We start from the raw sequence: 87,582 nt of genomic DNA, 5'->3' as shown, positions 1-87,582 counted from the left end.
TGTCCAACTGGCTGCGCCAGTAGTCGAACCCCGGTCGGGGCTTCTCATCCCCCCGCAGATGTGCAACATGCGAAAAAAAAAGCCCGTACTTTCGTACGAGCTCTTCTTAAAATATGGCGGTGAGGGGGGGATTCGAACCCCCGATACGTTGCCGTATACACACTTTCCAGGCGTGCTCCTTCAGCCACTCGGACACCTCACCATATTGTTGTCCCTGTGCTACCGGAACGGGCGCTAATGTAGGGGAAACACCGCCCCGCCGTCAATCAACTTTTTGAAAAAAATGTGCATTTACACAAACTTCAAGCAACATGGAGCATAAATAAGCGGGAATTGTTTTTTTTGCCAGCATCCTAAAATTTGCTACTCTGATGTTCCCTCGAAAAATGATGATAATAAGTGCGAGAAAGTTCCGCACAACAATGTTCAGGAGACAATATGGATATAATTTTCTATCACCCAACATTCGATACGACCTGGTGGATTAATGCGTTGGCAAAGGCAATACCTGGTGCGAACGTACGTGAGTGGAAAGCGGGTGATAATGCACATGCTGACTATGCGCTGGTCTGGCATCCGCCGGTTGAAATGCTCGCAGGACGAAAATTAAAAGCCGTATTTGCGCTGGGAGCGGGTGTCGATTCTATTCTCAGTAAACTCAATGCTCATCCGGAAATGTTGGATGCGTCGATCCCGCTTTTCCGTCTGGAAGATACGGGTATGGGCCTGCAAATGCAGGAATATGCGGTCAGTCAGGTGCTGCACTGGTTTCGTCGCTTTGATGATTATCAGGCATTGAAAAATCAGGCGAAATGGCAACCGTTGTCAGAATATACTCGCGAGGAGTTTACCGTCGGGATCATGGGGGCAGGGGTATTGGGCGCAAAAGTTGCCGAAAGCCTGCAAGCATGGGGATTCCCACTGCGCTGCTGGAGTCGTACGCGTAAATCCTGGTCTGGCGTGGAAAGCTTCGCCGGTACTGAGGAACTGGGCGCATTTTTGAGTCAAACTCGCGTGCTGATCAACCTCCTGCCTAATACGGCAGAAACCGTAGGCATTATTAACGCTGATTTACTTAGCCAATTGCAGGATGGCGCCTACGTGCTGAACCTTGCACGCGGTGTTCATCTCAATGAAGACGATCTTCTGGCATCGCTGGACAGCGGCAAGGTGAAGGGGGCCATGCTGGATGTTTATAGCCGTGAACCGCTGCCAGAAAACAGCCCATTATGGAAACATCCGCGTGTGGCGATGACGCCACATATTGCCGCAGTTACCCGTCCGGCAGAAGCGGTGGACTATATCTCCCGCACGATTATGAACCTGGAGAGCGGGCAAGTCGTAACAGGTCAGGTCAATCGCGTTCGGGGATATTGATGGTAACCCGGCAAGTACCGGGTTTCAGCTAAAATACCCGCCATACTTCAAGCTGCATGTGTGTTGGCTACGGTTGTTCACCCAATCACCTGCTACAAAGCTCATCGGGTATCACTCCCTTGCCGCCTGCCTGTAACTCGCATTATTTAGGGTATTAATGGCGGCGATACCTGCTATCCTTGACGGAAAATGACTACAGGAGAGAGTTATGTATCCCGTTGACCTGCATATGCATACCGTCGCCAGCACCCACGCCTACAGCACCTTAAGTGATTACATCGCTGAAGCCCGTCGCAAAGGCATCAAGCTGTTTGCCATTACCGATCATGGACCGGACATGGCGGACGCGCCTCACCACTGGCACTTTATCAATATGCGCATTTGGCCACGTGTCGTGGATGGCGTGGGGATTCTGCGCGGAATAGAAGCCAATATTAAGAATATTGAAGGTGAAATTGACTGTTCAGGTCCGATGTTTACCTCCCTGGACCTCATTATTGCGGGTTTCCATGAGCCGGTTTTTGCACCTCACGATAAAGACACCAACACCCAGGCAATGATAGCCACGATGGCCAGCGGCAATGTGCACATCATTAGCCATCCGGGAAATCCCAAGTATCCCGTTGATATTACTGCAATTGCGCAGGCGGCGGCGAAGTACCAGGTTGCACTGGAAATCAATAACTCTTCTTTTTTGCATTCGCGTAAGGGCAGTGAGGATAATTGCCGTGCGGTTGCTGCGGCTGTGCGTGATGCCGGCGGCTGGGTGGCGTTAGGGTCGGATTCACATACAGCTTTCACGCTGGGAGAATTTGGCGAATGCCGTAAAATCCTGGATGATGTTAATTTCCCTGAAGACAGAATTTTAAACGTCACACCTAAACGTCTATTGGCGTTTCTGGAATCGCGAGGCATGGAGCCGATCGCGGAATTTGCTGAACTGTAATTGTTACTAACTGGAATATATCAATGAACGAGTTTTCTATCCTGTGTCGTGTACTGGGCTCGCTATTTTACCGCCAACCGCAGGACCCTTTACTGGTTCCCCTGTTTACCCTGATTAGTGAAGGTAAACTGTCAGCCAACTGGCCGCTGGAACAGGACGAACTGCTCACCCGTTTACAGAAGAGCTGCGATATGCCCCAGCTGGCTGCAGATTACAACGCGCTGTTTGTCGGTGACGAGTGTGCAGTGCCGCCTTATCGTAGTGCCTGGGTAGAAGGGGCGAAAGAATCCGATGTTCGTGCATTTCTTTCAGCCCGGGGCATGCCGCTGGCTGATACACCGGCAGATCACATTGGTACGCTGTTGCTGGCGGCTTCATGGCTTGAGGACCAGTCTGCGGAAGATGAAAGTGAGGCGCTTGAAACCTTGTTTGTAGACTACTTGCTGCCCTGGTGCGGTACGTTCCTTGGAAAAGTTGAAGCGCACGCGAACACGCCTTTCTGGCGTACGATAGCACCGCTGACGCGTGATGCCATTGGTGCGATGTGGGACGAATTGCAGGAAGATACAGACGAATAAATGTGATGTGTATCACTTAATAGTGCAACTCAATTTATAAGCTTGCATAAATTGTGTGCGCGATCTCATTCCCATGCCGTTTTTCTGCTAAGATGCGCGGCATGAACATACTTCTCTCAATTGCAATCACAACGGGCATTCTCTCCGGGATCTGGGGATGGGTGGCCGTTTCTCTTGGTTTACTCAGTTGGGCTGGCTTTCTGGGTTGTACGGCATATTTCGCCTGCCCGCAAGGTGGGTTAAAAGGACTGTGGATCTCGGCGTGTACGCTGCTAAGCGGTGTGGTGTGGGCGTTGGTGATTATTAACGGTAGCGCGCTTGCTCCGCATATGGACATTATTGGTTATGTCATGACAGGAATTGTCGCGTTTCTGATGTGTATCCAGGCAAAGCAATGGTTGCTTTCATTTGTACCGGGCACGTTCATTGGCGCATGTGCAACATTTGCAGGGCAGGGGGACTGGCGACTGGTTGTTCCGTCATTGGCACTGGGTCTGGTATTCGGCTATGCGATGAAAAACAGTGGTCTGTGGCTGGCATCTCGCCGTGAAAATAGAATATCGTCGACGCTGACCAGTAAATAAAAAAGCGTGAGGGATTTCCTCACGCTTTTTATGCTGTATAGACCCATCAGGATTCTGGCGGTACCGACATATGACGGTATTTAACCAGAATGTCATTATCAACTTGTTTCTTATCCTGCAAATCCCACAATCCGCGATCGATGCCGTCATTAATCAGGAAGATAACGCCCGTTTCAATCGCTGACATCAGACAAAGCATAACCGGTTCGTTAGAGGTGTAACCAATTTCACCTTCCAACAGACGCTGGTAGTCAATAAAGCGGAACACCCCAGCCTGTACTTCATAAGACAGAATGGTTTTACTGGTATTCACTGACGACAGGATCTCACCGGTGCTGACGTTAACTACGCGCAGGTTTACCGCTATCTGGTCGAGCTGGTATTGCGTATCGGCGCCAATACCAAAATAACGTGCACCGACACCACCGGATTTAACGTTGCTTTCATAACCGATAATTGACCCTTCCACCATGACGTTTGCCGCGGTCAGGGACTGTAGCGGGATCCGGTTATTAATCGCAACCGTACCGTTTTCCTGAGCTGCACGAATGATTTTGCGTTCGTTAAGCAAGTTCTGTAACCCCTGACGTTCCAGTGGGACGAACCAACGAGAATCTTTCAATGCGGTGACAAGCATAGCCGTGGCGCTTTGCGGGACGGCGGTTGAGAAGTTACTTGCCGGGTAAGGTTTAAATTGGCCAGTCTCATCCTGAATGTTGTATACCGACACAAAGATCTTACCTGTAGGCATAGGCAGATGCGTCAAGTCTTTATAGCTTTGGGCTCGGGGCATTAATGTCGGCTTAGCGGCTTCTTGAGGCGGGGCTGTTAAACATCCGCTGAGTAAAATTACTGCCACCATGATAAGTAAACGCTGCATGATTATTTCCTTTCGTGGCTATAACTTAGAAGTCGGTCGACTGTGTTTGTAAACCCGACACTTCAATAGTCGAAGTTTTCCCCGATTTCCTGTCGGTGACATTCAATTGCAGTTGTCCGTCCCGGTTGGCGATATCAATGATAAAATCATTGGTCACCATTCTTCCTGGTTTACCGGTATTAATGTTGGTGAGTAGGCCACCGAGAATTTGTGACTGAATCGCCTGAGTAAAGTTATCCAGAGCTGACGGGGTTTCAATACCGTAATCGTCATAGCTTGGATCTTTATATGAGTTCTGGGCCTGGGCGCTGTTCAACAGAAAAGCACCATTATTCGGGTTGCCACCAAAGTTTGGGTTGCGAAACTGGAACGTCATGTTTCCGGCCCAACTTAATGGTGAAATTAGCATGAGCAAAACCACTGCATGTTTAACACGCATGAAAGCCTCCGGACAAAATCATGTTTTAGAATTCATCACGCGCTAAATCGCTAGTGCTTAATAGTGTTTGATCTATTTGCCGGCGATTTAATGCTTCTTCAGTTTCTGCCAATGCGAAGACAACTATTTTGTCGAAGTCTCTTTTCGTTGGGAATAAAAAAGTCTGGAAGATAACGTCTTGATTGACCGTTATGGTGATCCAACTTCCCCAACGCGCACTGGGTCTTTCATTAATGGTTAAGTTTCCTGTGTACTCGCTTTCCCACTTATCACTAAAGGCCCGATAAAAATCATGACCGATTGAAGAGACAGTGTGGTCAGTTAACAGTCCGGGAACCTCCACCTCTACGGTTGTCGCTGCGTGCAGACTCCCGGCAGCAAAGAATAAATTTGCTGCCACAATCCAGGTCAAATAGCGTTTCATGGCTTTATCGCCTGAGGTTATCATTGGCCCATGAGACCGCCTGCGTACGATTTTTGACAGCTATCTTTTTGAAAAGATTATAAAGATGTGTTTTTACCGTATTTTCACTGATAAACAGTGAGCGAGCGATTTCAATATTTGAGGCGCCGATACGCAATTTATTAAGGATCTCTTTTTCACGGTGCGTCAGCAGTGCCGACTCCGTGCTGTTATAACGATAATTTCCAGAGTGCGTGATCAGATAACTGGCAAGTTTTTGCGTGAAGTAACATTCACCGCGCAAGATACCCTGCAAGCCGCTTACAACACGCTGCTCGTCTTCAGTTGCGTAAAAAACACCATTGATATGCGGCCAGTTTTCGATATCCCGATAAGGGTAATCATCAGGAGTATTCAACAATAACGTCTTTATATTGTTGTTTTTTCTACTCAAATTATCTTGCCAGTAATGGATCAGTTTTTTATCTGCCTCCATCATATCCAGTAAAACAATGCAGCTGGAGGATATATCATCCAGAGAACGTTGAATATTATGTAGTTTTCCGGTGAGTGCCAGTGATTGTTTTAAATGCTGTAATAATGCAGTTGCCTGCAAAGAAGGTTTTGTGATCAACAATAATGTATGACCATGAATACTATGGACTTCATTAAACATGATGAAACTCCACTTTTTAGTCGCACACCTGACAGCTGTCTCTACTAAAATAGAGGCACCAGAAGTACTGACAGATGTTGCACTGCTGTGTAGATATAAAATATCGACCCAAAGGGGTGAAAATATTAAAACAAATGGACTTCAACTGATTTCAATCTAGCTATTACAAATCTTAAAGCAAGTGTTAAACATGTAACAACTTGTAAAATTATATATTAAAATGTGATTTTATGGTTTTATTAGAGTTTAGATTTGATAGGAAAGTTGTACATTTTACCTTTGCTGCATAGATTTAAAAAATCATACAAATTATAGTAACACATTGATTTTAAGTCATTTAATTAATGATTGTTGAGTTTTAAATTTCTAATGAATTCTAAAATCCTTGTCTCAATTTACGTTGGTCAATTTTAGATGGAAAAAAATGACCTTTGTCACGACTTGTACCGATGTCTATCTCGACGTTGTACTGAGAGGCCCTGATATCGTGCAAAATGCACTTTCTCAGTGACTGCATAGAAATTCATTACTGATAGCAAAATAAAAATAAAATCCAGACCTGAAGCGATGTTATTCACTGTTAATTAGTACTTTGGTGTGAATCCGGATATAAAAATACCACTCGCGGGTGAGTTATTTAAAATGTTTCCACGGACATACTCTTCATCGTAACGTGGCGTTAACAAATGTAAGTCATGTTAACAACAATTTGAGTGGTAATTAATTTAACTTCAAGTACGACCAGGTCCAGGGTGACAACATGAAAAACAAGTTGTTATTTATGATGTTTACAATACTGGGTGTGCCTGGGATTGCATCCGCAACCAGTTATGATTTAGCTAATTCAGAATATAACTTTGCGGTAAATGAATTAAGTAAGTCTTCATTTAATCAGGCAGCCATTATTGGTCAGGTTGGTACTGCTAATAGTGCAAATACTCGCCAGGAGGGCACTAAGTTATTGTCGGTCATTTCGCAAGAAGGTTCAGGTAACCGGGCGAAAACAGATCAGACGGGATCAAATAACTTTGCATATATTGATCAAACGGGTAGCTCTAATGATGCGAGTATTAAACAAAGCTCTTACGGTAATACGGCGATGATTATCCAGAAAGGCTCTGGTAATAAAGCCAATATTACCCAGTACGGTACACAAAAAACAGCAGTTGTGGTGCAGAGACAGTCGCAAATGGCAATTCGCGTTACTCAACGCTAATCCATAAACGACGTTTAAATCAATCCGATGGGGGTTTACCATGAAACTTTTAAAAGTGGCAGCATTCGCAGCAATCGTAGTTTCTGGCAGTGCTCTGGCAGGTGTTGTTCCGCAATGGGGCGGTAATCATCATGGTGGCGGTAGCAACTATGGCCCAGACTCTTCAATGAGTATTTACCAATTTGGCTCTAGTAACGTTGCGAATGCGCTGCAAAGTGATGCACGTAAATCAGACGTGACTATCACACAACACGGACATGGTAACGGTGCGACCGTCGGCCAAGGTGCTGATGACAGTACCATTAGCCTGAAACAGACCGGCTTCCAGAACAGTGCTGATATCAATCAGTGGAATGCAAAAAATGCTGATATCAGCGTAACTCAGTTCGGTGGTCGTAACGGTGCTGTGGTTAATCAGACAGCGTCTGACTCCAATGTGCTGATTCAGCAGGTTGGTTATGGCAACAATGCTACAGCTAACCAGCACTAATTCAGTTTTCTGACTGATAATAAACAGGGCGAAAGCCCTGTTTTTTTTCGGGAGAATATTATGCACACGCTATTACTCATTGCCGCGTTGGCAAATCAAATAACATTCAATACAACTCAGCAAGGTGACATGTACACCATTATTCCTCAGGTGACATTAGCTCAACCGTGCGTATGTGAAGTGCAAGTTCTTGCCGTACGTAAAGGAAAGGGCGGACAAAGTCAGTCACAGCAGAAAACAAGCCTTTCGGTCCCTGCTAATCGGCCAATTGAATTAACAAAAATGAGCTTTAATATTTCACCGGAGGATTCGGTTAAAATTATCGTTACCGTTTCTGACGGGCAGTCTCTGCATCTGTCGCAACAATGGCCTGACTCAAACAGTCACCCATAATTTTTTGCCGGATTTGCATTAAGGGTGTGGCTGGGAGTGCGGTGCTGTTCTATGAATATAGAAACGAACAAACGTTTTATTTGATCGTAACTCGCAGCGGTGAAGGATCATTGTGATCCCTCAAGGATGATTAATCATTGAGGAACCCTTATGTGTACATTCTTAAAGCGTATTTTAAATACCGGTTTGTGGGCTTTTTCTCTTTTAACCCTCCCCGCAATGGCGACGCAAATCTTACCCGGCGGGGTTATTCATTTTCATGGTGCAATAGTTGAAGCACCTTGCGACGTTAACACTCGACAACAACAGATTGAATTGTCATGTATGCGTGATGGCACGATGAGTAATAGTCTCTACGACCTGCAACAGGTCACGACAGCGCCTCAGAGTGTGCAACAAATTGCCACGGTGAAAATGCATTACCTCAATGAACAGAAAAGCATGGCTATTCTAAATATTGAATATAAATGAATCATTCTGGCGTAGGTATGCACGCTTATGGCTAAAAAATGAGATTTCAAGGAAAACCCTGCTGTACACTTAACGGAGAGTGTTTTGTCAGGGGGAATTTATGCAATCGCGTGTTCATGTGTTACAGGGCGACATTACGACGATCGCGGTAGATGTGATCGTCAATGCGGCCAACTCCTCGTTACTGGGAGGAGGTGGAGTCGATGGCGCGATTCATCGTGCTGCCGGGCCTGCGTTGTTGGAGGCCTGCAAACAGGTTATACAACAACAGGGAGGATGCCCGACCGGGCATGCCGTTATCACGCTGGCTGGCGCGCTTCCGGCAAAAGCAGTTATTCACACCGTAGGGCCCGTCTGGCAAGGCGGTGATCACCACGAGGCTGAACGACTTGAAGAGGCCTATCTAAATACATTGCAACTGGCCTTAGCCAATGGTTATCAATCCATTGCTTTTCCAGCGATAAGCACCGGTGCTTATGGTTACCCACGCGCTGCAGCAGCAGAGATCGCGGTGAAAACGGTGTTGAAATTTATCACCCGGCGTACGCTTCCCGATCAAATATACTTCGTGTGCTTTGATGAAGAAAACGCTCGACTATACAAGAGATTACTTACCCAACAAGGCGATGAACGCACGGACTGATATGACACGACTTGAGCGTGCCATCACGCCGCTATGCGTAAACCACCCGGGAGAATGCGGCATTCTGACGTTGGATGACAGCCTGGATGCGTTTGCTGCTCGCTATCGGTTGACGGAAATGGCGGAACGAACCCTGGATGTTCAGTATTACATCTGGGAAAGCGACATGTCCGGGCTATTGTTATTTTCCGTTTTGCTGACCGCAGCGAAGCGGGGCGTCCGGGTGCGTTTGTTGCTGGATGATAACAACACGCCAGGTCTGGATGACACGCTGCGTTTGCTGGACAATCACCCTAATATTGAAGTTCGCCTGTTTAATCCCTTTTCCTTTCGCATTCTGCGTGCCCTGGGCTATTTAACCGATTTTGCCCGGTTGAATCGGCGTATGCACAACAAAAGTTATACCGCTGACGGCGTCGTAACTCTTGTGGGGGGGCGAAATATAGGCGATGCCTATTTTGGCGCAGGCGAACAACCACTGTTTTCCGATCTGGACGTTATGGCTATTGGGCCGGTTGTCCAGGATGTTGCAGACGACTTTGAGCGTTACTGGCACTGCCGCTCGGTTTCAACATTGCAAAACGTACTTGAGGTGGCTGAACCAGCTTCTACGCAAAAAATCGAACTTCCTGAATCCTGGTATAATGATGACATCACGCGTCGCTATCTACATAAGCTGGAAACCAGCCAGTTTGTGACCCATCTCGATCAGAGGTCGCTGCCGCTAATTTGGGCGAAAACGCGCTTACTGAGTGATGATCCTGCAAAAGGAGAGGGGAAAGCGCCGCGCCACTCACTATTACCGCAGCGTTTGTTTGACGTGATGGGATCTCCCTCCGAGCGTATTGATATTATTTCCGCCTACTTTGTACCCACTCGCGCCGGTGTGGCGCAGCTCCTGAGACTGGTGAGAAAAGGCGTTAAGATCGCAATTTTAACTAATTCTCTGGCGGCGAATGATGTTGCAGTCGTTCACGCGGGCTATGCGCGTTGGCGAAAAAAACTCCTGCGCTACGGCGTGGAGTTATACGAGCTCAAACCGACCCGCGATCGCGTTTCAGCAGTACACGACCGGGGATTAACCGGTAATTCAGGCTCCAGCCTGCATGCGAAAACCTTCAGTATTGACGGTCGTAAAGTGTTTATCGGCTCGCTTAATTTTGATCCCCGTTCAACGCTGCTCAATACGGAAATGGGGTTTGTGATTGAGAGTGAAGTACTGGCTGAGTTGATTCATAAACGTTTTATGCAAAGTCAGCGTGATATGGCCTGGCAACTACGTCTTGACCGTTGGGGCAGAATTAACTGGGTTGATCGGCTTTCTGGCAGCGAACAGGTACTGAAAAAAGAACCCGCTACAGGATTCTGGAAGCGGGTTCTGGTGAGGCTTGCATCCGTGTTGCCCATTGAATGGCTGCTCTGAACCATTCAATGCAAGAAAACTAACCGGCAACCGCCTTGTTTTTATCCTGCTTAATCGGCGGTTTACCCGAAAAGAGAAACTTCAGCACCGGGATCCGTAAATGGATTTCGTACAGTATGATCGCAATTCCAACCACAAAAAGAAGGCCGCAGAGAAAACCCAGCAGATTCGACTTGATGTGCGGTGTGATATACGCGCCAAAAAACAGCGTTAGCGGGTGGTGCACCAAATAGATGAACAGCGACGCGTTGACAAAATAGGTCACGCGAGCCGACTGGAAATTCATTAAACGGTGGCCAAGCGAAAAGACGACGTTTACCATCCATAGCCCCATGACCATGGTAATGACATATTCGGTTTCATACATCCAGGCATCGCCGTTGCCGTAACGTTGATTGAGCAGGTATGCGACAAATGCGAATGCGGCGCCTAGCGTGCAGCCGCGCGATGGCGTGGTAAACAGTGCTTTCAGATTAGGATTGATAAACGCCAGCGCGCCGAGCATAAAGAAAGGCACATAGAACAGCGTTTGCATAACGATAAAATTAAACATGCCGTCGCTGAGAATCGAAGGGTAGAGGATGAAAATCGTTCTTCTGACGACGGCATAGCCGACACCCAACAATATAAAAATCAACGTTAATTTGGTCATCGACACCCCCGATGCAGGGGTACCGTCTCCACGCGATAGTCTGTTTTTCATTTGGGTAAACACCCACATACTCAGGGTCGTTAACACCACCAGAACCAGTAAAAACCACAGATGGGAAATCAGCTCCCAGGCCAGCGCATTGTATTTGTCGTAGCCGCTGAGGGTATGCCAGCTGTCTGCTTTCCCTTTCACGTATTGCAGCATGATAAATTGCGGCAGCGTAAGCAGCGGAATCGCGGTGAGCATTGGGATCCCCACGCGTTCTACACGCACCTTCCACCAGCGCTTTAACGGATAGCGCAAAAACAGCATGTAGGAAAAATAACCCGAAATGACAAAGAAGACCTGCATGCGAAATGCATGGATAAAGTCGTTAAAAAGGGTTAACCACCACGAAGGTTCTGCGCTGTTCACGTGCCAGGTGTGGGTGGAGTAGATCAATGAAATATGGAATGGGATCCCTAACAACATTAGCCAGGCACGGATGGAGTCAAGAAAATATTCACGTGGTGGTGATACAGAGCTCATAGACAGTTACGTATTCTCAGACTTTTCGTCTTATCCCTAAGACGAATAATGGTTACATTCGAGGGCAACCCTACACGAAGTCCAACAACCTGTCTCCAGGATAAGCACGCAAAGTGAAAACAGGCAGATGAACCTGCTTAAACCATGAGCCAGCGCGCGAACAATACAGGGATTCAGTTGTCGGAGTACCCGATTATCCATTAAAATGGATCGGATCAATATAAGCACACAAAGGGGGAAGTGCTTACTAATTATGAAACATAAACTACAAATGATGAAAATGCGTTGGTTGGGTGCAGCAGTCATGTTAACGCTGTACACATCATCGAGCTGGGCGTTCAGTATTGATGATGTTGCAAAACAAGCTCAATCCTTAGCCGGGAAAGGCTATGAGGCGCCAAAAAGTAACTTGCCCTCCGTTTTCCGCGACATGAAATATGCGGATTATCAACAGATCCAGTTCAATCGCGATAAAGCGTACTGGAGCAATCTCAAGACCCCATTTAAGCTCGAGTTCTACCACCAGGGTATGTACTTCGACACACCGGTCAAAATCAACGAAGTTACCGCCACGGCGGTGAAAAGAATCAAATACAGCCCGGATTATTTTAATTTTGGCGATGTTCAGCATGATAAAGACACGGTAAAAGATCTCGGCTTCGCCGGGTTCAAAGTGCTGTATCCGATCAACAGCAAAGATAAAAACGATGAAATCGTCAGCATGCTCGGTGCCAGCTATTTTCGCGTTCTGGGCGCAGGTCAGGTCTACGGCCTGTCAGCGCGTGGCCTCGCGATTGATACCGCTCTGCCTTCTGGTGAAGAATTTCCCCGCTTCCGTGAGTTTTGGATCGAGCGTCCGAAACCGACTGATAAACGTTTAACCATTTATGCTTTGTTGGATTCTCCGCGTGCAACCGGAGCGTATCGTTTTGTCATTATTCCAGGCCGTGACACTGTCGTTGATGTTCAGTCCAAAGTTTACCTACGCGACAAAGTGGGCAAACTGGGCGTGGCACCGTTAACCAGTATGTTCCTGTTTGGACCGAACCAGCCGTCTCCGGCGACAAACTATCGTCCGGAACTGCATGATTCTAACGGTTTGTCTATCCATGCCGGCAACGGGGAGTGGATTTGGCGTCCGCTGAATAACCCGAAACATCTCGCGGTGAGCAGCTTCGCTATGGAAAACCCGCAAGGATTCGGACTGTTGCAGCGTGGCCGTCAGTTCTCGCGTTTTGAAGATATCGACGATCGCTACGATCTGCGCCCAAGCGCCTGGATCACGCCAAAAGGTGACTGGGGTAAAGGTAAGATTGAGTTAGTTGAAATCCCAACTAACGATGAAACGAACGATAACATCGTTGCGTACTGGACGCCGGATCAACTGCCTGAAGCGGGCAAAGAGATGAACTTCAAGTACACTCTGACGTTCACGCGTGATGAAGACAAGCTTCATGCGCCGGAAAGCGCCTGGGTACAGCAGACTCGTCGTTCTACCGGTGATGTAAAACAGTCCAACCTGATTCGTCAGCCTGACGGTACCATCGCGTTTGTGGTGGACTTTACCGGCACAGATATGAAAAAGCTGCCGCAGGATACCCCGGTTACCGCACAAACCAGTATTGGCGACAACGGCGAAATCGTTGAAAGCACTGTGCGCTATAACCCGGTATCTAAAGGTTGGCGTTTGATGCTGCGCGTGAAAGTGAAAGACGTGAAGAAAACCACTGAAATGCGTGCTGCCTTGGTCAATGCCGATCAGACGCTGAGTGAAACCTGGAGCTACCAGTTACCTGCCAATGAATAAGACAACTGAGTATATTGACGCATTGCCGCTTTCGGATATCGAGAAAGCGGCACTGCCGAAAACTGACATCCGCGCCGTTCATCAGGCGCTGGATGCCGAGCATCGTACTTACTCGCGCGAAGATGATTCACCGCAGGGGTCTGTGAAAGCTCGCCTTGAGCAAGCATGGCCGGATTCTTTGGCTAAAGAGCAGTTGGTTAAGGACGATGAGGGCCGCGATCAGCTGCAGGCGATGCCAAAAGCAACGCGTACCTCTATGTTCCCCGATCCCTGGCGTACCAACCCGGTTGGCCGTTTTTGGGATCGCTTGCGTGGGCGCGATGTGACGCCTCGTTATCTTTCGCGTTTGACGAAAGAAGAACAAGAAAGCGAGCAAAAATGGCGTACTGTAGGCACCATCCGCCGCTATACGCTGTTGATTCTAACGCTGGCGCAAACGGTCGTAGCAACCTGGTATATGAAGACGATCCTCCCGTATCAGGGTTGGGCATTCATTAATCCGATAGACATGATGGGGCAGGATTTATGGGTCTCCTTTATGCAATTGCTGCCCTACATGCTCCAGACCGGCATTCTTATTTTGTTTGCTGTGCTTTTCTGTTGGGTGTCTGCGGGATTCTGGACCGCGCTGATGGGCTTCCTGCAACTGCTGATTGGGCGAGATAAGTACAGTATCTCGGCCTCAACGGTTGGGGATGAACCGCTGAATCCTGAACACCGTACTGCGCTGATTATGCCTATCTGTAACGAAGACGTTGACCGCGTATTTGCGGGACTGCGCGCTACGTGGGAATCGGTCAAAGCAACGGGCAACGCCGAACATTTCGATGTTTATATCCTGAGTGACAGCTACAACCCTGACATCTGCGTAGCAGAACAAAAAGCGTGGATGGAGCTGATTGCTGAGGTGCAGGGCGAAGGGCAGATTTTCTACCGCCGTCGTCGTCGTCGCGTGAAGCGTAAAAGCGGCAACATTGATGACTTCTGTCGTCGCTGGGGAAATCAGTACAGCTACATGGTGGTGCTGGACGCTGACTCAGTGATGAGCGGTGACTGTCTGAGCGGCCTGGTGCGTCTGATGGAAGCGAATCCGAATGCCGGGATTATCCAGTCTTCACCGAAGGCTTCCGGTATGGATACGCTGTATGCGCGCTGCCAGCAGTTTGCGACCCGTGTTTATGGACCGCTGTTTACCGCCGGGCTTCACTTCTGGCAGTTAGGGGAGTCACACTACTGGGGTCACAACGCCATTATCCGTGTGAAGCCGTTTATCGAGCACTGTGCGCTCGCGCCGTTACCGGGCGAAGGCTCGTTTGCGGGCTCGATCCTCTCCCATGACTTCGTGGAAGCGGCATTGATGCGTCGTGCGGGCTGGGGCGTGTGGATTGCCTACGATCTGCCGGGCTCTTATGAAGAGCTGCCGCCAAACCTGCTGGATGAACTCAAGCGTGACCGTCGCTGGTGTCACGGCAACCTGATGAACTTCCGTTTGTTCCTGGTGAAAGGGATGCACCCGGTTCACCGTGCGGTGTTCCTGACTGGTGTGATGTCCTATCTGTCCGCGCCGCTGTGGTTTATGTTCCTCGCGCTCTCTACCGCATTGCAGGTGGTGCATGCGTTGACCGAACCGCAGTACTTCCTGCAACCGCGTCAGCTATTCCCGGTATGGCCGCAATGGCGACCTGAACTGGCGATCGCGCTGTTTGCTTCAACGATGGTACTGTTGTTCCTGCCGAAGTTGCTGAGTATTTTGCTCATCTGGTGTAAAGGGACGAAAGAGTACGGCGGGTTTATCCGCGTTACGCTGTCGCTGCTGCTGGAGGTTCTGTTCTCTGTGCTGCTGGCGCCGGTGCGTATGCTGTTCCACACCGTCTTCGTCGTGAGCGCTTTCCTCGGTTGGGAAGTTGTCTGGAATTCACCACAGCGTGATGACGATTCCACTCCGTGGGGTGAAGCGTTTATGCGTCACGGTTCCCAGTTACTGTTGGGGCTGGTGTGGGCTGTGGGTATGGCCTGGCTCGATCTGCGTTTCCTGTTCTGGCTGGCACCGATAGTCTTCTCGCTGATCCTGTCGCCGTTTGTTTCTGTGATTTCCAGCCGTTCCACGGTGGGGTTACGTACCAAGCGCTGGAAGCTGTTCCTGATCCCGGAAGAGTATTCTCCGCCGCAGGTGCTGGTGGATACCGATACCTATCTGGTGATGAACCGTAAACGCACGCTGGAAGATGGCTTTATGCATGCGGTATTTAATCCGTCGTTTAACGCACTGGCCACGGCCATGGCGACTGCACGCCACCGCGCCAGCAACGTGCTGGAGATTGCACGCGATCGTCATGTGGAACAGGCACTGAACGAAACGCCGGAGAAACTGAATCGCGATCGCCGCCTGGTGTTGTTGAGCGATCCGGTGACCATGGCGCGTTTACATTACCGTGTCTGGAATTCACCTGATAAGTATTCTTCGTGGGTGAACTACTATCAGGGACTGACACTGAACCCGCTGGCGCTCAGGAAAAAATAAGCGTTCTGTAACGTGAAAATACCGGCCTGGTGCCGGTATTTTTTTATATTGAATAGAATGAGTCGTGAGGTAGCCGGTGCGAATTTTGGCTGTAGGAATAATGATCTTCTTCCTGAGCGGATGCGGCAGCATTATTAGTCGTACCATCCCAGGGCAAGGACACGGAAACCAATACTATCCTGGCGTGCAATGGGATGTTAGGGACTCCGCATGGCGCTACGTCACTATCCTCGATCTGCCATTTTCGCTGGTGTTTGATACGTTGCTGCTGCCGCTCGACATACATCATGGACCTTACGAGTAATTATCGCTCATCCCATTCATCGGCTGCGGTCTGCCCCTCTTCAGTATCAAGGGGAGGTTCCAGCTGGAATTCACCTTCATCCCATTCGTGAAGCGTATTTTCTTCCTGCCACTCCTGGCGGATTTCAATTTCATCATAGTCGCCATCAAAAACGCTCTGGGCCGCTTCTCCGCTCAGGATTGGAAGACATTCACCATCTACATCATCCTCGTCAGCAAAGAATTCCGCCTGCCACATAACGTCGCCATCCTGTAGCACGTATTTTTGGACGCTTAGCTGTTGAACGCTGACGTCGTCTGACTCAAGGTCAGGGTTATCAGCCAGAAACACTTCACGAGCTGCATCAATAGCCTCTTCCAACGTGGCATAAAAATTCATGTCATTCTTTGCCATATTTCTTCTCCTAAAGCGAACAATAAAGGGGATGATTCAATCTATAGACGGCGATCCGCAGAGCGTCAAACCCGTTAGCTGCATGGCTCTCTCAATCAGATGATTACTGCCTGCAATGCCTACGAGACCAAGTGAAAGTAACTCCGGTTGTTTATGAAAAAATTTACATTGGCAGATACTGAAGCCGACGTAATATCAGGAAAAAAATTCAAGAAAAAAGAGTAATGTATGTGGTTTGCAATGTAGTAATGAAAATCGAAAAATTAAAAAATGACGTTATATAAGGAAATCTTCAGGGTTAAACGTTCTTTTTTATGTGTTTTAGCGGGGGGATCCGATCGCTTATGACGCAATATTTCATAACTTAATAAAAATAAAGAAGAAAATTAATGCCCAATACGGAAGTGTCGCAGGGGCAATCAATGAAAGTGGCTAAACTTAGTGGTGTCTCTGGTAGTGACAAAGTATCTTTTGTGTATGGGGGGTGTGAATGGTGTGAGTGATACTTAAATAGTATACATAATAAAATATTATTAATGACAAAGGTTATAAATCTATAAGAAACCATTAAATAAGAAATGAATTAGTGTCATTGAATCTGTGTAGATATAATAGTTTGCAAAATCTTATGCTTTATTATATAAAATGCAAAATTAAGAAAGCCCTGAAGGTTGTTATGGATAACGGCAATTCAAATAATAGAAGGTTAATGGCTTTCTATATAATCTGTTTGGCTAGCTATGTTCTTGGTGGAGTGTGTCTTACACAATTTAAATTAACGATACAAAGTGTCCCGCAAACAGTATATCTGATTATAATTGTAGGGTTGTTCTTTTTATATGGGATAATCTTCCTGTTTATGTTATTCCAGTATCTTTGTAGAAAAGATCTCACCTGCCTTATGATATTAGGTATGGCGTTTCTTGGGAATAACATATTTTTCATCGAGACTATCTACATCGTTCAGGACTTGATTAATGATTATGCCTCAATCGAAAAAAGAACTAACGATATAGCCATATTCTATTACTTTCGGCAGATTAGTTTCATAGCTCTACTATTTGTTTCATTAAAATCTTATAAAGTATCCTCGACAGTTATTGAAACCAAAGAAAGAGAACCTTGCTATATCGTTCTGTCTTTTTTAATCATGCTTGTTATTGCGGTGGTGGCGCACGCTCTGGCCAGTTATAACCCTAATTTTACACTCGAGATCACAAGCGTGAAGCCTGATAATGTCACTGTGCACTGGCATATTGGGTACATTTATTCGCTAATTGTATCCTGGGGACTGGTCCTGTTGTATTTAATCATTAAAACCAGAACGCATAACATCTTGTGGAAAAGTATAGGGCTATTGTGTTGCTCAGCAATATTGACCAATGTACTACTTCTGAGCCTGGATGAATATAGCATGTATATTTGGTATGTTAGCCGGGGGATTGAGGTGATAAGTGCCCTGTGTATAATCTCAATACTGATGTACAACACCTTCATCATCTTAAAAAAAGAAACGGATTCAGCTATTAAAGACGCAATGACTAAAATATATAATCGTAAACTATTCTATAAGTCATTAAAATCATCATTAGCAAAAGGCACAGTGTGTGTAATGGTTCTGGATATTGATAAATTCAAACGGATTAACGATACCTACGGTCATCAGGAAGGTGACAGAGTAATAATCAGCATTGTCGATATTATCAATAAATCAATCAGAGATACGGATATTTTTGCCAGAGTAGGCGGAGAAGAATTTGCGATCCTTCTTAAGTGTAACGATAAAGATGAGGCAATTGTTGTTGCAGAGCGAATTAGGCGAAATGTAGAGAACGGTACGACAATACCAAATTCATATGAGTTAAAAGAAAAAATGACGATAAGTATCGGTGTATATTGCAGCAAAATTGATGATGAATCAGCGGATAAAGTTGTTTCATACGCCGATGCCGCTTTGTATGAAGCCAAAAATTCTGGCAGAAATAAGGTGTGTTACTATTATCATTAAGGTTGAAATATACGCCGTGTAAGATAAATTTATTATTCCGAACCGGCGAATACAAATACACAAATCATCCCACGACCTCTGTACTCCGACGACGGCGCAGGCTATTCCACGAGTACAGGGCGTTAAATAGTACGACGCCCGCGGTCACACAGAAAACGGCTCGAAAACCGTAGTTTGCGGATATCGCTGCCCCCATTAGAGGTCCTGTTACGTTACCGATATCGCGAAATGATTGGTTATAACTGAAAATACGTCCAGCTATTTGATTGGTCGAGTTGTAAACCAGCAGCGTTTGTACCGCCGGGAGCAGAGCGCCGTCGGCCGCACCCAATAAAAAGCGCAGAACACCAAGCTGCCAGGGCGTATGGACAAATGACATTGGAATAAGCAGTAACACAGAAACGATCAACGCGACGATCAGGATCTTCTCCGGGCCAATTCGATCGCCTAATTTGCCAAGTTTCGGGGCGCTGATTAATGCCGCAACGCCGGGGACAGAGGCTATCATCCCACTGATAAACGCAATATTGCTGACGTTGCCAGCCAACTCTCGAACGTACAGTGTCAGTATTGGCGCGATAGAACCGGTGGCTACCTGAATGATCAAAGTGGTGATAAACAGGCTCAGCACCAGTTTGGGGTTCTTTAAAGAGGCCACGACTTCACGAATGTGCAGCATTTCCTTCTTGCTCACCGGCTGGAAATGTTCGCGGATAAAAAATAGCGTCAGGATGAAGCAGACCAGCAGCACGCTGGCGGTGATGAAAAATACAGGGCGTAGTCCGTACTGATCCGCGAGGAGGCCGCCAGCTAGCGGCCCGAGCAGTGCGCCACTAACGCCACCGGTTGAAAGCGTTCCCAGTGCCCAGCCGCTTTTATTGCGTGGAACCTGGGTGGCGATCAGTGCATTCGCATTGGGGATGAATCCACCAAGCAGCCCTAACAAGGCGCGAAGGATTAAGAACTGCCAGATATTTTGCGCCAGTCCCATCAGCAGCATCACAATTGCCATGCCCAACGCGGAACGCAGCAGCATGATTTTTCGTCCTTTTCGATCGGCAAGGCCACCCCAGAAAGGAGAGGCAATGGCTGAAAAGAGAAAGGTGATGCTGAAGACCAGGCCCGACCACATATTCAGGGCGCTATGACCCGTGACGCCGAGACTCTCGACGTAAAGAGGCAAAAAGGGCATGACCAGGCTAAATGCTGCTCCGGTTAAAAAACAACCTAACCAGGCAACGGTGAGGTTGCGTTTCCAGTTTATGGGGGCATCTGAGGGTGACATAGCGTTCCGCAGTGTGATGCGCTGTTTGCGCTATCGATTGAATATAAGTAAGCAGGCTAATTATGCGCCTGGTTGATAGTTGCTGCAATGCGGATAGCAGTTAAACCTAAAACGGGGTGGGAGGGTGTTGCAGCCCACTTGACTGCAACACTGCGTCAGTACAGAGAAGGGGAGCCTTCAGGACGCGTCTTGAAGCGACGATGCAGCCACATATACTGCTCTGGCGCCATCATTATGCATTGCTCAACAATTTTGTTCATCCACGCAGCTGTAGTCTCTGCGTCTTCCAACGGTGGCGAGCATTCTGGAGGTAACATAATCAATTGATACCCTTTACCGTCAGGTTTGCGGCGGGGAACAAACGGTACCAGGCAGGCATTGGACATGCGCGAAAGCATCCAGGTTCCTGAGGTTGTTGCGGCTTGTTCAACGGCAAAAAGTGGTACAAACACGCTGGCGCGAGGGCCGTAATCATGATCCGGCGCGTACCAGACCACTTCGCCCTTTTTCAAGGCTTTAATCATCCCTTTCAGGTCTTTACGATCGAGCATTGATTTATTCGAGCGCATGCGGCCCCAGGTTTGTAGCCAGTCCAGCAGCGGATTGTCGTTAGGGCGATACACACCAATACCCGGCTCCTGCAAGCCAAACTGGCGCGCACCCAGTTCCAGAGTCAGAAAGTGCAGACCCACTAACAGAATCCCGCGTTTTTGCGCCTGAACGTCACGGATATGTTCCATTCCGATCACTTCCGTCCAGCGCGAAATACGCTTATCGGACCAAAACCAGGCCATCCCGGTTTCCATTACGCCCATGCCTACGGATTCGAAGTTCTTGACGACCATTTGCTGGCGTTCCTGCTCACTCATCTGCGGGAAGCACAGTTCCAGATTTCGGGAAACAATTTTTGCCCGACGTTTCATCAAACGTAGCGCCAGTCGACCTAACGCACAGCCCAACTTAAAGAGGATGGGGTAGGGTAACTGCACGATTAACCAAAGGATGCCAATACCCAGCCAGGTTAACCAATAACGTGGATGCAGTAACGCAGCCGAAAACTTGGGTAAATTCGTCATGTCTATCCTGTCTTCAAACGACCAATTCCCTGTATTGTCGCATTTTTTCGCGCGTATCAAAAATTTGTGACGGGAGAACGGTGATTAATTCCGCAATTGTTGTTGCGATTTTATCGTGAAGTATGAAATGTAGCGTAAAATGTGTGGATGTAAATTGGCGATGTTTGCTTTATTATGCCGCCGATTTTCATTTATTCCTTATTTGCAGGATACGTACACCATGCCAGTGTTACACAACCGCATTTCGAACGACGCCCTCAAAGCCAAAATGCTGGCCGAGACCGAGCCGCGCACGACGATCTCATTCTATAAATATTTCACCATTGCCAATCCTCAGCACACGCGTGATGCGCTGTACCAGATGTTCACCGCATTGAACGTCTTCGGGCGAGTATATCTTGCCCATGAAGGAATTAACGCGCAAATCAGCGTACCGCAAAGCAACGTCGAGGCATTTCGCCAGCAGCTCTATGCGTTTGATGCTGCATTGAAGGATTTACGTCTGAATATTGCGCTGGATGATGACGGTAAATCGTTCTGGGTACTGCGTATGAAAGTCCGCGAACGTATCGTGGCGGATGGTATTGACGATCCAGACTTTGACGCCAGCAACGTGGGGGATTATCTCAAGGCTGCGGAAGTAAACGCCATGCTGGACGATCCTGAAGCGGTATTCATTGATATGCGCAACCACTATGAATATGAGGTGGGTCATTTCGAGAATGCGCTGGAGATACCGGCAGACACGTTCCGCGACCAGTTGCCGAAAGCTGTTGAAATGATGCAGGCGCATAAAGATAAAAAAATCGTGATGTACTGCACGGGTGGGATCCGCTGTGAGAAAGCCAGCGCCTGGATGAAACACAATGGATTTAGCAAAGTCTGGCACATTGAGGGCGGTATTATTGAGTATGCCCGCAAGGCGCGTGAACAGGGGCTTCCGGTACGTTTTGTCGGTAAAAACTTTGTCTTTGATGAGCGTATGGGCGAAAGGATCTCTGAAGATGTTATCGCACATTGCCATCAGTGCGGCACGGCGTGCGATAGCCATACTAATTGCAAAAATGATGGCTGCCATCTGTTGTTTATTCAGTGCCCGGCTTGTGCGCAGAAATATAAAGGCTGCTGTAGCGAGCTGTGTAGCGAAGAGAGTGAGTTGCCGGAAGAGGAACAACGGCGTCGTCGTGCGGGGCGTGAAAATGGCAATAAAATCTTCAATAAATCACGCGGTCACCTGAATACCAAACTGGGTATTCCAGACCCTGCGCAATAACATGATGCCGGATGAGGGGCAGAACCTCATCCGGTAATTCATGCGTTACTTCTGCTGAACACCTTCCACTGAGATGATCAAATCGACTTCCTGCGATGCAGGGCCGAGATCGGTGGTGATGTTGAAATCCTTCAGCTTAATCTTACCTTGCGCTTCAAAACCAGCGCGCGTACCGCCCCAGGGATCGCCACCCTGACCGATGAGCTTCGCGTCCAGCGTAACCGGTTTGGTAACGCCGTTCAGGGTCAAATTACCGGTGATATCCAGGTCATTCCCCTCTTTTTTCACGCTGGTGGAGCTGAAGGTCGCCTGCGGGAATTTTGCCACGTTAAGGAAATCTGCACTGCGCAGATGCTTGTCGCGTTCGGCGTGATTAGTGTCAACGCTGTTGGTGTTGATGGTTACGTTAACCTTATCGGCTGCGGGATTTTTCTCATCAAAGGTAAACGTACCGTCGAAATCTTTGAAAGTGCCGTACAGCCAGCTGTAACCCAGATGCTGAATACGGAAATTAACAAAGGCATGCTGTCCTTCCTTGTCAATTTTGTAATCTGCCGCCACGGCCGACCCGGTGGTGAATAACACAGAAGCGAGTGTAAGTCCCAGCAGGTTTTTTTTCATTTTAAGCTCCATAGTCAGATGACGATTTTCCCAACATGCGATTGAGGGTATCGTCGTTATCAATAAAGTGATGTTTCAGGGCCATCAGTCCGTGTAGTAGGGATAAAATCACCACGATCCACGCAAGCCACAGGTGCAAGCTACCGGCGAGGTCGGCCTGGGTACCCGCATTGGCCAGGGTGGCAGGAATGTCAAACCATCCAAAGACGCTTATCGCTTTGCCATCTGCGGTGGAAATCAGATATCCGCTGATGACAATCGAAAAGAGCAGCAAATAAAGTGCGAGGTGACCCAGTGCCGCTGCGATACGGGTCAAACGGGAGTAGCTTGCCAACGCAGCAGGTGGAGGGGAGAACAACCGCCAGACAACGCGGATAACCAGTCCCATCATGAGTAGGATGCCGATGCTTTTATGCAGTTCGGGGGCCTGGTGATACCAGCCATCATAGTAGCTAAGCGTGACCATCCATAACCCCAACGCAAACATGCCATATACAGCAATCGCAACCAGCCAATGTAATGTGGCTGACACTACGCCATAGCGCTGTGGAGTATTATTGAATTGCATAAGCACACCGATTGATATTTCAGAAGTGAATGAAAATGGCGTGTAAAAGACATTAATGCAACTAATAAATAACAATGGTGATGATATTTATTTTTTGTTCAATAAAATTGACTGATTGTTGAGGTAACCATCAAGGGATTAGTGCGAAAATATGTGGCGGGGTTTAGTTTATGGGGTGTTATGGTTTTTGTTATTGTTCAGTTTATTGCAATGAAAATTAAGCTAATCTCAATTTTTGTCAATTATTGTCAACGCACAGGAATTAGAAAAACATAATATATATTACATCCATAATGGCCAGCAGCGACCATAAAATAATGTAGAGCATAAGGTGCTCGCGAATATTATTAACCAGATAGTGAAAGATACGACGCATTGACGTTATTCCTGTCATTAAAAATGGCCTCACCAACGAGGCCATTCATTTATTATCACTTAAAACGGCTTAACCTGAAGGGGGTCAGGTCAAAGTCAGACGGTTTGTCCTGAGCGAAGTCTGCCGCAATCTCTCCCAGTACAGAAGCAAACTTAAAGCCATGTCCGCTCAGCCCGGTAATGATCAGCGTATTGTCATGTTCCGGCAGAGTATCAATTATAAAGTCCTCATCCGGTGAATTATCGTAAGTGCAGGATGCGCCGTGCAGGCAACAGCCAACGCCAGGCAGAATTGTGCGCAGGAATGGGAAGGCTTCAGAACCGTCGCTGGCTACAGCGGAAAATGGCTTACGCTCTTCTGCAGAGTGAATTACCTGTCCGCCATTGTGCTTACCAATTTTCAGCTCGTCGTTTTCAGCCGGGAAACCGTAGTATTGATCGCCATTTGGCAGTTCGCCGGTGAAGGCCGGGAAGTTATTCTTAACGCTGTAGCGCCCATCGGCCTGATACCAGGCGAACACTTTGCGCACAGGTTGTATCGGTAGTTCAGGGACTAAAGCCTGCACCCAGGTACCGGCGCTGATCACTGCTTTCTTCGCGTGGTAGTCACCGTCAGCCGTTTCTACCGTGATGCCATCATCACCGTGAAGAATTGCGCTGACCGGGCATTTAAACAGTTGCGCACAGCCTGCTTCTTCCGCCAGACGGATCCAGGTTTTAATTGCTAACTCACTGCGTAAAAAACCGGACTCCGCTTCAAACAGACCGATATAGTTGTCAGGTACGCGAATTTCCGGCCAGCGAGCCATGATGGCCGCTGCATCTAATTGTTCAACGTTAAGTTGCCACTGTTTTGCGCTTTGCGCTGCAGTCGCTAAGAAGGTCGACTCTGCCGGACCGAGGTTGATAACACCGGAGCGAACAAAAATCGGTTCTTCATTATGGGTGGACAGTTCATCCCACAATGTTTGCGCACGTAGCACCAGCGGAACGTATTTTTCACCTTCGCCATAAGCATGACGAATTAATCGTGTATCGCCGTGGTGGCTGCCCTGTTGATGTGGTGGCATATGCGCATCGATCATCAGAACCTTCAGACCGGCACGAGTGGCATAGTATCCAGCTGCGGCGCCTACTGAACCGCTGCCAATAATGATTAAGTCGTATTTCATCCGCTTCTCTCTGCAATCGCGATAGTAGCAGGGTAAATAACTGACCTGGAATATTCAACCTGGAAATAAGAAAGGCACCGCTAAGGTGCCTTTTGATGGTTGGATGTATCAGGTTTAATGTCGCTGATACTCATTTACCTGGTAATCGCCAGATTCAATTTTGGCGATTCCTGCTTCTAATATCGAAATAAATTGCCTGGCAACATCAGTGGTTAACCAGAGCGTTTGACCAACTTCAGTCCCATCCGGGTCAGGGCGGTTCGGGGTTTGGTAGTGCAAACGCAGCATCAGCGCATCGTAGCTATCAACGGTGCTGATGTCCCACCCTACAAGCGGATGAGTCTGAATGACTTCATTATTCTTTTCCATCATGCCCCCTAATTCGTGTTACTAGACAACGGTTTTCGAGGTTCAATGCGTTTTTTTCTGAAGCAACTTCAGTATATCAATAAATAAGGGTATTCATTGAAAATTTAAAGAGGGAAGGGTATAAATTTTTTGTTTTCAGCGTTATCTGACTAAGAAAACGACATGTTATTCATTTTTTTTTAGTATGTTGCACAATTATTTTGTTGTTTTGGTTAAAAGATAATCGGTGGGTTAATATTAAATTAAATGCTCGTCAGAAGAAATGCGCGATTGATTACAAGATTGCGTGTATAAAAAAGCCGGGGCGACCCGGCAAACAAACATCACTGCATATCATTATTTATTCGTTGATGAACCAGTCATCCGCGCTTTCCCAGGTTTCCTGTAGGATCTCGCTGATGCGTTCTTTGTCCTCTTTGGTCGCGCCAATAACCGACAGATTGTTTGCGCCGGCATAACGGACGGTAACGTTACCTTCGTTATCCGGAAAATGGTGCTGAATACGGCGGGAGAGTTCACCTGCCAGTGCGTCAATTGCACCGGCTGGTAAAGGTGAAGTTTTGGCAATAGTGACTTCAATACGCATAGTAGCCCCCTGTGGAATATACTGTTTATTTATACAGTTATTCGCATCGGTTGGCTACACTTTTTTTAGCTTTTTACTGACCAGCATATCGTTTCGCCACCCAGGAAAGGCACCAGCGTATCGTCTTCCAACGCTATGCTCTCAGGAACAAGGTGCTCCATGCGTTCCAGCTCAATAAAGCTCTCATTTACCGGCAAACCATAGAACTGTGGGCCGTTGAGTGAGCAGAAGGCTTCGAAATGGTCCAGCGCATTCATCTCTTCAAACACGGTGGCATAGCTGCCTAGTGCGGTCGGTGCATTAAAACAGCCGGCACAGCCACAGCTTGACTCTTTGCGATGACGTGCGTGCGGCGCTGAGTCGGTACCGAGGAAGGCGCGCGTAAACCCGCTGGCAACCAGTTCACGCAGCGCCTGTTGGTGGACGTTACGTTTGAGGATCGGCAGGCAGTACAGGTGAGGACGAATCCCGCCAACCAGCATGTGGTTGCGGTTAAACATCAGGTGCTGTGGCGTAATAGTCGCTGCCAGAAGCTCGTTACCGTCGCGCACGTATTCGGCAGCATCTTTGGTAGTGATATGCTCGAACACTACTTTCAGCGAGGTCAAACGCTGGCGCAGTGGTTCCATCACCGTTTCAATAAAGCGCGCTTCGCGATCGAAAATATCGATATCTGCATGCGTCACTTCGCCGTGCACCAGCAGCGGCATACCCAATTTTTCCATCCGCTCCAGCACCGGCATGATGGCGTCAATAGAGGTTACGCCATGCGTCGAATTGGTGGTGGCATTGGCCGGATAGAGTTTTGCCGCCGTGAATACGCCTTCGTTAAATCCACGTTCCAGCTCGTTGGGATCCAGCGTATCCGTTAAGTAGCAGGTCATTAATGGCGTGAAGTCGTGTCCGGCAGGTACCGCGTCAATAATGCGCTGGCGATAAGCGATAGCCGCGTCAACCGTGGTGACGGGCGGTGCCAGGTTCGGCATGACAATGGCGCGGCCATAAATTTCACTGGTGTAGGGCACGACAGTTTTTAACATGTCGCCATCGCGAAAGTGAAGATGCCAGTCGTCTGGGCGGCGGATCTTTAAAACCTGGGATGGTGCAGTCATCAATATGCTCCGGCTGAGGATAGTCTTTTTTGCCGGAAACAAAGGATAAGCGGAAACGTTTTCGTTTGCACGAAAAAAAAGGGCGCATCGGCGCCCTCAGTTTTATTAGTCGGTGAACGGGATGATGATTTCCCCCGGTTTCACCTCAATTCCCTTCGCCAGTTTTTTCGCCAGAGCTTCACCCTGACTGCTGTCATCCTGCAGAATGTAGGCTGGCTGCTGGTTGAAATAGTTACGCAGCGACTGGTTTAAATAAGGCATCAGCGTTTGCAGTACCGACTGCATTTTTTCTGGTGTAACGGTCGCATCCACGACTTCCATCTCTTGCAGATAAATTGCGCCTTTCTCTTTGTTGAATACCGGTAAGGCTTTTAACTTCAGCTTCATGGTCGCTTTTTGACTGCCAAACAGGGAATTCATGTCCAGGTTGGCGTCACCGGTCAGCGTCACTTTATTGGGTTCTTCACGGCCAATCTGACTGGCGAGATTATTTAGTACGATGTGTGCTTCAGCAACGCCGGGCAAGCCGATATCTTTAGAAAAGTTATTATGCTTTGCCAGGGCCTGATTAATTTCTTGCTCGCTAACCGTGTATTGCGTGAGTTGATTACAACCAACCAACAGGCCGCTGACAATCAGTGCAGCGGCAAAAAAAAACTTTTTCATGGGGTTCCTCAACATGATGCATGTGGCGTAATCGTGACACAAAGCATCATCGAGTACCAGCGCCCCGGACGCCAGCAGAAAAAACTGAAAAGCGCCCGGAAGCAGGCTCGGCTATCAGGCGTCTGGCTCCAGCATGCCTCTCGTTGGGCGTTTGAGACTGAATTGCCAGCCCAACGCCAGGAAGGTGATGAGGCCGATAATACCGAGCATCATCCAGGGCAATTCAGGCTGTGCCAGGGCCTTGCCCATGTCAAACAACCAGCCGCCACCGATATATCCAATTGCGCCACCGATAGCGAGTCCCAGTCGGCTGAAGCCCATATAGCTTCCTCTGGCCCGAGCGTTCGCCAGTGAGGCGCTCAGGGTTTCACGCGCGGGTTCGGCGATGATCGAGCCAATATAGAACGTGCAGATTAGGGTGAATAACTGCTGCAAATTCCCGACCAGACCGATCGGCATCATGCTCAGAGACATCACCAGCAGACCGGCCATCAGACGATGCTCAAGGCGAAAACGTTTTTCACTCCAGCGGGCAATTGGATAGAGCAGCGTCAATGAGAGGCACGCCTCGATGGCATACATCCATTTCACGGCGGCCGGTGAACCTGCGATGTCGTTCACCATGATTGGCAGCATCAGCATCACCTGTACCGCCAGCATGTAATAGCCTGCCAGCGTCAGCACATAGGTGACAAAGCGCTTGTCATGCATCACGTGGCTCATCCCTTCGCGCACTGGAATTTTCACCGTCGACAGCTTCCATGCCGGGAGCAGCCAGGCGTTAAACGCCGCGCACAGAACGAACAAAATTGCGCCGGTGGCACAGACCAGACGGAAATCGTATTGCAATAACCAACTGCCAAGCAACGCGCCAACCACGGCCCCGGCGCTATCCTGCATCATCAGAATAGAGAAAAAGCGCCCGCGCTTTTCCGGGCGGATCAGTTTAACCACCAGCGCCGAGCGGGGTGGGTCGAATAGTGTACCGCCCAGTCCGGAGAGAAAGCAGGAAAACCACAGCAGCCACGGCTCATGGGCAATGCCCATGGTGGCGAACCCGGCAGCGCGCATCAGCATGCCGGTGACTATCATCGGTTTTGCACCAAAACGGTCCGCAATAGCGCCGCCGAAAATACCCAACCCCTGCTGGATAAATTGACGTAATCCTAGTGCAATACCGACCATCACGGCGGCCCAGCCCATTTGGTCGACGAAACGAATTGAGATCAGCGGGAAAACGACGAAGAAACCCAGCACGACCAGCATATTATCGATGAGAAGGAAGTATTTACCCAGGTTCCTTGCCTGCGAGACTTGCGACATTTCCCCTCCAGGGAAAAACTCGTCACTCTGGATAGAGTTTAAAAGATAAGCACCTCCTATTCTGCGGTGTCGTCATCGCTTTTCCCACCCTTCGCGGGACAATATTTTTTTATCAAAAGTCCGTCTTGATAGAGAGTTTTCATCAAAATGTGTGAATAATTCAAAAAATGGCATTTTGCTCTTTTCACAGGGTGTATTCGCACAGGTATAGTAATGCGAATAGCGTATTGAAGACGTTACGGGAAGGAGTAGGTATAGAATGTTTGGCTATCGCAGTAACGTGCCAAAAGTGCGCTTAACCACCGACCGCCTGGTCGTGCGTTTAGTGCATGAGCGTGATGCCTGGCGTCTGGCAGATTATTACGCAGAAAATCGTCATTTCTTAAAACCCTGGGAACCTATTCGCGATGAAAGCCACTGCTATCCGTCCGGCTGGCAGGCGCGTCTGAGCATGATCTCTGAGTTTCATAAACAGGGCACCGCCTATTATTTTGCGCTGCTCGATCCGGACGAAAAAGAAATTATCGGCGTTGCGAACTTCTCAAACGTGGTGCGGGGATCCTTCCATGCCTGTTATCTCGGCTACTCCATTGCGCAGAAGTGGCAGGGGCAGGGGTTAATGTATGAAGCCTTAACCTCGGCCATCCGTTATATGCAGCGCACGCAACATATTCATCGCATTATGGCTAACTACATGCCACATAATAAGCGCAGCGGTGACCTGCTGGCGCGACTGGGTTTTGAAAAAGAAGGGTATGCCAAAGACTACCTGCTGATTGACGGGCAGTGGCGCGATCACGTGCTGACGGCGTTGACCACATCAGAATGGACCCCCGGCCGCTAAGTTTCAGATGCAGCCATGATTAATGGAGAAGACGATGAAATACGAATTAACCGCCACCGAAGCACGAGTGATTGGCTGTTTATTAGAAAAACAAGTGACCACGCCGGAACAGTACCCACTCTCCGTTAATGGAGTCGTAACAGCCTGCAATCAAAAAACGAATCGTGAACCGGTGATGAACCTGTCGGAATCGGACGTTCAGGAGCAACTGGATAACCTGGTTAAGCGACATTTTCTGCGCACGGTGAGCGGCTTTGGCAATCGCGTCACGAAATATGAGCAGCGTTTCTGCAACTCTGAATTTGGCAATCTGAAACTTAGTGCCGCAGAGGTGGCCATAATCACCACACTGCTGCTGCGGGGCGCTCAGACGCCTGGTGAACTGCGTAGCCGCGCATCCCGTATGTACGAATTCAGCGACATGGCCGAAGTGGAGTCGACGCTGGAAAATCTGGCGAACCGGGAAGATGGGCCTTATGTGATCCGCCTGGCGCGTGAGCCGGGCAAACGTGAAAGTCGCTATATGCACCTGTTTTGTGGTGAGGTTGATGAAGCCATTGCTGCGGCAGATGAACTCCCTGCGGCCTCCGGCGATCTGCATGCGCGCGTGGAAGCGCTGGAAACGGAAGTCGCAGAACTTAAGCAGCGACTCGATTCCTTGCTGGCGCACCTGGGAGACTAACGTGAATAAATTACGTATCGGCGTAGCCGGTCTGGGCGGTATTGCACAAAAGGCCTGGCTACCCGTGCTGGGCACATCCGCGGACTGGACGCTGCAAGGGGCTTTTTCACCTTCGCGGGATAAAGCGCAGCTTATCTGTGACACCTGGCGAATACCCTACGTGGATTCATTGGTGAATCTGGCGCAAACCTGCGACGCGGTTTTCGTTCATTCCAGCACCGCGACGCACTATGCGGTAGTCAGTGAATTGCTGAATGCCGGAGTTCACGTGTGCGTGGATAAACCGCTGGCGGAAAACCTGCGCGAGGCTGAGCAACTGGTCGAGCTGGCCGCGCGGAAAAAACTCACGCTGATGGTCGGGTTTAACCGTCGATTTGCACCGCTGTACCAGGATCTCAAAACCCAGTTGGGCAGTGCAGCGTCTGTACGTATGGATAAGCACCGTACGGATAGCGTTGGGCCGCACGATCTGCGCTTCACTCTGCTGGACGACTATCTGCACGTGGTCGATACCGCTTTGTGGCTGGCGGGAGGGCAGGCGCAGTTAAATAACGGCACGCTGCTGACCAATGAATCTGGTGCGATGCTCTACGCCGAGCACCATTTTTCTGTTGGGCAAATGCAGATAACGACCAGTATGCATCGCCGTGCCGGTAGTCAGCGCGAGAGCGTGCAGGCGGTGACGGACGGCGGCCTGATTGACGTAACTGATATGCGGGAATGGCGGGAAGAGCGTGGGCAAGGTGTTATTCATAAGCCGATAGCGGGCTGGCAAACGACCTTAGAACAGCGTGGTTTTGCCGGATGTGCGCGTCATTTCATTGAGTGCGTGCAAAATCAGACGGTTCCCCAGACGGCAGGCGAGCAGGCGCTACTGGCCCAGCGTGTTGTTGAAAAGCTGTGGCGGGAGGCGATGGCTGAATAATCCCCTGTAACATCTGGCGGTAGTAATTCATTGTAATCCAGGTACTATATGCCCACTCAAAATAACACCTCTTTTCAACCATAGGCTGGTTTGTCGGCCTGATAAGGTGCCAGGGTGTCGCCATCAGGCACAGCAAAAGTGTCGGATGGCGGCGAGAATGCCTTATCCGACCTACGGGCAGGTTTGTCGGGGTTTTGCCTCAGAGTCTGGAATACAACATAGATGAATTTATTAAAGTCGCTGGCAGCCGTCAGCTCGATGACGATGTTTTCACGTGTGCTGGGTTTTGCGCGTGATGCGATTGTCGCCAGAATCTTTGGTGCAGGGATGGCGACAGATGCCTTTTTTGTGGCATTCAAACTTCCTAACCTGTTGCGCCGAATTTTTGCCGAAGGCGCATTTTCGCAGGCATTTGTGCCGATTCTTGCTGAGTACAAAAGCAAGCAGGGGGAAGATGCTACCCGCGTGTTTGTTGCCTACGTTTCCGGACTGTTGACGCTGGCGCTGGCCGTGGTGACGGTAGCCGGGATGTTGGCTGCGCCATGGGTGATATTAGTTACCGCGCCGGGATTTGCCGACACAGCGGATAAATTTGCGCTGACCACTCAACTGCTGCGGATCACTTTTCCCTATATTCTACTGATTTCACTGGCCTCACTGGTTGGTGCGATCCTTAATACCTGGAACCGCTTTTCCATTCCTGCATTTGCCCCGACCTTTCTGAATATCAGCATGATCGGCTTCGCGCTATTTGCGGCACCCTATTTTAACCCGCCGGTGCTGGCGCTGGCGTGGGCCGTTACGGTTGGCGGCGTGCTACAGCTGATTTATCAGCTTCCGCACTTGAAGAAAATTGGCATGCTGGTGCTGCCGCGCGTGAACTTCCGTGATGCAGGGTCGATGCGTGTCGTCAAGCAAATGGGGCCAGCGATCCTTGGGGTATCGGTCAGTCAGATTTCACTGATCATCAATACGATTTTCGCCTCGTTTCTGGCCTCTGGCTCAGTTTCATGGATGTATTATGCTGACCGTCTGATGGAGTTTCCGTCCGGTGTTCTGGGCGTGGCGCTGGGGACTATCCTGCTGCCATCGCTGTCCAAAAGCTTTTCCAGCGGTAATCATGATGAATATTGTCGCCTGATGGACTGGGGCCTGCGCTTGTGTTTCCTGTTGGCATTACCGAGTGCCGTAGCGTTGGGTATTCTGGCCAAACCGCTGACGGTGTCTCTGTTCCAGTACGGTAAATTTACCGCCTTTGATGCCGCGATGACCCAGCGTGCGCTGGTGGCGTACTCGGTAGGTTTGATTGGCTTGATCGTGGTGAAAGTGTTGGCTCCGGGCTTTTACTCGCGCCAGGATATTAAAACGCCAGTGAAGATTGCCATTGTGACGCTGATTATGACCCAGGTGATGAACCTGGCGTTTATCGGGCCGTTAAAGCATGCCGGATTGTCGCTGTCGATTGGTCTGGCGGCATGTCTGAACGCTTCACTGCTGTACTGGCAACTGCGGAAACAGAAAATCTTTACCCCACAACCGGGCTGGAGCTGGTTCCTGGCGCGTCTGGTGATTTCCGTGCTGGTGATGTCTGCGGTGCTGGTTGGGATGCTCTACATCATGCCGGATTGGTCGCAGGGAACGATGTTGTGGCGTCTGCTGCGTCTGATGGCGGTCGTGGTGGCAGGTATTGCCGCTTACTTCGCAGCACTCGCCGTACTGGGCTTTAAAGTAAAAGAGTTTGTGCGCCGGACGGCGTAATGGATCAATGCCGGATGGCGGCATAACGCCGTATCCGGCCTACTAAAGGCGTAGGCCTGATAAGCAAAACGTTATCAGGCTGACATCAAATAGAGAATTTTTTCCCGCCGCGGTGCGCAGCAGAGGTTTGACCGTTTGCGCCATACAACGCCGGTTCCTGGTGCGGTTTCAGCACTTGTATTGCTTGTTGATTACGCTCGATCTGCCCTTCCAGCAGCCAACCGTTGTGCTGGTTGAGGTCGCGTAAATGCTGTGTTTTCTTGGTGATAGTCTGCCAGCGTTCAGCAATCTCATCATTGGCGCTGCGCGTGGCGTCATGCTCCAGGCGGCGCTGCTGCTCAAGATAATCAAGGGTTGCCAGCAAGGAGCTTTTTTCTTCTGTAATACGCTGTAGCTGGCTGCCGTTGATATGCCCTGCGGAAAGCTGCTGCTGTTCAGCATCCATTACCGTTTTCAGGTCATTGAGGACAGTCGTCATATGGTCAAGTATTTCTGACAAACGAGTCATACTTTATTTACTCTGTAGGTAGCTCTGCGCCTCGCGAATCAGCGAGTCGGCAATTTTTCCGGTATCCATTTTCAATTCACCGTTACGGATTGCGGTTTTCAGTGCTTCCACGCGTTCCATATTGATGTCATTGGTGCCAGGCTGCATCAGTTTGGCCTGGGCGTCGCTCAGCATGACGCTGGTGCTGGTGGTCGCGGTGGTTTTTTCCTTCCGCGCTTTTTGTACCGGCGCATCGCTGGTTTCACGCGGCTGAACGGTGCTTACTGGCTTCAATGGTGAGGTACGATCAATGCTCATTTTATTTTTCCTCATCGAGGGGTTACGCTATAGCGGCCCGCTGTAATCATTGGTTGTTTATCTATCGGCACACGCTAAAAAATCTTTAACCTATTATAGGTTAATAAGAATATTCCCATCAGAATCGACGACGCCGCTCACCACCTGGCCTGAAATCATCCGCACTCGCGCGCTCTGTGCGACTGCGGCGTTGTTCAGCGCTTTACCTTCGGCATTGACCCGAAAGCCATCTCCGTTGGCAATAACCAGTACGCGCTGACCGGCCTTGATCCGCCATGCCTGGCGCAACATCGAAAGCTGTATCGGTTGGCCCGGCACCAGATCGCGCAGGCTCACTGCATCCTGCACCTGACTCATATCCAGCACCGCGCGCGGCGGTAGTTGGTCCAGTCGACCACGTTTCAGCGTTACGCTGGCCGGGGTCAGGGTGCTGCCTCGCGCTACGGACGCAGCGGCAACAACGTAGTTTCCCGTCGCCTGCACGTTCACCTGCAGATAACGTTTCTCGTTGGCACATCGGGCCAGCACATTCACATTACCCCACAGTTTCGCGCTACCTGACACGCTTAATGCCGGTTGTTCGCAGTTGGGCAATAAGTTTGGTGACGTTCGGATAGTGACCACCACCTCATCGCTAAATCCGGCCAGGCGCTGGGAAAACCATGCCGTTAGCTGCGAATTCAGGTCTTGTGCCAGCGTCATAGGGCTGAACAGCAATGCTGCCACGACTATTCCACGTTTAAACGTTTGCATCAAAACCTCGCGCTTTTTCAGGTAGTGGCAGGATTTTACCTGTGTGACGCAGTCATCAACGCAACAAATAGCGACGCATTTTGCGTTTATTCCGGCGATAACGCGCGCGTAATGGGATTTAAGCTGTCGGCTGAATTTTGTCATTTGCGGAGGAGATATGCTCGATAAGCTCGACGCCGCCTTACGTTTTCAACAGGAAGCGCTGAATTTGCGCGCCCAACGCCAGGAAATATTGGCGGCCAACATTGCCAATGCCGACACGCCGGGGTATCAGGCGCGCGACCTGGATTTCGCCAGTGAATTAAAAAAAGTCATGGTGCGAGGACGGGAAGAAACCGGCGGTGTTTCATTGACGCTGACCTCTGCACAACACATTCCGGCCCAGACCGTTTCTGCGCCGTCTACGGAGCTGCTCTACCGTATTCCTGACCAGCCATCTCTTGATGGCAACACGGTAGATATGGACCGGGAGCGCACGCAATTTGCAGACAACAGCCTCAAATATCAAATGGGGCTGACGGCGCTGGGTGGACAAATCAAAGGCATGATGAACGTGCTGCAAGGAGGGAACTAATTCGTGGCGCTGTTAAATATTTTTGATATCGCAGGTTCTGCGCTGACGGCTCAGTCTAAACGCCTGAACGTCGCGGCCAGCAACATGGCGAATGCGGATAGCGTCAGCGGACCCGACGGTCAGCCGTATCGCGCGAAACAGGTTGTTTTTCAGGTAGATGCTGCGCCAGGTGCGGCAACCGGTGGCGTAAAAGTTGCTGACGTCATTGAAAGTCAGGCGCCGGATAAGCTGGTTTATGAACCCGGTAATCCGCTGGCCGATGCGAATGGCTACGTAAAAATGCCGAATGTGGACGTTGTTGGCGAGATGGTCAACACCATGTCTGCCTCACGTAGCTATCAGGCAAACGTCGAAGTGCTCAACACCGTGAAAAGCTTGATGCTTAAAACGTTGACGCTAGGCCAGTAAAGGAGGCGCACATGTCTATTGCTGTAAAAATGAATGACCCGAGCACGACGGGGGTTAATGCCGCCACGGGGAATAGCTCACTGACGGGCAGCAACGCTGCTGACCTGCAAAGCAGCTTTCTTACGCTGCTGGTTGCACAGCTGAAAAACCAGGATCCAACCAACCCGCTGCAAAACAACGAACTGACTACCCAGTTGGCGCAAATCAGTACCGTGAGTGGGATTGAGAAGCTGAACACTACGCTGGGATCGATCTCCGGGCAGATCGACAACAGTCAGTCACTGCAGGCCAGTACGCTGATTGGCCACGGTGTCATGATCCCGGGTACCACCATCCTGACCGGTAAAGGGACAGAAGAAGGTGCCAAAACCACGACAACACCATTTGGCGTTGAGCTGCAGCAACCGGCAGATAAGGTTACCGCAACCATTACCGATAAAGACGGCAAAGTGGTACGCACCATTGATATTGGTGGATTGAAAGCGGGCGTTCATACCTTTACCTGGGACGGCACCATGACCGATGGCACGGATGCACCAAGCGGTTCTTACAACGTGTCAATTGCTGCCAGTAATGGCGGAACGCAACTGGTGGCGCAGCCGCTTCAGTTTGCGCTGGTGCAGGGCGTTATTCGCAGTAACGGCGGTAATACGCTGGATCTGGGCACCTATGGAACCACCACCCTCGACGAAGTACGGCAGATAATTTAAGCCTTCACACTTATCAGGAGTAAGTCATGGCCTTTTCTCAAGCGGTCAGCGGTCTGAACGCTGCAGCGACCAACCTCGATGTCATTGGTAACAACATCGCCAACTCCGCTACCTACGGTTTTAAATCTGGCACGGCATCTTTTGCCGATATGTTTGCCGGTTCCAAAGTCGGTTTGGGCGTTAAAGTTGCGGGTATTACTCAGGACTTTACCGACGGTACTACCACCAACACCGGACGTGGTCTGGATGTTGCTATCAGCCAGAACGGTTTTTTCCGTATGGTAGACAGTAACGGTTCTGTTTTCTACAGCCGTAACGGTCAGTTCAAACTCGATGAAAACCGCAATATCGTTAACATGCAGGGGCTGCAGCTGACGGGCTATCCGGCTACCGGTACACCGCCAACAGTTCAGCAGGGTGCGAACCCGGCACCGATCACTATCCCGAATACGCTGATGGCGGCTAAATCCACCACCACTGCGTCAATGCAGGTCAACCTGAACTCCACTGACAAAGTGCCAACCAAGACCCCGTTTAACCCAAGCGATGCCGATTCCTACAATAAAAAAGGCAGCGTTACCGTTTTCGATAGCCAGGGTAACGCCCATGACATGAATATTTTTTATGTCAAAACAGGCCCTAACAAATGGGATGTCTACACCCAGGACGCCAGCGTTACGGGTTCAGTTGCCAGCAAGAATGCGGTGATGAACTTTAGTGCTAACGGTACGCTGACTTCTGTGAATAATTATGTTGCAGGGACGGTGCCAGTCGATCCAGCAGATCCGGATGGACCAAAAATCCCCGTTGAAGGTCCAGCTAATGCCCAACCGCAAATTCAGATCTCCACCGGTACGATCAATGGCGCAGTTCCTGCGAACTTCTCTCTGAGTTTCCTGAACTCCATGCAGCAGAACACCGGTGCCAACAACATCGTCGCCACGAATCAGAACGGCTACAAGCCGGGCGATCTGGTGAGCTACCAGATTAACAATGACGGTACGGTGGTCGGTAACTACTCCAACGAACAGCAACAGGTTCTGGGGCAGATCGTGCTGGCAAACTTTGCCAACAACGAAGGTCTGGCGTCTCAGGGCGACAACGTCTGGGCGGCCACACAGGCTTCCGGCGTGGCGCTGCTGGGTACCGCAGGCGAAGGTAACTTCGGCAAACTGACCAACGGTGCGCTGGAAGCGTCAAACGTGGATTTGAGTAAAGAACTGGTGAATATGATCGTTGCTCAGCGTAACTATCAGTCGAACGCGCAGACCATCAAAACCCAGGATCAGATCCTCAACACGCTGGTCAACCTGCGCTAAGCGCCTGACGGGATAGCTTAATGGATCACGCAATTTATACCGCTATGGGCGCGGCCAGTCAGACGCTGAATCAACAGGCGGTGACGGCCAGCAACCTGGCAAACGCTTCCACGCCAGGGTTTCGTGCACAGCTCAATGCGCTGCGCGCGGTTCCTGTAGAAGGATTGTCTTTACCGACGCGTACGCTGGTGGTGGCCTCCACGCCGGGGGCCGACATGACGCCGGGTCAGATGGACTATACCTCCCGCCCGCTGGATGTGGCGCTGCAACAGGATGGCTGGTTAGCTGTGCAGACCGCAGACGGTAGCGAAGGGTATACCCGTAACGGCGCTATTCAGGTAAGCCCTACGGGTGAACTGACTATTCAGGGGCATCCGGTAATTGGCGAAGCTGGACCGATAGCCGTACCGGAAGGTTCAGAAGTCACCATTGCGGCGGACGGGACAATTTCAGCACTTAACCCTGGCGATCCGGCTAATACGGTCGCGCCAGTAGGGCGGCTGAAGCTGGTGAAGGCAACAGGGCTTGAAGTGCAACGTGGTGATGACGGTATGTTCCGCCTGACCCAGGCCGCACAGGCTACCCGTGGTGCGACGTTACAGGCTGACCCCAGCATTCGCGTGATGTCGGGCGTGCTGGAAGGCAGTAACGTTAAACCGGTTGCTGCGATGAGTGACATGATCGCCAACGCCCGCCGCTTTGAAATGCAGATGAAAATTATCAGTAGCGTGGATGATAACGCGGGCCGCGCCAACCAACTGCTGTCGATGAGTTAATACAGGACATTTTATGATCAGTTCATTATGGATCGCCAAAACCGGCCTGGATGCGCAGCAAACCAACATGGATGTGATTGCCAACAACCTGGCAAACGTCAGCACCAACGGATTTAAGCGCCAACGTGCCGTATTTGAAGATCTGTTGTACCAGACGATTCGTCAGCCTGGTGCACAGTCTTCTGAGCAGACCACACTGCCGTCTGGTTTGCAGATTGGTACCGGCGTACGTCCGGTTGCGACCGAGCGTTTACACAGCCAGGGTAACCTGTCGCAGACCAACAACAGTAAAGATGTGGCGATTAAAGGCCAGGGCTTTTTCCAGGTCATGTTGCCCGATGGTACGTCCGCTTATACCCGCGACGGTTCTTTCCAGGTGGATCAGAACGGTCAGTTGGTGACGGCGGGTGGTTTTCAGGTTCAGCCTGCCATCACTATTCCGGCTAACTCGCTCAGTATCACCATTGGACGCGACGGTATTGTCAGCGTGACCCAACAGGGGCAGGCGGCGCCTGTTCAGGTCGGGCAGCTTAACCTGACAACCTTCATGAACGATACCGGTCTGGAAAGCATTGGTGAGAATCTGTACACCGAAACGCAGTCATCCGGTGCGCCGAATGAGAGCACGCCAGGGCTGAACGGCGCGGGTCTGCTGTATCAGGGCTATGTTGAAACCTCTAACGTCAACGTGGCGGAAGAGCTGGTAAACATGATCCAGGTTCAGCGCGCTTACGAAATCAACAGTAAAGCGGTATCGACCACCGATCAGATGCTGCAAAAACTGACGCAACTCTAAAGTGGAGCCCGGTGGGGTGAAAATCTCACCGGCACACTGATTTTGAAGATGACCGCAATGCGAAAATACGCGCTTCACCCATACCCAATTTTAGCCCTGCTGGTGGTTTCACTAACAGGATGTGCCTGGATCCCGGCCACGCCGCTCGTGCAGGGCGCAACGTCTGCCCAGCCCGTTCCAGGTCCAACGCCGGTGGCGAATGGCTCAATCTTCCAGTCGGCACAACCGATTAACTATGGTTATCAGCCACTCTTTGAAGACCGTCGTCCACGCAATATTGGCGATACGCTGACCATCGTATTGCAGGAAAACGTCAGCGCGAGCAAAAGCTCTTCGGCGAACGCCAGCCGCGACGGCAAGACAAACTTTGGCTTTGATACCGTACCGCGCTATCTGGAAGGATTGTTCGGTAACGAACGTGCCGACGTAGAAGCCTCCGGCGGTAACTCCTTTAACGGTAAAGGCGGCGCGAACGCCAGAAATACCTTCAGTGGTACGCTGACCGTAACGGTCGATCAGGTACTGGTGAATGGCAACTTACATGTCGTGGGTGAAAAACAGATCGCTATAAATCAGGGCACTGAATTCATCCGCTTCTCCGGGGTTGTAAACCCGCGCACCATCAGTGGCAGCAACTCCGTACCGTCAACCCAGGTTGCGGACGCGCGTATTGAGTACGTCGGTAACGGCTACATCAATGAAGCGCAGAATATGGGCTGGTTGCAGCGTTTCTTCCTTAACTTGTCGCCGATGTAAGCGAGGTACCCAGTGTTTAAATCTTTTGTTGGAATGGTACTGGTGCTGATAACCACCTTTGCGCATGCTGACCGTATTCGTGACCTGACCAGCGTTCAGGGCGTGCGGGAAAACTCGTTGATAGGTTATGGGCTGGTAGTCGGTCTGGATGGTACGGGTGACCAGACCACACAGACGCCGTTTACGACGCAAACGCTCAATAACATGCTTTCGCAGTTGGGGATAACCGTGCCAACTGGCACCAATATGCAGCTGAAAAACGTGGCGGCGGTGATGGTTACCGCGTCATTTCCTGCATTCGGTCGTCAGGGACAAACCATCGACGTAGTGGTCTCCTCTATGGGGAATGCCAAAAGCCTGCGCGGCGGTACGCTGCTGATGACCCCGTTAAAAGGGGTCGATAGTCAGGTATATGCGCTGGCTCAGGGGAATATTTTGGTGGGTGGTGCGGGCGCGGCTGCAGGTGGTAGTAGCGTACAGGTTAACCAGCTCAATGGTGGACGCATTACCAACGGTGCGATTATCGAACGTGAATTACCCAGCCAGTTCGGCGGTGGTAACACCATTAATCTGCAGCTCAATAATGAAGATTTCACGATGGCGCAGCAGATTACCGACACCATCAACCGCTCGCGTGGCTTTGGTAGCGCAACGGCGTTGGATGCCCGAACCATTCAGGTGCGCGTGCCAAGCGGCAACAGCTCGCAGGTGCGTTTCCTCGCTGATATCCAGAATATTGAGGTGAACGTCACGCCGCAGGATGCGAAAGTGATTATCAACTCGCGCACCGGATCTGTTGTCATGAACCGCGAAGTGACGCTGGATAGCTGTGCCGTGGCACAAGGCAACTTGTCGATCACGGTGAACCGCCAGGCGAACGTCAGCCAACCGGACACACCGTTTGGCGGTGGACAAACCGTGGTGACGCCACAAACCCAGATTGACCTGCGCCAAAGCGGTGGTTCACTGCAAAGCGTGCGTTCCAGCGCCAACCTGAACAATGTGGTGCGTGCGCTGAATGCGCTGGGGGCAACGCCGATGGATCTGATGTCCATTCTGCAATCGATGCAGAGCGCGGGTTGCTTACGTGCCAAACTGGAAATCATCTAATGATTGGTGACAGCAAACTGCTGACCAGCGCTGCCTGGGATGCGCAATCACTGAACGAACTGAAAGCGAAAGCGGGTCAGGACCCGGCGGCGAATATCCGTCCGGTCGCCCGTCAGGTTGAAGGGATGTTCGTGCAGATGATGCTGAAAAGCATGCGTGAAGCGCTGCCGAAAGATGGCGTGTTTAGTAGCGATTCAACGCGCTTGTATACCAGTATGTATGACCAACAAATTGCGCAGCAAATGACCGCAGGCAAAGGTCTGGGGCTGGCTGAAATGATGGTCAAGCAGATGACTGAAGGGCAAGCGCAACCTGCGGATGACGCGCCGCAGGTGCCGATGAAGTTTTCACTGGAAACGGTGACCAGCTATCAAAATCAGGCACTGACGCAACTGGTCCGCAAAGCCATCCCTCGGGCGACAGAAAGCAATGATGAGCCACTGTCAGGTGACAGCAAAGATTTCCTCGCCCAGCTATCGCTGCCGGCTAAGCTGGCCAGCCAGCAAAGCGGGGTCCCGCATCATCTTATTCTGGCACAGGCGGCGCTGGAATCCGGATGGGGGCAGCGACAAATTCGCCGTGAGAACGGTGAGCCGAGCTTTAACATTTTTGGCGTGAAGGCTTCGGGAAGCTGGAAAGGTCCAACCACTGAAATCACCACGACTGAATATGAGAACGGTGAGGCGAAAAAGGTGAAAGCCAGATTCCGCGTCTATAGCTCTTACCTTGAGGCGTTGTCGGATTATGTCGGTCTGATATCACGTAACCCGCGCTATGCGGCAGTGACCGCTGCCGCGACCGCCGAGCAAGGGGCGCTGGCATTGCAAAATGCGGGTTACGCCACGGACCCTAACTATGCGCAAAAATTAACCAGCATGATCCAGCAGTTGAAATCGATGAGTGAAAAAGTGAGCAAAACCTACAGCACGAACATCGATAATCTCTTTTAAATAGCTCAAGTCTACCGACCTGCTGCCGATAATAACGAGTATTGAAGGATTACAAGGAACCTCCATGTCCAGCTTGATTAATAACGCGATGAGTGGACTCAGCGCAGCGCAGGCCGCGTTGAATACTGCCAGTAACAACATCTCCAGCTATAACGTTGCCGGATATACCCGACAGACGACAATTATGGCGCAAGCGAACAGCACGCTGGGTGCGGGGGGCTGGGTAGGCAATGGTGTCTATGTTTCTGGTGTACAACGTGAATATGACTCCTTTATCACTAACCAGTTGCGAGCAGCGCAGAACCAGAGCAGCGGTCTGACGACACGATATGAGCAAATGTCAAAAATCGACAATCTGCTCTCCAGCAAAACCAGTTCTATTTCGACCTCCATGCAGGACTTTTTTACCAGCCTGCAAACGCTGGTCAGCAACGCCGAAGATCCGGCGGCACGCCAGGCGCTAATCGGTAAAGCTGATGGGTTGGTAAATCAGTTTAAAACGACCGACCAGTATCTGCGCGATCAGGATAAGCAGGTCAATACCGCGATTAAAGCCAGCGTTGATCAGATCAACAACTATTCGAAACAAATTGCCAGCCTCAACGACCAGATTTCTCGTATGACAGGCGTCGGCGCAGGTGCGTCTCCTAACGACCTGCTTGACCAGCGCGATCAACTGGTCAGTGAATTGAATCAGATTGTCGGTGTTGAAGTCAGCGTTCAGGATGGTGGCACTTACAACCTGACCATGGCGAACGGTTATTCGCTGGTACAGGGTAGCAATGCACGCCAACTGGCGGCAGTGCCTTCCAGCGATGATCCTAATCGTACAACTGTGGCCTACGTTGATGGCGTTGCCGGAGCTGTTGAAATTCCGGAGAAACTGCTGAATACCGGTTCACTGGGCGGACTGCTCACCTTCCGTTCTCAGGAGCTGGATCAGACGCGTAATACCCTCGGCCAACTGGCGCTTGCATTTGCCGATGCGTTTAACACCCAGCATAAAGAAGGTTTTGATGCCAACGGCGATCAGGGTAAGGATTTCTTTGCTATCGGCAGCCCGGAAGTCTTCAACAACGCGAAAAATACGGGTACAGGATCGTTAAGCGCTAAGATCACTGACAGCTCCGCCGTGCAGGCGACAGATTATAAAATCGTTTTTGATGGGAAGGACTGGCAGGTTACTCGCCTGGCGGATAATACCAGTTTCAAAGCCACCGTTACCGGTGGAAAAATGTCCTTTGACGGGATGGAAATCACCGTTAATGCTGGCGCGAAAGCTAATGACAGTTTTACTGTAAAACCCGTGAGTAACGCTATCGTTGATATGAAAGTTATGGTGACCGATGAGTCGAAAATCGCCATGGCTCAAGTGTCTAAAAATGATACGGACCCCACCATCGATAAAGGCAAGAGCGACAACCGTAACGGTCAGAAACTGTTAGATCTGCAAACCAAAGCGACTGTCGGCAATAAGACCTTCAACGATGCATATGCCACGCTGGTAAGCGATGTTGGGAACAAAACCGCTACGCTGAAAACCAGCGCCACCACCCAGAACAACGTGGTGACACAGCTTTACCGGCAGCAACAGTCTATTTCCGGCGTTAACCTTGACGAAGAGTACGGTAATTTACAGCGTTTTCAGCAGTATTACCTGGCTAACGCTCAAGTGCTGCAGACCGCGAATGCGTTGTTTGATGCACTGATTAATATCCGCTAAGGGAGAGGGACACAATGCGTATCAGCACCCAGATGATGTACCAGCAGAATATGCGTGGCATCACTAACTCTCAGGCTGAATGGATGAAGTTTGGTGAGCAGATGTCAACGGGCAAACGCGTGATCAACCCATCAGACGATCCGATTGCCGCCTCGCAGGCCGTGGTACTTTCTCAGGCTCAGGCGCAGAACAGCCAATATACGCTGGCACGCTCATTCGCGACGCAAAAGGTGTCGCTGGAAGAGAATGTTCTGAGCCAGGTGACGACGGCAATTCAGGCTGCACAGGAAAAAATCGTTTATGCCGGGAACGGAACGTTAAGTGATGACGACCGTGCATCGCTGGCCACCGACCTACAGGGGATCCGCGATCAGCTGATGAACCTGGCAAACAGTACCGACGGTAATGGTCGCTATATTTTCGGTGGATATAAAACAGAATCCGCACCGTTTGCCCAGGCAGATGGCGCTTACAGCGGCGGTACAACAAACGTTACCCAACAGGTCGATGCCTCCCGAACCATGGTGATTGGTCATACTGGCGATAAAGTATTCGCCAACCTGACCAGCAACGCTGTACCGGAACCTGGTGGCGGCACTCAGGAAAAGAACCTGTTTAAAATGCTGGATACCGCTATTGATGCGCTCAAAACCCCTATTGCGGGTGATGACGTTGCAAAAGCTACCGCCGCTGCTGCCATTGATAAAACCAACCGTGGTTTAAAGAATTCACTCAATAATGTTTTGAGCGTCCGTGCAGAATTAGGTACGCAGCTGAGTGAACTAAGCTCGCTGGATTCACTGGGCGCCGATCGTGCATTAGGCCAAACTCAGCAGATGAGTAATCTGGTGGATGTTGACTGGAACGCCGCGATCTCGTCTTATGTCATGCAGCAGGCTGCGCTACAGGCATCCTATAAAGCGTTCACCGATATGCAGGGAATGTCGTTGTTCCAGCTCAATCGTTAACGCCTCGTTTTGAAACATATCTTGAAACTGGGTATGTTTGTCTGCCCGCTCCTTTAACACCCCGGAGCGGGCATTTTTTTAGGCAACCGACGTCTTACTAAGCGACGGGTTCCCCGTCAGTCTTATGACCAACGCAATTGCACTGCTGAAGGTAGCCAACACAACGACACCTTCCCAATTTGCCAGGGCGTAGACCTGACTTCCGAGAACTGAACCCAGCGCCATACCGATAAACACCATCGTAAACAGCAGAGCGTTCAGTCGTCCTCGTGCCAGAGGCTCCAGGCTATAGACCAAATTCTGGTGGGCAACCAGGCTGGATTGCAATCCGAGATCAAAACCTACAGCCGAAAGGGCGATGAGCAGCCACTGCCCCTGAACGGGCAGGGCGGGTAACAAAAACATCAGTGCGAAAGATACCGTTACCAGCAAAGCACCCAATTGCGTCACTTTTGCCGCACCCACTTTATCGGCAAGATGGCCCGCCATCGGTGCGGCAAGCGCTCCGGCTGCTCCCGCGATACCAAAAGCACCCGCTATAGCGCTACCCATGTGGTAATGCTCAGATAACATCACCGCCAGCGTAGACCAGAAGGCGCTAAAAGCAATGGACAGAAAGCCTTGTGCCAGTGCTGCGCGGCGCAAGGTGGAATATCGTTGCCAAAGTTGCGCCATTGAGAGCATTAATGATGGATAGCTCAACGTGGAATGGACCGTAAAGCGAGGCAGTACTTTCCACATAATCGCGGTAATTACGGCAATGCTGACGGCAGCGAGTTGGTACATCTCGCGCCAGCCAAACGCTTCGCCCACCAGTCCACTGACGGTACGTGAGAGTAAAATCCCCAACAGAAGGCCCGTCATCACGGTGCCCACCGTTTTTCCCTGCTTGCCTTCGGGCGCCAGTATTGCCGCCGCAGGCACAATATCTTGTGCCATGGTTGCCGCCATTCCCATCAGCAGGCTCACCAGTAATAGCGAATGCAACTGACCGGTAAAGCTACAGGCCAGCAGCAGCGCGGCAAGAGAGATGCTTTTCAGCAGGATTAATGTCCGGCGGTCATAACGATCGCCTAATGGCAATAAAAACAATATACCTAACGCATATCCCGCCTGGGTCAGCGTCGGGACCAGCCCCATACCGGTGAGACTTAAGGCCAGATCCTGACCCATTAAAGGCAGAAGAGGCTGGGCGTAGTAGATAGCGGCCACGCTGAATCCGGCGCCCATTGCCAGAACAAAAATGACCCAACGGGAAAGTGCGGTATGTGTGTTCACAAATGATTCCTCAATCACAGGATGTGCGGTTATTTTTATCCTTCAGCGAGTGGCGCGGTAGCGAGCGCAGTGGTAAAACAGTTATACGTCAAACGTATGATGAAACTGAAAATGATAAAAAATGAGCGTATAGACAGGGTGGAGCTGATGCGTACGTTTGTACGTATTGTCGAAGCAGGATCGCTTTCGGCAGCGGCAAAACAGATAGGGACGACGCAGGCGACCGTTAGCAGACGGCTGCAATCGCTGGAAACGCTGCTGGGTGTGAAACTGCTTATGCGTACCACGCATGCGATGAAATTGACCGACGATGGTGAAAGAGGCTATCAGCATGCTAAGAAGATTATTGATGCCTGGCTGGCGCTGGAAGATGGACTTAATGTCACAGAAGATGAACCGGTGGGGACGTTGCGAGTTCGCGCACCGCATGCGTTCGGGCAACAACAACTACTTGAGCCGCTTTTGCAGTTTCTTTCGCGCTATCCCCAGTTGGCAGTCGAGTGGATGCTCAACGATAAAACCGTTGATTTTCTGAGCGATAATATTGACTGCGCGATCAGGGTTGGTGCTGAGGTGGATCCGGCCACGGTTTCCGTTTTACTGGCTGAAGTTCCCCGTAGTATGGTAGCGAGTCCAGGACTGCTGGAGCAATATAGCGAGCTTTCTCATCCTGAGCAGTTATCAGCGCTGCCCTGGATTGCCGTGAACACGTTTTTTCAGCATAGCGTTTCGTTGTTGCACCAATTGCGTAATGAGCCAGTCACGTTGAATATTTCACCCAGGTTAAGTACCGACAGTATTTATGTCGCCAGAAATGCCGCGCTGGCGGGGTTGGGAGTGACTATTATTTCAAGCTGGATGGTGGCGGAGGATATTGCCAATGGACGTCTGGTTGCGTTGCTACCTGAGTGGCATGCGGCGCCGTTGCCTGTACATTTGGTTTATCCATGGGCGCGTTACTATCCGACCCGCTTACGCAAGTTTCTGGCCCTAATGAAGGATGTTATGCCGCAGCTGACGGGGATGAAAGGCGTAGATCAGATATAAAAAAAGCCGACCCGAAGGCCGGCTTTGATATTGATTATGGCTTACTCAACAGGCTGTGGACGTGTTGCTGGCGCAGTCGCTTGATGCGTTGCGCTGTGTCCACCTGCGGCACCTTTGCCTTCAAAGGCGAATGCCGGACGCTGCCAGTCGCTATGACGCGGCGCTTCTGGCACATATTCCGGTGCAGGAGCGCGGGTCATTGGCGCGGTTGCATGGCTGTGCAGGTGTTCAGCATCAGCGCTTGCTGCGACAACTTCAGCCTTAACGACTTCAGTTTCGACGACAGGCGCGGCAACAACGTCTCTCGGCGCTGCAACCTCTTCAACAACTGGCGCTGTTTCCACAACTTCAGCAATCTCTTCAACCACTTCTGGCTGGGGAATAACAACCTCTGCAGGCTCTTCAGCAACCGGTGCAGTCACAACGTCAGCCACAGGTTCGGCTTCAGCGGCGATTTCTTCTGCTACGGGCGCATCAGATGCAGCGATAATTTGCGGTTGTTCCTCGACAGGGGTCGCAATCACTTCCGGATGCGTGGTTTCAACCTGTGTGGTTTCAACAACGGCGGCCTGAGGCTCAGCTACGACAACCTCTGGTCGCACGGCTTCAACCGGCGCAGGGGCATCCACAATGTGTTCAACGGCAGCGGCAGCAACCTGAGGCTCTACGGCGACAGGTGCAGCTTGCTGCTGGACCATTTCCTGTTCGCGCTGTTCTTCAACCTGCTGATCCTGAGGACGTGCAACAGGGTAGCGGATCCAAACTTTACCGGACGCTAATTCTGGAGATGCGCAGGCGACCGTTAACGGCATCGGCGACTGAACCGGATAACGCTCGTCACGGTAACGACGACGACGCTGTCCACTGACGCGCAGATGGCGAGGAGAGCGGCGAGAACGACGCGGCATACCGTTGGAGTCACGAGCTTCGCTGTTGTCTTCCTGCTCAGTCGCAACGACGGCTGGCAGATCAACTTTCGCCAGTTCGGTGCGCTGTGCTGATACCGGCTGTTCTGTTGGTTGAGCAACAGCAGTTTCAGCGATTGCAGCAACAGTAGCCACTTCGGCTTCAACCGCCGGGCTGTCTGTGAAACGAACTTTCTGAGTCAACTGACGCTGTTTGCGGCGGGTTTGAGGCTGACGTACGCGCTCTTCCTGCTCGGTGTCTTGCACAGGTTGTTCAGCCTGGTTCAGCTCTTTAACTTCCTGCTGAGCCTGACGCTTGTCATCGTTACGACGGCGGTTGCGTTCGCGACGCGGCGCCTGCTGTTCATCACCGGATTTCGCTTTGTCTGCAACATCAGTGGTTTGCTGGCGGTTATCGCGAGCTTCCGCATTTTGCTGCTGGGACTGACGACGGTTACGGCGGTTATCTTCACGGTTTTCGCCGTTTTCTGAACGTTCGCTACGGTTGTCACGGTCACCGCGATTATCACGACGATCGTTACGGTCGCGACGATTGTTCTGACGCGGTTTACGACGATCCTGCTGGCGTTCGGTTTTCTCTTCAGCTTTCGGCGCAGGTTGTTCAACCGGTTTCACTTCTTCGCTACCACCGAAGATGGACTTCAGGGCGCCAAAGAAACGGCTAATCAAACCGGGCTGTGCGGCAACGGCTGCGGTTGCTGCTGCAGCTTTAGGTGCGGCGGCTTTCGCGGCAGGTTCCTGCAGAGCAGGGGCTGGCGGAACGTCTGGCATGGCGAAGGTGGCCAGTGCCGGTTGCTCAGGCTGTTTACGCTCGACGTACTCTTCTTCCGTCGGCAATGCCATTGCCTCTTCATGCAGTTTCGGCAGCAGATAGCTCAGGGTCGGTGTTTCTTCCCCTTTACGTACGCGCAGCACAGAATAGTGCGGGGTTTCCATCTGATCGTTTGGCACGATCACACAGCGCACGCCATTCTGACGCGTTTCGATAGCATTAACCGCGGTACGTTTTTCGTTGAGCAGGTAAGAGGCGATCGGCACAGGAACAATAGCGTGAACTTCCTGCGTATTTTCTTTCAGTGCTTCTTCTTCGATCAGACGCAGAATAGACAGTGACAGTGATTCGTTATCACGTACGGTACCGGTGCCGGAACAACGCGGGCACACGTGATGGCTGGATTCACCCAGAGACGGGCTCAGACGCTGACGAGACATCTCCAGCAGACCGAAGCGAGAAATATGACTGATCTGAATACGCGCTCTGTCCTGGCGTACGGCCTCGCGCAGACGGTTTTCAACCGCGCGCTGGTGGCGAACCGGCGTCATATCAATGAAGTCGATTACAATCAGACCGCCGAGGTCGCGCAGACGCAGCTGACGGGCAATTTCATCGGCTGCTTCAAGGTTAGTGTTGAACGCTGTTTCTTCGATGTCGCCGCCGCGAGTTGCGCGTGCGGAGTTGATATCGATAGCGGTCAGTGCCTCTGTGCTGTCAATAACGATTGAGCCGCCGGACGGCAGACGTACTTCGCGCTGGAACGCGGATTCAATCTGAGACTCGATCTGATAGTGGCTGAACAGCGGGATTTCACCGGTGTACAGTTTGATTTTGCTGCTGAAATCCGGACGACCCAGTGCGGCGATGTGCTGACGCGCCATCTCCATCACTTTCGGGTTATCGATAAGGATTTCGCCGATGTCCTGACGTAAGTAGTCACGGAAAGCGCGAACGATAACGTTGCTTTCCTGGTGGATCAGGAATGGAGCAGGGCGGCTGTCAGCGGCTTTTTGAATCGCTTCCCAGTGCTTCAGGCGGAAGCTCAGGTCCCACTGCAGTGCTTCGGCGGATTTGCCGACCCCTGCGGTACGCACGATAAGCCCCATGCCATCAGGCAGTTCCAGGCTTGCCAGCGCTTCTTTTAATTCGGTACGGTCGTCGCCTTCAATGCGACGGGAGATACCGCCCGCGCGTGGGTTGTTCGGCATCAGAACCAGATAACTACCCGCCAGGCTGATAAAGGTAGTCAGCGCAGCGCCTTTATTGCCGCGTTCTTCTTTATCGATCTGAACGATGACTTCCTGACCTTCGCGCAACACGTCTTTAATGTTGGGACGACCATGGGAGTTGTAGTTAGCGGGGAAGTATTCGCGGGCAATTTCTTTTAACGGGAGGAAACCGTGACGTTCAGCGCCGTAATCAACAAAAGCAGCTTCCAGACTCGGTTCAATACGGGTAATTTTGCCTTTATAGATGTTGGCTTTTTTCTGTTCGTGTCCAGGACTTTCGATATCCAGATCGTACAGACGTTGCCCATCTACAAGGGCGACACGCAACTCTTCCTGCTGAGTTGCGTTAATTAACATTCTTTTCATCGTAACTTACTCATTATTCTTACATTGACGACTAAGCTGCGGGCAGAGTAATGCCTTTCCGGGTGTGAACCGATGGCCTCGTGTCTATTCGCGTCGCCAACCTCACGGTTATCGTCAGCTCAAAGAGGCGCAGAGTGTCGGTTGCCTGCATTTCATACGGAAACACAGCGCAATTATCAGGGGAACAGTCTGGGTGTTACTCTCCAGAAAAGCTTCCATATTACCGGTAAGGACTGCAACCCGCAGCCCGCTAACTGCCTGAAAGATCAATACGTCTTACGCCATTGCTGCGTTGATGATCGGTCGGGCAAAATTGGGTCATTCCGGAAAAGTTCTTGTTTTAACAAGATTCAACACGGAAACAACCTCATTATTCCACTGCTAACCTTGTTATAGCAAGATGACTTTTGCCATTTATCACCCGGTTACTCACAGTTTTTTCACTTCCGCGTAGTGATTGCTTTAATAACCACCAAATCGGCTATGTCAAACTTAAGTAATAAGGTATAGCAGTTAATATAAGCATAGAAAAATGTGTGGCGCGAATCTTGATGGCTATTTAAAATCGGCCCCCATGAAAACAGAGACTCCAGCCGTAAAAACAGTTGCCATTACTGCAGACGAAGCAGGGCAACGCATCGACAACTTTTTGCGCACCCAGCTTAAGGGCGTGCCGAAAAGTATGATTTATCGCATTTTGCGTAAAGGCGAAGTGCGGGTGAACAAAAAACGCATTAAACCCGAGTACAAACTCGAAGACGGGGATATTGTGCGTATTCCACCTGTGCGTGTCGCTGAACGTGAAGAAGAGGCCATTTCGCCAAACCTGCAGAAGGTCGCGGCGCTGACCGACGTCATTTTATATGAAGATGACCACATTCTGGTGCTTAACAAACCTTCAGGTACGGCCGTGCATGGCGGAAGCGGGTTAAGCTTTGGTGTCATTGAAGGATTACGTGCACTGCGCCCGGAAGCGCGTTTCCTTGAGCTGGTGCATCGCCTCGACCGGGATACCTCCGGTGTGCTGCTGGTGGCCAAAAAACGCTCAGCCTTGAGGTCATTGCATGAACAACTGCGTGAAAAAGGCATGCAGAAAGACTATCTCGCGCTGGTTCGAGGCCAATGGCAGTCGCATGTCAAAACCGTGCAGGCGCCGCTGTTAAAGAACATTCTGCAAAGCGGCGAGCGTATCGTGCGGGTGAATCAGGAAGGCAAACCGTCAGAAACACGTTTTAAAGTGGAAGAACGCTATGCGTTTGCCACGCTTGTGCGCTGTAGCCCGGTGACCGGACGTACGCACCAGATTCGTGTGCATACCCAGTATGCCGGTCATCCAATTGCTTTTGACGATCGCTACGGTGACCGTGAGTTCGATAAGCAACTGGCGGGTACGGGGTTGAACCGACTTTTCCTGCATGCCGCAGCGTTGAAATTTACTCATCCGGGAACGGGTGAAGTGATGCGTATTGAAGCGCCTATGGATAAGCAGTTGAAGCGCTGCCTCGAGGTATTACGCAGTAAAGCCTGATGCACGTTGCTTATCAGGCCTACAATCGTGTGATGCACCGTAGGCCTGATAAGACGCATCGCGTCGCCATCAGGCAGAGTAATCAGGCGTTCAACGGGTTCATCTCTTCCCGCCGCAGCATTTGACACAACGCGATCAGCGGCAAACCTATCAAAGTATTTGGGTCACGACCCTCCAGGCGTTCAAAGAGTGCAATACCTAACCCTTCACTTTTGAAACTACCTGCACAATGGAGCGGACGCTCTTTGCGCAGATAATCATCAATTTCTGCCTCGCTTAAATGACGGAAATGCACGTCAAACGGTTCAACTTCAGTTTGTAAATGTCCGGTCGCAGAATTATACAGCGCCAGTCCGGTGTAAAACGTCACAATATTGCCACGGGCTTTGAGTAATTGTTGGCGCGCATTTTCTTCTGTTAATGGTTTGCCGGTTATTTCACCATCAAGAACACAAATTTGATCGGAGCCAATAATCAGATGCGATGGGTAACGGTGGGCGAGAGATTGCGCTTTTTGCTGCGCCAGTCGCAAGACTAAATGGCGTGGTGCTTCGCCGGGCAACGGCGTTTCATCAACCTCTGGCGCTGCGCATTCAAACGGGATAGCCAGTTTTTCGAGTAAAGCGCGACGCCAGGGGGAGGTAGAGGCAAGAATAAGTTGAGGCATATTTTTTCCCTCGCATATAGCGTATTGATGAGAGCCATTTTAAACTATGGACTTCGACCTACAAGCTGGCTGTAGTGGCTTGTCTTGAGCGATTTTAAGTCGATGACCCGCAATGTGTGCGAATTATTGGCAAAAGGCAACCTCAGGCTGCCTTTTTCTTTGACTATATGACGTTACAAAGTTAATATGCGCGCCCTATGCAAAAGGTAAAATTACCCCTGACTCTTGATCCGGTTCGTACGGCTCAAAAACGCCTCGATTATGAAGGTATCTATACTTCTGATCTGGTTGAGCGCGTCGCCGATTCTGTAGTCAGTGTGGACAGTGATGTGGAATGCTCCATGTCGTTCGCTATCGATAACCAGCGTCTCGCCGTTATAACCGGTGATGCGAAGGTATCGGTTACGCTCGAATGTCAGCGTTGCGGGAAACCGTTCCCACTTCATGTTCACACAACATATTGTTTTAGTCCTGTCCGTTCTGACGAACAGGCTGAAGCACTCCCGGAAGCGTATGAGCCGATTGAGGTTAACGAATTCGGTGAAATCGATCTGCTTGCAATGGTTGAAGATGAGATTATCCTCTCCTTGCCGGTAGTTCCGGTGCATGATTCTGAACACTGTGAAGTGTCCGAGGCGGACATGGTCTTTGGCGAATTGCCTGATGAAGCGCAAAAACCAAACCCATTTGCCGTATTAGCCAGCTTAAAGCGTAAGTAATTGAGGAGTAAGGTCCATGGCCGTACAACAGAATAAACCAACCCGTTCCAAACGTGGCATGCGTCGTTCTCATGACGCTCTGACCGCAGTCACCAGCCTGTCTGTAGACAAAACTTCTGGTGAACAACACCTGCGTCACCACATCACTGCCGACGGTTTCTACCGTGGCCGTAAGGTAATCGCTAAGTAATCACGCATGACTCAATGGCTTTCCCACTTCTGGTGAGAAAGACAAAGAGTGAACGCGTGATGAAGCTTAGTGAGGCTTTCCCCGGGTAACTGGGGAAACACCTAACCGGGCAGCGACGATACCTTGACACGTCTAACCCTGGCGTTAGATGTCATGGGGGGAGATTTTGGCCCTACCGTGACAGTGCCTGCAGCATTGCAGGCACTGAATTCTAATTCACAACTCACACTTCTTTTAGTCGGGGATCCCGATACAATCACGCCATTACTTGCCAAAGCTGACTTCGAACAACGTTCGCGTCTGCAGATTATCCCTGCTCAGTCAGTTATTGCCAGTGATGCCCGGCCCTCGCAAGCTATTCGCGCCAGTCGTGGAAGCTCAATGCGTGTTGCCCTGGAGCTCGTGAAAGAAGGTCAGGCACAAGCTTGTGTCAGCGCCGGTAATACGGGCGCACTCATGGGACTTGCGAAGTTATTGCTCAAACCTCTTGAGGGGATTGAGCGTCCTGCGTTGGTGACGGTGTTACCCCATCAGCAAAAGGGCAAAACGGTGGTTCTGGATTTGGGCGCCAACGTAGATTGTGATAGCACGATGTTGGTGCAATTTGCCGTCATGGGTTCCGTGCTGGCAGAAGAGGTTGTTGGCATTGCCAATCCTCGCGTAGCGTTACTCAACATCGGCGAAGAAGAAACGAAAGGTCTCGACAGTATTCGAGATGCTTCAGCTGTGCTAAAAACAATCCCTTCCATTAATTATATCGGCTATCTTGAAGCCAATGAGTTACTGACTGGCAAAACCGATGTGTTGGTCTGTGACGGTTTTACAGGTAATGTCACATTAAAGACGATGGAAGGTGTTGTCAGAATGTTCCTTTCACTGCTGAAATCTCAGGGTGAGGGCAAAAAACGGTCGTGGTGGCTTCTGTTATTAAAACGTTGGTTACAAAAAAGCCTGACAAGGCGATTTAGTCACCTCAACCCCGACCAGTATAATGGCGCCTGTCTGTTAGGATTGCGCGGCACGGTGATTAAGAGTCATGGTGCGGCCAATCAGCGAGCATTTGAAGTCGCGATTGAACAGGCAGTGCAGGCGGTGCAGCGACAAGTTCCTCAGCGAATTGCCGCTCGCCTGGAATCTGTATACCCAGCTGGATTCGAACTGCTGGACGGTGGCGAAAGCGCAAAATCACGAGCACACAGATAACGGTGCGTTTGTGAATGTGGCCAACGTATCAGCGATTTGCTCGTAGCGGTATATAACCAAAAAGTGACTGAGCGTACATGTATACGAAGATTATTGGTACTGGCAGCTATCTGCCTGAACAAGTGCGTACTAACGCCGATTTGGAAAAAATGGTTGAGACATCTGATGAGTGGATCGTCACTCGTACAGGTATCCGTGAACGCCATATTGCAGCGCCAAATGAAACAGTTGCGACGATGGGCTTTGCCGCCGCAAACCGTGCGATTGAAATGGCGGGCATCGACAAAGAACAAATTGGTCTGATTGTGGTTGCTACCACATCATCCACTCACGCATTTCCAAGCGCGGCGTGCCAGATCCAAAGTATGCTGGGGATCAAAGGCTGTCCGGCGTTTGACGTTGCAGCCGCTTGTGCTGGCTTCACTTACGCCCTGAGCGTTGCCGACCAGTACGTTAAATCTGGCGCAGTTAAGCATGCTCTGGTCGTTGGCTCCGATGTCCTTGCCCGTACCTGCGATCCAACCGATCGCGGAACGATCATCATTTTCGGTGATGGGGCTGGTGCGGTTGTACTGAGCGCATCAGAAGAGCCAGGCATTCTCTCCACGCATCTGCACGCTGACGGTCGCTACGGCGAACTGTTGACGCTGCCTAACGCCGATCGCGTGAACCCGGAAAACCCGATCCACCTGACGATGGCGGGTAACGAAGTATTTAAAGTCGCGGTGACCGAGCTTGCGCACATCGTTGATGAAACGCTGGAAGCCAATAATCTCGACCGTTCTGCGCTGGACTGGCTGGTGCCGCATCAGGCTAACCTGCGCATTATCAGCGCGACAGCTAAAAAGCTGGGTATGTCGATGGATAATGTTGTCGTGACGCTCGACAGACATGGTAATACCTCTGCTGCCTCCGTACCGTGCGCGCTGGACGAAGCCGTCCGCGACGGGCGTATTAAAGCTGGGCAGTTGATATTGCTTGAAGCCTTCGGGGGTGGATTCACCTGGGGCTCCGCGCTGGTTCGTTTCTAGTATAAGGATTTAAACATGACGCAATTTGCATTTGTGTTTCCGGGGCAGGGTTCCCAGACCGTTGGGATGTTGTCTGAAATGGCAGCAAACTACCCAATTGTTGAAGAAACATTTGCTGAAGCATCAGCTGCACTGGGCTATGATCTGTGGGCGTTGACTCAGCAAGGTCCGGCTGAAGAACTGAATAAAACCTGGCAGACGCAGCCCGCGCTGTTGACCGCATCCGTTGCGCTTTATCGCGTATGGCAGCAGCAGGGGGGTAAAACACCTGCGCTGATGGCGGGTCACAGCCTGGGCGAATATTCTGCGCTGGTATGTGCGGGTGTTATCGGTTTTGCCGATGCCGTACGTCTGGTTGAACTGCGTGGCAAATTCATGCAGGAAGCGGTTCCGGAAGGCACTGGCGGCATGTCTGCTATTATCGGTCTGGACGATGCCGCTATCGCTAAAGCGTGCGAAGAGTCTGCCGAAGGCCAGGTGGTTTCACCGGTAAACTTTAACTCACCGGGTCAGGTGGTTATTGCCGGGCATAAAGAAGCCGTAGAACGTGCTGGTGCTGCCTGTAAAGCCGCGGGCGCTAAGCGTGCGCTGCCGCTGCCGGTCAGCGTTCCTTCTCACTGCGCGCTGATGAAGCCTGCTGCTGAGAAACTGGCCGTTGAGCTGCAGAAAATCACCTTTAACGTACCGACTGTTCCGGTTGTGAACAACGTTGATGTGAAGTGTGAAACTACGGCAGACGCAATTCGCGATGCGCTGGTTCGTCAGCTGTATAGCCCGGTTCAGTGGACTAAAACCGTTGAATTTATGGCATCCCAGGGCGTAGAGCACCTGTATGAAGTCGGTCCGGGTAAAGTTCTGACCGGTCTGACGAAACGTATTGTTGATACCCTGACTGCTTCGGCACTGAATGAGCCGGCGGCACTGTCTGCGGCGCTAGAGCAATAAAAGAGGAAGACCATGAGTTTTGAAGGAAAAATCGCGCTGGTTACCGGTGCAAGCCGTGGCATTGGCCGCGCAATTGCTGAGACACTCGTTGCCCGTGGCGCGAAAGTTATCGGTACTGCTACCAGCGAAAGCGGCGCGCAGGCCATTAGCGATTACTTAGGTGCAAATGGTAAAGGTCTGATGTTGAATGTGACCGATCCGGCATCTATCGAATCTGTTCTGGAAAATATTCGCGCAGAATTTGGTGAAGTCGATATCCTGGTCAATAATGCCGGGATTACTCGTGATAACCTGTTAATGCGCATGAAAGATGACGAGTGGAACGATATCATCGAAACCAACCTGTCATCTGTTTTCCGTCTGTCAAAAGCGGTAATGCGAGCTATGATGAAAAAGCGTCATGGGCGTATTATCACTATCGGTTCTGTGGTTGGTACCATGGGAAATGCGGGTCAGGCTAACTACGCTGCGGCGAAAGCGGGTCTGATCGGCTTCAGTAAATCACTGGCGCGCGAAGTTGCGTCTCGTGGCATTACTGTAAACGTTGTTGCTCCGGGCTTTATTGAAACGGACATGACGCGTGCGCTGTCTGATGATCAGCGTGCGGGTATTCTGGCGCAGGTTCCTGCGGGTCGCCTCGGCGGCGCTCAGGAAATCGCCAGTGCGGTTGCATTTTTAGCTTCTGACGAAGCAAGTTACATCACAGGTGAGACTTTGCACGTCAACGGCGGGATGTACATGGTTTAACCACGATGAAAAATATTTGCGTTATTGTAGGTCTTGGCCTCAAAATAACGTAAAATCGTGGTAAGACCTGCCGGGATTTAGTTGCAAATTTTTCAACATTTTATACACTACGAAAACCATCGCGAAAGCGAGTTTTGATAGGAAATTTAAGAGTATGAGCACTATCGAAGAACGCGTTAAGAAAATTATCGGCGAACAGCTGGGCGTTAAGCAGGAAGAAGTAACCAACAATGCTTCCTTCGTTGAAGACCTGGGCGCAGATTCTCTTGACACCGTTGAGCTGGTAATGGCTCTGGAAGAAGAGTTTGATACTGAGATTCCGGACGAAGAAGCTGAGAAAATCACTACCGTTCAGGCTGCCATTGATTACATCAACGGCCACCAGGCGTAAGTGAACATCTCCAGGCGGTCATTCGACCGCCTGAGTTTTATCTTTTTATCCCACTTGAATTATTTTCCCTCCCTGGAGGACAACCGTGTCTAAGCGTCGTGTAGTTGTGACCGGACTGGGCATGTTGTCTCCTGTCGGCAATACCGTAGAGTCTACCTGGAAAGCTCTCCTTGCCGGTCAGAGTGGCATCAGCCTGATCGACCATTTCGATACTAGCGCCTATGCAACGAAATTTGCTGGCTTAGTAAAGGATTTTAACTGTGAAGACATTATCTCGCGCAAAGAACAGCGCAAGATGGATGCCTTCATTCAATATGGAATTGTCGCTGGCGTTCAGGCCATGCAGGATTCTGGCCTCGAAATTACGGAAGAGAACGCTCATCGTATTGGCGCCGCTATCGGCTCTGGTATTGGCGGTCTCGGTCTTATCGAAGAAAACCATACCTCACTGGTAAACGGTGGACCGCGTAAGATCAGCCCGTTCTTCGTTCCGTCGACGATTGTTAACATGGTGGCTGGTCACCTGACCATCATGTACGGCCTGCAAGGGCCAAGCATCTCCATCGCGACCGCCTGTACTTCAGGCGTGCATAACATCGGTCATGCCGCACGTATCATTGCATACGGCGATGCAGACGCGATGGTTGCGGGTGGTGCTGAAAAAGCCAGTACGCCGTTGGGTGTGGGTGGCTTTGGCGCGGCACGTGCACTGTCTACGCGTAATGATAACCCGCAAGCGGCAAGCCGCCCGTGGGACAAAGAGCGTGACGGCTTTGTGCTGGGCGACGGCGCTGGCATGGTGGTACTGGAAGAGTACGAGCATGCAAAAGCGCGTGGTGCAAAAATCTATGCTGAAGTCGTTGGCTTCGGTATGAGCAGCGATGCTTACCACATGACGTCGCCACCGGAAAACGGTGCAGGCGCTGCGCTGGCAATGGTCAACGCACTGCGCGATGCGGCTATTGAAGCGGGTCAGATCGGCTATGTCAACGCACATGGTACGTCTACGCCTGCAGGCGATAAAGCTGAAACCCAGGCAGTGAAATCTGTCTTTGGCGATGCGGCAAGCCGTGTGATGGTAAGCTCCACCAAATCCATGACCGGACACCTGTTGGGTGCGGCGGGCGCGGTAGAGTCTATCTTCTCTATCCTGGCGCTGCGCGATCAGGCTATTCCGCCAACCATCAACCTGGATAATCCGGATGAAGGTTGTGACCTGGACTTCGTACCTCACGAAGCGCGTCAGGTTAGTGGTCTGGAGTATGCGCTGTGTAACTCCTTTGGCTTCGGTGGTACCAACGGATCTTTGATCTTTAAAAAGATTTAAGTCCGTCAGGTGATGCGCTAGCATCGATAGCAAATTGAAAAGGTCCGCTTGTCGGGCCTTTTTTTATTCGGTTTTCCGCCCTTGTCCTGTGTTACTCATCCTGCCAAACTAGCGGACCAGAAATAAGGAGCCACCATGTTCTTAATTAATGGCTGCGAGCAAGATATGCTGGCCGCAAGCGATCGAGCGGCCCAATTTGGTGATGGCTGTTTTACCACTGCCTGTATTATCGACGGTGAAATCCCTCTCTTTGCAGCGCATCTTGAGCGTTTACAAGACGCTTGCCAAAAACTGCTGATCTCTTTTGAAGATTGGTCCGAGCTGCAAAATGAAATGAAAATGCTGGCGAAAGGGCACGTACGCGGTGTGTTGAAAGTGATTATCAGCCGTGGCAGTGGAGGCCGGGGTTACAGTGGCAAAAATTGTCATAGTGCCACACGCATCCTCTCCGTTTCAGCCTGGCCCGATCATTACGATCGTTGGCGGCAAGAAGGTATTACGCTGGCGCTAAGCCCAGTGCGGCTGGGACGTAATCCACTGCTTGCCGGGCTTAAACACCTGAATCGACTGGAGCAGGTGTTGATTCGCTCTCATCTTGAACAGACGGACGCCGATGAAGCGCTGGTTCTTGACAGCGAGGGATGGGTTACGGAATGCTGTGCGGCTAATTTGTTCTGGCGTAAAGGCGATGTGGTTTACACGCCCCGGCTGGATCAGGCCGGAGTGAACGGTATTATGCGACAATTCTGTATCCGGATGCTGGCACAATCGCCATTCAGTATTGTCGAAGTGTATGCCGGGTTGGAGGAGGTAATGCAGGCTGATGAAATCGTCGTCTGTAACGCGTTAATGCCCATTATTCCCGTGCGTGCCTGTGGCGACACGTTGTTGTCTTCACGTTTGTTATTCGATTATTTAGCCCCACTTTGTGAGCACCCGAATTAGTCATGAAAAAACTGTTACTTGTTGTCCTGTTATTGCTGGTTGTGCTGGGCATTGCCGCTGGAGTGGGAATGTGGAAAGTTCGCCATCTGGCGGACAGCAAATTATTGATTAAAGAAGAAACGATTTTTACGCTGAAAGCGGGGACGGGCCGTCTGGCTCTCGGCGAACAGCTGTATGCAGACAAAGTTATCAATCGTCCGCGCGTGTTCCAGTGGCTGCTGCGTGTGGAGCCCGAGCTGTCGCATTTTAAGGCCGGAACATATCGCTTCACGCCTGACATGACGGTGCGGGACATGCTGCAACTACTGGAAAGCGGCAAAGAGGCGCAGTTCCCGTTACGTCTGGTTGAAGGGATGCGCCTGAGCGATTATCTCAAACAGCTGCGTGATGCCCCGTATATCAAACATACGTTAAGCGACGATAGCTATGAGACCGTGGCCGAGGCACTTAAGCTGGAAAACCCGCAATGGGTAGAAGGCTGGTTCTGGCCAGATACCTGGATGTATACCGCCAATACTACTGACGTAGCGTTGCTAAAACGCGCGCATCAGAAAATGGTTAAAGCGGTGGATACTGTCTGGGAGGGGCGCGCTGATGGCCTGCCTTATCAGGACAAAAATCAGCTGGTAACCATGGCTTCTATTATTGAAAAAGAAACTGCGGTCGCCAGCGAGCGCGACCAGGTGGCTTCGGTCTTTATTAACCGCTTACGTATCGGTATGCGTTTACAAACCGATCCGACCGTGATTTACGGGATGGGTACACGGTATAATGGCAAATTGTCGCGTGTGGATTTAGACACCCCGACCGCCTATAACACCTATACCATTACTGGACTGCCGCCAGGCCCGATTGCCATGCCGGGAGAGGCTTCATTGCAGGCCGCGGCGCATCCGGCAAAAACGCCGTATCTCTATTTTGTGGCTGACGGTAAAGGCGGCCACACGTTTAACACCAATCTTGCCAGCCATAACCGGTCCGTGCAGGATTACCTGAAAGTGCTTAAGGAAAAAAATGGGCAGTAACTATATCGTCATTGAAGGCCTGGAAGGCGCCGGAAAAACCACCGCGCGTAACGTGGTGGTGGAGACACTTGAGCAACTCGGTATTCGTGACATGGTTTTCACCCGCGAACCTGGTGGAACGCAGCTGGCTGAGAAACTAAGAAGTCTGGTGCTGGATATTAAATCGGTCGGTGACGAGGTCATTACCGATAAAGCCGAAGTTCTGATGTTTTACGCGGCGCGTGTGCAGTTGGTCGAAACCGTTATTAAACCTGCACTGGCGAAAGGCGCGTGGGTAATTGGCGATCGTCACGATCTGTCGACCCAGGCGTATCAGGGCGGCGGACGCGGTATCGATCAAAACATGCTGGCAACCCTGCGTGATGCGGTGCTTGGTGATTTTCGTCCGGACCTGACGATCTATCTGGATGTGACGCCAGAAGTCGGGTTGAAGCGTGCCCGTGCCCGCGGCGAGCTGGATCGTATTGAGCAGGAATCTTTCGACTTCTTTAATCGTACTCGCGCGCGTTATCTTGAGCTGGCTGCCAAAGACGCCAGCATTCGTACTATAGACGCTACGCAGCCGTTGGAGGCTGTGATGGCTGATATCCGTCATACCATCACCCAATGGGTGAAGGAGCAGGGCGCATGAAATGGTACCCATGGTTACGACCGGATTTTGAAAAACTGGTAGCCAGCTACCAGACGGGTCGTGGTCACCATGCGTTACTGATTCAGGCGTTACCCGGAATGGGCGACGACGCGCTGATTTACGCCCTCAGCCGCTATTTAATGTGCCAGCAGCCGGAAGAGCATAAAAGCTGTGGACAGTGCCGCGGCTGTCAGCTAATGCAGGCGGGGACGCACCCTGACTACTATTCGCTGCTGCCGGAAAAAGGCAAAAGCACGCTGGGGGTTGATGCGGTACGCGAAGTCAGTGAAAAGCTGTACGAGCATTCGCGTCTCGGCGGCGCGAAGGTCGTGTGGATCCCGGATGCTGCCCAGTTAACTGATGCCGCCGCCAACGCCTTGCTGAAAACGCTGGAAGAACCCCCGGCACAAACCTGGTTTTTCCTCGCCAGCACAGAGCCAGCTCGCTTGCTGGCGACATTACGCAGCCGTTGTCGGTTACATCATCTTGCACCACCGCCGGAGTCGTATGCGATTTCCTGGCTTGCTCGTGAAGTGACTGCGTCGTCAGAAGCGCTGCTGAGCGCGTTACGCCTGAGTGCAGGTTCGCCAGGCGCGGCACTTACGTTGTTACAGGCTGAAAGCTGGGCGCACCGCACAGATTTTTGTGCGGCACTGGTGAACACATTAAACACAGGCGACTGGTATATACTGCTCGCGGCGTTAAACCACGATCAGGCTGCCGCCCGTTTACACTGGCTGGCAACGTTGTTGACCGATGCGTTGAAACGTCCGTATGGCGTTTCCCATTTAACGAATCCTGATGCGCTGGACCTGATATCTTCTATCGCAGAACGGTTATCCGTTGCCCAGATACAGGCGATACTCGGTGACGTTTGTCATTGTCGTCAGCAACTGCTGAACGTGACGGGCGTAAACCGTGAGCTGGTGTTAACCGATCTTATTCTTCGTATTGAGCATTACCTGCAACCAGGCTCCGTACTGCCTGTTCCCCATCTTTGAGAGAGACATTATGTTTTTAGTCGACTCACACTGCCATCTTGATGGCCTGGATTATCAATCTCTGCATAAGGACGTGGATGACGTGCTGGCGAAAGCGGCCGCACGCGATGTGAAATTCTGTCTTGCCGTCGCGACAACTCTGCCAGGATATCGCAGTATGCGCGAACTGGTCGGTGAGCGTGACAATGTCGTTTTCTCCTGCGGCGTGCATCCGTTAAATCAGGATGAAACCTATGATGTTGAGGACCTGCGTCGTTTTGCCGCCGAAGAGGGGGTTGTGGCGATGGGAGAAACCGGGCTGGACTATTTTTACACGCCGGAAACAAAGGTGCGCCAGCAGGAATCTTTTATCCACCACATTCAGATCGGCCGTGAGTTACAGAAGCCGGTTATCGTGCATACCCGCGATGCGCGAGCCGATACGCTGTCTATTCTGCACGAAGAAAAAGTGACGGATTGTGGCGGCGTACTACACTGTTTTACAGAGGACAGAGAAACGGCGGGCAAATTACTGGACCTTGGATTCTATATCTCGTTTTCCGGCATCGTCACGTTCCGAAATGCAGAGCAGCTCCGTGATGCCGCCCGCTATGTTCCTCTGGACCGGTTATTGGTCGAGACGGATTCTCCCTACCTTGCGCCTGTACCGCATCGTGGAAAAGAGAACCAGCCCGCCATGACTCGTGACGTTGCAGAGTACATGGCCGTAGTGAAAGGTGTTGCCGTTGAAGAACTGGCGCAGGCAACCACTGATAACTTTGCCCGCCTGTTTCACATCGACGCTTCTCGCCTGCAATCTGTTCGTTAACTGACTTTTTTTAAAGCTCGTAATTAATCACTAATGCGAGTAAAGTTCACCGCCACAAAATGGGCGGTGAATAATCAGTTTGACACATTCAGAAACTCATTTTATCGGAATGTGCGGATTTTGCGGCCATTCACGACTGAACTGTGATAGCCGTCAAACAAAAACAAACTGAATTATTTTACTCTGTGTAATAAATAAAGGGTACTTAGATGCCCTGTACACGGCGAGGTTCTCCCCCCTCGCCAATGCGTGAGAACGTAGAATACACAAAATCATTCAAGCGGCATCAAGGCGGCAAGTGAGTGAATTGCAGGAGCTTACCAGAGTAAGTGACTGGGATTTAAGCGCGCAGCCAATGCAGAGGCGGTTTGAAGGATGAAGTGTATAAGCACAAATACTCAGGAGCACTCCTAATTATGTTTAAGAATGCATTTGCTAACCTGCAAAAGGTCGGTAAATCGCTGATGCTGCCGGTTTCCGTACTCCCGATTGCAGGTATCCTGCTGGGCGTCGGTTCCGCTAACTTCAGCTGGCTGCCAGCCGTTGTATCGCACGTAATGGCAGAAGCAGGCGGTTCTGTTTTTGCAAACATGCCGCTGATTTTTGCTATCGGTGTTGCGTTAGGCTTCACCAACAACGACGGCGTATCTGCACTGGCATCCGTTGTTGCTTACGGCATCATGGTTAAAACCATGGCTGTTGTTGCGCCGCTGGTTCTGCATTTACCTGCTGAAGAGATCGCCGCTAAACACCTTGCTGATACGGGTGTTCTCGGGGGGATTATCTCCGGTGCGATTGCAGCGTATATGTTCAACCGCTTCTACCGTATTAAATTGCCTGAGTATCTTGGCTTCTTTGCGGGTAAGCGCTTCGTTCCTATCATTTCTGGTCTGGCTGCCATCTTCACGGGTGTGGTTCTGTCCTTCATTTGGCCGCCGATCGGTACTGCTATTCAGACGTTCTCCCAGTGGGCTGCATACCAGAACCCGGTCGTGGCGTTCGGTATCTATGGCTTCATTGAACGCTGCCTGGTGCCGTTTGGTCTGCACCATATCTGGAACGTTCCTTTCCAGATGCAGATCGGTGAATACACCAACGCTGCAGGTCAGGTGTTCCACGGTGATATCCCTCGTTATATGGCGGGTGACCCGACTGCGGGCAAACTGTCCGGTGGCTTCCTGTTCAAAATGTACGGTCTGCCGGCTGCCGCTATCGCTATCTGGCACTCTGCTAAACCAGAAAACCGCGCGAAAGTGGGCGGTATCATGATCTCCGCGGCGCTGACCTCGTTCCTGACCGGTATTACCGAGCCGATCGAGTTCTCCTTCATGTTCGTGGCGCCGATCCTGTACATCATCCACGCGATTCTGGCTGGTCTGGCATTCCCGATCTGTATCCTGCTGGGTATGCGTGACGGTACGTCGTTCTCCCACGGTCTGATCGACTTTATCGTTCTGTCCGGTAACAGCAGCAAACTGTGGCTGTTCCCGATTGTCGGTATCGGTTATGCGATTGTTTACTACACCATCTTCCGTGTGCTGATCAAAGCGCTGGACCTGAAAACTCCGGGTCGTGAAGATGCTACCGAAGACAGCAAAGCAGGTGCGTCCGGCGAAATGGCTCCGGCTCTGGTTGCGGCATTCGGCGGTAAAGAAAACATCACTAACCTTGATGCGTGCATCACCCGTCTGCGTGTCAGCGTGGCTGACGTTGCCAAAGTGGATCAGGCTGGCCTGAAGAAACTGGGTGCGGCGGGCGTTGTGGTAGCTGGTTCCGGTGTTCAGGCGATTTTCGGTACTAAGTCCGATAACCTGAAAACTGAAATGGATGAGTACATCCGTAACAGCTAAGCAGTAAGAAGTTGGGGAGAACTAAGGCAGCCTGCGGGCTGCCTTTTTTATTGTATTAATTAGCCTGAACGCGAATCGGTGCGGTAGCGGCGAACAACCACGGACGAGCCTCTGCATTTACGTGAGGGGATAACGTCTCTCTGACCTGCTGGTGGTAATCATCAATCCACTGCTTTTCAGCTTCATTCAACAGATGCAGTTCAACCAGATTCAAATCAATCGGCACCAGTGTCAGCGTTGAGAAGCGACAGAAGCCAGGACGACTGTTGATTATTTCCACTTGGTTCTCAATACGGATCCCATATTGCCCGGCCAGATAGTAACCCGGTTCGATAGTGATGATATTGCCCGCGACCAGAGGCCAGGGGTTTACTTTCTTGGCAATGCGATGGGGTTGTTCATGGATGAGCAGCTGGTGGCCTACGCCGTGTCCCGTGCCATGATCAAAATCCAGTCCCAGCTCCCACAACGCCCGGCGGCTAAAGGCATCCAGTTGATGGCCCTGAGTCCCACTGGGAAACTGCAGCGAAATAAGCGACAAAAAGCCTTTCAACACGGCGGTGTAATGCAGGCGACGTTGCGGATCCTGTGGGCCAAACGCGAGAGTACGCGTCGTATCCGTCGTACCATTGTGGTACTGGCCGCCGGAATCATTCAGATACATGGCCTGCGAGGTAATTGGCGTATTGGTCTTTTCACTGGAGTGGTAATGGCACATTGCGGCATTGCTGGCAGAGGCCGAAATCGTGCTGAAGCTTTGCTCAATAAATCCCGGCTGCTGTTGGCGAAATTCCAGTTGCTTTGCCTGCGCTTCCAGCTCGGTGACCGGATTGCCTGCCGCTTCGCGCAAAGGAACTTCATGGGCCAGCCAGGCAAGGAAGTTTACCCAGGCTGCGCCATCTTGTTCATGGCATTCCCGATAGCCTGCCAGTTCAACGTCATTTTTGTGGGATTTCATCAGAGTGATGGGATCGGGCGCCCAAAGAACGTTGCCACCGTGTTCTTCAATGGCAAAACGCAATGCAACCGGAGCGTAGTCTTTATCGACCAGGAAGCGCTTCCCATTGGCCAACTGCTGGCAGCGAGTCAGAAAACTCTCTTGCGGGGCCAGCGTGAGCGTGTTCAGTAGTGATGCGGGGAGTTGCTGCGTTTTATTGCTATCCACAAACCATTCCAGCTCACCGCTGCGATGGAGCAGGGCAAACGAAAACGGCACTGGCACCATGGCCAGATCCGAACCGCGTACATTCAACAGCCATGCAATGTTATCCGGCAGGGTAATTGCCAGCACGTCAGCCTGGTGTTGAGCGAGTTGTTCCACGACGCGGGCACGCTTTTGCGTGCTGCTTTCCCCGCTGATTTCAATGGGCATTTCACGAATGATGCCGCAGGGGGCTGCCGGTCGGTCTAGCCATACCTGGTCAAAAGGATCTTGCTCAAGAGGCACCAGCTTGCAATGTGTTGCCGACAAGGCTTCAAACTGGCTGTTGACCATCAGCATTGGTTCAAAGCCGATACGTGTACCCGCTGCAACGTGAGACTGCAAATAGTCGGCCAGCGGCTCATCGTGTAAATGATGAATTTCAAAATCATCCAGCGAGACTTCATTGCGTACCTGGACCTGATAGCGCCCATCGACAAACATTAACGCGCGATCCCGAAGGACCAACGCGAGGCCGGCAGAGCCGCTAAAACCGGTCAGCCAGGCCAGTTTATTGTCATGCGGCGTACAATCTTCACTTTGATGAGCATCGGCGCGCGGAACAATCATGCCATCCAGCCCCTGCGCTATCAGCAGGTTGCGCAGGGCGGAAAGAGGAGTTGAGTTGTGCATAGTTACCTTCAGGTCTTAACGGAACGGCGGTTCGTTGAATGTACGTAATTTACGGGAGTGCAGTCGGTCGCCTTCAGCACGCAGACGATCGATAGCCCGGATACCTATTTGCAGATGCTCAGAAATGGCACCTTCATAAAAACGGTTGGCCTGACCAGGCAGTTTGATCTCACCGTGCAGTGGCTTGTCGGAAACGCACAGCAGCGTGCCGTAAGGAACGCGGAAACGGTATCCCTGGGCGGCGATGGTGGCGCTTTCCATATCGATAGCCACCGCTCGGCTGAGGTTAAAGCGTAGCGCAGAAGCGGAATAGCGTAGCTCCCAGTTGCGATCGTCAGTGGTGACGACGGTACCAGTACGCAGGCGCTGTTTAACCTCTTCGCCGGGCATACCGCTGACTTCTTTGGTGGCGTCATACAGTGCGCGCTGCACTTCCGCTATGCTCGGAATTGGAATATCTGGCGGCAGTACGGCATCCAACACGTGGTCGTCACGCAGATAAGCGTGGGCCAGAACATAGTCGCCGATCGCCTGGCTTTCACGCAGCCCGCCACAGTGACCAATCATCAGCCAGACGTCAGGACGCAGTACAGCCAGATGATCGCAAATGGTTTTGGCGTTAGACGGGCCAACGCCGATATTAACCAGCGTGATCCCCTGACCGTCGGCGGTGATTAAATGCCAGGCGGGCATCTGGTGTTTCTTCCAGGCGAGATCGGAGATGGCTTCTTCAGGCGCTTCAGTTTCAGCGGTGATCCAAATCCCGCCCGCGCAAGAAAGCGCGATATATGGGCTATCAGGGTCGAGGATCTGGCTGCAACCCCAGCGCACAAACTCATCGACATAGCGGGTGTAGTTAGTGAACAGCACAAACGGCTGAAAATGTTCAACCGGCGTTCCCGTGTAGTGGCGTAGTCGCGCCAGCGAAAAATCTACTCGTCGGGCGTCGAAGTGCGACAACGGGGAGAATTCCGCCGGATGATAGGTACCGTCTGCTGTTTCATCGCCAATCTGTGACAGCTCGGTAGTGGGGAAATGGCGCGTTAATCCGGCGCTCATCGAGCGGTCGAGCGTCAGTTCAGAACCGTCAATGACATACGGATAGGGGATTTCATGCTGCGACGGCTCGACGGAGATATGCGCATCATAATCCTGATACAGCAGCGTGAGCTGTTCTTCAAGATACGGACGAAAAAGCGACGGACGGGTAATCGTAGTGGTGTAGCTGCCCGCATGGGTAAAACGACCATAGGCGCGGGTTTTCGGGGGATTGGTGGCGCTGCCATCCCAGGTGACACACAGTGATGGGTAAACAAAAAGACCGTTATGGCGGGCGATTACATCAGGGAGCGTCCCTGTTTCAATATACTTACCAATGGCGCTACGCAGTGCTTTAACCGACTGCTCGTACAGCGCGTCCAGTTTATCCAGTGCCTGAGCCGGGGTCAGGCTGGAGCCCTTATTGTTCATGTCTGTCTCCTTGTTCCACAGATGTACTGCTCTCCCGATAGTATGTCACAGGAATGTGAAACAAAAGTCAGACGTTGAGGAAGATTGTGCGAAGACCGGACGGCCTCCGCACTCAGGCTTAACCGTGCTGCTTATCCCGCATCAGCAATGCTGTAGTGGCGGAAATAAGACAACCCGCCATCAGATAAATGGCCACACTGTGCCAGTCTCCGCCGGAAAATGTCACCAGTGCAGCAGCAATGAAGGGGGTAAAACCGCCGCCAACCACACTTGCTACCTGATAGCCAACGCCCGCGCCGCTGTAGCGATAGCTTGCGCCAAACAAACCGGTAAACATAGGCTGCTGCACGCAGACCACCATATCGTGTGCAATGTTGGCCAACATAATCGCGAAGAACACGATCCAGAAAATGGATTGCGCTTCTAACGCCATAAAGAACGGGAATGCGCTGAGCGTCCCGACCAGTGCGCCGGTAATGTAAACGCGCCGGCGACCAAAGCGGTCGGCGAGCCAGGCAAAGCAGGGGATGGTCAGACAGCTCAGCCCACCCACCAACAAGCCAATATTCAGAAACAGTTCGCGAGGTAAGCCCAGATTCTGCGTGGAGTAATTAAGGGCAAACGCGGTGACGATATACATCGTCAACAGTTCACACAGGCGCAGAGCGATAATTTTCAAAAACGCACCTGGATGACGGATTAACGCCTCTACTACCGGTAGTCTCTTTTTCTCTGGTTGCGGTGCCTGCTGTTGCTGTTCGAATTCGGCCGATTCATCCATTCGGTTACGCATCCACAACGCGCCCAATACCAGCACGATGCTGAACAGGAATGGAATACGCCAGCCCCAACTCAGGAACTGCTCATCGGTAGTTTGCGAGCTAATCAGCGAGACCAGACCGGTAGAAAGCAGTAGCCCGACGCCATAACCGACCTGAACGCCGCTGCTGTAGAAGGCTTTTTTATTTTTCGGCGCGCTTTCGACGGAGAGCAACGCCGCGCCACCCCATTCACCGCCAACGGCGAATCCCTGAATAGCACGCAGCGTTACCAGCAGAACGGGAGCCCACCAGCCAATGGCGTCAAAGGAAGGAATAATCCCTATCAGTGCAGTGGCGATCCCCATCATCCAGACGGTGAGCATCAGCATTCGTTTACGACCCAGGCGATCGCCGAAGTGGCCGAAGATCACCCCGCCTAACGGGCGGAACAAAAATCCGACGCCAAAGGTGGCGAATGCAGCAAGCGTCCCCATCGCCGGGCTAACCTGCGGGAAGAACTCGCGGTTAAAGACCAGTGCGGCAGTGATGCCGTAAAGCAGAAAATCATACCAGTCGACCACGGCACCCGCGAAGCTACCAAGCGCAGCGCGTCGGGCGCGGTTAAGCGAAGAGGCGTCCTGTTGGGGACCCGTGGAGGTGAGGGAGGAATCCATAGTTATCCTGTCTGTACTGTTTTTTAGTTATTAGTATTTGAGTTGGGTTACACACATTGCAGTCGCAATATTAACGACCGTTATGAGATTACCGCGACAGACGAGAAGTGAAAACGATTATCTCCCTCATCTGATGGCAACATGAAAAATAAGACGAATGAGAAATCTGAACCTGGTGGAATCGTGGCCTGTCAGGAGTGTTCTGATTTCAGGCGGAGCATTAGGAGCGCTGTATTTGGGGAAGTTATAAACCCACTTTCATAATGGTATACGGAGATTCGGTGAAACCACATCGCTCATAAGCACGAATCGCACGCCCGTTATCTCCGTGGACATATAAGCGAAGCTCCAGTGCCTTTTCTGATTTAGCTTCTTTTGTAAGATGTTTGATGAGCTCATCAGCTAATCCCATCCCACGATGCTCCGGGGCGATATAAAAGCTTTGGATCCACCAGTAGTCATTTCCATGAAAAGCACTCCATTCTTTTACGACAGAGGTATTGGCGATCACTGTTCCTGAAGAATCTTCCATAGCCCAATATTTTGAACGTGGGTTTTCACAAAACGCCGACGAAACGCCACACTCCACAGCAACAAGGTCAATCACTGAACCTTCAGATTCTTGTGCTTCCTGAGTAGTGAATTCGATGATTTTGTTGATATCGTCAGGGGTAGCTGGTCGAATAAAGTAGTTCGTAAGTCTGGCTCTCATTAGCGTTGCATCGACCCGTTGAACTCACAGCACGGAGCGGACATTGCTGACTGAGCTGAAGGTCCGCTGTGAGCGAAAAGCGGACGCCCGCATAGCGTTAACAGGCGTCCGATATTTTGAAGTGGGCAGATTACTTAACTCGTTTACCCGTTTCGTCAATGACCTTCTCACCATCCTCTTTGGTAAACACTCCTTTCTGACCTTCCGGTAGAATATCCAGCACCATTTCGGAGGGACGACAAAGACGTGTGCCGATCGGTGTCACTACAATCGGCCGATTAATCAGGATCGGATGCTGAAGCATAAAATCAATCAACTGCTCATCAGAAAACTTGTCTTCATCAAGACCCAACTGCTCATAAGGTTCGACGTTCTTACGCAGCAATGTACGTACTGAAATGCCCATATCTGAAATCAGTTTGCTAAGTTCATCACGAGTCGGGGGAGTATCGAGATAATAAATAATGGTTGGTTCGTTACCGCTGTTACGGATCATCTCCAGCGTGTTACGTGAGGTGCCACAGGCTGGATTGTGATAGATGGTAATGTTGCTCATATCTGTATCTCATTACAAAGTGATGGAGAGCCGCAACGCCAGCGCGGCCAGAGTGATAAACAGCACGGGCAGAGTCATGATAATGCCGGTGCGGAAGTAATATCCCCATGTAATCGTTATATTTTTCTGGGCAAGCACATGCAGCCAAAGCAGGGTTGCCAGACTGCCAATCGGGGTGATTTTCGGGCCTAAATCGCAGCCGATCACGTTGGCATAAATCATTGCCTCTTTGACGACGCCAGTCGCCGTACTCCCATCAATCGACAGCGCGCCAATCAGCACTGTCGGCATATTGTTCATCACCGACGACAGGAACGCGGTCAGAAAGCCGGTGCCAAACGTTGCTGCCCATAATCCCTTTTCTGCCAGCAGGTTTAGCACGCCAGACAGATACTCCGTTAACCCTGCATTGCGGAGGCCATAGACAACCAGGTACATGCCCAGCGAAAAAATAACGATCTGCCATGGCGCACCGCGCAGGACTTTTCCGGTGTTGATGGCATGACCTCTTTTCGCCACTATAAACAGTACTGCTGCGCCAGTAGCCGCTATCGCACTGACCGGGATCCCCATAGGCTCCAAAACAAAGAAACCGACAAGCAGCAATAACAGGACAATCCAGCCCACCCTGAACGTTGCCGGATCTTTTATCACACTGGCAGGAGTCTTCAGCAGCGAAACGTCATACGTCGCCGGAATGTCCCTGCGGAAGAAGAGATGCAGCATGACTAGCGTGGCCGCAATCGCTGCCACATCTACGGGGATCATAACGGAGGCATACTGCGTAAAGCCCAGACCGAAAAAGTCCGCCGAGACGATATTCACCAGGTTAGAAACAATGAGCGGCAGGCTGGCCGTATCTGCTATAAATCCTGCGGCCATCACAAAGGCCAGTGTTGTGCCCTTGCTGAATCCCATTGCAAGCAGCATCGCAATCACAATTGGTGTCAGAATCAGCGCGGCGCCGTCATTGGCGAACAAAGCAGCGACAGCGGCACCGAGCAACACTATCCAGGAAAACAGCAGGCGACCACGCCCGTTACCCCAGCGGGAGACGTGCAGTGCGGTCCACTCAAAGAAACCGGCCTCATCGAGTAGCAGACTGATGATAATGACCGCAATAAATGCCGCTGTCGCGTTCCAGACGATATTCCAGACAACGGGAATATCATTGATATGGATGACACCGGTTACCAGCGCCAGCACAGCCCCGATACTCGCACTCCAGCCAATGCTCAAGCCTCTGGGTTGCCAGATCACCAGTATCAGCGTCAGTAAAAATATACTCCCTGCCAAAAGCATCTCAGACTCCGTTATATATGATTATGTAAATGTGTTTTCATTTCTCAACAGGAGGTGCAGGCTGATTTATCCAGCCATTCACGCACATCCTCTCGCATACACTGCCAGGACGTTGTGATTGTCTCAGCTGCCCATGCCGGTATGTGGGGTGACAGACGATAATGGATCCATTTGCCTTCACGACGATCCAGAACCAACCCAGCCTCGCGAAGAATAGCCATATGTCGCGAGACTTTGGGCTGTGATTCGGAAATGGTTGCGCAGATATCACAGACGCACAGTTCTCCTGACTCCCGGAGAATCATGACGATGGCGAGCCGGGTTTCATCCGACAGGATTTTGAAAAGCTGAACAGGTTGTAGCATTTTTCACTCCGTTCCCTTTAGAATATACATATGGTAAATCATATGTGTTAAATTTGAAATCATCTGATCTCTCCGGAGTAGAAAAATGGAACAATTTCCAGCACTGAATAGTGAATGCTTTGATCAACACATCGCCGAGCGCCTGCACCTGCACGAGCCGCCGCGGATTCTGATCCTATATGGCTCAGTTAGAGAGCGCTCCTACAGCCGCTTTGCTGCGGAAGAAGCTGGTCGCCTGCTGGCAGCGATGGGCGCGGAGGTAAAACTATTTAATCCCTCAGGTTTACCCCTGCCGGATGATGCGCCAGATACACATCCTAAAGTCGCCGAGCTGCGCGGTCTGGTCAGATGGTGTGACGGGATGGTGTGGAGTTCTCCGGAACGGCACGGGGCTATGAGCGCAGTTATGAAGGCGCAGATTGACTGGATACCATTAAGTGAAGGCGCAGTTCGTCCTTCGCAGGGCAAAACACTTGCGGTAATGCAGGTTTGCGGAGGTTCACAGTCCTTCAATGGAGTGAACCAGATGCGTATTCTGGGCCGGTGGATGCGGATGTTTACGATCCCTAACCAGTCCTCCGTAGCCAAGGCATGGCAAGAGTTCGACGAAAACGGACGAATGAAACCTTCGTCATGGTATGACCGCATTGTCGATGTAGCCGAAGAGCTGTTTAAAATCACTCTGCTGCTTAAGGGGCAAACCGGCTATCTTGCGGATCGTTACAGCGAACGAAAAGAGAACCATCAGGAGCTTTCATCCCGTGTCAATCAGGACAAAATATAACGTTGTTCTTTGCATAAGCTTAACAACGTCGGCTATTGGCACACCGCGGACGTCGGTATGAAGCAACCCAGCGCCCGTTAATATTAAGCGGAAAGATGAATTAGCGTGTCTCCCCGTTTCGTCATCCTCTTCGCGTTTTACTTAATCCTGCCTTTGTTGCTGTGCATACAGCGACGTGTTATCACTCGGTAAACTGCATTTCACGGGTTGCTATGGTGCAGAGAGTAATCCCTGAACACCGTTGTCTGCGGTTTATGAACCGATGATTCATATGGTTTTGAATGGTTCTAAACGCATGATGGTTGATGACAGAACGCTGCAACATGATCCAGCCCAGAACCGTTGAAATGTTACCTGGGCGGACTGAAGTCATCGTAGCACGAGTGATATAACCGGCGACCTGTTGAAGCCATGGTACCATTACAGACTGTATCATCTACCTCACTACACACATCGGCCTGCCAGATACCGGTTCGGGGTGTATCTCCGTATCCACGCTGAATACGGTTCTCAGCAATCCAGGGTTCATCACCTCTTCTGGTGTGCCTTGCGCCATAACATGTCCGTTCGCCATGACCACCAGATGGTCGCAGTACCGGCTGGCCTGATTAAGGTCGTGCAGCACGGCGACTACCGTTTTCCCCTGAGCCCGGAGTTCCCCCATCAGCCGCATCAGTTCCACCTGGTGATTGATATCGAGATAGGTGGTTGGCTCATCGAGAAGTACAACGGGCGTATCCTGCGCCAGGACCATCGCCAGAAATGCGCGCTGTCGCTGACCGCCAGAAAGATCGGTTAACCGTCGGTCGGCAAGATGTAGGATCCGGGTCTGGCTCATAGCGTCATGGACCCGCGCATTGTCATCAACGCAGAGACGCCCCCAGAGTGACAACCACGGGTTGCGACCGTACGAAACAAGCTCCTGGACGGTGATCCCCTCGGGAGTTAAATGGTGCTGGGGCAGCAGCGCCAGCCTGCGTGCTAGCTGGCGTGATGAGAGCGTGTTGATGGCATTATCGCCGAGAAATACGCCACCGGACTGCGGCGTTAACAGTCGTGAAAAACAGTTTAACAGCGTTGATTTCCCGCAGCCGTTGGGGCCGAGCAGGGCGGTTGTCTTCCCTGCTGGTAGGGCGAGTGAAACACCATCAAGCACCTTGTTTGTACCGTAACAGACCGTCAGATTTTCAGTTCGTAATGTCATTTATCGCATTCTCACAAGCAGCCAGACAAACCATGGTGCACCGATAATGGCGGTCAGCACGCCAGCCGGAAGCTCCAGCGGGGGATGAATAATTCGTGCCAGCAGGTCGGCAATCACCAGTAGCAACGCACCTGTCATGGCCGAAATGGGCAGCAGCCAGCGGTGACGTCCACCGGTAATGCTGCGCACCATATGCGGCACCACGAGACCAATAAAGCTAATTGGGCCGCAGACTGCCACGCCGGTCGATGTCATGGCGACGGCCAGTAGCAAAGCCTGGAGCCGGATACGCGGCACCGACACACCGAGCGTGGTGGCGCGCGCATCGCCCAATGCCAGGAGGTCGAGATCGCGGCAAAAACGCAGACTCAGCGGCAGAAACAAAATCAGCAGCGGGGCGGCTATTTTCACAAAGCTCCAGTCACGCCCCCATAAGCTGCCGGTCAGCCACAGCAGGGCGCTGTTCACATCCTGCGGACGCGAAAGCATCAGATAATCCGTCAGACTGGCCCAGCAGGCAGAAAGCGCAACACCCGTGAGAGCGAGCTTCATCGGCTGGCTGGTGTTCGCCAGCAATCTCAGCAGGATCAGGCCCGTTATGCCTCCGGCAAAGGCCAGCAGCGGCAGAGCAATCACCGGTAGTGACGGTAAGAGAAACAGTGCGCCTACAGAGGCAAGGCTGGCGGCATGGTTTACGCCGAGAATATCCGGCGATGCCAGAGGGTTACGCACGATCCCTTGTACCAGCACGCCTGCCACCGCGAGGGCTGCACCGACAAGCAACGCCAGCAGTAGCCGCGGCAGGCGGTAGGCCGTTAACACGTAATGATATTCGCGCCCGGTCTGCCAGTCGGTCAGCAGGGCACGCCAGGGAACGGCGATCACCCCCATTTGTAACGACAGAACCGAAAATCCTGCCAGCGTGAGGGCGATGAGAATGACTATCGCAATTTTCATCCACGCCTCCTGACCAGCCAGACAAAACAGGGCGCACCAATCAGCGCCACTACTGCCCCCGCGGGCAATTCGCCGGGGAAGGCCAGCGCTCGGGCCAGAACATCAGCCAGCAGCAGCAGCGTGGCGCCCATCAGCATGCTCATCGGCAGGACCTTGCGCTGATCGAATCCCACCCAGAAGCGAGCCAGATGCGGCATCAGCAGACCGATAAACGCCACCGGGCCTGCCACGCTGACGCAGGTACCGACCAGAAGCAGCACCAGAATATTGATGATCAAACGGAGCTTCGGCAGATTCACCCCCAGCGTGCGGGCGGTGCTGTCACTGACGTTAAGCAGGTTCAGTTGATTAGCCAGCAGCAATACCACCGGTACAGCAACCGCCACCATTGGGAAAAGCTGCCAGAACTCCTGCCAACGTGCGTGGGATACGCCTCCCGCTAGCCAGTAAAAAATGCCGTAAGCGTGATCTTCCGTCAGCAGCAAGGTGATGCGGGTAAGGGCCATACAGAAAGCCGAGAACGCGATGCCCGCGAGGATCAGTTTGTTTCTGTCCTGGGTGTGGCGAAATCCACCACCTGCGGTCATCACCATCAGCCAGCTTACGCCGCCACCGCAGGCGGCGATAAAGGCGATGGAGTAACCCGTAACGGGCGCAGGGCTGATAGCGCTGGTAAGCGCCATCGCCAGCGCTGCGCCACTGTTAATACCGAGTAGTGAAGGGGAGGCCATTGCATTATGCGTCAGGGTCTGCAGCAGCGTTCCCGCCAGAGCCAGGCTTGCGCCGATCAAAATGGCGACCAGGCTTCGCGGCAAACGAAGGTTTTGCACCAGCGCTTGTGGAAGCGTCGGCGTATGGCCTGGCAGCAGGGCGTGAATGGCATCAACGCCAGAAACAGAAATGGCCGAGTAGCAAAACAGACTCAGCCAGAAGATAGCGATAAGCGCGACAAGGGGAATCCCCCACTGTAGCGCTGGATGTTTGAAAACTGTCATTTCACATCGGATAAAGGCTGGTGGTGAAAGATTTTTACCGTGTCGCTGGCAATACGTTCGGCTGCGAAAATGCCGCGCATTCGCGCCCAGGCGTTACTGTCGACCGATGCCGTCTGCTGCTTCTGCGCCGCAGTTAACATCTGCCACAGCGGGTCTTGTTGCCAGCGTTTCACGATACTCTCTTCGCGATAGTGCGCGACCAGCAGCCATGCCGGATTGAGCGCCAGCAGCTGTTCCAGACCGATGGAAGGCATAGACGAACCCGCCATAGCCGCAGGCACCGTCAGCCCCAGAGAGGTCAGGACGCCCCCGGTCCAGGTCTCCTGCGTGTGCAGGTTGAACTGCTGCTCTCGGGACGTACCAAACACCACCATCGTGTCTTTTGGCAGTTGGCTGGCCCACTCTGACATCTGTTGTTGGTGTTGCGCCAGGCGTGACTGCATCTGTGCCTTTTTACCCACGATTTCACCGATGATGGCCGCAGACTGAAGATTTTCAGCGTAGGTTTCATTGCGGGACTTGAGCAGCAGCACCGGTGCGATTTGCTGTAAGGCGCTGTAAATACCCGCATGGCGGCTGCTGTCGGCAATGATCAGATCCGGTTTCAGCGCGCTGATGGCTTCTAAACTCGGCTGCGCACGCGTGCCGACAGACTGCCAGGGTTTCAGATGGGTACGAACCTCTGGAAGAATGCGCATGGCATCGTTATCGTCGGCAATGCCGACCGGACTGACATCGACAGCAGCCAGTGCGTCCGCGAACGACAGTTCCAGCACCACTATCCGTTGTGGCGTTTTATCAAGCGTAAAGGTGCCATGTTCGTCATGAACCGTGGCGGCAAAAGCATGGCCGGTGAGCAGCAGAGCGGCGAATAGTGTGCGTAATGGTGTGAACATGTAAATTGCCTGCGTCGGGTGGCGTTTCGTTTGCCCGACCTACAAAACAGCATGCAGGCCGGGTAAACGGGGTTTAGAACTTCAACGAACCCTGCATATACAGCGTGCGCGGCTGGCCTGCGTAGATGCCTTTGTTGTTGTCGTCGTAAGAGCGGGTGAAATACTCTTGGTCGAAGATATTTTTCACACCGAACGCCAGGTTCAGGTCTGCCATCTGCGGGCCGAAGTCATAGGCTACGCGTGCGCCCCAGAGCATAAAGCCAGGGATGCGACCGGTACTACCGTCAGCGCTCTCTTTAACGGTGTTGGCGTTATCCGCAAACTGGCTGGACTGGAAATCGCTGTTCAGGTTGAAGGTCCAGTTGCCCGGCTTATAGTCCACGCCCAACGTGCCTTTGTGTTTTGGTGAGAAGGGCACCTGATTGCCATAGGTATCGCCTTTCTCGCGAATCTCAGCGTTCACATACGCATAGCTTGCGTAGACTGAAACGTTGTCGAGCATTGGCGTCAATGTGCCAAGATCATAGCGAGTCTGAGTTTCCAGTCCGGTATGGCGCGTTTTACCGCGTGCGGTAACGGTGTCGTTGGTTTGGTTGGAATCGTACTGATTATTAAAGTTAATCAGGAACAGCCCCATTTCCGCCGTCAGCGCGCCATCGTCGTATCGGGTTCCGAGCTCCCAGGTTCGCGCTTTTTCCGGTTCCACATTGCCGCTTTGCACAGCCTTGCCAATTTGGCTGTACTGTACGGTGCCGAATGAGCCTTCAGTGTTTGCATAAAGATTCCAGCTATCAGTCAGGTGATAAAGTACGTTTAGCGCCGGAAGTGGGGCGTTGTAGCTTACTTCCTCATGTGAGCCTTTGATGGCGTTGTTCTGGTATGACTCGATATGTTCAAAGCGCATACCCGGTGTGATAGTCCAGTTGCCAATGTCGATTTTGTCATCCAGATACCAGGCGTGCGCTTCGGTGCCGGAACGAGTGTCGCGATCGTAAGGGCTGGCGCTGGACGGCAGTTGTCCGCTGCTGGTGGTCGTGTAGTAACGCATTTCATGCGTCGACTCGCTCACATAGCGGTATCCCACGCCCACTTCGTGCGCAGAAGGACCCACCATAAAGCTCTGACTGTAGCGTGGTTCAATGCCGCGTACCCAGTAGTTACGCGGTGAAAGGGTGAGGCGTTTTCCCTGTTCCAGGTAGCCGCTGCGCAGAGTTTCAGTGTAGAAGCCCTGAATATTGAATTTATGCTGGCTGTCCGGCTGGAACTGATAGCCGAGGCTCGCCAGCTTGCGGCGCCCCCAGAAGCGATCGTAAGGGCGCGTGGATTGCCAGCGGTCGGCGTCGTAATCCGCGCGAGACAGGCCGCCGGGCATGTCAGCTTCACCGTCGTAGTATTGCAAAAGACTGTTGAAGGTATGCACTTCGTTTGGCGCATATTTGCTTTTCAGCATCAGGTCGTCGATGCGGGTCGCGCTGTGTTCGCGCCAGTCGCTTCCACGTGTGCCGGAGTAAAGCAGGGCGGTACCAAAACCGTTATCCGCCGTGCCGCCCACCATCAGGTTGTGCGTTTCTTTTGGGTTATTTTGTGAAGATGTTGGGCTGAGCTGGCCTTCCACGCCGGCTTCCATGCCGAAGTCTTGCGGAATAGCGCGGGTAACAAAGTTCACCACACCGCCCACGCTCTGTGGCCCGTAACGCACCGCGCCACCGCCGCGAACCACATCGATGGCGTCCATATTTCCGAGTGAGACAGGCGCCAGTGAAAGCTGCGGCTGGCCGTAAGGGGCAAACGGCACGGGAATACCGTCCATCAGTACCGTTGAACGACTGGCCAGGCGCGGGTTCAGGCCGCGAATACCAAAGTTCATCGCCAGATCGTGGCTACCGGTGCCGTTGTTTTCTGGGGCGGTAACGCCAGGAATGCGGTTCAGTACCTCGCGCATGGATGTTGCGCCGGTTTTGGCGAAATCCTCACGGCGGATAACGTCACGTGCGCCGGCATGCTCGAATACGTCGTTTTCGCGCGCATCCCCCAGCCAGTCGCCCACCACGGTCAGGGCATCTTCTTGCGGTGTTGGTGCGGGCTCCAGCGTCCAGCTGTTATTACCCAGCGGTTTCACCTGCAGGCCACTACCGTTCAGCAGGTGTTGCAGGCCGGTTTCGACGTCGTAGTCACCGTGAAGACCGTTACTCTGTTTGCCGCGCGTCAGGCTGGCGTCAACCGACAGGGTAATTCCGCTGAGCGCGGCATACTGATTAAGGGCTTTGTCGAGCGAACCCGGTGCAATATCAACCTGCGCTGCGAAGGCGGATAACGACAGCCCGGCCAGCGGCAGCAGGCTCAGGCGAACGACGTTAACCAAAGGTGTTGTTTTGCGAAAAACGCGTAAAGGCGTCATACCTTCTCCATCATCATTTTTGTTGTGTTCATCTATGAGTCGAATGAGAAGGGGAAAAAGGACAATCGAAATGAGAATTATTTTGCTTGCAATGCAGAAATATTTACCCAGTATCGCGTAACTGACTGAATTTTCACTGGAAGAGTCTTGGCAATAACATCCAGGATTGCATCGGTATTGTTCAGCGGGAAAGTGCCACTCAGGCGTAACCCGGCCACAGCCGGATCGCAGCGCAGCACGCCGTTGCGATAACGGCTCAGCGTGGCAATCACTTCACCCAAAGGTTTATCGCTGAAGCTCAGAATGCCCTGCGTCCATGCGGCGCTTTCATCATCCGCTGAGGCTATTGCACCAAATTCAGACGCGCTAAACTGCAGGCTCTCGCCAGCGCTGACGATGCGTTTTTCCTGCGGACGGTTTGCCAGTATGACTTCCACAGCATGTTGTTGTACGGTAACGCGCGTGACGTTGTCCTGCTGATAGACGGTAAATTCTGTGCCTAATGCGGTGAGTTGGCCCTGGCGGGTCACAACGCGGAAAGGTCTCTGCTGCGCGTCTTTTGCAGTAGTAATAGCAATTTCGCCGTACCAGAGATGGACAGCGCGTTGACGCGTATCAAAACGAACGTCCGCGGCGCTTTGTGTGTTGAGCGTCAGCAGCGAGCCATCTTCCAGCCGCTGATGGCTGACCGCGCCTTTGGCGGTGCGGTAATCCGCGCGCAGACCTTCACCGGCTTCAGATTGCCAGAGCTGCCAGCCGCCGCCTACGCCAAGTAGCAGCAGTAGCCCTTTCATGACATGACGACGGGTAAGGCGCGTATCGTGCAGCGCCCGGCTGGCGACATCGCCCGGTACGCGGCTGAGCTGGCTGCGCAGGTTTTCAACCTGTTGCCAGGCCCACTGATGATCTTTGTCCTCTTCGTACCATTGTTGCCAGCGCGCTTCTTGCTGTGGGCTGACACGCTCGCCGCTCAATACAGCATACCAGTGCGATGCCGAGCGCAATGCCTGGCGGCGAGAATCAGTGATAGAAGCGTTCACAGGCCGTGCTCCAGACGAAACAGCAGACAATGTTCGATAGCCTTTGCCATATACTTTTTCACCGAGCTGACGGAGATACCGAGCTTCAGCGCGATCTCGCTGTATGTCAGACCATCCAGTTGCGAAAGCAGAAACGCTTCTCGTGTTTTTCCGTTCAGCCCGTCAAGCATGCTGTCGATGAGTTGCAGGGTTTCGAGCTGGCTCTCGCGTTCCTCGGGGGAAGGCGCGAGCGCCTCCGGCATAAGCGCCAGCATCTCCAGATAGGCTTTTTCCAGCGCGTTTCGGCGAAACAGGTCGACCATCACCCGTTTAGCGAGAGTGCACAGAAAGGAGCGCGGATCGCGGATCGTCGAGAGCGAGTCGCTGCCCATTACCCGTAGAAAAGTGTCCTGGGCAATGTCATCTGCATCAAAGGCGGACTGGAGTTTGCGCGTCAGCCAGCTTTTCAACCAGCCGTGATGTGCGCCATAAAGCGACTCGAGCGTAAAGGAAGCAGTGGTAGTGGCGTGGTCAGACATGTGGAATGTATCAAAAGTTAATTATCACGCGTTTATAGTAATATGAGAATGGTTATCATTACAATTATAAATATAATTGTATTACGTTGAACTTCTTAATGCTTTGTTATTTATAAAAATGTTATGAGGTGGATATAGGAAGGGGAAGAGGGAGTCTGCTTCTGGCATGTGACGGTTGGAATGACATCTGTCCATGCCTGCTGTGAGCGTGGAGCAGCTGTTACTTTTCGGGAAAAGGTGAGCTGCGGATCAGGAAATGCTCAATCGAGTCGATTAAACCGGGAGCTAAAGGGAGCGCGGGTTCAGCGTATGTTGCGATATTCGCTTTGCGATCGTCCGAAGTCACCTCTTTCATAACATGGTTCATATTGGGCAGTATAACCAGGGACGCTTGAGGATTCGCGGCCTTAAGCAGTCTTGCATCCGTTTCTTCCACCTGGAGATCGCGTTGCCCTTGTAGCACTAACACGGGTTTGGAAATACTCGAAATGAGATGACCCGGATTATATGAAAATGCATTGATCAAAAATCCCTGAACAGCAGGATTAAAGATACTTTGCAGTGCTGGGTGAATATTCGTAATATCGACTCGCCGCCGATGCTCCAGAGCATCAATTATCGGCAGTGCCTGCTTTAATAGAATTTCATTTTCCGGATTAGCGTTAAGTTGCCCCCTCAACACCTCGCCCATCGGCCTCCCGGGCGTTGCGATAAGAATCACACCGCACACATTCTCTTCTTGAGCCGAGGCAAGTGCGACTACGCCCCCTTCACTGTGCCCTAAAACCCAAATACAGGGGGGGGGCATGTGACGTCTAAGCACGTCTACCCAGGATCGAACGTCGTCAACATAGTCAGCAATCGTCACCGCATTGGCATCCTCTACGGCCATTGCGCTAGCGAACATTCCACGTTTGTCGATACGAAGCGTCGCAAAGCCTTTGGCAGCAAGGCCTTCAGCAAGAAGTCGGTAAGGCGATGCATTCACACCAAGCGGGTTGTTTCCATCCCGATCGGTTGGCCCGGAGCCAGGAATGATAAGAACAACGGCTGTTGGTTTTGAATTCGGGGTGAGTAACGTGCCTTTCAAAGGGCCTTTTGGCCCTGCGGCATCCAGGACAGTTTCGGAAAAGGTCACCGGTACTGCCGCCAGACTTACAAATGGGCAAGCGCCCAAAAGGGCAATTGAGGCGGCAATATTCATTGGAGATGTTCCTGTAAAATTCAGCGTACCCGTCAATTTATATTATAAATATGGCCTGCTCTCCATGGATTAATATATCAGCGGCGATAGAAAAGTCCTCTGCTGGCACAGAGCGGAGGTACTGGGTGAGTTTAAAGTCTGCAGTGAGCGAAAAGCGGACATCTCAACTCATTGGTGTTCCTGTCTATTGATATGAAAGCCCGGAACGGCAAGCGTCTGGAACAAATACCTGCGGCTATTATGAATGAAGTGTTGGCCAGACTAAGTTGAGGTTTTGATATGCGCAATGAGCAATGGCATAAAAGCAAAAAGCCTGCTTAGTTTTCTAAGCAGGCTTCTTAAATTTGGCTCCTCTGACTGGACTCGAACCAGTGACATACGGATTAACAGTCCGCCGTTCTACCGACTGAACTACAGAGGAATCGTTTGAACGAGGCGCATATTAGCGAGGGTGGTGAGGCTTGTCAAAGGGGTAAATACATTTGTGTGTTCGTTTGCTGACAAAATCAGCAAAGCGGCGATCTTTCCGTCTTTTTATGCTTTTGCCCCATTCTGGTGCGTGTCTACCTCTTCCAGGGCAGACTGAATGAGATACTTAGGTGTGCAGAATGATCTTTCTCCGCTTTTACTCCTGACTTTACACGGCTTTAACCGTAAAACACCGTTTTAGACGAAAGTGGCAAGCATCTTGCAGTCCTGAATTTAATGACTGCCAGCACGGGTTCTGGTATTCCGACAGGAGGCAAAATGAACTTCAGACGACTGAAATATTTCGTGAAAATCGTCGATATTGGTAGCCTGACCCAGGCAGCGGAAGTGTTGCACATTGCGCAACCCGCGCTGAGCCAGCAGGTCGCTACGCTGGAAGGTGAGCTGGATCAGCAATTGCTGATTCGTACCAAGCGTGGCGTCACGCCGACGGAAGCAGGAAAAGTGCTATATACCCACGCCCGGACGATTTTACGTCAGTGCGAACAGGCGCAACTTGCGGTTAATAACGTGGGCCAGACCTTGAGTGGACAGGTCTCTATCGGCCTTGCGCCGGGGACAGTCGCGTCATCCATTACCATGCCGTTATTACAGACGCTACGTGCCGAACTGCCTGATGTGCTGGTCTATTTGCATGAAAACAGTGGGGCAGTGCTGAATGACAAGCTGCTCAGCGGGCAATTAGATATGGCAGTGCTCTATGAGCGTTCACCTGTGGCGGGCATCAGCAGTCAACCGTTGCTTAAAGAGGATCTCTACCTGGTCGGCACGCGTGAGTGTCCTGGCCAAAGCGTCGATTTAGCCGCGGTGGCGCAGATGAATTTGTTCTTGCCACGGGATTACAGCGCGGTTCGCCTGCGCGTGGATGAAGCATTTTCGCTACGTCGCTTAACGGCTAAAGTGATTGGCGAAATTGAGTCTATCTCCACCCTAACGGCCGCCATTGCCAGTGGTATGGGTGTCACAGTGTTGCCTGAGTCGGCCGCCCGTTCATTATGCAATGCGGCTAACGGCTGGATGGCACGCATCACAACACCATCGATGAATCTGCCATTATCGTTGAACGTATCAGCCAGAGGGAGCTTATCGCCCCAGGCGCAGGCCGTGAAGGAGATCCTGTTGTCGCTGGTCAGCCGTCCGGCGCTGGAAAATCGCGAGCTGCAGCTGGTCAGCTAAACCTTATTCCCACAAGGAATAAGATGCAGGTTTTTATTATTTGTTATGCCGGGCATCAGACTTTAACAATAGCGTAATGTCTGATGTGCCCGGAGCGAAATGTGAATTTCCAGCAACTTAAAATAATCCGCGAGGCGGCCCGTCAGGATTACAACCTGACAGAGGTCGCGAATATACTGTACACCTCGCAGTCGGGCGTCAGCCGACACATTCGTGAACTTGAAGATGAACTTGGCATCGAGATTTTTATCCGTCGCGGTAAACGCCTGTTGGGCATGACCGAACCGGGTAAAGCCTTGCTGATTATTGCCGAGCGTATTCTGAATGAGGCCAGTAATGTTCGTCGACTGGCGGATCTGTTTACCAATGACACGTCCGGCGTTCTGACGATTGCCACCACGCATACCCAGGCACGCTATAGCTTGCCTGCGGTGATAAAAGCCTTTCGTGAGCTGTTCCCTGAGGTGCGTCTGGAACTTATTCAGGGTACGCCACAGGAGATTGATGTCCTGCTACAAAATGGCGGGGCAGATATCGGAATTGCCAGTGAGCGGCTGAGCAGCGATCCATTGTTGGTGGCTTTTCCCTGGTTTCGTTGGCACCACAGCCTGCTTGTTCCTCACGACCATCCATTAGTGAAAGCTTCTCCGCTCACGCTGGAGTCTATTGCTCACTGGCCGTTAATTACCTATCGTCAGGGGATTACAGGGCGTTCCCGCATCGATGAAGCATTTGCTCGCAAAGGGCTGATACCGGATATTATTCTCAGCGCCCAGGACTCGGATGTGATTAAAACTTACGTGTCGCTGGGGTTGGGGATTGGGCTGGTGGCAGAGCAATCCAGCGGTGAGCAGGAAGAGGGGACCTTAACCCGTCTGGATACCCGGCATTTGTTTGATGCAAATACCGTTTGGCTAGGGCTTAAACGCGGACAGCTGCAGCGCAACTACGTCTGGCGATTCATCGAGCTATGCAATGCAGGGTTATCCGTCGATGAAATTAAGCGCCAGGCGATGGAGCCAGATGAGGCGGTGATTGATTATCAGATTTAACTACAAAAGCCCGTGAGTAAACGGGCTTCCCTGACGTCGCTGAATGGCGGGTAGAAAGCTGCGTTACCTCAAGGTCTCCAGCCTCAGATCCTGCGTCGGTACCCGCGACAATATCGAACAAGACACCGCCCGTCCCGAATCCGCATAAATAAACTGAAATCCATTCTTCACCGAAAGAACATCTCGATTGGTAAACATATAGAATTTATTACTCTGACTACGCCGGGCATCGGAAACATAAAAACTATTGTTTTCCCACAGCACGCTAACGTGTTGGAACAGATGAAATGTCACCTCCGCCCAGCCTCTGTCCGGGCAACGTAGCGTGACTTTCTCACCGGCTATTGTACTCAGTGGAATTACTAATAAAGCGGTTAGCGCTGCTTTCAGCAGTATCGGCATGGGCAAGTATGGGGCTCATTTTGATGTCGTTGCACGATAAGATACTTAACCATGACGTTAACGAATTGGATCATAGAGACATTTAGCATAAGCAGACGGACATTCTCCCGTCGTCAGTATGGAAAAGCCTGGATGTGGAGTGAAGCGCTTTACCCGGCAAATGGGATCGCAGAAAAGCAAAAAGCCCGCTTAGTTTCCTGAGCAGGCTTCTTAAATATGGCTCCTCTGACTGGACTCGAACCAGTGACATACGGATTAACAGTCCGCCGTTCTACCGACTGAACTACAGAGGAATCGTGTGAACGAGGCGAATATTAGCGATGCCGTTCAGCGTTGTCAAAGCCTGAATAGATAAATGCGATCGTTTGCTGAAATATTCCCCATTTCGCCGCTTATTCAGACGCAACCGGTTGTTTTATGCACTTTTCGCGTTCGGGGCGCGGGTATTTCCACAACCAGCGGCCGGTAACCATACGCCAGTAAAATAACGCGGCGCGTACGGCCCAGTCGAAGAACATACCTAACCAAACGCCGACAACGCCCCATCCTAATACGATACCCAGGGTGTAACCCGCGACTACACGGCAGCCCCACATGCCCAGCATCGATACCCACATAGCAAAACGTGCATCTCGCGCACCTTTAAAGCCTGCTGGTAACACCCAGGATGCAGCCCATATCGGCATAAATGCTGCGTTGAGCCAAATCAGGATGACTATGACCTCTTTTACATCCTGATCGTGGGTATAAAATGAGGCCATCACTCCGGCGAAAGGAGCGGTTAGCCAGGCAATTGCCGTCAGGCCGATCGTCGACAGCCAGAATACATGCCGCAGCTGGATTTCAGCCTGGGCAATCTGACCATTTCCCAGACGCCTGCCGGTAATGATTGTCGACGCGGAACCTAAAGCATTCCCCGGTAAGTTGATAAGCGCGGCGATAGAAAATGCAATAAAATTCCCGGCGATAACGCTGGTTCCCATGCCTGAAACAAACATCTGCGTCAAAAGTTTACCGCCATTGAACAGCACTGACTCAATACTTGCCGGAATGCCGATCCCCATCACTTCCCAGATAATGGCGAGATTGAGTGGCTTAAAATAGCTTTTGAAGGGAATTCGCAGCGCGGGGTTAAAACCAATCATCAGT

General features: G+C 51.5%; 89 protein-coding genes, 3 tRNA genes and 1 pseudogene (1 of these 93 cut by a window edge). 51 read left to right on the top strand and 42 right to left on the bottom strand.

All coding sequences use genetic code 11. From position 1 onward, the window contains the following. Positions 1-114: 114 nt before the first annotated feature. Positions 115-202, bottom strand: a tRNA-Ser gene (locus OGY37_RS11945). A gap of 236 nt (positions 203-438) precedes the next feature. On the opposite strand from OGY37_RS11945, the gene ghrA reads away from it, so the two are divergent. The 4 genes from ghrA to OGY37_RS11925 all read left to right on the top strand — a co-directional run bounded on the left by ghrA (position 439) and on the right by OGY37_RS11925 (position 3,485). Continuing rightward, positions 439-1,377: a glyoxylate/hydroxypyruvate reductase GhrA gene (ghrA, locus tag OGY37_RS11940; RefSeq protein WP_003832080.1), complete on the top strand. Its 939-nt coding sequence runs from the start codon at positions 439-441 to the stop codon at positions 1,375-1,377. Positions 1,378-1,585: 208 nt separating this feature from the next. Further along, positions 1,586-2,323: a phosphatase gene (locus OGY37_RS11935; RefSeq protein WP_079937993.1), complete on the top strand. Its 738-nt coding sequence runs from the start codon at positions 1,586-1,588 to the stop codon at positions 2,321-2,323. Between the two features lie 23 nt (positions 2,324-2,346). Then, positions 2,347-2,901, top strand: a complete 555-nt coding sequence (locus OGY37_RS11930; protein ID WP_003832084.1) for a TorD/DmsD family molecular chaperone — start codon at positions 2,347-2,349, stop codon at positions 2,899-2,901. Between the two features lie 101 nt (positions 2,902-3,002). Next, on the top strand, positions 3,003-3,485 hold the full coding sequence (locus OGY37_RS11925) for a DUF1097 domain-containing protein (protein WP_032934412.1): 483 nt from the start codon (positions 3,003-3,005) through the stop codon (positions 3,483-3,485). A gap of 46 nt (positions 3,486-3,531) precedes the next feature. Here OGY37_RS11925 and csgG read toward each other — a convergent pair whose 3' ends face one another. Genes csgG through csgD form a run of 4 tightly spaced genes read right to left on the bottom strand, consistent with a single transcriptional unit; the run spans position 3,532 to position 5,883 of the window. Continuing rightward, a complete protein-coding gene (gene csgG, locus OGY37_RS11920; protein WP_003036082.1) occupies positions 3,532-4,365 on the bottom strand; it encodes a curli production assembly/transport protein CsgG in 834 nt (277 codons plus the stop codon). Between the two features lie 25 nt (positions 4,366-4,390). Continuing rightward, positions 4,391-4,804: a curli production assembly/transport protein CsgF gene (csgF, locus tag OGY37_RS11915; RefSeq protein ID WP_003832089.1), complete on the bottom strand. Its 414-nt coding sequence runs from the start codon at positions 4,802-4,804 to the stop codon at positions 4,391-4,393. A 25-nt stretch (positions 4,805-4,829) separates the two neighbouring features. Continuing rightward, entirely contained in the window at positions 4,830-5,228 is a 399-nt protein-coding gene (gene csgE / locus OGY37_RS11910; protein ID WP_003832091.1) for a curli production assembly/transport protein CsgE, read from the bottom strand. Positions 5,229-5,232: 4 nt separating this feature from the next. Next, positions 5,233-5,883: a biofilm master transcriptional regulator CsgD gene (gene csgD, locus OGY37_RS11905; RefSeq protein WP_003832092.1), complete on the bottom strand. Its 651-nt coding sequence runs from the start codon at positions 5,881-5,883 to the stop codon at positions 5,233-5,235. Positions 5,884-6,643: 760 nt separating this feature from the next. Between csgD and csgB the strand changes: the two genes are divergently transcribed. The 6 genes from csgB (at position 6,644) to OGY37_RS11875 (ending at position 10,519) form a co-directional block, all read left to right on the top strand. Then, positions 6,644-7,099: a curli minor subunit CsgB gene (csgB, locus tag OGY37_RS11900; protein ID WP_032941802.1), complete on the top strand. Its 456-nt coding sequence runs from the start codon at positions 6,644-6,646 to the stop codon at positions 7,097-7,099. 40 nt (positions 7,100-7,139) lie between these two features. Then, positions 7,140-7,589: a curli major subunit CsgA gene (csgA, locus tag OGY37_RS11895; protein ID WP_008784338.1), complete on the top strand. Its 450-nt coding sequence runs from the start codon at positions 7,140-7,142 to the stop codon at positions 7,587-7,589. A gap of 60 nt (positions 7,590-7,649) precedes the next feature. Beyond that, positions 7,650-7,982, top strand: coding sequence for a curli assembly chaperone CsgC (gene csgC, locus OGY37_RS11890; RefSeq protein WP_020996502.1), 333 nt, complete (start codon positions 7,650-7,652; stop codon positions 7,980-7,982). Between the two features lie 150 nt (positions 7,983-8,132). Beyond that, on the top strand, positions 8,133-8,453 hold the full coding sequence (locus tag OGY37_RS11885; protein ID WP_126318520.1) for a YmdA family protein: 321 nt from the start codon (positions 8,133-8,135) through the stop codon (positions 8,451-8,453). A 100-nt stretch (positions 8,454-8,553) separates the two neighbouring features. Continuing rightward, positions 8,554-9,096, top strand: a complete 543-nt coding sequence (ymdB, locus tag OGY37_RS11880; protein ID WP_198579712.1) for an O-acetyl-ADP-ribose deacetylase — start codon at positions 8,554-8,556, stop codon at positions 9,094-9,096. Beyond that, entirely contained in the window at positions 9,029-10,519 is a 1,491-nt protein-coding gene (locus tag OGY37_RS11875) for a phospholipase D family protein (protein ID WP_286620870.1), read from the top strand. The genes ymdB and OGY37_RS11875 overlap by 68 nt, the downstream gene beginning before the upstream one ends. A gap of 19 nt (positions 10,520-10,538) precedes the next feature. Here the strand turns inward: OGY37_RS11875 and mdoC are convergent, their stop codons facing one another. Then, positions 10,539-11,699 carry a glucans biosynthesis protein MdoC gene (gene mdoC, locus OGY37_RS11870; RefSeq protein WP_286620867.1) on the bottom strand — a complete coding sequence of 387 codons (1,161 nt, stop codon included), beginning with the start codon at positions 11,697-11,699 and terminating at the stop codon, positions 10,539-10,541. 271 nt (positions 11,700-11,970) lie between these two features. Between mdoC and mdoG the strand changes: the two genes are divergently transcribed. The 3 genes from mdoG (at position 11,971) to OGY37_RS11855 (ending at position 16,331) form a co-directional block, all read left to right on the top strand. Continuing rightward, positions 11,971-13,506 carry a glucans biosynthesis protein MdoG gene (mdoG, locus tag OGY37_RS11865; RefSeq protein WP_103014639.1) on the top strand — a complete coding sequence of 512 codons (1,536 nt, stop codon included), beginning with the start codon at positions 11,971-11,973 and terminating at the stop codon, positions 13,504-13,506. After that, complete coding sequence (gene mdoH, locus OGY37_RS11860; protein WP_286620865.1) at positions 13,499-16,027, top strand: glucans biosynthesis glucosyltransferase MdoH; 2,529 nt, start codon at positions 13,499-13,501, stop codon at positions 16,025-16,027. The genes mdoG and mdoH overlap by 8 nt, the downstream gene beginning before the upstream one ends. 76 nt (positions 16,028-16,103) lie before the next feature. Beyond that, on the top strand, positions 16,104-16,331 hold the full coding sequence (locus OGY37_RS11855) for a YceK/YidQ family lipoprotein (RefSeq protein WP_003832117.1): 228 nt from the start codon (positions 16,104-16,106) through the stop codon (positions 16,329-16,331). On the opposite strand, the gene OGY37_RS11850 is transcribed toward OGY37_RS11855, so the two are convergent. After that, entirely contained in the window at positions 16,332-16,709 is a 378-nt protein-coding gene (locus tag OGY37_RS11850; RefSeq protein WP_126319843.1) for a MysB family protein, read from the bottom strand. Between the two features lie 691 nt (positions 16,710-17,400). On the opposite strand from OGY37_RS11850, the gene OGY37_RS11845 reads away from it, so the two are divergent. Next, positions 17,401-18,732, top strand: a complete 1,332-nt coding sequence (locus tag OGY37_RS11845) for a sensor domain-containing diguanylate cyclase (protein ID WP_164562947.1) — start codon at positions 17,401-17,403, stop codon at positions 18,730-18,732. A 64-nt stretch (positions 18,733-18,796) separates the two neighbouring features. Here the strand turns inward: OGY37_RS11845 and mdtG are convergent, their stop codons facing one another. Both mdtG and OGY37_RS11835 read right to left on the bottom strand, forming a co-directional pair. After that, the gene (mdtG, locus tag OGY37_RS11840) at positions 18,797-20,017 is read right to left on the bottom strand and encodes a multidrug efflux MFS transporter MdtG (RefSeq protein WP_148362134.1); all 1,221 of its coding nucleotides are present in this window, start codon (positions 20,015-20,017) and stop codon (positions 18,797-18,799) included. Positions 20,018-20,172: 155 nt separating this feature from the next. Next, positions 20,173-21,093, bottom strand: coding sequence for a Kdo(2)-lipid IV(A) acyltransferase (locus OGY37_RS11835; RefSeq protein WP_003832126.1), 921 nt, complete (start codon positions 21,091-21,093; stop codon positions 20,173-20,175). A gap of 220 nt (positions 21,094-21,313) precedes the next feature. Here OGY37_RS11835 and trhO point away from each other — a divergent pair, with 220 nt between their 5' ends. Beyond that, entirely contained in the window at positions 21,314-22,366 is a 1,053-nt protein-coding gene (gene trhO / locus OGY37_RS11830) for an oxygen-dependent tRNA uridine(34) hydroxylase TrhO (protein ID WP_003832128.1), read from the top strand. A gap of 45 nt (positions 22,367-22,411) precedes the next feature. Here trhO and OGY37_RS11825 read toward each other — a convergent pair whose 3' ends face one another. From OGY37_RS11825 to mdtH, 9 genes are all read right to left on the bottom strand, one after another. Continuing rightward, positions 22,412-22,987: a YceI family protein gene (locus OGY37_RS11825; protein WP_126318510.1), complete on the bottom strand. Its 576-nt coding sequence runs from the start codon at positions 22,985-22,987 to the stop codon at positions 22,412-22,414. A 1-nt stretch (position 22,988) separates the two neighbouring features. Beyond that, positions 22,989-23,555, bottom strand: a complete 567-nt coding sequence (locus OGY37_RS11820) for a cytochrome b (protein WP_286620863.1) — start codon at positions 23,553-23,555, stop codon at positions 22,989-22,991. Positions 23,556-23,817: 262 nt separating this feature from the next. Continuing rightward, positions 23,818-23,931: a YceO family protein gene (locus OGY37_RS11815; protein ID WP_003036148.1), complete on the bottom strand. Its 114-nt coding sequence runs from the start codon at positions 23,929-23,931 to the stop codon at positions 23,818-23,820. Between the two features lie 55 nt (positions 23,932-23,986). Further along, positions 23,987-25,102 (bottom strand): N-methyl-L-tryptophan oxidase, encoded by a 1,116-nt coding sequence (solA, locus tag OGY37_RS11810; RefSeq protein ID WP_286620860.1) that lies wholly within the window; start codon positions 25,100-25,102, stop codon positions 23,987-23,989. Between the two features lie 114 nt (positions 25,103-25,216). Further along, complete coding sequence (gene bssS, locus OGY37_RS11805) at positions 25,217-25,471, bottom strand: biofilm formation regulator BssS (protein ID WP_003036154.1); 255 nt, start codon at positions 25,469-25,471, stop codon at positions 25,217-25,219. Between the two features lie 340 nt (positions 25,472-25,811). After that, complete coding sequence (gene dinI, locus OGY37_RS11800; protein WP_003036157.1) at positions 25,812-26,057, bottom strand: DNA damage-inducible protein I; 246 nt, start codon at positions 26,055-26,057, stop codon at positions 25,812-25,814. A 65-nt stretch (positions 26,058-26,122) separates the two neighbouring features. Beyond that, a complete protein-coding gene (gene pyrC / locus OGY37_RS11795; protein WP_166465422.1) occupies positions 26,123-27,169 on the bottom strand; it encodes a dihydroorotase in 1,047 nt (348 codons plus the stop codon). A 105-nt stretch (positions 27,170-27,274) separates the two neighbouring features. Beyond that, on the bottom strand, positions 27,275-27,835 hold the full coding sequence (locus OGY37_RS11790) for a lipoprotein (protein WP_020996498.1): 561 nt from the start codon (positions 27,833-27,835) through the stop codon (positions 27,275-27,277). A gap of 114 nt (positions 27,836-27,949) precedes the next feature. Further along, entirely contained in the window at positions 27,950-29,158 is a 1,209-nt protein-coding gene (mdtH, locus tag OGY37_RS11785) for a multidrug efflux MFS transporter MdtH (protein WP_003832142.1), read from the bottom strand. Between the two features lie 259 nt (positions 29,159-29,417). On the opposite strand from mdtH, the gene rimJ reads away from it, so the two are divergent. The 4 genes from rimJ to murJ all read left to right on the top strand — a co-directional run bounded on the left by rimJ (position 29,418) and on the right by murJ (position 33,367). Continuing rightward, entirely contained in the window at positions 29,418-30,002 is a 585-nt protein-coding gene (gene rimJ / locus OGY37_RS11780) for a ribosomal protein S5-alanine N-acetyltransferase (RefSeq protein ID WP_003832145.1), read from the top strand. 34 nt (positions 30,003-30,036) lie between these two features. Continuing rightward, positions 30,037-30,684 (top strand): YceH family protein, encoded by a 648-nt coding sequence (locus OGY37_RS11775; protein WP_126318503.1) that lies wholly within the window; start codon positions 30,037-30,039, stop codon positions 30,682-30,684. Between the two features lies 1 nt (position 30,685). Beyond that, a complete protein-coding gene (locus OGY37_RS11770; protein ID WP_286620858.1) occupies positions 30,686-31,609 on the top strand; it encodes a Gfo/Idh/MocA family protein in 924 nt (307 codons plus the stop codon). A 222-nt stretch (positions 31,610-31,831) separates the two neighbouring features. Continuing rightward, positions 31,832-33,367, top strand: a complete 1,536-nt coding sequence (gene murJ / locus OGY37_RS11765) for a murein biosynthesis integral membrane protein MurJ (protein ID WP_286620856.1) — start codon at positions 31,832-31,834, stop codon at positions 33,365-33,367. Between the two features lie 85 nt (positions 33,368-33,452). Here the strand turns inward: murJ and flgN are convergent, their stop codons facing one another. The 3 genes from flgN to flgA all read right to left on the bottom strand — a co-directional run bounded on the left by flgN (position 33,453) and on the right by flgA (position 34,925). Then, positions 33,453-33,875: a flagella biosynthesis chaperone FlgN gene (gene flgN, locus OGY37_RS11760; protein WP_286620854.1), complete on the bottom strand. Its 423-nt coding sequence runs from the start codon at positions 33,873-33,875 to the stop codon at positions 33,453-33,455. Positions 33,876-33,878: 3 nt separating this feature from the next. Beyond that, the gene (gene flgM, locus OGY37_RS11755) at positions 33,879-34,172 is read right to left on the bottom strand and encodes a flagellar biosynthesis anti-sigma factor FlgM (protein ID WP_003832153.1); all 294 of its coding nucleotides are present in this window, start codon (positions 34,170-34,172) and stop codon (positions 33,879-33,881) included. A 93-nt stretch (positions 34,173-34,265) separates the two neighbouring features. Then, the gene (gene flgA / locus OGY37_RS11750) at positions 34,266-34,925 is read right to left on the bottom strand and encodes a flagellar basal body P-ring formation chaperone FlgA (RefSeq protein WP_126318499.1); all 660 of its coding nucleotides are present in this window, start codon (positions 34,923-34,925) and stop codon (positions 34,266-34,268) included. 157 nt (positions 34,926-35,082) lie between these two features. Between flgA and flgB the strand changes: the two genes are divergently transcribed. The 11 genes from flgB to flgL all read left to right on the top strand — a co-directional run bounded on the left by flgB (position 35,083) and on the right by flgL (position 45,015). Beyond that, positions 35,083-35,499 carry a flagellar basal body rod protein FlgB gene (gene flgB / locus OGY37_RS11745; RefSeq protein ID WP_003036189.1) on the top strand — a complete coding sequence of 139 codons (417 nt, stop codon included), beginning with the start codon at positions 35,083-35,085 and terminating at the stop codon, positions 35,497-35,499. 3 nt (positions 35,500-35,502) lie between these two features. Further along, on the top strand, positions 35,503-35,907 hold the full coding sequence (gene flgC, locus OGY37_RS11740; protein ID WP_003036191.1) for a flagellar basal body rod protein FlgC: 405 nt from the start codon (positions 35,503-35,505) through the stop codon (positions 35,905-35,907). Between the two features lie 11 nt (positions 35,908-35,918). Then, entirely contained in the window at positions 35,919-36,617 is a 699-nt protein-coding gene (gene flgD, locus OGY37_RS11735; protein WP_003832158.1) for a flagellar hook assembly protein FlgD, read from the top strand. A gap of 26 nt (positions 36,618-36,643) precedes the next feature. After that, positions 36,644-37,936 carry a flagellar hook protein FlgE gene (flgE, locus tag OGY37_RS11730; protein ID WP_148362126.1) on the top strand — a complete coding sequence of 431 codons (1,293 nt, stop codon included), beginning with the start codon at positions 36,644-36,646 and terminating at the stop codon, positions 37,934-37,936. Between the two features lie 20 nt (positions 37,937-37,956). Next, positions 37,957-38,712, top strand: a complete 756-nt coding sequence (locus tag OGY37_RS11725; protein ID WP_003832161.1) for a flagellar basal body rod protein FlgF — start codon at positions 37,957-37,959, stop codon at positions 38,710-38,712. 13 nt (positions 38,713-38,725) lie between these two features. Continuing rightward, positions 38,726-39,508, top strand: a complete 783-nt coding sequence (gene flgG / locus OGY37_RS11720; protein WP_003036202.1) for a flagellar basal-body rod protein FlgG — start codon at positions 38,726-38,728, stop codon at positions 39,506-39,508. Between the two features lie 57 nt (positions 39,509-39,565). After that, complete coding sequence (locus OGY37_RS11715) at positions 39,566-40,264, top strand: flagellar basal body L-ring protein FlgH (protein ID WP_032934415.1); 699 nt, start codon at positions 39,566-39,568, stop codon at positions 40,262-40,264. Between the two features lie 33 nt (positions 40,265-40,297). Next, positions 40,298-41,374, top strand: a complete 1,077-nt coding sequence (locus OGY37_RS11710; RefSeq protein WP_032934416.1) for a flagellar basal body P-ring protein FlgI — start codon at positions 40,298-40,300, stop codon at positions 41,372-41,374. Further along, the gene (gene flgJ, locus OGY37_RS11705; RefSeq protein ID WP_286620852.1) at positions 41,374-42,324 is read left to right on the top strand and encodes a flagellar assembly peptidoglycan hydrolase FlgJ; all 951 of its coding nucleotides are present in this window, start codon (positions 41,374-41,376) and stop codon (positions 42,322-42,324) included. Before OGY37_RS11710 ends, flgJ begins: the two co-directional genes overlap by 1 nt. A gap of 64 nt (positions 42,325-42,388) precedes the next feature. After that, positions 42,389-44,047, top strand: coding sequence for a flagellar hook-associated protein FlgK (gene flgK, locus OGY37_RS11700; protein WP_003832167.1), 1,659 nt, complete (start codon positions 42,389-42,391; stop codon positions 44,045-44,047). 14 nt (positions 44,048-44,061) lie between these two features. Beyond that, positions 44,062-45,015 carry a flagellar hook-associated protein FlgL gene (gene flgL, locus OGY37_RS11695; RefSeq protein WP_032942958.1) on the top strand — a complete coding sequence of 318 codons (954 nt, stop codon included), beginning with the start codon at positions 44,062-44,064 and terminating at the stop codon, positions 45,013-45,015. A 78-nt stretch (positions 45,016-45,093) separates the two neighbouring features. Here flgL and OGY37_RS11690 read toward each other — a convergent pair whose 3' ends face one another. Beyond that, positions 45,094-46,293: an MFS transporter gene (locus OGY37_RS11690; protein ID WP_100272646.1), complete on the bottom strand. Its 1,200-nt coding sequence runs from the start codon at positions 46,291-46,293 to the stop codon at positions 45,094-45,096. A gap of 21 nt (positions 46,294-46,314) precedes the next feature. On the opposite strand from OGY37_RS11690, the gene OGY37_RS11685 reads away from it, so the two are divergent. Continuing rightward, positions 46,315-47,340, top strand: coding sequence for a LysR family transcriptional regulator (locus tag OGY37_RS11685; protein ID WP_286548391.1), 1,026 nt, complete (start codon positions 46,315-46,317; stop codon positions 47,338-47,340). A 41-nt stretch (positions 47,341-47,381) separates the two neighbouring features. Here the strand turns inward: OGY37_RS11685 and rne are convergent, their stop codons facing one another. Next, positions 47,382-50,636 (bottom strand): ribonuclease E, encoded by a 3,255-nt coding sequence (gene rne, locus OGY37_RS11680; protein ID WP_286620850.1) that lies wholly within the window; start codon positions 50,634-50,636, stop codon positions 47,382-47,384. Positions 50,637-51,210: 574 nt separating this feature from the next. On the opposite strand from rne, the gene rluC reads away from it, so the two are divergent. Next, complete coding sequence (gene rluC, locus OGY37_RS11675; protein WP_181508846.1) at positions 51,211-52,164, top strand: 23S rRNA pseudouridine(955/2504/2580) synthase RluC; 954 nt, start codon at positions 51,211-51,213, stop codon at positions 52,162-52,164. A gap of 82 nt (positions 52,165-52,246) precedes the next feature. On the opposite strand, the gene OGY37_RS11670 is transcribed toward rluC, so the two are convergent. Continuing rightward, on the bottom strand, positions 52,247-52,831 hold the full coding sequence (locus OGY37_RS11670) for a Maf family protein (RefSeq protein WP_061547855.1): 585 nt from the start codon (positions 52,829-52,831) through the stop codon (positions 52,247-52,249). A gap of 197 nt (positions 52,832-53,028) precedes the next feature. Between OGY37_RS11670 and yceD the strand changes: the two genes are divergently transcribed. From yceD to ptsG, 14 genes are all read left to right on the top strand, one after another. Then, a complete protein-coding gene (gene yceD / locus OGY37_RS11665; protein ID WP_003036239.1) occupies positions 53,029-53,550 on the top strand; it encodes a 23S rRNA accumulation protein YceD in 522 nt (173 codons plus the stop codon). Between the two features lie 16 nt (positions 53,551-53,566). Next, positions 53,567-53,740, top strand: coding sequence for a 50S ribosomal protein L32 (gene rpmF, locus OGY37_RS11660; RefSeq protein ID WP_003036242.1), 174 nt, complete (start codon positions 53,567-53,569; stop codon positions 53,738-53,740). A gap of 123 nt (positions 53,741-53,863) precedes the next feature. Beyond that, positions 53,864-54,943 carry a phosphate acyltransferase PlsX gene (gene plsX, locus OGY37_RS11655; protein ID WP_071846967.1) on the top strand — a complete coding sequence of 360 codons (1,080 nt, stop codon included), beginning with the start codon at positions 53,864-53,866 and terminating at the stop codon, positions 54,941-54,943. Between the two features lie 77 nt (positions 54,944-55,020). Continuing rightward, positions 55,021-55,974, top strand: coding sequence for a beta-ketoacyl-ACP synthase III (gene fabH, locus OGY37_RS11650; RefSeq protein ID WP_003832181.1), 954 nt, complete (start codon positions 55,021-55,023; stop codon positions 55,972-55,974). Between the two features lie 15 nt (positions 55,975-55,989). Further along, positions 55,990-56,919 (top strand): ACP S-malonyltransferase, encoded by a 930-nt coding sequence (gene fabD, locus OGY37_RS11645; protein ID WP_286620846.1) that lies wholly within the window; start codon positions 55,990-55,992, stop codon positions 56,917-56,919. A gap of 12 nt (positions 56,920-56,931) precedes the next feature. Then, entirely contained in the window at positions 56,932-57,666 is a 735-nt protein-coding gene (gene fabG, locus OGY37_RS11640) for a 3-oxoacyl-ACP reductase FabG (RefSeq protein WP_003036255.1), read from the top strand. Between the two features lie 154 nt (positions 57,667-57,820). After that, on the top strand, positions 57,821-58,057 hold the full coding sequence (acpP, locus tag OGY37_RS11635) for an acyl carrier protein (protein WP_000103754.1): 237 nt from the start codon (positions 57,821-57,823) through the stop codon (positions 58,055-58,057). Between the two features lie 85 nt (positions 58,058-58,142). Then, positions 58,143-59,384, top strand: coding sequence for a beta-ketoacyl-ACP synthase II (gene fabF, locus OGY37_RS11630; RefSeq protein ID WP_003036260.1), 1,242 nt, complete (start codon positions 58,143-58,145; stop codon positions 59,382-59,384). A 135-nt stretch (positions 59,385-59,519) separates the two neighbouring features. After that, positions 59,520-60,329: an aminodeoxychorismate lyase gene (pabC, locus tag OGY37_RS11625; RefSeq protein ID WP_063941429.1), complete on the top strand. Its 810-nt coding sequence runs from the start codon at positions 59,520-59,522 to the stop codon at positions 60,327-60,329. 2 nt (positions 60,330-60,331) lie between these two features. Continuing rightward, entirely contained in the window at positions 60,332-61,354 is a 1,023-nt protein-coding gene (gene yceG / locus OGY37_RS11620; RefSeq protein WP_008784373.1) for a cell division protein YceG, read from the top strand. Then, on the top strand, positions 61,344-61,985 hold the full coding sequence (gene tmk / locus OGY37_RS11615) for a dTMP kinase (protein WP_048214457.1): 642 nt from the start codon (positions 61,344-61,346) through the stop codon (positions 61,983-61,985). The genes yceG and tmk overlap by 11 nt, the downstream gene beginning before the upstream one ends. Further along, complete coding sequence (gene holB, locus OGY37_RS11610; protein WP_286552815.1) at positions 61,982-62,986, top strand: DNA polymerase III subunit delta'; 1,005 nt, start codon at positions 61,982-61,984, stop codon at positions 62,984-62,986. The genes tmk and holB overlap by 4 nt, the downstream gene beginning before the upstream one ends. Before the next feature lie 10 nt (positions 62,987-62,996). Continuing rightward, the gene (locus OGY37_RS11605; protein WP_003832193.1) at positions 62,997-63,794 is read left to right on the top strand and encodes a metal-dependent hydrolase; all 798 of its coding nucleotides are present in this window, start codon (positions 62,997-62,999) and stop codon (positions 63,792-63,794) included. A gap of 416 nt (positions 63,795-64,210) precedes the next feature. Beyond that, positions 64,211-65,644 (top strand): PTS glucose transporter subunit IIBC, encoded by a 1,434-nt coding sequence (gene ptsG / locus OGY37_RS11600; protein ID WP_003036277.1) that lies wholly within the window; start codon positions 64,211-64,213, stop codon positions 65,642-65,644. Positions 65,645-65,699: 55 nt separating this feature from the next. Here the strand turns inward: ptsG and OGY37_RS11595 are convergent, their stop codons facing one another. From OGY37_RS11595 to OGY37_RS11565, 7 genes are all read right to left on the bottom strand, one after another. Next, positions 65,700-67,478 carry an aminopeptidase P family protein gene (locus tag OGY37_RS11595; RefSeq protein ID WP_286620844.1) on the bottom strand — a complete coding sequence of 593 codons (1,779 nt, stop codon included), beginning with the start codon at positions 67,476-67,478 and terminating at the stop codon, positions 65,700-65,702. Between the two features lie 15 nt (positions 67,479-67,493). Further along, positions 67,494-68,948 (bottom strand): AMP nucleosidase, encoded by a 1,455-nt coding sequence (locus OGY37_RS11590; RefSeq protein ID WP_126318479.1) that lies wholly within the window; start codon positions 68,946-68,948, stop codon positions 67,494-67,496. A gap of 118 nt (positions 68,949-69,066) precedes the next feature. Further along, entirely contained in the window at positions 69,067-70,383 is a 1,317-nt protein-coding gene (shiA, locus tag OGY37_RS11585; RefSeq protein ID WP_063941430.1) for a shikimate transporter, read from the bottom strand. 244 nt (positions 70,384-70,627) lie between these two features. Then, positions 70,628-71,095 (bottom strand): GNAT family N-acetyltransferase, encoded by a 468-nt coding sequence (locus tag OGY37_RS11580; protein WP_286620842.1) that lies wholly within the window; start codon positions 71,093-71,095, stop codon positions 70,628-70,630. Between the two features lie 130 nt (positions 71,096-71,225). Further along, positions 71,226-71,651 (bottom strand): glutaredoxin-dependent arsenate reductase, encoded by a 426-nt coding sequence (gene arsC, locus OGY37_RS11575; protein WP_148362119.1) that lies wholly within the window; start codon positions 71,649-71,651, stop codon positions 71,226-71,228. A gap of 12 nt (positions 71,652-71,663) precedes the next feature. Further along, complete coding sequence (locus OGY37_RS11570) at positions 71,664-72,953, bottom strand: arsenic transporter (RefSeq protein WP_148362118.1); 1,290 nt, start codon at positions 72,951-72,953, stop codon at positions 71,664-71,666. A gap of 44 nt (positions 72,954-72,997) precedes the next feature. Beyond that, the gene (locus OGY37_RS11565; protein WP_047041444.1) at positions 72,998-73,318 is read right to left on the bottom strand and encodes a transcriptional regulator; all 321 of its coding nucleotides are present in this window, start codon (positions 73,316-73,318) and stop codon (positions 72,998-73,000) included. 85 nt (positions 73,319-73,403) lie between these two features. Between OGY37_RS11565 and arsH the strand changes: the two genes are divergently transcribed. Together arsH and OGY37_RS23400 are read left to right on the top strand one after the other, a co-directional pair. Next, entirely contained in the window at positions 73,404-74,102 is a 699-nt protein-coding gene (arsH, locus tag OGY37_RS11560) for an arsenical resistance protein ArsH (protein WP_286620837.1), read from the top strand. 262 nt (positions 74,103-74,364) lie between these two features. Continuing rightward, positions 74,365-74,448, top strand: coding sequence for a hypothetical protein (locus tag OGY37_RS23400; RefSeq protein ID WP_353622290.1), 84 nt, complete (start codon positions 74,365-74,367; stop codon positions 74,446-74,448). A 90-nt stretch (positions 74,449-74,538) separates the two neighbouring features. On the opposite strand, the gene fecE is transcribed toward OGY37_RS23400, so the two are convergent. The 8 genes from fecE to OGY37_RS11520 form a co-directional block, all read right to left on the bottom strand. Next, positions 74,539-75,306, bottom strand: coding sequence for a Fe(3+) dicitrate ABC transporter ATP-binding protein FecE (fecE, locus tag OGY37_RS11555; RefSeq protein ID WP_286620835.1), 768 nt, complete (start codon positions 75,304-75,306; stop codon positions 74,539-74,541). Further along, positions 75,307-76,263, bottom strand: coding sequence for a Fe(3+) dicitrate ABC transporter permease subunit FecD (gene fecD / locus OGY37_RS11550; RefSeq protein ID WP_286552803.1), 957 nt, complete (start codon positions 76,261-76,263; stop codon positions 75,307-75,309). It abuts the gene before it with no gap. Then, positions 76,260-77,258 (bottom strand): iron-dicitrate ABC transporter permease FecC, encoded by a 999-nt coding sequence (fecC, locus tag OGY37_RS11545; protein ID WP_286620833.1) that lies wholly within the window; start codon positions 77,256-77,258, stop codon positions 76,260-76,262. Before fecC ends, fecD begins: the two co-directional genes overlap by 4 nt. Then, a complete protein-coding gene (locus tag OGY37_RS11540; protein WP_003832216.1) occupies positions 77,255-78,154 on the bottom strand; it encodes a Fe(3+) dicitrate ABC transporter substrate-binding protein FecB in 900 nt (299 codons plus the stop codon). Before OGY37_RS11540 ends, fecC begins: the two co-directional genes overlap by 4 nt. A gap of 73 nt (positions 78,155-78,227) precedes the next feature. Further along, positions 78,228-80,552, bottom strand: coding sequence for a TonB-dependent Fe(3+) dicitrate receptor FecA (gene fecA / locus OGY37_RS11535; protein WP_286620831.1), 2,325 nt, complete (start codon positions 80,550-80,552; stop codon positions 78,228-78,230). 77 nt (positions 80,553-80,629) lie between these two features. Further along, positions 80,630-81,592, bottom strand: a complete 963-nt coding sequence (gene fecR, locus OGY37_RS11530) for a ferric citrate uptake sigma factor regulator FecR (RefSeq protein ID WP_286620829.1) — start codon at positions 81,590-81,592, stop codon at positions 80,630-80,632. Further along, a complete protein-coding gene (gene fecI / locus OGY37_RS11525; RefSeq protein ID WP_008784388.1) occupies positions 81,589-82,110 on the bottom strand; it encodes a ferric citrate uptake sigma factor FecI in 522 nt (173 codons plus the stop codon). Before fecI ends, fecR begins: the two co-directional genes overlap by 4 nt. A 220-nt stretch (positions 82,111-82,330) precedes the next feature. Continuing rightward, entirely contained in the window at positions 82,331-83,314 is a 984-nt protein-coding gene (locus OGY37_RS11520) for an alpha/beta hydrolase (protein WP_286620826.1), read from the bottom strand. A gap of 183 nt (positions 83,315-83,497) precedes the next feature. Between OGY37_RS11520 and OGY37_RS11515 the strand changes: the two are divergent. Further along, positions 83,498-83,584, top strand: a pseudogene (locus tag OGY37_RS11515) (type II toxin-antitoxin system PemK/MazF family toxin); the annotation flags it as partial. Positions 83,585-83,659: 75 nt separating this feature from the next. On the opposite strand, the gene OGY37_RS11510 reads toward OGY37_RS11515, so the two are convergent. Continuing rightward, positions 83,660-83,735, bottom strand: a tRNA-Asn gene (locus OGY37_RS11510). Between the two features lie 326 nt (positions 83,736-84,061). On the opposite strand from OGY37_RS11510, the gene nac reads away from it, so the two are divergent. Both nac and cbl read left to right on the top strand, forming a co-directional pair. Continuing rightward, entirely contained in the window at positions 84,062-84,979 is a 918-nt protein-coding gene (gene nac / locus OGY37_RS11505) for a nitrogen assimilation transcriptional regulator NAC (protein ID WP_008784390.1), read from the top strand. A gap of 101 nt (positions 84,980-85,080) precedes the next feature. Beyond that, a complete protein-coding gene (gene cbl, locus OGY37_RS11500; protein ID WP_003832224.1) occupies positions 85,081-86,031 on the top strand; it encodes an HTH-type transcriptional regulator Cbl in 951 nt (316 codons plus the stop codon). 619 nt (positions 86,032-86,650) lie between these two features. Here the strand turns inward: cbl and OGY37_RS11495 are convergent. Continuing rightward, a tRNA-Asn gene (locus OGY37_RS11495) sits at positions 86,651-86,726 on the bottom strand. Between the two features lie 99 nt (positions 86,727-86,825). Continuing rightward, on the bottom strand, positions 86,826-87,582 hold the 3' portion of the coding sequence (locus OGY37_RS11490) for an EmmdR/YeeO family multidrug/toxin efflux MATE transporter (RefSeq protein WP_003846749.1). It continues 731 nt past the right edge of the window; the window shows 757 of its 1,488 coding nt (coding positions 732-1,488); the start codon falls outside the window, past its right edge; it ends in the stop codon at positions 86,826-86,828.

The organism is Citrobacter sp. Cpo030 (genome assembly GCF_030333005.1).
Classification (GTDB): domain Bacteria; phylum Pseudomonadota; class Gammaproteobacteria; order Enterobacterales; family Enterobacteriaceae; genus Citrobacter; species Citrobacter portucalensis.
This window is presented reverse-complemented; position numbering and strand designations above follow the sequence as displayed.

Bases quoted from the DNA above. Each gene is read 5' to 3' on its own strand.
- ghrA (WP_003832080.1), top strand. From the start codon at position 439: ATGGATATAATTTTCTATCACCCAACATTCGATACGACCTGGTGGATT.
- OGY37_RS11935 (WP_079937993.1), top strand. From the start codon at position 1,586: ATGTATCCCGTTGACCTGCATATGCATACCGTCGCCAGCACCCACGCC.
- OGY37_RS11930 (WP_003832084.1), top strand. From the start codon at position 2,347: ATGAACGAGTTTTCTATCCTGTGTCGTGTACTGGGCTCGCTATTTTAC.
- OGY37_RS11925 (WP_032934412.1), top strand. From the start codon at position 3,003: ATGAACATACTTCTCTCAATTGCAATCACAACGGGCATTCTCTCCGGG.
- csgG (WP_003036082.1), bottom strand. From the start codon at position 4,365: ATGCAGCGTTTACTTATCATGGTGGCAGTAATTTTACTCAGCGGATGT.
- csgF (WP_003832089.1), bottom strand. From the start codon at position 4,804: ATGCGTGTTAAACATGCAGTGGTTTTGCTCATGCTAATTTCACCATTA.
- csgE (WP_003832091.1), bottom strand. From the start codon at position 5,228: ATGAAACGCTATTTGACCTGGATTGTGGCAGCAAATTTATTCTTTGCT.
- csgD (WP_003832092.1), bottom strand. From the start codon at position 5,883: ATGTTTAATGAAGTCCATAGTATTCATGGTCATACATTATTGTTGATC.
- csgB (WP_032941802.1), top strand. From the start codon at position 6,644: ATGAAAAACAAGTTGTTATTTATGATGTTTACAATACTGGGTGTGCCT.
- csgA (WP_008784338.1), top strand. From the start codon at position 7,140: ATGAAACTTTTAAAAGTGGCAGCATTCGCAGCAATCGTAGTTTCTGGC.
- csgC (WP_020996502.1), top strand. From the start codon at position 7,650: ATGCACACGCTATTACTCATTGCCGCGTTGGCAAATCAAATAACATTC.
- OGY37_RS11885 (WP_126318520.1), top strand. From the start codon at position 8,133: ATGTGTACATTCTTAAAGCGTATTTTAAATACCGGTTTGTGGGCTTTT.
- ymdB (WP_198579712.1), top strand. From the start codon at position 8,554: ATGCAATCGCGTGTTCATGTGTTACAGGGCGACATTACGACGATCGCG.
- mdoC (WP_286620867.1), bottom strand. From the start codon at position 11,699: ATGAGCTCTGTATCACCACCACGTGAATATTTTCTTGACTCCATCCGT.
- mdoG (WP_103014639.1), top strand. From the start codon at position 11,971: ATGATGAAAATGCGTTGGTTGGGTGCAGCAGTCATGTTAACGCTGTAC.
- mdoH (WP_286620865.1), top strand. From the start codon at position 13,499: ATGAATAAGACAACTGAGTATATTGACGCATTGCCGCTTTCGGATATC.
- OGY37_RS11850 (WP_126319843.1), bottom strand. From the start codon at position 16,709: ATGAATTTTTATGCCACGTTGGAAGAGGCTATTGATGCAGCTCGTGAA.
- OGY37_RS11845 (WP_164562947.1), top strand. From the start codon at position 17,401: ATGGATAACGGCAATTCAAATAATAGAAGGTTAATGGCTTTCTATATA.
- mdtG (WP_148362134.1), bottom strand. From the start codon at position 20,017: ATGTCACCCTCAGATGCCCCCATAAACTGGAAACGCAACCTCACCGTT.
- OGY37_RS11835 (WP_003832126.1), bottom strand. From the start codon at position 21,093: ATGACGAATTTACCCAAGTTTTCGGCTGCGTTACTGCATCCACGTTAT.
- trhO (WP_003832128.1), top strand. From the start codon at position 21,314: ATGCCAGTGTTACACAACCGCATTTCGAACGACGCCCTCAAAGCCAAA.
- OGY37_RS11825 (WP_126318510.1), bottom strand. From the start codon at position 22,987: ATGAAAAAAAACCTGCTGGGACTTACACTCGCTTCTGTGTTATTCACC.
- OGY37_RS11820 (WP_286620863.1), bottom strand. From the start codon at position 23,555: ATGCAATTCAATAATACTCCACAGCGCTATGGCGTAGTGTCAGCCACA.
- OGY37_RS11815 (WP_003036148.1), bottom strand. From the start codon at position 23,931: ATGCGTCGTATCTTTCACTATCTGGTTAATAATATTCGCGAGCACCTT.
- solA (WP_286620860.1), bottom strand. From the start codon at position 25,102: ATGAAATACGACTTAATCATTATTGGCAGCGGTTCAGTAGGCGCCGCA.
- bssS (WP_003036154.1), bottom strand. From the start codon at position 25,471: ATGGAAAAGAATAATGAAGTCATTCAGACTCATCCGCTTGTAGGGTGG.
- dinI (WP_003036157.1), bottom strand. From the start codon at position 26,057: ATGCGTATTGAAGTCACTATTGCCAAAACTTCACCTTTACCAGCCGGT.
- pyrC (WP_166465422.1), bottom strand. From the start codon at position 27,169: ATGACTGCACCATCCCAGGTTTTAAAGATCCGCCGCCCAGACGACTGG.
- OGY37_RS11790 (WP_020996498.1), bottom strand. From the start codon at position 27,835: ATGAAAAAGTTTTTTTTTGCCGCTGCACTGATTGTCAGCGGCCTGTTG.
- mdtH (WP_003832142.1), bottom strand. From the start codon at position 29,158: ATGTCGCAAGTCTCGCAGGCAAGGAACCTGGGTAAATACTTCCTTCTC.
- rimJ (WP_003832145.1), top strand. From the start codon at position 29,418: ATGTTTGGCTATCGCAGTAACGTGCCAAAAGTGCGCTTAACCACCGAC.
- OGY37_RS11775 (WP_126318503.1), top strand. From the start codon at position 30,037: ATGAAATACGAATTAACCGCCACCGAAGCACGAGTGATTGGCTGTTTA.
- murJ (WP_286620856.1), top strand. From the start codon at position 31,832: ATGAATTTATTAAAGTCGCTGGCAGCCGTCAGCTCGATGACGATGTTT.
- flgN (WP_286620854.1), bottom strand. From the start codon at position 33,875: ATGACTCGTTTGTCAGAAATACTTGACCATATGACGACTGTCCTCAAT.
- flgM (WP_003832153.1), bottom strand. From the start codon at position 34,172: ATGAGCATTGATCGTACCTCACCATTGAAGCCAGTAAGCACCGTTCAG.
- flgA (WP_126318499.1), bottom strand. From the start codon at position 34,925: ATGCAAACGTTTAAACGTGGAATAGTCGTGGCAGCATTGCTGTTCAGC.
- flgB (WP_003036189.1), top strand. From the start codon at position 35,083: ATGCTCGATAAGCTCGACGCCGCCTTACGTTTTCAACAGGAAGCGCTG.
- flgD (WP_003832158.1), top strand. From the start codon at position 35,919: ATGTCTATTGCTGTAAAAATGAATGACCCGAGCACGACGGGGGTTAAT.
- flgE (WP_148362126.1), top strand. From the start codon at position 36,644: ATGGCCTTTTCTCAAGCGGTCAGCGGTCTGAACGCTGCAGCGACCAAC.
- OGY37_RS11725 (WP_003832161.1), top strand. From the start codon at position 37,957: ATGGATCACGCAATTTATACCGCTATGGGCGCGGCCAGTCAGACGCTG.
- flgG (WP_003036202.1), top strand. From the start codon at position 38,726: ATGATCAGTTCATTATGGATCGCCAAAACCGGCCTGGATGCGCAGCAA.
- OGY37_RS11715 (WP_032934415.1), top strand. From the start codon at position 39,566: ATGCGAAAATACGCGCTTCACCCATACCCAATTTTAGCCCTGCTGGTG.
- OGY37_RS11710 (WP_032934416.1), top strand. From the start codon at position 40,298: ATGGTACTGGTGCTGATAACCACCTTTGCGCATGCTGACCGTATTCGT.
- flgJ (WP_286620852.1), top strand. From the start codon at position 41,374: ATGATTGGTGACAGCAAACTGCTGACCAGCGCTGCCTGGGATGCGCAA.
- flgK (WP_003832167.1), top strand. From the start codon at position 42,389: ATGTCCAGCTTGATTAATAACGCGATGAGTGGACTCAGCGCAGCGCAG.
- flgL (WP_032942958.1), top strand. From the start codon at position 44,062: ATGCGTATCAGCACCCAGATGATGTACCAGCAGAATATGCGTGGCATC.
- OGY37_RS11685 (WP_286548391.1), top strand. From the start codon at position 46,315: ATGTGCGGTTATTTTTATCCTTCAGCGAGTGGCGCGGTAGCGAGCGCA.
- rne (WP_286620850.1), bottom strand. From the start codon at position 50,636: ATGAAAAGAATGTTAATTAACGCAACTCAGCAGGAAGAGTTGCGTGTC.
- rluC (WP_181508846.1), top strand. From the start codon at position 51,211: ATGAAAACAGAGACTCCAGCCGTAAAAACAGTTGCCATTACTGCAGAC.
- OGY37_RS11670 (WP_061547855.1), bottom strand. From the start codon at position 52,831: ATGCCTCAACTTATTCTTGCCTCTACCTCCCCCTGGCGTCGCGCTTTA.
- yceD (WP_003036239.1), top strand. From the start codon at position 53,029: ATGCAAAAGGTAAAATTACCCCTGACTCTTGATCCGGTTCGTACGGCT.
- rpmF (WP_003036242.1), top strand. From the start codon at position 53,567: ATGGCCGTACAACAGAATAAACCAACCCGTTCCAAACGTGGCATGCGT.
- fabH (WP_003832181.1), top strand. From the start codon at position 55,021: ATGTATACGAAGATTATTGGTACTGGCAGCTATCTGCCTGAACAAGTG.
- fabD (WP_286620846.1), top strand. From the start codon at position 55,990: ATGACGCAATTTGCATTTGTGTTTCCGGGGCAGGGTTCCCAGACCGTT.
- fabG (WP_003036255.1), top strand. From the start codon at position 56,932: ATGAGTTTTGAAGGAAAAATCGCGCTGGTTACCGGTGCAAGCCGTGGC.
- acpP (WP_000103754.1), top strand. From the start codon at position 57,821: ATGAGCACTATCGAAGAACGCGTTAAGAAAATTATCGGCGAACAGCTG.
- pabC (WP_063941429.1), top strand. From the start codon at position 59,520: ATGTTCTTAATTAATGGCTGCGAGCAAGATATGCTGGCCGCAAGCGAT.
- yceG (WP_008784373.1), top strand. From the start codon at position 60,332: ATGAAAAAACTGTTACTTGTTGTCCTGTTATTGCTGGTTGTGCTGGGC.
- tmk (WP_048214457.1), top strand. From the start codon at position 61,344: ATGGGCAGTAACTATATCGTCATTGAAGGCCTGGAAGGCGCCGGAAAA.
- holB (WP_286552815.1), top strand. From the start codon at position 61,982: ATGAAATGGTACCCATGGTTACGACCGGATTTTGAAAAACTGGTAGCC.
- OGY37_RS11605 (WP_003832193.1), top strand. From the start codon at position 62,997: ATGTTTTTAGTCGACTCACACTGCCATCTTGATGGCCTGGATTATCAA.
- ptsG (WP_003036277.1), top strand. From the start codon at position 64,211: ATGTTTAAGAATGCATTTGCTAACCTGCAAAAGGTCGGTAAATCGCTG.
- OGY37_RS11595 (WP_286620844.1), bottom strand. From the start codon at position 67,478: ATGCACAACTCAACTCCTCTTTCCGCCCTGCGCAACCTGCTGATAGCG.
- OGY37_RS11590 (WP_126318479.1), bottom strand. From the start codon at position 68,948: ATGAACAATAAGGGCTCCAGCCTGACCCCGGCTCAGGCACTGGATAAA.
- shiA (WP_063941430.1), bottom strand. From the start codon at position 70,383: ATGGATTCCTCCCTCACCTCCACGGGTCCCCAACAGGACGCCTCTTCG.
- OGY37_RS11580 (WP_286620842.1), bottom strand. From the start codon at position 71,095: ATGAGAGCCAGACTTACGAACTACTTTATTCGACCAGCTACCCCTGAC.
- arsC (WP_148362119.1), bottom strand. From the start codon at position 71,651: ATGAGCAACATTACCATCTATCACAATCCAGCCTGTGGCACCTCACGT.
- OGY37_RS11570 (WP_148362118.1), bottom strand. From the start codon at position 72,953: ATGCTTTTGGCAGGGAGTATATTTTTACTGACGCTGATACTGGTGATC.
- OGY37_RS11565 (WP_047041444.1), bottom strand. From the start codon at position 73,318: ATGCTACAACCTGTTCAGCTTTTCAAAATCCTGTCGGATGAAACCCGG.
- arsH (WP_286620837.1), top strand. From the start codon at position 73,404: ATGGAACAATTTCCAGCACTGAATAGTGAATGCTTTGATCAACACATC.
- OGY37_RS23400 (WP_353622290.1), top strand. From the start codon at position 74,365: ATGATTCATATGGTTTTGAATGGTTCTAAACGCATGATGGTTGATGAC.
- fecE (WP_286620835.1), bottom strand. From the start codon at position 75,306: ATGACATTACGAACTGAAAATCTGACGGTCTGTTACGGTACAAACAAG.
- fecD (WP_286552803.1), bottom strand. From the start codon at position 76,263: ATGAAAATTGCGATAGTCATTCTCATCGCCCTCACGCTGGCAGGATTT.
- fecC (WP_286620833.1), bottom strand. From the start codon at position 77,258: ATGACAGTTTTCAAACATCCAGCGCTACAGTGGGGGATTCCCCTTGTC.
- OGY37_RS11540 (WP_003832216.1), bottom strand. From the start codon at position 78,154: ATGTTCACACCATTACGCACACTATTCGCCGCTCTGCTGCTCACCGGC.
- fecA (WP_286620831.1), bottom strand. From the start codon at position 80,552: ATGACGCCTTTACGCGTTTTTCGCAAAACAACACCTTTGGTTAACGTC.
- fecI (WP_008784388.1), bottom strand. From the start codon at position 82,110: ATGTCTGACCACGCCACTACCACTGCTTCCTTTACGCTCGAGTCGCTT.
- OGY37_RS11520 (WP_286620826.1), bottom strand. From the start codon at position 83,314: ATGAATATTGCCGCCTCAATTGCCCTTTTGGGCGCTTGCCCATTTGTA.
- nac (WP_008784390.1), top strand. From the start codon at position 84,062: ATGAACTTCAGACGACTGAAATATTTCGTGAAAATCGTCGATATTGGT.